The organism is Pseudomonas sp. ARP3 (assembly GCF_001029595.1).
GTDB lineage: Bacteria > Pseudomonadota > Gammaproteobacteria > Pseudomonadales > Pseudomonadaceae > Aquipseudomonas > Aquipseudomonas rhodesiae.
On the sequence record NZ_LEKF01000016.1, the window covers coordinates 1 to 113,583 of the forward strand.

Annotated in this window: 105 protein-coding genes, 1 tRNA gene and 8 pseudogenes (1 of these 114 only partly in view); 48 read left to right on the top strand and 66 right to left on the bottom strand. The window is 59.6% G+C overall.

Annotation, left to right across the window (positions count from 1 at the left end; genetic code table 11):
* The 12 genes from ABX75_RS17935 to ABX75_RS17990 all read right to left on the bottom strand — a co-directional run.
* The coding region (locus ABX75_RS17935) for a lipase (RefSeq protein WP_047882384.1) at positions 1-1,405 on the bottom strand (1,405 nt) is incomplete at its 3' end.
* Positions 1,406-1,507: 102 nt separating this feature from the next.
* Positions 1,508-4,552 (bottom strand): autotransporter serine protease, encoded by a 3,045-nt coding sequence (locus ABX75_RS17940; protein ID WP_040268304.1) that lies wholly within the window; start codon positions 4,550-4,552, stop codon positions 1,508-1,510.
* 43 nt (positions 4,553-4,595) lie between these two features.
* The gene (locus ABX75_RS17945) at positions 4,596-7,553 is read right to left on the bottom strand and encodes an autotransporter serine protease (RefSeq protein ID WP_047882386.1); all 2,958 of its coding nucleotides are present in this window, start codon (positions 7,551-7,553) and stop codon (positions 4,596-4,598) included.
* Between the two features lie 18 nt (positions 7,554-7,571).
* A complete protein-coding gene (locus ABX75_RS17950; protein WP_034097797.1) occupies positions 7,572-8,915 on the bottom strand; it encodes a TolC family outer membrane protein in 1,344 nt (447 codons plus the stop codon).
* Positions 8,916-8,917: 2 nt separating this feature from the next.
* Positions 8,918-10,219, bottom strand: a complete 1,302-nt coding sequence (locus ABX75_RS17955; RefSeq protein WP_034138121.1) for an HlyD family type I secretion periplasmic adaptor subunit — start codon at positions 10,217-10,219, stop codon at positions 8,918-8,920.
* Entirely contained in the window at positions 10,216-11,967 is a 1,752-nt protein-coding gene (locus tag ABX75_RS17960) for a type I secretion system permease/ATPase (protein ID WP_034113659.1), read from the bottom strand. The genes ABX75_RS17955 and ABX75_RS17960 overlap by 4 nt, the downstream gene beginning before the upstream one ends.
* A gap of 104 nt (positions 11,968-12,071) precedes the next feature.
* Positions 12,072-12,443, bottom strand: coding sequence for an AprI/Inh family metalloprotease inhibitor (locus ABX75_RS17965; RefSeq protein ID WP_034113656.1), 372 nt, complete (start codon positions 12,441-12,443; stop codon positions 12,072-12,074).
* Positions 12,444-12,492: 49 nt separating this feature from the next.
* On the bottom strand, positions 12,493-13,926 hold the full coding sequence (locus tag ABX75_RS17970; RefSeq protein ID WP_047882387.1) for a serralysin family metalloprotease: 1,434 nt from the start codon (positions 13,924-13,926) through the stop codon (positions 12,493-12,495).
* Positions 13,927-14,353: 427 nt separating this feature from the next.
* Entirely contained in the window at positions 14,354-15,433 is a 1,080-nt protein-coding gene (locus ABX75_RS17975; RefSeq protein WP_047882388.1) for a polyamine ABC transporter substrate-binding protein, read from the bottom strand.
* A 60-nt stretch (positions 15,434-15,493) separates the two neighbouring features.
* The gene (locus tag ABX75_RS17980; RefSeq protein WP_034097785.1) at positions 15,494-15,835 is read right to left on the bottom strand and encodes a cupin domain-containing protein; all 342 of its coding nucleotides are present in this window, start codon (positions 15,833-15,835) and stop codon (positions 15,494-15,496) included.
* 26 nt (positions 15,836-15,861) lie between these two features.
* The gene (locus ABX75_RS17985; protein WP_034097784.1) at positions 15,862-17,268 is read right to left on the bottom strand and encodes an FAD-binding oxidoreductase; all 1,407 of its coding nucleotides are present in this window, start codon (positions 17,266-17,268) and stop codon (positions 15,862-15,864) included.
* Between the two features lie 48 nt (positions 17,269-17,316).
* The gene (locus ABX75_RS17990) at positions 17,317-18,126 is read right to left on the bottom strand and encodes an AraC family transcriptional regulator (protein WP_034097782.1); all 810 of its coding nucleotides are present in this window, start codon (positions 18,124-18,126) and stop codon (positions 17,317-17,319) included.
* A gap of 257 nt (positions 18,127-18,383) precedes the next feature.
* Between ABX75_RS17990 and ABX75_RS17995 the strand changes: the two genes are divergently transcribed.
* Positions 18,384-18,656: a DUF1652 domain-containing protein gene (locus tag ABX75_RS17995; RefSeq protein WP_034097780.1), complete on the top strand. Its 273-nt coding sequence runs from the start codon at positions 18,384-18,386 to the stop codon at positions 18,654-18,656.
* 58 nt (positions 18,657-18,714) lie between these two features.
* Here the strand turns inward: ABX75_RS17995 and ABX75_RS18000 are convergent, their stop codons facing one another.
* Entirely contained in the window at positions 18,715-21,162 is a 2,448-nt protein-coding gene (locus ABX75_RS18000; protein WP_047882389.1) for a UvrD-helicase domain-containing protein, read from the bottom strand.
* Between the two features lie 219 nt (positions 21,163-21,381).
* Between ABX75_RS18000 and ABX75_RS18005 the strand changes: the two genes are divergently transcribed.
* On the top strand, positions 21,382-22,077 hold the full coding sequence (locus ABX75_RS18005) for a pirin family protein (RefSeq protein WP_047882390.1): 696 nt from the start codon (positions 21,382-21,384) through the stop codon (positions 22,075-22,077).
* Between the two features lie 122 nt (positions 22,078-22,199).
* Here ABX75_RS18005 and pgm read toward each other — a convergent pair whose 3' ends face one another.
* From pgm to ABX75_RS18025, 4 genes are all read right to left on the bottom strand, one after another.
* Positions 22,200-23,843, bottom strand: a complete 1,644-nt coding sequence (gene pgm / locus ABX75_RS18010) for a phosphoglucomutase (alpha-D-glucose-1,6-bisphosphate-dependent) (RefSeq protein ID WP_034113645.1) — start codon at positions 23,841-23,843, stop codon at positions 22,200-22,202.
* A gap of 98 nt (positions 23,844-23,941) precedes the next feature.
* Positions 23,942-25,348, bottom strand: a complete 1,407-nt coding sequence (locus ABX75_RS18015; protein ID WP_047882391.1) for a PLP-dependent aminotransferase family protein — start codon at positions 25,346-25,348, stop codon at positions 23,942-23,944.
* A complete protein-coding gene (locus ABX75_RS18020; protein ID WP_034097771.1) occupies positions 25,345-26,769 on the bottom strand; it encodes a hypothetical protein in 1,425 nt (474 codons plus the stop codon). Before ABX75_RS18020 ends, ABX75_RS18015 begins: the two co-directional genes overlap by 4 nt.
* A 707-nt stretch (positions 26,770-27,476) precedes the next feature.
* Positions 27,477-28,499 carry a zinc-dependent alcohol dehydrogenase family protein gene (locus ABX75_RS18025; protein WP_034097770.1) on the bottom strand — a complete coding sequence of 341 codons (1,023 nt, stop codon included), beginning with the start codon at positions 28,497-28,499 and terminating at the stop codon, positions 27,477-27,479.
* 266 nt (positions 28,500-28,765) lie between these two features.
* Between ABX75_RS18025 and ABX75_RS18030 the strand changes: the two genes are divergently transcribed.
* Positions 28,766-29,680 (top strand): LysR substrate-binding domain-containing protein, encoded by a 915-nt coding sequence (locus tag ABX75_RS18030; RefSeq protein ID WP_034113643.1) that lies wholly within the window; start codon positions 28,766-28,768, stop codon positions 29,678-29,680.
* A gap of 365 nt (positions 29,681-30,045) precedes the next feature.
* On the opposite strand, the gene ABX75_RS28550 is transcribed toward ABX75_RS18030, so the two are convergent.
* Together ABX75_RS28550 and ABX75_RS18040 are read right to left on the bottom strand one after the other, a co-directional pair.
* Complete coding sequence (locus tag ABX75_RS28550; RefSeq protein ID WP_236238696.1) at positions 30,046-30,438, bottom strand: hypothetical protein; 393 nt, start codon at positions 30,436-30,438, stop codon at positions 30,046-30,048.
* A 533-nt stretch (positions 30,439-30,971) separates the two neighbouring features.
* Positions 30,972-31,457: a hypothetical protein gene (locus ABX75_RS18040; protein ID WP_034113642.1), complete on the bottom strand. Its 486-nt coding sequence runs from the start codon at positions 31,455-31,457 to the stop codon at positions 30,972-30,974.
* 300 nt (positions 31,458-31,757) lie between these two features.
* Between ABX75_RS18040 and ABX75_RS29075 the strand changes: the two are divergent.
* Positions 31,758-32,090, top strand: a pseudogene (locus tag ABX75_RS29075) (NUDIX domain-containing protein); the annotation flags it as partial.
* Between the two features lie 182 nt (positions 32,091-32,272).
* On the opposite strand, the gene ABX75_RS18050 reads toward ABX75_RS29075, so the two are convergent.
* From ABX75_RS18050 to ABX75_RS28565, 3 genes and pseudogenes are all read right to left on the bottom strand, one after another.
* On the bottom strand, positions 32,273-32,836 hold the full coding sequence (locus ABX75_RS18050; protein WP_034114299.1) for an NADAR family protein: 564 nt from the start codon (positions 32,834-32,836) through the stop codon (positions 32,273-32,275).
* A gap of 208 nt (positions 32,837-33,044) precedes the next feature.
* The gene (locus ABX75_RS18055; RefSeq protein WP_080758734.1) at positions 33,045-33,473 is read right to left on the bottom strand and encodes a DUF4304 domain-containing protein; all 429 of its coding nucleotides are present in this window, start codon (positions 33,471-33,473) and stop codon (positions 33,045-33,047) included.
* Positions 33,474-33,525: 52 nt separating this feature from the next.
* A pseudogene (locus ABX75_RS28565) lies at positions 33,526-33,824 on the bottom strand (transposase domain-containing protein); the annotation flags it as partial.
* Positions 33,825-33,901: 77 nt separating this feature from the next.
* Here ABX75_RS28565 and ABX75_RS28570 point away from each other — a divergent pair.
* Positions 33,902-34,079: pseudogene (locus ABX75_RS28570) on the top strand (IS5/IS1182 family transposase); the annotation flags it as partial.
* 8 nt (positions 34,080-34,087) lie between these two features.
* Here ABX75_RS28570 and ABX75_RS18065 read toward each other — a convergent pair.
* Positions 34,088-34,552, bottom strand: coding sequence for a DUF3429 domain-containing protein (locus tag ABX75_RS18065; protein WP_047882394.1), 465 nt, complete (start codon positions 34,550-34,552; stop codon positions 34,088-34,090).
* 299 nt (positions 34,553-34,851) lie between these two features.
* On the opposite strand from ABX75_RS18065, the gene ABX75_RS18070 reads away from it, so the two are divergent.
* Together ABX75_RS18070 and ABX75_RS18075 are read left to right on the top strand one after the other, a co-directional pair.
* Positions 34,852-35,316: a thiol-disulfide oxidoreductase DCC family protein gene (locus ABX75_RS18070; protein ID WP_047882395.1), complete on the top strand. Its 465-nt coding sequence runs from the start codon at positions 34,852-34,854 to the stop codon at positions 35,314-35,316.
* A gap of 154 nt (positions 35,317-35,470) precedes the next feature.
* Positions 35,471-35,792: pseudogene (locus tag ABX75_RS18075) on the top strand (GTP cyclohydrolase I); the annotation flags it as partial.
* Between the two features lie 63 nt (positions 35,793-35,855).
* On the opposite strand, the gene ABX75_RS18080 reads toward ABX75_RS18075, so the two are convergent.
* From ABX75_RS18080 to ABX75_RS18095, 4 genes and pseudogenes are all read right to left on the bottom strand, one after another.
* Complete coding sequence (locus ABX75_RS18080; RefSeq protein ID WP_034113637.1) at positions 35,856-36,299, bottom strand: DNA methylase; 444 nt, start codon at positions 36,297-36,299, stop codon at positions 35,856-35,858.
* A 175-nt stretch (positions 36,300-36,474) separates the two neighbouring features.
* The gene (locus ABX75_RS18085) at positions 36,475-36,837 is read right to left on the bottom strand and encodes an ASCH domain-containing protein (protein ID WP_047882396.1); all 363 of its coding nucleotides are present in this window, start codon (positions 36,835-36,837) and stop codon (positions 36,475-36,477) included.
* A pseudogene (locus ABX75_RS18090) lies at positions 36,834-37,378 on the bottom strand (transposase); the annotation flags it as partial. The gene ABX75_RS18085 and the pseudogene ABX75_RS18090, both read right to left, overlap by 4 nt.
* 54 nt (positions 37,379-37,432) lie before the next feature.
* Positions 37,433-38,062 (bottom strand): TetR/AcrR family transcriptional regulator, encoded by a 630-nt coding sequence (locus ABX75_RS18095; RefSeq protein ID WP_040269493.1) that lies wholly within the window; start codon positions 38,060-38,062, stop codon positions 37,433-37,435.
* Positions 38,063-38,168: 106 nt separating this feature from the next.
* Between ABX75_RS18095 and ABX75_RS18100 the strand changes: the two genes are divergently transcribed.
* The 4 genes from ABX75_RS18100 (at position 38,169) to ABX75_RS18110 (ending at position 40,609) form a co-directional block, all read left to right on the top strand.
* Positions 38,169-39,062, top strand: a complete 894-nt coding sequence (locus tag ABX75_RS18100) for an NAD(P)/FAD-dependent oxidoreductase (RefSeq protein ID WP_047882397.1) — start codon at positions 38,169-38,171, stop codon at positions 39,060-39,062.
* Positions 39,063-39,110: 48 nt separating this feature from the next.
* On the top strand, positions 39,111-39,488 hold the full coding sequence (locus ABX75_RS18105) for an antibiotic biosynthesis monooxygenase (protein ID WP_047882398.1): 378 nt from the start codon (positions 39,111-39,113) through the stop codon (positions 39,486-39,488).
* A gap of 21 nt (positions 39,489-39,509) precedes the next feature.
* The gene (locus tag ABX75_RS29080) at positions 39,510-39,671 is read left to right on the top strand and encodes a hypothetical protein (RefSeq protein ID WP_177329694.1); all 162 of its coding nucleotides are present in this window, start codon (positions 39,510-39,512) and stop codon (positions 39,669-39,671) included.
* A gap of 65 nt (positions 39,672-39,736) precedes the next feature.
* Positions 39,737-40,609: a class I SAM-dependent methyltransferase gene (locus ABX75_RS18110; protein WP_047882399.1), complete on the top strand. Its 873-nt coding sequence runs from the start codon at positions 39,737-39,739 to the stop codon at positions 40,607-40,609.
* Positions 40,610-40,941: 332 nt separating this feature from the next.
* Here ABX75_RS18110 and ABX75_RS18115 read toward each other — a convergent pair whose 3' ends face one another.
* The 6 genes from ABX75_RS18115 to ABX75_RS18140 all read right to left on the bottom strand — a co-directional run bounded on the left by ABX75_RS18115 (position 40,942) and on the right by ABX75_RS18140 (position 46,698).
* Entirely contained in the window at positions 40,942-42,264 is a 1,323-nt protein-coding gene (locus ABX75_RS18115) for a cytosine permease (protein ID WP_047882400.1), read from the bottom strand.
* A gap of 111 nt (positions 42,265-42,375) precedes the next feature.
* The gene (locus ABX75_RS18120; RefSeq protein WP_047882401.1) at positions 42,376-43,350 is read right to left on the bottom strand and encodes a biotin-dependent carboxyltransferase family protein; all 975 of its coding nucleotides are present in this window, start codon (positions 43,348-43,350) and stop codon (positions 42,376-42,378) included.
* Positions 43,347-44,219, bottom strand: a complete 873-nt coding sequence (locus ABX75_RS18125) for an allophanate hydrolase subunit 1 (RefSeq protein WP_034138736.1) — start codon at positions 44,217-44,219, stop codon at positions 43,347-43,349. Before ABX75_RS18125 ends, ABX75_RS18120 begins: the two co-directional genes overlap by 4 nt.
* Positions 44,216-45,589: an acetyl-CoA carboxylase biotin carboxylase subunit gene (locus tag ABX75_RS18130; protein ID WP_047882402.1), complete on the bottom strand. Its 1,374-nt coding sequence runs from the start codon at positions 45,587-45,589 to the stop codon at positions 44,216-44,218. The genes ABX75_RS18125 and ABX75_RS18130 overlap by 4 nt, the downstream gene beginning before the upstream one ends.
* A gap of 10 nt (positions 45,590-45,599) precedes the next feature.
* The gene (locus tag ABX75_RS18135; protein ID WP_034113616.1) at positions 45,600-45,845 is read right to left on the bottom strand and encodes an acetyl-CoA carboxylase; all 246 of its coding nucleotides are present in this window, start codon (positions 45,843-45,845) and stop codon (positions 45,600-45,602) included.
* Positions 45,846-45,939: 94 nt separating this feature from the next.
* Positions 45,940-46,698, bottom strand: a complete 759-nt coding sequence (locus tag ABX75_RS18140) for a 5-oxoprolinase subunit PxpA (RefSeq protein WP_047882403.1) — start codon at positions 46,696-46,698, stop codon at positions 45,940-45,942.
* 125 nt (positions 46,699-46,823) lie between these two features.
* Between ABX75_RS18140 and ABX75_RS18145 the strand changes: the two genes are divergently transcribed.
* Positions 46,824-47,741, top strand: a complete 918-nt coding sequence (locus ABX75_RS18145; protein ID WP_047882404.1) for a LysR family transcriptional regulator — start codon at positions 46,824-46,826, stop codon at positions 47,739-47,741.
* A gap of 63 nt (positions 47,742-47,804) precedes the next feature.
* On the opposite strand, the gene cynS is transcribed toward ABX75_RS18145, so the two are convergent.
* Complete coding sequence (gene cynS, locus ABX75_RS18150; protein ID WP_034097671.1) at positions 47,805-48,275, bottom strand: cyanase; 471 nt, start codon at positions 48,273-48,275, stop codon at positions 47,805-47,807.
* 63 nt (positions 48,276-48,338) lie between these two features.
* Positions 48,339-48,995 carry a carbonic anhydrase gene (locus tag ABX75_RS18155; RefSeq protein WP_047882405.1) on the bottom strand — a complete coding sequence of 219 codons (657 nt, stop codon included), beginning with the start codon at positions 48,993-48,995 and terminating at the stop codon, positions 48,339-48,341.
* Between the two features lie 99 nt (positions 48,996-49,094).
* Between ABX75_RS18155 and cynR the strand changes: the two genes are divergently transcribed.
* Complete coding sequence (cynR, locus tag ABX75_RS18160) at positions 49,095-50,018, top strand: transcriptional regulator CynR (RefSeq protein ID WP_047882406.1); 924 nt, start codon at positions 49,095-49,097, stop codon at positions 50,016-50,018.
* A gap of 103 nt (positions 50,019-50,121) precedes the next feature.
* On the opposite strand, the gene ABX75_RS29455 is transcribed toward cynR, so the two are convergent.
* Positions 50,122-50,271, bottom strand: a complete 150-nt coding sequence (locus ABX75_RS29455; RefSeq protein ID WP_167389889.1) for a hypothetical protein — start codon at positions 50,269-50,271, stop codon at positions 50,122-50,124.
* Between the two features lie 252 nt (positions 50,272-50,523).
* Between ABX75_RS29455 and ABX75_RS18165 the strand changes: the two genes are divergently transcribed.
* Positions 50,524-51,255: a DUF1264 domain-containing protein gene (locus ABX75_RS18165; RefSeq protein ID WP_034099788.1), complete on the top strand. Its 732-nt coding sequence runs from the start codon at positions 50,524-50,526 to the stop codon at positions 51,253-51,255.
* A gap of 24 nt (positions 51,256-51,279) precedes the next feature.
* Complete coding sequence (gene xth, locus ABX75_RS18170; protein ID WP_034097665.1) at positions 51,280-52,104, top strand: exodeoxyribonuclease III; 825 nt, start codon at positions 51,280-51,282, stop codon at positions 52,102-52,104.
* Between the two features lie 11 nt (positions 52,105-52,115).
* Here xth and ABX75_RS18175 read toward each other — a convergent pair whose 3' ends face one another.
* Positions 52,116-53,447, bottom strand: coding sequence for an APC family permease (locus ABX75_RS18175; RefSeq protein WP_034113609.1), 1,332 nt, complete (start codon positions 53,445-53,447; stop codon positions 52,116-52,118).
* 131 nt (positions 53,448-53,578) lie between these two features.
* Here ABX75_RS18175 and ABX75_RS28575 point away from each other — a divergent pair, with 131 nt between their 5' ends.
* Complete coding sequence (locus tag ABX75_RS28575) at positions 53,579-53,710, top strand: DUF2256 domain-containing protein (RefSeq protein ID WP_082036879.1); 132 nt, start codon at positions 53,579-53,581, stop codon at positions 53,708-53,710.
* A gap of 26 nt (positions 53,711-53,736) precedes the next feature.
* Here the strand turns inward: ABX75_RS28575 and ABX75_RS18180 are convergent, their stop codons facing one another.
* The 5 genes from ABX75_RS18180 to gcvA all read right to left on the bottom strand — a co-directional run bounded on the left by ABX75_RS18180 (position 53,737) and on the right by gcvA (position 58,059).
* Positions 53,737-54,651, bottom strand: a complete 915-nt coding sequence (locus ABX75_RS18180) for a tetratricopeptide repeat protein (RefSeq protein WP_177329695.1) — start codon at positions 54,649-54,651, stop codon at positions 53,737-53,739.
* Positions 54,652-54,732: 81 nt separating this feature from the next.
* Entirely contained in the window at positions 54,733-55,308 is a 576-nt protein-coding gene (locus tag ABX75_RS18185; RefSeq protein ID WP_047882408.1) for a DedA family protein, read from the bottom strand.
* A gap of 151 nt (positions 55,309-55,459) precedes the next feature.
* Entirely contained in the window at positions 55,460-56,221 is a 762-nt protein-coding gene (locus ABX75_RS18190; RefSeq protein ID WP_047882409.1) for an SDR family oxidoreductase, read from the bottom strand.
* Between the two features lie 30 nt (positions 56,222-56,251).
* Positions 56,252-57,079: a DMT family transporter gene (locus ABX75_RS18195; RefSeq protein WP_047882410.1), complete on the bottom strand. Its 828-nt coding sequence runs from the start codon at positions 57,077-57,079 to the stop codon at positions 56,252-56,254.
* 29 nt (positions 57,080-57,108) lie between these two features.
* A complete protein-coding gene (gcvA, locus tag ABX75_RS18200; protein ID WP_047882411.1) occupies positions 57,109-58,059 on the bottom strand; it encodes a transcriptional regulator GcvA in 951 nt (316 codons plus the stop codon).
* 569 nt (positions 58,060-58,628) lie between these two features.
* On the opposite strand from gcvA, the gene ABX75_RS18205 reads away from it, so the two are divergent.
* From ABX75_RS18205 to ABX75_RS18250, 10 genes are all read left to right on the top strand, one after another.
* Positions 58,629-59,540 (top strand): methyl-accepting chemotaxis protein, encoded by a 912-nt coding sequence (locus tag ABX75_RS18205; protein ID WP_371264000.1) that lies wholly within the window; start codon positions 58,629-58,631, stop codon positions 59,538-59,540.
* Positions 59,541-59,549: 9 nt separating this feature from the next.
* Positions 59,550-59,918, top strand: coding sequence for a response regulator (locus ABX75_RS18210; protein WP_034097651.1), 369 nt, complete (start codon positions 59,550-59,552; stop codon positions 59,916-59,918).
* 15 nt (positions 59,919-59,933) lie between these two features.
* Complete coding sequence (locus ABX75_RS18215) at positions 59,934-60,221, top strand: lipid asymmetry maintenance protein MlaB (protein ID WP_034097649.1); 288 nt, start codon at positions 59,934-59,936, stop codon at positions 60,219-60,221.
* Positions 60,222-60,259: 38 nt separating this feature from the next.
* Positions 60,260-62,299 carry a chemotaxis protein CheA gene (locus ABX75_RS18220; RefSeq protein ID WP_047882413.1) on the top strand — a complete coding sequence of 680 codons (2,040 nt, stop codon included), beginning with the start codon at positions 60,260-60,262 and terminating at the stop codon, positions 62,297-62,299.
* Between the two features lie 29 nt (positions 62,300-62,328).
* The gene (locus tag ABX75_RS18225; RefSeq protein ID WP_047882414.1) at positions 62,329-63,984 is read left to right on the top strand and encodes a methyl-accepting chemotaxis protein; all 1,656 of its coding nucleotides are present in this window, start codon (positions 62,329-62,331) and stop codon (positions 63,982-63,984) included.
* A gap of 37 nt (positions 63,985-64,021) precedes the next feature.
* Complete coding sequence (locus tag ABX75_RS18230) at positions 64,022-64,561, top strand: chemotaxis protein CheW (protein WP_034097643.1); 540 nt, start codon at positions 64,022-64,024, stop codon at positions 64,559-64,561.
* A 9-nt stretch (positions 64,562-64,570) separates the two neighbouring features.
* The gene (locus tag ABX75_RS18235) at positions 64,571-65,380 is read left to right on the top strand and encodes a protein-glutamate O-methyltransferase CheR (RefSeq protein WP_034097641.1); all 810 of its coding nucleotides are present in this window, start codon (positions 64,571-64,573) and stop codon (positions 65,378-65,380) included.
* Positions 65,377-65,910, top strand: coding sequence for a chemoreceptor glutamine deamidase CheD (gene cheD, locus ABX75_RS18240; RefSeq protein ID WP_034097638.1), 534 nt, complete (start codon positions 65,377-65,379; stop codon positions 65,908-65,910). Before ABX75_RS18235 ends, cheD begins: the two co-directional genes overlap by 4 nt.
* The gene (locus ABX75_RS18245; RefSeq protein WP_034138321.1) at positions 65,873-66,955 is read left to right on the top strand and encodes a chemotaxis response regulator protein-glutamate methylesterase; all 1,083 of its coding nucleotides are present in this window, start codon (positions 65,873-65,875) and stop codon (positions 66,953-66,955) included. Before cheD ends, ABX75_RS18245 begins: the two co-directional genes overlap by 38 nt.
* A gap of 219 nt (positions 66,956-67,174) precedes the next feature.
* The gene (locus ABX75_RS18250) at positions 67,175-67,693 is read left to right on the top strand and encodes an isochorismatase family protein (protein WP_047882415.1); all 519 of its coding nucleotides are present in this window, start codon (positions 67,175-67,177) and stop codon (positions 67,691-67,693) included.
* 53 nt (positions 67,694-67,746) lie between these two features.
* On the opposite strand, the gene ABX75_RS18255 is transcribed toward ABX75_RS18250, so the two are convergent.
* The 3 genes from ABX75_RS18255 to gabP form a co-directional block, all read right to left on the bottom strand.
* A complete protein-coding gene (locus tag ABX75_RS18255) occupies positions 67,747-67,944 on the bottom strand; it encodes a hypothetical protein (protein ID WP_047882416.1) in 198 nt (65 codons plus the stop codon).
* 108 nt (positions 67,945-68,052) lie between these two features.
* Positions 68,053-69,135, bottom strand: coding sequence for a GlxA family transcriptional regulator (locus ABX75_RS18260; protein WP_034097633.1), 1,083 nt, complete (start codon positions 69,133-69,135; stop codon positions 68,053-68,055).
* The gene (gabP, locus tag ABX75_RS18265; protein WP_047882417.1) at positions 69,132-70,541 is read right to left on the bottom strand and encodes a GABA permease; all 1,410 of its coding nucleotides are present in this window, start codon (positions 70,539-70,541) and stop codon (positions 69,132-69,134) included. The genes ABX75_RS18260 and gabP overlap by 4 nt, the downstream gene beginning before the upstream one ends.
* Positions 70,542-70,848: 307 nt before the next feature.
* Between gabP and ABX75_RS18270 the strand changes: the two genes are divergently transcribed.
* Positions 70,849-71,100 (top strand): hypothetical protein, encoded by a 252-nt coding sequence (locus ABX75_RS18270; protein ID WP_244192377.1) that lies wholly within the window; start codon positions 70,849-70,851, stop codon positions 71,098-71,100.
* A 244-nt stretch (positions 71,101-71,344) separates the two neighbouring features.
* Here the strand turns inward: ABX75_RS18270 and ABX75_RS18275 are convergent, their stop codons facing one another.
* Positions 71,345-72,241: a LysR family transcriptional regulator gene (locus ABX75_RS18275; protein ID WP_034097631.1), complete on the bottom strand. Its 897-nt coding sequence runs from the start codon at positions 72,239-72,241 to the stop codon at positions 71,345-71,347.
* Positions 72,242-72,455: 214 nt separating this feature from the next.
* Between ABX75_RS18275 and dld the strand changes: the two genes are divergently transcribed.
* Entirely contained in the window at positions 72,456-74,210 is a 1,755-nt protein-coding gene (gene dld, locus ABX75_RS18280) for a D-lactate dehydrogenase (protein ID WP_047882418.1), read from the top strand.
* A 108-nt stretch (positions 74,211-74,318) separates the two neighbouring features.
* On the opposite strand, the gene ABX75_RS18285 is transcribed toward dld, so the two are convergent.
* The 4 genes from ABX75_RS18285 to ABX75_RS18300 all read right to left on the bottom strand — a co-directional run bounded on the left by ABX75_RS18285 (position 74,319) and on the right by ABX75_RS18300 (position 76,236).
* On the bottom strand, positions 74,319-74,660 hold the full coding sequence (locus ABX75_RS18285; RefSeq protein WP_236238698.1) for a hypothetical protein: 342 nt from the start codon (positions 74,658-74,660) through the stop codon (positions 74,319-74,321).
* Between the two features lie 22 nt (positions 74,661-74,682).
* Positions 74,683-75,285: a hypothetical protein gene (locus ABX75_RS18290; protein WP_034097629.1), complete on the bottom strand. Its 603-nt coding sequence runs from the start codon at positions 75,283-75,285 to the stop codon at positions 74,683-74,685.
* A gap of 122 nt (positions 75,286-75,407) precedes the next feature.
* The gene (locus ABX75_RS18295) at positions 75,408-75,734 is read right to left on the bottom strand and encodes a DUF2388 domain-containing protein (RefSeq protein ID WP_034097627.1); all 327 of its coding nucleotides are present in this window, start codon (positions 75,732-75,734) and stop codon (positions 75,408-75,410) included.
* Positions 75,735-75,855: 121 nt separating this feature from the next.
* The gene (locus ABX75_RS18300) at positions 75,856-76,236 is read right to left on the bottom strand and encodes a hypothetical protein (RefSeq protein WP_034097626.1); all 381 of its coding nucleotides are present in this window, start codon (positions 76,234-76,236) and stop codon (positions 75,856-75,858) included.
* Positions 76,237-76,492: 256 nt separating this feature from the next.
* Between ABX75_RS18300 and ABX75_RS18305 the strand changes: the two are divergent.
* Positions 76,493-76,783 (top strand): annotated as a pseudogene (locus tag ABX75_RS18305) (DNA cytosine methyltransferase); the annotation flags it as partial.
* Between the two features lie 285 nt (positions 76,784-77,068).
* On the opposite strand, the gene ABX75_RS18310 reads toward ABX75_RS18305, so the two are convergent.
* From ABX75_RS18310 to ABX75_RS18320, 3 genes are all read right to left on the bottom strand, one after another.
* Complete coding sequence (locus tag ABX75_RS18310) at positions 77,069-77,689, bottom strand: hypothetical protein (protein WP_236238699.1); 621 nt, start codon at positions 77,687-77,689, stop codon at positions 77,069-77,071.
* 212 nt (positions 77,690-77,901) lie between these two features.
* Entirely contained in the window at positions 77,902-78,423 is a 522-nt protein-coding gene (locus tag ABX75_RS18315; protein WP_034113573.1) for a DUF2846 domain-containing protein, read from the bottom strand.
* A gap of 65 nt (positions 78,424-78,488) precedes the next feature.
* Positions 78,489-78,962 (bottom strand): hypothetical protein, encoded by a 474-nt coding sequence (locus tag ABX75_RS18320; RefSeq protein ID WP_232925122.1) that lies wholly within the window; start codon positions 78,960-78,962, stop codon positions 78,489-78,491.
* Between the two features lie 230 nt (positions 78,963-79,192).
* On the opposite strand from ABX75_RS18320, the pseudogene ABX75_RS29090 reads away from it, so the two are divergent.
* Positions 79,193-79,416: pseudogene (locus ABX75_RS29090) on the top strand (transposase); the annotation flags it as partial.
* Between the two features lie 42 nt (positions 79,417-79,458).
* Here the strand turns inward: ABX75_RS29090 and ABX75_RS29750 are convergent.
* Together ABX75_RS29750 and ABX75_RS18330 are read right to left on the bottom strand one after the other, a co-directional pair.
* Positions 79,459-80,014, bottom strand: a pseudogene (locus ABX75_RS29750) (integrase arm-type DNA-binding domain-containing protein); the annotation flags it as partial.
* A gap of 172 nt (positions 80,015-80,186) precedes the next feature.
* A tRNA-Leu gene (locus ABX75_RS18330) sits at positions 80,187-80,273 on the bottom strand.
* Between the two features lie 276 nt (positions 80,274-80,549).
* Between ABX75_RS18330 and ABX75_RS18335 the strand changes: the two genes are divergently transcribed.
* Positions 80,550-82,043, top strand: coding sequence for a basic amino acid/polyamine antiporter (locus ABX75_RS18335; RefSeq protein WP_034113571.1), 1,494 nt, complete (start codon positions 80,550-80,552; stop codon positions 82,041-82,043).
* Between the two features lie 75 nt (positions 82,044-82,118).
* Positions 82,119-82,661: an Hsp20/alpha crystallin family protein gene (locus ABX75_RS18340; protein ID WP_034097617.1), complete on the top strand. Its 543-nt coding sequence runs from the start codon at positions 82,119-82,121 to the stop codon at positions 82,659-82,661.
* Positions 82,662-82,730: 69 nt separating this feature from the next.
* Here ABX75_RS18340 and ABX75_RS18345 read toward each other — a convergent pair whose 3' ends face one another.
* Positions 82,731-83,525: a universal stress protein gene (locus ABX75_RS18345; RefSeq protein WP_034113569.1), complete on the bottom strand. Its 795-nt coding sequence runs from the start codon at positions 83,523-83,525 to the stop codon at positions 82,731-82,733.
* 329 nt (positions 83,526-83,854) lie between these two features.
* On the opposite strand from ABX75_RS18345, the gene fnr reads away from it, so the two are divergent.
* Positions 83,855-84,601: a fumarate/nitrate reduction transcriptional regulator Fnr gene (gene fnr, locus ABX75_RS18350; RefSeq protein WP_034114290.1), complete on the top strand. Its 747-nt coding sequence runs from the start codon at positions 83,855-83,857 to the stop codon at positions 84,599-84,601.
* 16 nt (positions 84,602-84,617) lie between these two features.
* Here the strand turns inward: fnr and ABX75_RS18355 are convergent, their stop codons facing one another.
* Complete coding sequence (locus tag ABX75_RS18355; protein WP_034113567.1) at positions 84,618-85,535, bottom strand: universal stress protein; 918 nt, start codon at positions 85,533-85,535, stop codon at positions 84,618-84,620.
* 196 nt (positions 85,536-85,731) lie between these two features.
* Between ABX75_RS18355 and ABX75_RS18360 the strand changes: the two genes are divergently transcribed.
* From ABX75_RS18360 to ABX75_RS18370, 3 genes are all read left to right on the top strand, one after another.
* The gene (locus ABX75_RS18360) at positions 85,732-86,121 is read left to right on the top strand and encodes a DUF2946 family protein (protein WP_034097612.1); all 390 of its coding nucleotides are present in this window, start codon (positions 85,732-85,734) and stop codon (positions 86,119-86,121) included.
* Between the two features lie 87 nt (positions 86,122-86,208).
* Positions 86,209-88,278, top strand: coding sequence for a TonB-dependent receptor (locus ABX75_RS18365; RefSeq protein ID WP_082136172.1), 2,070 nt, complete (start codon positions 86,209-86,211; stop codon positions 88,276-88,278).
* A 168-nt stretch (positions 88,279-88,446) separates the two neighbouring features.
* A complete protein-coding gene (locus tag ABX75_RS18370; protein WP_047882419.1) occupies positions 88,447-88,968 on the top strand; it encodes a sterol desaturase family protein in 522 nt (173 codons plus the stop codon).
* Here the strand turns inward: ABX75_RS18370 and ABX75_RS18375 are convergent.
* Both ABX75_RS18375 and ABX75_RS18380 read right to left on the bottom strand, forming a co-directional pair.
* Positions 88,965-89,501, bottom strand: a complete 537-nt coding sequence (locus tag ABX75_RS18375; RefSeq protein WP_034097609.1) for an ester cyclase — start codon at positions 89,499-89,501, stop codon at positions 88,965-88,967. The genes ABX75_RS18370 and ABX75_RS18375 overlap by 4 nt on opposite strands.
* Before the next feature lie 32 nt (positions 89,502-89,533).
* Entirely contained in the window at positions 89,534-90,544 is a 1,011-nt protein-coding gene (locus ABX75_RS18380; RefSeq protein WP_047882420.1) for a polysaccharide deacetylase family protein, read from the bottom strand.
* A gap of 100 nt (positions 90,545-90,644) precedes the next feature.
* On the opposite strand from ABX75_RS18380, the gene ABX75_RS18385 reads away from it, so the two are divergent.
* The 5 genes from ABX75_RS18385 to ABX75_RS18405 all read left to right on the top strand — a co-directional run bounded on the left by ABX75_RS18385 (position 90,645) and on the right by ABX75_RS18405 (position 98,328).
* Positions 90,645-91,541, top strand: coding sequence for a LysR family transcriptional regulator (locus tag ABX75_RS18385; RefSeq protein WP_047882421.1), 897 nt, complete (start codon positions 90,645-90,647; stop codon positions 91,539-91,541).
* A gap of 201 nt (positions 91,542-91,742) precedes the next feature.
* Complete coding sequence (gene mexE / locus ABX75_RS18390; protein WP_047882422.1) at positions 91,743-92,984, top strand: multidrug efflux RND transporter periplasmic adaptor subunit MexE; 1,242 nt, start codon at positions 91,743-91,745, stop codon at positions 92,982-92,984.
* 15 nt (positions 92,985-92,999) lie between these two features.
* Entirely contained in the window at positions 93,000-96,179 is a 3,180-nt protein-coding gene (locus ABX75_RS18395; protein WP_040268178.1) for an efflux RND transporter permease subunit, read from the top strand.
* Positions 96,176-97,591: an efflux transporter outer membrane subunit gene (locus tag ABX75_RS18400; RefSeq protein ID WP_047882423.1), complete on the top strand. Its 1,416-nt coding sequence runs from the start codon at positions 96,176-96,178 to the stop codon at positions 97,589-97,591. The genes ABX75_RS18395 and ABX75_RS18400 overlap by 4 nt, the downstream gene beginning before the upstream one ends.
* 212 nt (positions 97,592-97,803) lie before the next feature.
* Positions 97,804-98,328: a hypothetical protein gene (locus ABX75_RS18405; RefSeq protein WP_034113560.1), complete on the top strand. Its 525-nt coding sequence runs from the start codon at positions 97,804-97,806 to the stop codon at positions 98,326-98,328.
* Positions 98,329-98,384: 56 nt separating this feature from the next.
* On the opposite strand, the gene ABX75_RS29095 is transcribed toward ABX75_RS18405, so the two are convergent.
* On the bottom strand, positions 98,385-98,768 hold the full coding sequence (locus ABX75_RS29095; RefSeq protein ID WP_135948274.1) for a hypothetical protein: 384 nt from the start codon (positions 98,766-98,768) through the stop codon (positions 98,385-98,387).
* A gap of 320 nt (positions 98,769-99,088) precedes the next feature.
* On the bottom strand, positions 99,089-99,256 hold the full coding sequence (locus tag ABX75_RS29460; protein ID WP_158248578.1) for a hypothetical protein: 168 nt from the start codon (positions 99,254-99,256) through the stop codon (positions 99,089-99,091).
* A gap of 8 nt (positions 99,257-99,264) precedes the next feature.
* Here ABX75_RS29460 and ABX75_RS28585 point away from each other — a divergent pair, with 8 nt between their 5' ends.
* Complete coding sequence (locus ABX75_RS28585) at positions 99,265-100,236, top strand: MFS transporter (protein ID WP_236238700.1); 972 nt, start codon at positions 99,265-99,267, stop codon at positions 100,234-100,236.
* 352 nt (positions 100,237-100,588) lie between these two features.
* Here the strand turns inward: ABX75_RS28585 and ABX75_RS18415 are convergent, their stop codons facing one another.
* Both ABX75_RS18415 and ABX75_RS18420 read right to left on the bottom strand, forming a co-directional pair.
* A complete protein-coding gene (locus ABX75_RS18415) occupies positions 100,589-101,113 on the bottom strand; it encodes a hypothetical protein (protein WP_034097596.1) in 525 nt (174 codons plus the stop codon).
* A gap of 26 nt (positions 101,114-101,139) precedes the next feature.
* On the bottom strand, positions 101,140-102,156 hold the full coding sequence (locus tag ABX75_RS18420) for an AraC family transcriptional regulator (RefSeq protein ID WP_047882425.1): 1,017 nt from the start codon (positions 102,154-102,156) through the stop codon (positions 101,140-101,142).
* 168 nt (positions 102,157-102,324) lie between these two features.
* Between ABX75_RS18420 and efeU the strand changes: the two genes are divergently transcribed.
* Genes efeU through efeO (ABX75_RS18440) form a run of 4 tightly spaced genes read left to right on the top strand, consistent with a single transcriptional unit; the run spans position 102,325 to position 106,548 of the window.
* A complete protein-coding gene (gene efeU / locus ABX75_RS18425) occupies positions 102,325-103,170 on the top strand; it encodes an iron uptake transporter permease EfeU (RefSeq protein ID WP_047882426.1) in 846 nt (281 codons plus the stop codon).
* 10 nt (positions 103,171-103,180) lie between these two features.
* Positions 103,181-104,383, top strand: a complete 1,203-nt coding sequence (efeO, locus tag ABX75_RS18430) for an iron uptake system protein EfeO (RefSeq protein ID WP_034097592.1) — start codon at positions 103,181-103,183, stop codon at positions 104,381-104,383.
* Between the two features lie 13 nt (positions 104,384-104,396).
* The gene (efeB, locus tag ABX75_RS18435) at positions 104,397-105,701 is read left to right on the top strand and encodes an iron uptake transporter deferrochelatase/peroxidase subunit (protein ID WP_047882441.1); all 1,305 of its coding nucleotides are present in this window, start codon (positions 104,397-104,399) and stop codon (positions 105,699-105,701) included.
* Between the two features lie 28 nt (positions 105,702-105,729).
* Positions 105,730-106,548, top strand: a complete 819-nt coding sequence (gene efeO, locus ABX75_RS18440; protein WP_034113554.1) for an iron uptake system protein EfeO — start codon at positions 105,730-105,732, stop codon at positions 106,546-106,548.
* Positions 106,549-106,558: 10 nt separating this feature from the next.
* Here the strand turns inward: efeO (ABX75_RS18440) and ABX75_RS18445 are convergent, their stop codons facing one another.
* Both ABX75_RS18445 and pssA read right to left on the bottom strand, forming a co-directional pair.
* Complete coding sequence (locus ABX75_RS18445; protein WP_144419305.1) at positions 106,559-110,191, bottom strand: hypothetical protein; 3,633 nt, start codon at positions 110,189-110,191, stop codon at positions 106,559-106,561.
* 114 nt (positions 110,192-110,305) lie between these two features.
* Positions 110,306-111,649, bottom strand: coding sequence for a CDP-diacylglycerol--serine O-phosphatidyltransferase (gene pssA / locus ABX75_RS18450; RefSeq protein WP_040268171.1), 1,344 nt, complete (start codon positions 111,647-111,649; stop codon positions 110,306-110,308).
* Positions 111,650-111,774: 125 nt separating this feature from the next.
* Between pssA and ABX75_RS18455 the strand changes: the two genes are divergently transcribed.
* On the top strand, positions 111,775-112,338 hold the full coding sequence (locus ABX75_RS18455; protein ID WP_034097585.1) for a TetR/AcrR family transcriptional regulator: 564 nt from the start codon (positions 111,775-111,777) through the stop codon (positions 112,336-112,338).
* Between the two features lie 54 nt (positions 112,339-112,392).
* Positions 112,393-112,872 (top strand): nuclear transport factor 2 family protein, encoded by a 480-nt coding sequence (locus tag ABX75_RS18460; RefSeq protein ID WP_034113550.1) that lies wholly within the window; start codon positions 112,393-112,395, stop codon positions 112,870-112,872.
* A 61-nt stretch (positions 112,873-112,933) separates the two neighbouring features.
* Here the strand turns inward: ABX75_RS18460 and ABX75_RS18465 are convergent, their stop codons facing one another.
* Positions 112,934-113,583, bottom strand: partial view of a PQQ-dependent sugar dehydrogenase gene (locus ABX75_RS18465; RefSeq protein ID WP_047882428.1) — the 3' portion only. It continues 508 nt past the right edge of the window; only the last 650 of its 1,158 coding nucleotides appear in the window; the start codon falls outside the window, past its right edge; it ends in the stop codon at positions 112,934-112,936.

Sequence of the window (113,583 nt, forward strand, 5' to 3'; positions counted from 1 at the left end):
CCCCCAACACCCCGCTAACGCCCACCAACGTCACCGAGTCCGCCCCGAAACTGAACACCGTATCCCCACCCACCACCTTGGCGTGATCACGGTAATCCCCGCTGCCCGCCACACCCTGGAACACGAGTTTATCCGTCGGCTGATAACCGATAATTCGATCCTGCCCAAACTGGCCGCTGAACAAAAAGGTGTTATGCCCGCTGCTGTCGCGGATTGTGTCATTACCCTTGCCGCCTTCGATAAAGTCCGCGCCCTTGCCGCCCTGGATCAGATCATCGCCATCGCTGCCAATGATAAAAGTGTCGCCTGTGTGCGGTTCGGCGTTGCGGTTCAGGTCCTGCACCCAAGTGGTGGCCCGTGCCGGGTCGGATAGATTAGCCACGATAATCGTCGAGTCCCGGCTCATCTGTTCATAGAACCCGGACTCCAGAATGCGCCCCATGCCGTCGCCGTAGCCGGTCGGCAAGTGCGAGATCCAGGTCGGCAGATTGGCGATGGAAAACGGCAGCACATTCCACAGGGTCGAGGCGTAGTGATCGTTGAAGCTGACAATGTTGTCAGTGGTGGACTCGTGGGGTTTGTCGTGAACCCCGAGCGTCGACAGGTTGGCGGATGAGCCGTCCAAAGCGCGGAACACCGGGTCGTTTTCGTAGCCGATATTAAGCACCTTGTCGCTGACACTCTGGGTCGGTGAGGCGTAGGCCAAGTAGTTGGCGTCCTTATAGAACCCGGACCACTTGGCCTCGCTCAAGTCGGCCATGCTGTTGACCGCCAGGCCGCCGAGGCTATGGCCGCTGACCAGCACATCCTGGCCGCTCAGACCGTGGGCCGTCGCATACTCGGCGACGTTCTTGAGCAAGCCGCCGAATGCTTCGCCGGCGTAGTTCTTTGCGTAATCCTTGGGACCCAGCGCCGCAAGCAGGTCGCTCACCAGATCGCCGATGGAGTCAGTGATCAGTGTTTCCCTTGGGCCAGACGTGCCGCGAAAACCGATGCCGATTTCCTGCAACTGGCCCGCGTCATCGTACTTGCCCAGCACCTCGACCTGGGCCGTGGTATAGCCGGCCTTTTCGCCGAAGAACGTGCCCCGGGCGTCGACCTTGCCGGTATACCCGAGGGTGCTGGCGCTGATGGGCGTCCAGCCGGCCTTCTGCACCGCTTCGAGCGCGGCCTTCTCCGAATCCGGGTTCCAGGGAATGCCTGGGATCACACCCTGGGAGTCCGTACTGCCGAGCAATGCGCCGACCAGAGTAGCCGGCAAGCCGACGCCCAGGCCATTGTGCTGGTAGCCCACGGCAAAGCCGTTATCCAGGTTGTGGTAGGTATACAACGTGATCGCCATGGCATCGGCAAACAACGCTTTGGAGCCCTCGGCCCCAAGGTTTTTATAGTCAAACACGCCCATGATATTGCCTCTCTTGTTGTTAAATTTATCGAGAACGTCCATCACCCTCTAAACGCTTGTCCTGGTAGTGAGCGGGCTTGCCACAGCAAACCCGCTCTCGGCTCAGAACGCCCAGTCGAGGCTCAAGCCCACGCCATGCACCTTGTCTTTGCTCGCCAACAGGCCGTTGTAGTCAAAATTCACCCGCGCGTCCTTGCTCAACGCCAGGCTTACGCGAGCACCCACCAAGGCCGCATCACGGGCCATCGGCGCACTTTCCACGGCAAACGACGGACCGCCCGAGGCAAATGCCAGGTGTTGTTCGGCGTCCACGCTGCTCAGGTTGTGCTGCCAGCCCAAGGTGCCGGACACCTCAAGTGTCTGGTGGTCATTGACGTTGAAGGTTTTCAGGGCGCGCATACCGAGGGTGCTGAGCACCAGGTCGCGGCGGTCGTCACGGGTTTTCAGCGCGGCGGCGTCGCCTTTTTCGGTGACGCCATCGGTGTCCAGATGCACATAGGCCAAGTTGGCAAATGGCTCCAGGGCCAGCGGTTGCAGGTTGACGCGGTACGCCGCTTCGCCGAACACCTGGGTGCTGCGCGCATCGACTTTGGCTTTCTGCTTGCCAGCCACCTCACCGTATTGCAGGTCGCGTTTCACATCGGCGCGATGCCAGCTGTAGGTAGCGCCGCCGCTCAGGCGCCAGGCGCCGATCTCATGCCCGGCGTACGCACCGAAGTGGTAGCTGTCCACCGCTGCCCGCGAGTGGGTGCCACTGCCCATATTCAGCGAGGTGTCGCTGTAACCGGCGACCAAACCCAGGCGGGTGTCGTCATCCAGCGCGCCGTCGACCCCGGCGAGCATGCCGCCGATGGAGGTGGTGTAGCCTGCGGTGTCGCTGCGGCTGTCGGTCTTGCCCCACGCGCCCAGTGCCTTGACCCACACGTTGCCACGGCTGTCGACAGTCTGGCTGGTGGCGCCCATCTCGCCGTTCTGCAAGCGCTCGCCCACGGCTTCGCGCAGGTAACGGCTGTCATTGAGCAGTGCCGTCTGCAGCGCCGGGTAGATTTCACCGGACAATTGCTGGAACGCGTCCTGCGCCGAAGCGGCATTCGGCGCGGTCAGCAGGCTCTCATACACCGCATTGCCCGCCCCTAATTGCTCAGCGGCAGCCGCAACGGCGCGTTGGTTATCGGTAACCGCGGCACTGGCGAAGCTGTTGGCATTGCGCACTACATCCAGTTGCACGCCCGAGGCGGCGTAGTCCAGGGTGCCGCCGATAAACAGATAATCCGGCAGAACCGCGCCAAAGCTGCCGTTGATCCCCCCGGCGGCTTGCAGGATGTTGTATTGGCGACCGATCAGGCTCTGCGCCTGGGCGCCACTAAGCAGAGTCGGGCTGTTTTCCAGAGCCAGGGTCACAGTGCCGCCGTTGAGGGTGGCGGTACCACCGGCCACGATGCGATCACTGCTGGTAGGAGACAGTTCCACCGCATAGGTCGAGCCGGGCTCGAAGGTTACGTCACCGGCCACATTCAGCGTACCGATGGAGTTACCCGGCGCCACCGTGCCGCCGCGGGTTGCCAGCAGCGAACCGACGCGACCGGAGCCGCCCAGCACACCGCTCTGCCCGACGGTCACAGCCGATGTTACCGAACCGTTGATCGCCAGCAGCCCCTGGTTCACCAGGGTCGGGCCGCTGTAGGTGTTGGTGCCGGTGAGCACCAGGGCGCCGATGCCCTGTTTGGTCAGGCCGCCATGCCCGCTGATGTTATTGCTCCATACATCCAGCCCACAGTGCACGTCGTTGCAGACGCGCTGGGTCGGTTTGCCGGCATCGACCACCGCGCCGATGCCCGGCAAGTCCGCAACGAATTGGCCGCTGCCATACGCGCCGTCGATACGGAATTCGGCAGGAATATCCTCTGCGGTAACGAACATCCCCGGGCCGTTGACCGCCTTGCCCAGGTTGATCATGCCCCAGCCATACAACGAGTCGATGCCCGGCGCGCCCAGATCTGTGGCGGTGGTTTTCAGCAGCGTGGAGATCTGCTCGCCATTCATATACGGGAAGCGTTCCATCAACACCGCCGCGCTACCGGCCACATGAGGCGCGGCCATGGACGTGCCGTTGAAGTTGGCGTAGTCGGTGGTGAGGTTGTCCAGGCTGGTGCCGTTGATCACCGAGCTGTAGATCTTGGTGCCCGGTGCCGACACGCAAAAACTCGCCGCGTAACCGCAGCGCGACGAGAAGGTGCTGATCACATACGGATTGGCGCTGCTGGTATCCGGATTTTGCTGCAATGCGGCCACGGACAGCCAGTTCGGCGCGATGTCCGGCACAAAGTACGCCAGGCCCGAGATCGCGTCCGGGTTGTTGCGGTTGTAATCGTTGCCAGCGGCGAAGATGGTCAGCACCCCGCTGCGCGCGGCATTGATCGCACCGTCATAGGCCCCGCCGCCCAGGGTGCCAAGGATCGGCCGGATATTGTCGAACTGCGCCTGGGCTTCGTTGACGGTGAAATTCGGATACGCCGGGTCGCGGCCTCCCTGGGCGTATTGGTCACCGATTCCGATGCCCCAACTGTTGTTGATAATGCGCGCGCCGCTGGCCACCAGAGCGTCCCAGCCGGCTTTGTAGACCGCGCCGTCGTTGCCCAGGATGATCCCGTCTTCCGGCCCAGGATCGCCGTTTTCGGCACTGATGATTTGCGCATTGAACGCCACGCCGTGCATCGGCCCGCCATCGCGGTTGCCGGCGGCAATACCGCCGACGTGGGTGCCGTGGTTGCCCAGTTTGCCGTTGGAGCCCAGGGACGGTGTGCCGTCATAGCGAAACGCGTCGCCGGCTTTGACCGGAATATACGGGTCGGTGTATTGGCGAATGCCCTCGGTGACAATCGTCACCACTTTGCCGGGGCTGGCGAACTCCGGGTGCTGGGCGTACACCGGCTGATCGAAGATCCCCAGTTTGACGCCCTTGCCGGTGTAGCCGGCGGCATAAGCGCTGTCGGCGTTGACGGCGCCCAGGCCCCAGTCGGCCTTGAATTCGTTGCTGCGCCAACTCGCCGCGTCGCCCAGCTTGCCGGTTTCCACATAAGGCGCGGCCTGGGCCGTCCCCAGGCTGGCCAGTACGGCGGTGATGACCCCTGATTTGCGTATATTCACGGTGACCTTCCTTAGTTTTCTTATTGCAGGTGTGTAGATCGCTTCAGAACTGCCAGTTCAAACTCAGGCCCACCCCCTGGGTGTTTTCACGCCCAGCCAGTTGGCCGTGGTAATCCAGGTTGACCCGCGTCGATGCACTCAGCGCCAGGCTGGCCTGCACACCTACCAGTGCGGCATCGCGCAACAGCGGCGAACTGCGCACGGCGAACGAAGGCCCGCCGGCGACAAACCCCAGGTGCTCTTCGGATTCGACGGCGGTAAGGCTGTGCTGCCAGCCCAGCGAACCGGAGAGTTCCAGCTGCTGGTGGTCATTGAGCGCGACGGTTTTCAACACGCGTGCGCCCAAGGTGCTGAGTACCGCGTCGCGACGGTCGCTGCCGCGTTGCAGGGCGGCGGCGTCGCCTTTTTCGTGCAAGCCATCGCTGTCCAGGTGCACATAGGCCAGGTTGGCGAACGGTTCCAGCGCCAGCGGTTGCAGTTGAATGCGATACGCCGCTTCGGTGAACAACTGGGCCGTGCGCGCCTCCAGCTTGGCTTTCTGTTTGCCGCTGACGTCGCCGTATTGCAGGTCGCGCTTCACATCGCCGCGATGCCAGCTGTAGGCAGCGCCGCCGGTCGTGCGCCAGTTGCCCCACTCCCGCCCGATATAGGCGCCAAAGTGGTAGCTGTCGATGGAAGCCGATGAGTGCGTGCCGCTACCCAGGCTCAGGGAACTGTCGCTGTAGCCGGCGACCAAGCCGACACGGGTCTGCTTGTCCAGTGCGCCGTCCACACCGGCCAGCACGCCGCCAAGGGAGGTGGTGGCACCCGCCGTTTCGCTGCGCGCATCGGTCTTGCCCCAGGCACCCAGCGCCTTCAGCCACAGGTTGCGCTCGCCGCTGGTGGGTACATGGCGCAGCCGTTCGCCCACCGCATCACGCAATTGCAGGCTGTCGTTGATCAGCATCGCGCCGATCGCCGGGTAGATCTCCCCCGACAACTGCTGTAGCCCCTGTTGCGCGGCGACCAGAGACTCGCTGCGCACCATGCTTTCGTACACCGGGTTTCCCGCGCCCAGTTGCTCGGCGGCGGTGGCCACGTTGCGTTGGTTACGCGTGGCGCCGACGCTGGCGAAACGGGCGTCGTTGCGCACCACTTGCAACTGCACACCGCCGGCGGCGTAATCGAGGCTGCCACCGAGGAACAGGTAGTTGGGCAGCACCTGACCGAACTGGCCCTCGATACCGCCAGCGGCCTGGAGGATGCTGTACTGGCGACCGATCAGACTCTGCGCCTGTGCACCGCTGAGCAAGGTCGGACTATTTTCCAGGGCCAGGGTCAGCGTGCCGCCGTCGAGCAGCGCCTTGCCGCCCGCCACGATGCGGTCGCTGCTGCTGGGGGTCAGCTCCACGGCATAGGTGGAGCCTGCGCCCAGCGTCACATCGCCGGCCACTTGCAGGGTCCCCACGGAGTTGCCCGGCGCCACCCGGCCTCCGCGATTAACCGTCAGCGCGCCAATACGCCCCGAGCCGCCGAGGGTACCGCTGTCGTTGACGCTCACGGCCGAGGTCAATGTGCCGTTTACCGCCAGCAGGCCGCCGTTGACGGTGGTCGCGCCGCGATAGGTGCTGTCGCCGTTGAGCACCAGGCTGCCGGCGCCGGATTTGATCAGGCTGCCTTCATAGACACGCGTCGCGGCAGCCTGGTCGCGGGCGTTGCCGACCCCATAGTCGGTCTGGTCCTGCTGGCTGGCATTGGCGCTGACGCCGTTCTGCCAACCTTTATCGATCAGGGTCTGCTGCCAGGCGGCGTGCTCGGCGCGGTCCTCAGCCTGGCGCTGGATCAGCGCCTGGTCGCTGATGCCATTGCTCCACACATCGGCCTGCCCGGCCGCCAGGTTGACGTTCATCGCCCCCAGCAATTGCCCCGGCCCATGCATCGCCCGGCCGAGGTCGGGGACGCCCCAGCCAACCGTGGTGTTGGGCGCCTGGGTGATCGAGCCGTCAAGCTGGGTGGCGGTGGTCAATAGCACCTGCAACGCCTGTTCATTGGTCATGTAGGGGTAGCGTTGCATTACCAGCGCCAAAGCGCCGGTAGCATGGGGTGCCGACATCGATGTGCCGGATTTGACCCCGTAGCCACCGTCGGGAATGGTGCTGTTGATCAGCGCGCCCGGCGTGGAAATACACCAGTACTTGGCGATTCCGCACTTGTTGTATTTCTGGTTATTGGCTTTATCCAGCCCCGAGACGGCCAACCAATGCCCCTCCAACTCCGGCTGAAAATACGGCAGCGCCGAGCGCACGCTGGCGTTCGCATAACCACTGTTGCCGGCGCTGAACACATTGATCACGCCGGCCTTGGCTACGTCTGCGGCTGCATCCAGCCAAGTGCTGCGGTTGTAGTGTTGGGCGTAGGCGGCGTGCAGATCGCCGAGGGTCTGGTAGCTGACATCCTTGGGCTGGCTGCCCCAGCTGTTGTTGATCGCGCGCACGCCGGAATCCACCAGGGCGCTGTACACCGCCTTGAAGTACTTGGGGTCAGGGGTCGGGCCGAACAGGAAACTGTCGTTGGCGTTGGTATTGCCCACATAAATCTGGGCGTTGTAGGCCACGCCGTGCATGCCCACGCCATCGCGCGCCGCGCCCAGAGTGCCAGTGACGTGGGTGCCATGGGAGTCGTTGTTGGGGTTCAGCGCGCCAGTGGTGTTAAACGGAGTGCCATCCACGTAAGTGCCGGTGGCGGTAACCGGATGGAATCGGGCTTTGTCAGCTTCCGGGTGGTTGGCATCGTAGCCCGAGTCCAGCGCGCCGATCTTCACCCCACTGCCGTCGATACCGGCGGCGTAGGCTTCGTTGGCGTGCAGGCGGTCCAGACCCCAGTCGCTCAGGTACTCGGCCGAGCGCCAACTGGCCGGGTTACCGGGCTGGCCGGCCTCCAGGTACTGCGCCTGGGCCGTCATGGACAATAGCAACAGCGAACCGGCGGTGAAGGGTTTGAAACGCAAGGAGTCAGTGCTCATCAAACGGTGTCCTTATTGTTATGGGCGTGGGTTCACCGGGCCGAAGGCCTCGTCGACTTTGGCCAGGTCGGTGTCACGCAAGTTGCCCGCGTAGTAATGCAATTTGGTCCAGGCCATGAGGTAGTCGTAGCGCGCCTGGGCCAGGTCGCGGCGGGTGCTGTAGAGCTGCTGCTCGGCGTTCAGCGCGTCGAGGTTGACCCGCTCGCCACCGAGGATGCTTTGCTGGGTCGACACCACCAGGGCTTCGGCCGACGCCAGGGCCTTCTGGTACGCGCGCAGCTTGCTCACCCCTGACAGGCACGCGCTGAACTGGCGCCGCAGTTCGATCAGGGTTTCGCGGGTCTTGCCTTCCAGCTCGTATTCGGCCTGTTCCATGGCGCGGCTGGCCTGGCGCGTGGACGCCGACACGCCGCCGCCGGCATACAGCGGCACGCTGACTTCCACGCCGATGGTGTTGGTGTCGTAGCGCTGGTTGTAGGTGTTGCCGCTGTCGGACTCTTGCTGGCGCGAACTGGCGTAGGCCGTGACCTTGGGCAAGTGCCCGGCGCGGTTGCGCTCCACTTCGTAACGCGCCACTTCCAGGGCCTGGCGCTGGGACGCCAACACCGGGTTATTGCTGATCGCCAGCTCATGCCAGGTGTCGTAATTGGCCGGGGTCAGGGTGAAGGCGGCAAACCCTTGATTCAGCGGCGCCAGGTCGTGGATATCGACGCTCGGCACGCCGATCAACGCGCCCAGTTCGCGCAGAGAGGCGTCCTGCTCATCCAGCGCCTGGATCTCCTCGGCGGTAGCCAGCTCATAGCGCGATTCGGCTTCCAGGATGTCGGTGCGGGTGCCCTCGCCTTGCTGGAACAGGTGCCGGTTCTGCTGGAATTGCTGCTCAAAGGCTTTTTTCTTGGCCCGCGCGATGTCGATCTGGTCCTGGGCGAACAGCGCCTGGGTGTAATAGGTCAGCACCCGCACCAGCAAGGCCTGGCTTTTGTCGCGAAAGCTTTCATCGGCGAACAGCGCCTGAGCCACGCCTTTGCGGTAGTTGGCGTAAGCCTCGTAATCGAACAACGGCTGTTGCAGGCTGAAAGTGGAGCCGTAGCTGTTGTAGTTGCGGTCGTCGTGATAATTGCCGCCACGGCCATCAGGCAAGGTGGCCTGGGAGTTGTTGCGCCCCTTGTTGTAGTTATACGACAGCCGTGGCAGCAGCCCGGCGCGGCCAATGGTGCGGTTTTCCAGGCCGGCGTCGCGCTCCTTGATGGCGCCGAGGAACACCGGGTCGTTGCGCAGGGCCTGCTCGTACACATCGAACGGGCCCATGGCCGCCTGGGCGTTGGCGCAGGTGAGCAGCAAGGCGAAGAACAGGGTTCTCATGCTCATTCCTCGGTCAACGCCGAGCCGGCACGATCCAGCAAGGGCTTGAACAGGTAATTGAGCAATGAGCGCTCGCCGGTGCGCACAAACATCTCGGCGGGCATGCCCGGTTTGATCACCAGACCGTGGAGTTTTTCCAGCGCCGCGTCGCTCACACGCGTGCGCAGCACGTAATAAGGTGCGCCGGTTTTTTCATCGAGCATCTGGTCGGCGGAGATCAGGCTGACCTCCCCCGGCACCCGGGGTGTACGGCTCTGGTTGAAGGCGGTGAACAGAATATCGACCGGTAAATGGGTGCCGACCTTATCCACCAGGTGCACCGGCAGATGCCCTTCCACTTCCAGACGCGTGCCCTGGGGCACGATTTCCAGCAGGGTTTCGCCGGCGCGCACCACGGCGCCTTCGGTATGCACGCCCAGATTGACCGCGATGCCATCGGCCGGCGCGGTGATTTCGCTGTGTTGCAGGTCGAAACCGGCGGAGGTCAGTTGCTGTTCCAGGGTGAGGCTGCGCAACTGCGCATCGGCCAGTTGGCTACGCACTTCCTTCTGATATTCCTCGCGGTGCTGTTGCAGCTTGAGGCGGGACTCGACAATGCCCTGCTCCACCCGGCCGCTTTCGCCGCTGTTCTGCGCCAGATCCTGTTGCACTTGGGACAGCTGACGCTGGTACTCCATCAAGCGATTGCGCGGGATGTAGCCGTTGTCGGCCAGGGGTTGCAGGTTGCTCAGTTGTTCGCGCAGGGACTGAGCCTGGGCGGTCAGGTCGCTGCGCGCGCGGCGCATGCCTCCCAGTTGCGCCACGGCACCGTCGATATTGGCGCGGATGCCGGCTTGTTCGCGGGCAAACGCTTCGCGACGGCTGCTGAACAGTTGGCGCTGACCTTCCAGCACCAGCGCCAGGGCCGGGTCGGGGTTGGCGCTGAGTTCGGCGGGGAATGTCACGCTGCTCTGGTTATCCCGCTCGCTCTGCCAACGCGCCACACTGGCCCAGGCCATGCGGTATTGGGCTTGCAGCGAGTGCACATCGGCCTGGCTTTGGGTTTGGTCGAGGCGGAACAGCGGCTGGCCTTGTTTGACCACCTCGCCTTCGCGCACCAGGATGCGGCTGACCACACCAGGGCTGAGGGTTTGCACGGCTTTGCGCTTGCCGGACACGACTACCGTACCCTGCACCGGAATGCCCTGATCCAGCGGCGCCAGGCTGGCCCACAGGAAGAAACCGCCCGCGCCGACCACCGTCAGCAGCCAGCCCATACGCACAAAGAAACCGGCGTCGCGTTGTTCAAGAGTGATACTGCTCATGCGCCTGGATTCCTTCCGGCCTGGTACTGACGACTGAAACTCACGCCGGGTTTTTCCTTCGGCGCTTCCTGTTGGCCGGACAATGCGCGCAGCACGTCCTGGCTCGGCCCAAAGGCTTGCAAGCGCCCTTCGTTAAGCACCAGCAATTTGTCGGCCTGGGCCAGCACCGATGAGCGATGGGTGACCAGCACCACGCTGCTGCCCTGGGCCTTCATCTGCACGATGGCACTGGCCAGTGCCGCTTCGCCGACGGTGTCGAGGTTGGAGTTGGGTTCGTCCAGCACGATCAAGCGCGGTGCGCCGTACAAGGCACGGGCCAGGGCCACACGTTGCTTTTGCCCACCGGACAGACCGCCACCGTTGTCCCCCAGTACCGTGTCATAGCCCTGGGGCAAGCGCAGGATCAATTCATGCACACCGGCCTGCTGCGCGGCGTGCACCACTTGCTCGGGGTCGGCCTCGCGAAAGCGCGCGATGTTGTCGGCGATGCTGCCGCTGAACAATTCGATGTCCTGGGGCAAGTAGCCGATATACGGGCCGAGGTCGTCGCGGTCCCAGCGGTGGATATCCGCACCGTCCAGGCGTACCGTGCCGGCCAGGGTCGGCCATACGCCCACCAGCACACGGGCCAGGGTCGATTTGCCGGAGCCCGACGCACCCAGCACCCCCAGCACTTCGCCGGCACCGAGGGTGAAACTGACGTGATGCAAGGTTGCATTGCGCTGACCCGGCGGGCCGGCGCTGACCTGCTCGAAACTCACCTGGCCCTTGGGCGCCGGCAAGGCCATCTGCTCGACCTCAGGGGGGAATTCGCGCAGCAATGCGTCCAGGCGCTGATACGCCAGCTTGGCCGAACTCCATTGCTTCCATACCGCAATCAACTGGTCGATGGGGCTGAGCACCCGGCCCATGAGGATGGAACCGGCAATCATCATGCCGGCGGTCATGTCGCCACGGATTACCAGTAACGCACCCAAGCCCAGCACCAAGGATTGCAGGCACAGACGCAGGGATTTACTCAGGGAGGTGATTACCGAACCGGTGTCGCTGGCGCTGTTTTGCAGGCCCAGGAATTGCGAGTGCACGGCAAACCAGCGTTGGCGTAGCGCGCCGAGCATGCCCATGGCCTGGATGGTTTCGGCGTTGTGCAAATGGCTGGTCGCCAGTTGGGTCGACTGCTGCGAGTAACCGCTGGCCTCACCCAAAGGTTTTTTGGTCAGGTATTCGTTCAGGCACGCCAGGCCGATCAGCAGCAGCGCGCCGGCACTGGCCAGCACGCCCAGCCACACGCTGAACAGGAAAATCACACACAGGTAGATGGGAAACCACGGTGCATCGAAAAACGCGAACAGCGCCGGCCCGGTGATGAACTGGCGGATATGGGTCAAATCCCCCAGGGATTGCCCGGCATGCCCCTGGCCACGTTGCAGGTTGCGTTCGAACGCAGCTTTATACACGCGTAAGTTGAAACGCCGCTCTAACTGGCTGCCGATGCGGATCACGATAAAACTGCGGATGACTTCCAGGGTGCCAATAAACGCGAAGAAGCCGACGACCATCAGCGTCAACATCACCAGAGTGGTTTCATTCTGGGAGGACAGCACCCGGTCATACACTTGCAGCATATAAATCGACGGCACCAGCATCAGCAGATTAATCAACGCGGTAAAACAGCCGATGCTGATCAGAATGCTCTTGTATTCACCCAGCGCTTTGAATAACGGCGCGACGGCATGGGGCTTTGCCATATCTTCTGCTCTTCCTTGAACCAAACGACACGCAATAGTTGCCCCAACCCCTTATATAAGGAGCGGCCAACTAATAAGTACAGGTTATAGCGTTATAACTGCAACTAAGGTTTACGGTGCAGTCTCACTACAGCACCAGTTGCTGTTTTAGCCTGATACTCGCCTTCTTTCTGCCGGTTCAGGTGGGTGATGCCCGTGCCTTCGGCGTTCATCAGCCAGATCCCGTCGGGGGTCGGCGACCAGCTCAAGGGCTTATCGCCCAACCATTGCGCCACACAGTCAACGTCGCCGCTCAAGGCGTTGGCCTGTTCGATCAGGTCCAGGGCGCATACCTGATCCTGTTGCTGCATCTGCCAATGCCCGGCCAGCTGGGCGCTGGAAGGTAAAACAAGACTGCTCGCCATGGCGTGGGCTCCTGCCGATACGCACGTCGCCTGCACCACGCAGGCGACTAAAAATAGGGAAAAACGCTGCATCTTTATGCTCCATCCTGGAGGCGCGGCGCTGGAACGCCGCGCCCGTGCATCACGCCACGATGTCGCTGACCGCTGCCTGGCCAACGGTGGTGACGAGGAAATCCGCCACGCCGTGCCCGGAGAAGTCGACCGCCAGAGTACCCAGGTTGGTGCCTGAGGCGTAGCTCAACACGGCGTCGCCGGCATGCCCAGTGAACGCATTGACGAAGGTCAGGCCCGCGCCTTTGGTGATGCCGCTGAGGTCGATCTTGTCCGCACCGGAGGTGAAGTCAAAGATTTTGTCCGCCGCACCGGGCTTGGAATCGGAACTGGCACCGAACACAAAGGTGTCGCTGCCCGCACCGCCCCACAGCTGATCCGCCCCGCCACCACCGTAGATCAGGTCGTTGCCGGCCCCGCCTTTGATGGTATTGGCCGCGTTATTGCCGATGATCAGGTCGTTACCCGCGCCACCGAACGCGTTTTCCACGGTCACGCCCTTGGCGATGGACACGTTGCCCACCAGGCCACCCACGTCGGAGAACGAGGTTTCATTGAGGTTGATTTTCTGGTTCTGGGTAAAACCGGAGAAGTCCAGGGTGTCGTTGCCGCCACCGTCCCATACCGAGAACACCAGTTTGTCGGCGTTGGAGGTGGCGCTGAGGAAATCACGCCCGGTGTTGGAGTTGAACCCGTAGGTGGTGTCGGCGGCACGGGTGCTGTAGTTGGCGCCGTAGAGCTTCTGGATCGCGGCGATGTCGTCGATCAGCGGGCCGGAGGCGTAGGCTTCCACGCCGCCTTTGCTGAAGTTCTGGTTGGTGTTGCTTTCGCTCCAGTAACTCATGACGCTGTAGCCACGCGTGTCCTGTCCATAGGACGCGTCGTTGTAGGTCGGGTTGCCATTCCCGGCGTTGTAGTCGCCAGGGTGAGCCAGGCCCAGGGTGTGGCCGATTTCGTGGGTCAGGGTCTGCCGGCCATAGTTGTTCAGGTCCGGGGTTTTGTTCGGCGTGTAGCTGCTGTTGGTCAGGTACCACGAGGTGCCGTCGTAACCTGCGCCGGTGCCGGGCAGGTAGGCGAAGGCCGCCGCGCCGTCCTGGCCACCGCTGTAGTTGCCGAAGGTCATGTGGGCATCACCGCCGCTGGCTTTCTCGGTGAAGGTGACATTGGCCACATCCGCCCAGGATTGCATGGCCAGTACGGCCTGTGCTTTCTGCTGCGCGTTGAACTGGCTGAACCCCGAGATGCCATGTTTGTTCATGGTGCTCGAAGAGGCCGAGGTCAGGAAGGTGTAGGTCAGATCGATCTTGCCGTTACCGTCGAAGTCCCGATACGCGGCACCGTCGCGCAGCAGCTGGGTGGCTGCCTGATCGACGGTGTAGGACGGTTTGCCATTGACCGTGAGGTTGCCGCCACGGTCATACAGATGGCTGAAGCTATCGATTTGCGAGTAAGCGGTGCTGGCTTGCGCCAGTGACACGATAGCTTTGTCTTTTACTTTTGACATAAACGTACTTCCTTGTTTGCAAGTGCATCAGTCTTTGGTCGATAGGAACCCCGCTGGCGAGATCGTCCTATCACTCGCCTCTTTTGAAGGCGTAAGAAAACTGACACAACTTGAAATCTTCCGTCTACATCTATTTGCCGGCTGAATAAGTGCAACGCAAACAACACTTGGAAGTCTCAGGCCGTATTCATTGGGCGTGGTGGTTGTCGTCCGACAAAAAACACAGCGCTCCTATTTAAATATTAAATAACCTTAACGCTGCTCAATTTGAACAGCGTCACACAAGAGGCGGGCGATTATATTGTCACGGTGTCATTGGCAACATTAAACCGCCACTACTTAAATGAATTAACCCTCTTGTCCCCCAATACCGGGACATAAGCAAAAGGGTACTTGTGGTGAGCGGGATTTCCCGCTCCACAGTGGCTCAGCGCCCGGTGCGAATGGTGTTCCACACCCGCGTACGAACACGGTCGATATTCAGCGGCATCGCTTCAAGGGCGAACAACTTGCCCATCATGTCCGAGCTTGGGTATACCTTGGTATCGGCCTTGATGGCCGGGTCCACCAGGCTATCCGCTGCCTGATTGCCGTTGGCGTAGTGCACGTAGTTGGTGATGCTGGCCATCACCTCCGGGCGTAGCAGGTAGTTCATAAATGCGTAGCCGGCGGTTTCGTTGGGGGCGTCGGCGGGCATGGCGACCATGTCGAACCAGATCGCGGCGCCTTCCTTGGGGATGTTGTAGCCGATATTCACCCCGTTCTTGGCTTCTTTGGCGCGGCTTTCGGCCTGCAGGATGTCGCCGGAGAAACCGACGGCCACGCAGATATCGCCATTGGCCAGGTCGGCGGTGTATTTCGAGGAGTGAAAGTAAGCCACGTAAGGGCGCACTTTCATCAGGAGGGCTTCGGCCTTTTTGTAGTCCTCAGGCTTTTTACTGTGGTGCGGCAAGCCCAGGTAGTTGAGCGCCGCCGGCAGCAGTTCCGGGCCGTTGTCGAGGATCGCCACGCCGCATTTCTGCAATTTGGCCATGTTTTCGGCTTTGAAGATCAAGTCCCAGGAATCCACCGGGGCATTGTCTCCCAACACGGCTTTGACCTTGTCGATGTTGTAACCGATACCGGTACTGCCCCACAGGTACGGGAAGCCATGGGCATTGCCGGGGTCGTTGTTTTCCAGGGCCTTGAGCAGCACCGGGTTGAGGTTTTTCCAGTTGGGCAACTGGCTCTTATCGAGTTTTTTCAGCGCACCGCCCTGGATCTGCCGGGCCATAAAGTGGTTGGAGGGAAACACCACGTCATACCCGGATTTACCGGTCATCAACTTGCCATCCAGGGTTTCGTTGCTGTCGTAGACGTCGTAGGTAAAACCGATGCCGGTCTCTTTCTGGAAGTTTTTGGTGGTGTCCGGCGCGATGTAGTCCGACCAGTTGTAGATTTTCACCGTTTCGGCGGCCTGGCTGACGCAGGCCACCCACATCAAGGGCAACAGGGCAATGGCTTTCATGGTTCGATTTCCTGGCGGTTTTAGGGCTGTTGTTATGGCAGGCGATCAAGGATCAAAGCGTTACAGCATCAAGACGTAGGTCTTGCGCACCGTTTCCTGGATGTCCCAGATTCCGGTGCTGTTGGCCGGCAACATCAGTGCATCGCCGGCTTGGATGTGCAGGGTTTCACCGTTGTCGGGGGTGAAGGTGCAGCGGCCCTGTATAAAGTGGCAAAACTCCTGGGCGCGGATCTGGCGCCGCCAGCGGCCTGGGGTGCATTGCCAGATGCCTGTCTCGACGCCGTCGTTGCGCTCGACGCTCAAGGTGGACGCCACCGCGATCGGCTCGCCCAAGGGCACGGCGACCGGGGACGAATCCGGCAAATGCGCATTCAGCGCGTCTCTGAACTGAGTGATGCTCATGGGGGCTCCCGTGTGTATGAAACGACTTAGCGCATAAAACCTTCCATGAACCCCGCCACGCCCATGGCGAGCTTGCGCCGCCAGGGCGCGGTGTTGGGGTTGGCCAACACCTGGTCTTCATGGACAAAACTGCGGATGATCGCGTTGTAACCCAGCCAGCGACACGGCTCGGGCTCCCAGGCCTTGAGGGCGTCCAGACCACCCTCGCGGATCACCCAGGGTTGGTGTGTCAGCGGCGTGTCACGGCCCAGAATCAGGTCGGCCAAGGTGCGCCCGCCCAGGTTAGTGGCACCGACGCCCTCCCCGCCGTAGCCGCCGGCTAACGCGACACCGGTGCGCTGATCACACAGCATGTGCGGTCGGAAATGTCGCGACATGCCCAGGTTGCCGCCCCAGGAATGGGTAATCCGTACGGTCTTGAGCTGTGGGAAGAGTTCGCCAAACAGGTAGCGACGCAGTTGCACTTCGCTGTCGGTCAAATCGAAGTCATGGCGCAGCTTCCCGGCGAACTGGTAGCCGCCCCGTGCACCGAACACCAAGCGGTTGTCGGCCGAGCGCTGGCCGTAGGTGACTTGGCGGCTGCTCTCACCGAACGCTTGGCCTTGGCTGAGGCCGATCTCATCCCAAGTGCTGTTCGGCAGCGGCTCGGTGGCGACGATCAAACTTTGCACCGGCAGTTGGTAACGGCCCAGCGGTGGCAAGGTGTTGGCATAGCCCTCCACAGCCGGCACCACCCAGGTGGCGCGTACGCTGGCCTTATTAGTGCGCAGGCTGCCGGACTGCCAATGGGTGACGGGGCTGTTTTCATAGAGGGTGACCCCCATGCCTTCGACCACCCGCGCCAGGCCGCGCACTAGCTTGGCCGGTTGGATGGTCGCCACATGGGGGGCGTACATCGCGCCATAGGGTTTGGCGATGCGAAGTTGCTCGGCCAGTTGCTGCGGGCTCAGCCAGCGATAATTGGCTTCGGTCAGGCCCTGGGCGTAGAGTTTGTCCAGATAGCGGCGCAGGCTGGTTTCCTGCTCGGGGTAACGCGCGGCGCAATACAGCGCGCCGCCCTTGCGGTAGTCGCAGTCGATGCCTTCGCGGGCCAGTACCTGGGCCACCTCGTCGGGGATGCCGTGCAGCAAATCAAAGGAAGCACGGCGCTGCTCAGCAGACAGCCCGGCCAGCAGACGGTCTTCGCCCAACAGGTTGCCCATCAACCAGCCACCATTGCGGCCCGATGCGCCGAAGCCGGCGGTTTGCGCCTCGATGATTGCGATGTTCAGCTGCGGCGCCTGGCGCTTGAGGTAATAGGCCGTCCACAACCCGGTGTAACCGGCGCCGATAATGGCCACGTCGACATCCAGGTCGTGCGTCAGGGATGGCCGCGCCACCAGCGGCTCGCCCACCTGATCCATCCATAAACTGATATTGCGCCATGCCGACATGCCCTTCCCTCTACCGCGGTTCGATAGACGGGATCCTAGAGGGCGGTGTCAGGGGCTGTCTTGCGCGCGTGCACGCAGAGAAATTTGTTTGACGTAGGCCTTGGGCGACTGGCCGGTGTGCTGCCGAAAGGCATTGTAGAACGCTGAGAGAGAATTGAAGCCCGCGGCAAAGGCCAGTTCGTCGACCTTGATCGGCGCCTGGGCGGTGTTCAGCGCGGCCAGCAAATGCTGGAGGCGTGCCTGGTTGACGTAGCGGTAGAAGCTCTGCCCCAGCACCTGATTGAGCAGGTAAGAAATCTGATTGCGGCTGTAGCCACATTCCTTGGCCACCCGCTGCAAGTCCAGTTCCGGGTCGAGATAGGGTTGCTTGCTGTCGAAATACTGCTGCAAGTCGTTGGCCATATGCCCCAGTTGCTGGGGCGACAGCCCAAGCCGGCTGACCGTGGGCCGCAGGGCTTGGGCCGGCTGTTCATGCACCAGCGAGGCGTATTCATTGACGCGCCAGATCAGCCCATCACGCACGGTAATCGCCTCGCTGGTGCGGAAGGACACCAGCCCCTGCCCCCCACGCAGCGTGATTCGGTACTGGATAAACGCCGTGTCGCCATCGGCACGGATGCGGTCGGTGTGCTCGATCGCCTCGTCCGCCGCACGCGGCATGCTCGCCTGCAGATATTCGCGTAGCTCTGCGTAACCGATCACACGGTTCTGGAAAAAGTCGTGGTATTGGATATCCGGATGGTAGTAGGCCATTACTCCGTCCAGGTCGCGATGACGCCAGCAAAGGTGATGACGCAGCACCAGTTCGCCCGTGGCGTGGGTGAGCTGGCTGTCGGCGTCGGGGGCGATGTCGGGCATAAAGGGCTCTGGGGGCGGATAAAGCGTGGAGATTGCCGAAATTCCGCCCTGCCTTTAATGTGCAGGCACTGCAGGCGAATAATGGCCTTTAGCCAACTTTTGGACAGGGCATGATCCATGTCAAGGGAAAGGCAAACAACCGCCGAACGGGGCGAAAAAAGTCACATTGGCGTTGCGAACGAATGCTATTTTTAAGTCCTACACGCCTCGACCAGCGACGGTCCTGGCCCCCTGCCGCGAGCTAAAGGAAGCGCTCAATGAACAAGGTGGGCAACATGAACAAAGTGACGTTCCCCAACGCCTGCCAGCTGATGCGCTGGCATTTTCATCCGATGGGTTTTGAAGGCAGCATGGATGCGCCGGGCAGCATGGTCGCCCGCCTGTTCGACCGCGCCAGCGGCGAAACCCTGATCGCCATCGCCGGTATCCCCTGCGCCACGGTGATGAACGCCGCCGATGTCGAGCGGATTATCGAGGCGGTGGAGGATGAGTTGGAATCCTTTGTGCCGCCGCTCTCGTTGCAAGCCTGAACCGATTCACAGCACCGGGAGGGCATGCACCCTCCCGCAGAGCCACTGCATCAGGCCTTCAGTGACGGTGATCGTCGAAAAACGCCTTTTTGCCATCCACCCGCTCCGAGGCCCTGGGCATATTCGCCGCCTGGCCTTCGGGCTTCTCCACGTACCAATAGCAATGGCTGACCGCCCGCGTGATGCCGACGTACGCCAAGCGCAGCACCTCGTCCTTTTGCGCCGTGTCATAGGGCTCGTTGTCGCCGTCCTTACCCAGTCCGGCCATGCGATACACCTGGTTTTTATACGGCGAGCGGGTGACGTGCTGACAATCCCCCAACAGGAAAACCGTGTCCGCTTGTAGGCCCTTGGCACTGTGAAAGGTCAGTTGCTTGAGCCGACGCGAGTTAGCGGGCAAGCTAGAATCCAGATTAACTACAGACTGAATATGCTCTTGAATCAATAACTTATCGCTACTTTTTCGATACAGCATCAACACTGTTTCGCCACACTGGTAATGCTCCAGCAAGCGTCGCCCCAATGCTGCATCGTCACGCTCAAGCACATTGACCGGCACCAGAGCCTTGGGCGCACCGCTGGCCTTGGCCTTCTTACCCGGGATCGACGGCGCGGCACGCACGATGTGCTCTGCCGCGTCGATGATGTGCTGGTGGCTGCGGTAATTCTCGCTCAGCATCACCCGGGTGGTGCTCGGTGACGGGAATTCCTGGTCGAAGGCCATAAAGTACTTGGGCGAACTGCCCCGCCAGCCGTAGATCGATTGCCAGTCATCACCCACACACAGCAACGACGAGTATTGCGCGCCGCGCCCCACGTGCATGGCCGGGCCGCGACTGCGGATCTCCCGCAGGCTGGCGCGAATCCATCCAACGATTTGCGGTGATACGTCTTGAAATTCGTCGATCATCAAGTGGGACAACGGTCTTAACAGCGGGTCGCTGAGCAGCTTGAGGTTTTCCGGGGTGTTTTCGCCGAACAGCGAGAACATGCGGTTGTAGGTCATGATCGGTGGCTTCTGGTCGAGCAAATGGTCCTCCAACGCCTTCCAGAAAATACTCAACGCTTCGAAGAACAAGCGGTCCGGGTCATCTTTGGCGAAGCTCATGCGACCTACGGCGCTGGGCACGTCCAGTCCGAGGTTCTCGATAAAGCCTGCGGCCGTGACAAAACAGTCCAGCAGCGGCGCCGATGTCAGCTCACCCTTGACCTTGTAATCAAACCCTGGCCCGGCACTGGCATCGTCGGCCAGGCAACTGAGCATGCGTTTGGACGATTCATAACTATCTAGCCATATCAATGGTTTACGACAGAAAGCTTGAAACAGGGTGCGCTTTACCGCCCACTCTGCGCGCACTGACAGCTTGGCATTGGGGCGGCTGACCTGGGGGTTTTCCCGTGGGTCGAAGCCCAGTACTACCCACGCGTCCAATTCGGCAATGTAGCCATGGCAGTGGAAATGCGCGCCATTGATTTCAACAGTTTGGCGATTCGGCTCAATGCCCTTGATCGGCCAGGCCCCGGCGCGAAACCACAGGTCCTCGATGAAATCGCACAGCTCTTCGTCACGCTGGGCAGCCAGCTCAGTCACTGCCACGCGTTTCTGCACGTCCGGATGGTCGCGCTCCAGTTCTTTGAGTTGTAACCCGTGGCGCGCCAGCGGCGCGATCAACTCGCGAAAACGCGGATGCTGGCGATGTAGACGCTGGTAGCAGGCGTTCAGGTGCTGGCGCTGGGCATCGTTGATACGCAGATCGAACGGGTTGCTGTCGGCATCGTCGAAGCCCGCATTGAGGTTTTCGAACGCCTGCAAACGCTCGAAGCCCGGCAGGCTGCGCACCATCGGCAGGATGCGCGAGTGGAAGGTGCGCACCACCGCCTGTGCCTCTTTGGGATCAAGGGGTTGGCCCCACAGGCTCATAATTTCTATAAGCTTGCGAATGAAATCCTGGCGTGACTCGCGGGTAAACGTCACCACGGTCATCGAGCTGAGCTCGAAGCCCAGGTAATGGGTCAGCAGCAGAATACGCAACACCAATGACGTGGATTTGCCCGCGCCAGCCCCGGCGATCACCGAGGTTGAGGGGGTCTCGCTGAAGATCATCTTCCACTGCGCGGTACTCGGTTGAGCGTGGAGCGGTAGGAGACGGGCGACGTCGGCCTTGATGCGCTTCTTGATATCGGCGGTCAGCGGCAGGCGCCAGTCATCGAACAGGCTGTCGTCTATCCCGGGAGCTGTGTGCTCGTCCGGGCGGAAATCGCGGATCAGCAATACTTGTCGCCCCTCCTCGATGCCATCGGCCTTGCCCTCGCGATAACCGTATTCCACGCCTGCTTCATGCCCACTGCGAAAACCATCGGCTTGCCCGTGCAGCCAGGAAAACCGGTGCTGGGCGCGCAGACGGGTCAGGCCATGACCAAACAGGCGCGCCGCCAGGCGTTTGAACAACGGCATCTGAGCCAGGGGTAGCAGTTCTGGGGGCAGATCAGGCTTTTGTTGCGACACGCGGACTCCTGCAATGGGCTGGGCTGTGAGCAGTGCCCCATGGTCGCCGGAATCGCCGCGCAGTACCAGCCAATTGCTGTGCCATCAGGCAGTTAGGCGATGAAGTGAAAGTTGAAACGCGGCAATCCAATCGAATCAGTCGATAAGAATGGAGCGTTTTTTACGCTTTTTCTCGATCAAGCGCTGCTGGATGATAGGCACCATCCATAGGAGACGATCATGCTTGAACTGCGACCTTTCAGCGCCCTGGGCGGCGCCCACCACGGCTGGCTCGACGCCCATCATCACTTTTCCTTCGCCGACTACCACGACCCCAAGCGCATGCACTGGGGCAACCTGCGGGTATGGAACGACGACATTATTGCCCCGGGCACGGGCTTTCCCCAGCACTCGCACCGCGATATGGAAATCATCACTTATGTCCGCGAAGGCGCCATCAGCCACGCCGACAACTTGGGCAACAAAGGCCGCACCGAGGCAGGCGATGTACAGGTCATGAGCGCTGGCACGGGGATCGCCCACAGCGAATACAACCTGGAAGCCACACCGACCAAGATTTTCCAGATCTGGATTATCCCCAATGAAGCAGGCCTGCCCCCATCCTGGGGCGCCAAGCCGTTTCCACAGGGTGAGCGCGAAGGCTTCGTCACCTTGGCCAGTGGCAAGGCCGGCGATAGCGAGAGCCTGCGCATTCGTGCGGATGCGCGCCTGGTGGCGGCGAACCTGAAAGCCGGTGAAGTTGCTGAGTACCGCCTGGAGGGCGGGCGCCGAGCGTATCTGGTGCCGGCCACCGGGGTGATTGAGGTTAATGGTGTACGGGCGCACGCCCGCGATGGCGTAGCGATTGAGGATGAACAGCTGCTACGGGTTACGGCCATTGAGGACAGTGAGATCGTGCTGGTCGATCTCGCTTGACCTGACGCCTCACAGCCAAATCGGCAGCGACGCCTGCCCCGATGGCGGTATTTCAGTCCCTGGACCAGTGGACTGAAATACCGCCATCGGGGGCAAGCCCCCTCCTACAAAGCGTTTCAGTGTTATTCGGCGATGGCGCCGTCTACCAACACCTGCGCCTCTTGCACCAAGCGCTTGAGGTGTTCTTCACCCACAAAGCTCTCGGCATAGATCTTGTAGATGTCCTCGGTGCCCGATGGGCGTGCGGCGAACCAGCCGTTTTCGGTCATCACTTTCAGGCCGCCGATGGCCTGATTGTTGCCCGGCGCATGGCTGAGGATCTGCTGGATGCGCTCGCCGGCCAGTTCGGTGGAGGTCACCTGTTCCGGCGACAGTTTGCCCAGCAGGGCTTTTTGCGCTGGGGTGGCCTTGGCGTCGACACGAATGGCAAACGGTTCGCCCAGGGCATCGGTCAGGCCACGGTACAGCTGGCTGGGGTCCTGGCCTTTGCGCGAGGTCATTTCCGCCGCCAGCAACGCCGGGATCAAGCCGTCTTTGTCGGTGCTCCACACCGTGCCGTCTTTGCGCAGGAACGATGCACCGGCGCTTTCTTCACCGCCGAAGCCCAGGGAGCCTTCGAACAGGCCGTCGGCAAACCACTTGAAGCCCACCGGCACTTCGTACAAACGCCGGCCGATGCGCGCGGCCACGCGATCGATCAGGCCACTGCTAACCACGGTCTTGCCGACGGCCGCATCGGCGCGCCAGTCAGGACGGTTCTGGAACAGGTAATCGATGGACACGGCCAGGTAGTTGTTCGGCGCCAAGAGGCCGCCGGACGGGGTGACGATGCCGTGGCGATCGTGGTCCGGATCGCACGCGAAGGCCACGTCGAAACGCTCCTTGAGGCCGATCAAGCCTTGCATGGCGTAGCTGGAGGACGGGTCCATGCGGATCTGGCCATCCCAGTCGACGCTCATGAAGCGGAAGGTGGCGTCGACTTCGGTGTTCACCACCTCCAGATTCAGACGGTAGTGCTCGGCAATCGCAGACCAATAGCGCACCCCTGCTCCGCCCAGCGGATCGACGCCAAGGCGCAGGTCGGCGCTGCGGATGGCGTCCATATCGATCACGTTGATCAGGTCGGCCACGTAGCTATTGAGGTAGTCATGGCGATGGGTGGTGTCGGCTTTGAGCGCCTGGGCGTGGGTGATACGTTTGACCCCAGCGAGCCGGTTGGCCAATAGCTCATTGGCCTTGGCTTCGATCCACTTGGTGACGTGGGTGTCCGCCGGACCACCGTTAGGCGGGTTGTACTTGTAGCCGCCACTTTGCGGCGGGTTATGGGACGGCGTGATCACAATGCCGTCAGCCAAGCCGCTGGTCCGCCCGCGGTTATAGCAAATGATCGCGTGGGAAATGGCCGGGGTCGGTGTGTATTCGTCGCCTTCGGCCAGCATGACGTGAACGCCGTTGGCGGCCAGGACTTCCAGCGCGCTGGCACCCGCGGGCGTGGACAACGCGTGGGTGTCCAGGCCGACGAACAGCGGGCCGTTGATGCCCTGGGCTTCGCGGTACAGGCAGATGGCCTGGCTGATGGCCAGAACATGCCATTCGTTGAAGCTCAGCTCGAACGAATTGCCACGGTGCCCGGAGGTCCCAAACGCCACGCGCTGGGTGGAGATCGCTGCATCAGGCTGGCCGGTGTAGTAAGCCGTGACCAGTCGCGGGATATCCACCAGCAATTGGGCCGGCGCCGGTTTGCCCGCAAAAGGACTGATAGTCATGCATAAACCTCGGAAAGGAAGAATTCGGAAAAAATGCCAGTTTACTGAGAGTTGGACTACCGCGCGACGGTATCGATCCTACACACTCAACAGAATTTTCAACCCGTTTGCGCCTGGCGCAATGCGTCACTCAATGCCGCCAGCGCACTCTCCATGCTCGGCTGTCCGTGAAAGGTATGGTTCAGGCGCAGATTTTGATGATGCAACCCGCTGACACTGAACAGCTCCCCCGGGGCGATCACCACCTGCCGCGCCAACAGATATTGGAATACCTTGCGCATGTCCACCTCGCGGGTCGAACCCAGCCAAAACGTGGCCCCGGCCGCAGGCACGCGGTACGTCACTTGTTCCCCCAGGTGCAGCGTCAGACGCTGCCCCATGTGCGCGGCTTGCTCGCGCAATTGCTGACGCAAATCACACAGGTGCTGGTCGATGCGAGTGCTCTGATATAGACGGGCGATGGCGCGCTGCCGGATCGACGATAAACGGAAAGATCGCAACAGGAACTGGCGCTGCAACTCTCGGCTCATGCGTCGACTCAATAAGTAGCCGTAGGGCGCTTCCGATCCAAGGATTTTCTCGAACGACGAAAACACGATCAGCCGTTCCGGGTTGACCAGGTCGCGCAATGGCGTATGCGGCACCTCCAGGCTCAACTCGCCGAGACTGTCGTTTTCCAGCAGCCAGCATCCGTAGTGGTCCAAGCGTCGCGCCACGGCCAGGCGATCCTCGGCCGACATCGCCACGCCTGAAGGCAGGCTGACCGCCGACGAGAGTAATACCAGGTGCACCGGCTCATCACGCAACAGTCGCTCCAGGTTTTCGCTGTCCAAGCGCGCTTGCGCGGTCCAGGGCAGCTCGATAACGCGCACACCGGCGTCCTGCAGCAGCCGCAGAATCAGCCAATCACAGGGCGACTCGACGATCACCGTGGTGCCTTTGAGCCCCAGCACTTCGATCAGAATATCCAGCACGCCACGCAAGTCGGCACCGATGTATACGTCGTCGGCATGCCAGCACCGTGTGGGTGACGAGGTATAACGCGCGGCCAGCGCCGCCCGCAGCTCCCACACCCCGCACGGTTGGGACCAGGGTTGCAGCTGGCCGGGATACTGGCGCACCAGTTCGCGCTCCAGGCGCAGCAAAGTGGCATTCAACGAAGCCTCTAGCGCAGGCTCATCGCCGCTGAGCACTAGCATTCCAGGGCGCCGGGCAGCGGCATAGAGCCGGTCGAGCAAGTCTCCACCCAGCCAGGCTGTCGGATTGGCCGACATCGGCCACGCGTAATAACCGGACTTGGCTACCGAATACACTCGCCCCTCCTTCTCCAGCAACGAGTAGGCGTATTGGATCGTTGAGATCGACACGTTCAGGCGAGCGGCCAACTGGCGCAGCGACGGTAACTTGACTCGGGTGTCCGTGCTGACTTCGTTGATCAGGTTGATCATGTAGCGATACACCGCCTGATACGCGAAATCCGCCTGGCGCTCGCCGCGAAGGGTCATCGCCCGGACAATTGAAAGGCCGGTGTCGCGCCATGAGACACGGCACGGGCACTGCGCAGCTGACCATTGGCGCAGGTCAAGGGGCGTTTGCGATACAGATGTTGCAACAATGGCAGGGGTAAACCGCTGGTGTCGGTGAACCATTGTTGCAGCATTTCGGCCGATGGTTTGCCCTGCAACGCTTTGTGCAGTTCAGGCAGTGCTACCAGCATGCCGGGATGACATTGGCGCAAATAACCTTCCAGCCGCTGACCGTGATGAATGAACGGTGAAAACAACAGACAGATCAATTGAGTTTCATCCAGGCCGAAGAATTGCTGAGCGAAGGTACTGGCCAATAAACGACCTTCACGGGAACTGGCCTCGGCGAACAGCTCCTCAGGCATGTGCAGGCGTCGCATGTACTGGGCCGACTGTTGGATGAAGCCGTCGACGCCATCTTCATAATCGAGATCGCGCAGACATTCGGCCTGCAGGCCGCGCAGGTGGGCCATCAGCAACGGGTTGGAATAGCTTGGATGGCTGAAGTGAAAACCCAGCGGGTCGGGCGTATAGGCCATGAAATCGGACAACAGCGTCGCGGATTGCAGGTCGACGTCCTTGAGCAGATCGTCAATGCCGATGTAAGCCAGATGGCGGTGTCCCGAAGGGCTAGGGTTCTCATGGGCCACGTAGTGTTCGCCATAAACATCGCGGTAGTAACCGGTGCTCCACTCGTCCATGCGTGCGAACAATTCGGTGAGCGACCGCGCCCGCCCCTTGGCGGGGGGGACGCCAGCGCCTTCGGCGGTTCTTTTCAGCCAGGCGAGAAACTGGCTTTGCTTGCGTGGGGAGTCACCGCTGACCAACGCGTGAACGCCGCCGTTCCAAGTCGTGACGCGCTGGTAGAAATCGCCGAGGGCCAGGTAGGTTTCATTGCACAATGTCGCGCGACAATCACCGGAGCTCAGATGGCCCACCATCAACATATTGCGCTGGCTGTTCGCACGCCCGAGCGCAGATGCGGGGCGCAGGTGATTGAAGGGATGCACCTCTTGGTTTTCCACCATGAGCAATTCGACACGCGGATCATCATGGAGAAACAGGCGGCTGTAACCCTGATTGAGCGTTTCGAGCTGCCCCTCGGTCATACCGGCATGACGCAGCGTCGCCACGCGCAAATCGAAAGTCCGGGGTGCGCGGCCGGCGATGGTCAACTGCGCGGCGCGCAACAGCGCCAGGGTGTAACTGCTGACCTCGCCTGCGCCGTGAGCCACCAGCACTTTGTAATCCCCGACCTGCTCCATGCCTCCTGCGGCCACCACAATACGTTGGACCAACAACTGGAGTGCCGTCCTGCCCGAACGAGTAAAGTGCCCGATCAAACGTTGCAGAACTTGCTGATAAACATGATTCATAGCCTGTTCGTGAATAGTGCTCATAGTTGTACTACCTGAGTTGAAATATCAGTTTCAAGCTACTGCTAAGAGTGTCTGCTTGATCCATTGCGCGTGTAGGAAATTCGCGCTTCGCACCGTGCGCCAATAAATAGACACTAGCACCGAGTCACGGGATGGCTGGGATTACCCACTGCACAATACGGCCAATGAAACACACGCAAGCCAATGATATAGATAGGTAAAACGCTTCTATCGACCACCCCTAGGAAGCCTCTGACAATGTCCTACACACTTCTAACCAATTATTTAAAGAAGCATCCGACAAATACACTCAAACAACTTTCCAGGTCCTGGCGCTGTGACTTTCCCTCAAAGCGTCTTACACCAAAAGTCCAGTTGATTGACGCACCCATAGTTCGGGTGACCATCGGTAGCCGCATCATGAATTCAATCATTGCTCAATCCTTGAGATGAATGTGAAGTCGCAATTATCAGTGCTGGATTAATGATTAATAGATACAGAAGTTGGTCGAAAACCAGTGCAGATCAACAGCCGAGGACGTGCCGAAGGGGCATACACGACGACGCCGCACTGGGTTTCAGTGCGGCGTCAGGGGACCAGAGCAGGATTCAGGGGCTGAAGGGCGTGATCGGCACTTCATGGGGGGCGAGGCTTAAGCCCTGTCAAATGGCGCATTTGCCCCATGCGCCATTGGGTCGAACCAGCTGATTACGAATCTTCCTACGCGCTAAACAGCTTCAACCTGCAACGCTACACGTTCCCGGCACGGGCATTCGTCCATGTAGCGGTGCGCTTCCACGAACTGATTGAACGGAAACACCGTGGTTTTCAGCGGCACCAGCACGCGGTCGGCGGTCAGCTGGTTGATGTCACGCAAGGCCCGTTGCAAAGCGACCTGATCCTGGACAATGCCCAGTTCCGGCTTGCCGGTGAAATTGCCGATGCAGTGCACAAAGAACTGAATGTTTTTCTGGAATGCCGCACACGCAGGGAACGGCGTCTGGTTGCCGCCTTGCAGCCCGTACAGAACCAGACTGCCGCGCGGCGCCAGCACATCGCCTAGCAACGACATCTGCGGGCCACCTAAACCATCGAACACCACGTCGACGCCGCGATTGTCGGTGAACTTGTTGATCTGCATAAGCAGGTCCTGCTCCTCGGTGGCGATCACCTTCTCGGCCCCGAGGGACAGTAGGTACTCACGCTCGGCGCTGTCCTTGGTCGCAGCGATCACTCGCACACCCAGCGCCTTGCCCAGTTGCACAAAGGACGGACCGGCACAGTGGCTAGCATCCGTGACTAACGCAAACTGCCCGGGTTTGACCCGTGCCAGATCCACGTAAGCAAAATAGGCAATCAACAGCGGCGTGTAATGCACGCTCGCTTCGATGGGGGTCAAGACGTCCGGGTAGCGCGTCAGGGCCGAACGAGGCAGGACGATCTGCTCGCCATACACCGGATAGTCATTGGGGCTCTCGGCCGGAAAACTGGCCACTTTATCGCCCACGGCCAAATCCTCCACGCCATCGCCCAAAGCGACGACCACCCCTGCCATCTCATGGCCCAGGCCAGAGGGAAGACGTGCATGGGAAGACGCCAGGTTCTGACGCCACAAAATGTCATACCAACTGATGCCAATCGCTTCGACACGCACCTGCACTTCGCCCGGTGCGGGCAGCGCGGCTGCATGCTCTTCGCATTTGAGCACCTCGGCCGGACCAAACTTGTGAAAACGGATCGTGCGGGACATCGCAAACCTCGCCAAATTAACCTCTAATGCCATGAACTTTATCTGGGCTTTCCTGGCAAGACCATCGGTCACCATTAATAGTCGACATGCCTGTCATTGATTCCGCGTCTGATGAATAGACCCTAAGTATCGTAGGAAAACTCAATTAGCCGGTGCAGAGTACCAGTCTTTCCCCGTAAGATTCATGCCGGTCATGCTTCAAGAGGGAACCCGAGGGCTCCCTGTGACTGCTCTCGTCAAGTTTGCTGACTCTTCCAGGACACAAGATGAACCGTAACGACCTGCGTCGTGTCGACCTTAACCTCTTGATCGTATTCGAAACCTTGATGCACGAGCGCAGTGTGACCCGCGCCGCCGAGAAATTGTTCCTCGGCCAGCCGGCCATCAGCGCCGCGTTGTCGCGCCTGCGCGGTTTGTTCGACGACCCGTTGTTCGTACGCACCGGCCGCAGCATGGAACCTTCGGCCCGCGCAGTAGAAATCTTCGCCCTGCTCTCCCCGGCCCTGGACTCGATTTCCACCGCGGTCAGCCGCGCCGCCGAATTCGACCCGGCGACCAGCAATGCGGTATTCCGCATCGGCCTGTCCGACGACGTTGAATTCGCCCTGCTACCCCAGTTACTCAAGCGCCTGCGCGCCGAAGCCCCCGGCATCGTGCTGGTGGTGCGCCGCGTCAATTACATCCTGATGCCGAGCCTGCTGGCCTCCGGCGAAATCTCCATCGGCGTCAGCTACACCGCCGACCTGCCGGCCAACGCCAAGCGCAAAGTGCTGCGCCGCAGCCTACCCAAACTCCTGCGTGCCGACAGCGTGCCCGGTTCCTTGAGCCTGGACGACTTCTGCGCCCGCCCCCATGCCCTGGTGTCGTTCGCTGGCGACCTGAGCGGTTTTATCGATGAAGAGCTGGAAAAACTCGGGCGCAAGCGCCACGTCGTACTCGCCGTGCCGCAATTCAACGGCCTGGGCACCTTGCTGGCCGGCACCGACATCCTCGCCACCGTGCCGGACTACGCGGCCGAAGCATTGACCTCGGCCGGCGGCTTGCGCGCAGAAGACCCGCCGCTGCCGGTGCGCAGTTTTGAACTGCACATGGCGTGGCGCGGTTCACAGGATAACGATCCGGGGGAGCGCTGGTTGCGGTCGCGTATTCAGATGTTCTTCGGCGACCCCGAGAGTTTGTAATAGAGTTCTACTAGATTCTATAAAGGCTTATAAAACATCAGCTTACAGCATCTGTAATCCATGGACGTCCGTCCAATTCCAAGGGGTTCTGACGCTTTTGAGGGGCATAATTGGGGGCATATTTTCATTTTTTAAATAATGATGCCCCCACTTATACACGCCCGAGAAGGCGCTCTGTTCAAGCGTAAACTGACCGACGCTTTCGTACGCGCACCAACTTTTATAGCATGTCTTCGTTGCTCTTCACTGACTGCCTTAAGTTTTTCTACAAGGCTTTTCACAACCTTTTCTAAACGCATAATTATTATTTAGCCTCTGGCAGTGATTTTAATGGCGCGGACACATCCTGTGCGCTCTTTAAACTACTACTGCCAGAATGTCAGACAGACACCATATTCATCGAGAAGGCCGTCAGCAATCTCAAACTGAAATACCTTCTCTGGAAAGGCATCGGATAACGCGCGTTTCCAATATCTAGTGATCTGTTCAGCAAATAAATGACAAAGACGATAATCTTCTTCAGACAGGCCCACTTTAAATACGGGTCGCCCCGGTGCATCCTCCCACTTTGAAAAGAACTGATTTATTGAAAAAATATTTCTGTATCGTTCAACGTCTCTACGCGATGTACTTAGTTCCAATACACTAGATTCGGTCTCAACCAGCCCGTTCAAATAAAATTTTTGCGGATCGTATTGCTGAGCGTTAGGCAGCCAGAAAACATGACCACTGACCTCAATAAAATCAGGAGAGAGCAAACCCAGAACAGAAATTGCCTATTCTAATGAAACCAAGTGCCCTACATATGAAAAAAAATTTCCGGAGCCTATATCTGAAACAAACAAACTCAACGACTCTTTAGAAATATTACCCTGATAAACTTTCATCATTTCAACCCCAAGCTATCAAGAACCGACTAAGGGACATTTCCCTCAAAAACTTTTGTATCACTTCCCTTCTTGGGGAAATATGTTTCATTCGGAGCTTGGTTCCATTCGACCACCTTAATCCGAGAGCTAGACACGTCATATAGTGCACGCCCCTCAGGACCGTAGACAACAACATGCCGATTTCCAAGATTCGCTTAAGAATCGGGAGTTTGCCCTTGCAACGGATACTGAACACCACCACGCGTTCCCGTGACGGTCACATTCGTTCCCCTGAGCCCCTTGATATAATCTAAACCAATAGTATTACCGGCAGAGTCCGTAATGAACCTGGTGTATTTGGAGCATTAGTAGTTGCTTTTGCACCGCTTCAACCCGGCAATAGGACGTTGCCTCTTATTAAATCACAGACTAGAAAGCTTCCACAGTATCGCGTAAGGCAGCTCATCATCCACAATATCATGCAAGCGAAAATAATAAACAGCCAATGAACTTTCTAAGCCCTTATGAACAAATGCACCATCAGACATAACACGATAAGAGGCGTATTCCATAAACTTGTCAGAACCAAGAGAGCTAAGAGCATTTTTAATCTGACTATAGGTCGCCCCCGTCCCAACCGGAAGCAATTCAGGCGGCGGCCGGCATACGGCCATGTCATCATTTTCAACATCCCTGTAGTAGGCTCTTCTAAATGCAGGCTCACTGCAGGCCCAATAGAGGGACAGCAAACGAAATTTTTCCTCTCCCTCATCAGAAAAAGCGTCAGCTAAAAAATACTGATCGTCTGAAATTTTGTATGCACCGTCGTCCATAGCGATAACGCATTGCTCCCGTACATCAACGGCGTCCCCAACCTTTGACTTGCACAGCGATGACCATTCCTTCATCTTAAACACCTCAATCCTATTGTGGCCATTTGAATATTCGGCCTTCGACCCTGTCAGCCTTAAGCGCACTCTCTGCGGCTGCTTTGGCCGATCCCTCCGGCATATTTTTAACAGAGTTTATGATCTCTTATTGCCAGGTCTGTAACTTTGAATCTGGCAAGGACGTCGGATAGCTTGCGCCAGGAGCACGATACTTGGCGTCCCAGACGATCACAGATCGCGATGATGGATCATACGTAATGTAATCTGCACCAGGGAGTGACGCTTTCCCAGGTCCGGAAATTGGTGTTTGCCCCGACTCAAGACGGAGAAACATTCCACGCCGCTGCAATACGTGAACTGCGTGAGGAGACCGGTATTCAGGTCAACACAGTTGTAGGGCCTGTGGCAGATCGGAGGTTTTCAATGCTCCTGCCCAGCGGCGAGACGGTATTCGCAGTTGAGCAGTATTTCATTGTGCACGCGGAAAGCCAGATCCTTTCTAGCTCCGAATGGACCTTATACGAGACTCAGGTCATGGCAGATCATCACCGGTGGTCCGCCCCCAAGCTGAGATCTACTGGAGAAACGGTATGGCCAGAGGCGTTAGTTGAGATGCTCGTGGATGCAGGTGTCTTCGAACCGGATGCGTAACCGTCACCGCGAGTCCATATGCGTTTTTACACACTCTGGGCCAGAAGCAGACGCTCGAAGGTATCCACGTAAATTCGGGTGAATCAGCTTTTGTTGACTGACGCGCGATCTTAATAAGGCCGCATGCAACACGCCCTGGCGTTCGCCAAGGCTTCTGCATTTCCGCGAGTAAGGTCAGGTCACTACCTTGGGGCTGGGATACTCGTCCCGTCCCGCACCTGCATCAGCGCAAACCCCAACAGATTCAAACCTTTCCACAGATTTGGATTGTTGGCATCCGCGCTGTCCTGTGCGAGCCCTATACCCCAGACGTTATCAACGGGGTTGGCTTCGACAATAACGCGCGAACCGGTTTGTAGAAGATATTCGTTTAACTGCGGATTCTGAGAGAACTTGGCCTGGTTCGCTCGAACAACAATGTCGTATCGGTGTTGCAGCCAAACCTTATCATTAAATCCGCGAACCTTTCGACCAAGTGCTTTGGCAGCATTAGGAGTAGGAGCGCGGAGCACCTGCGCACGATTTTCCTGATCGTCGAACAAGGCCGCTTTCTCGGCCATCATGAAGTGTTCGGCCGTCGGGTAATATTGCCCCTCGATAATGAACCCGGCCTCGAACCATTGGCTGAAGCACGAAGCCGTGACGACAGTTTTGCTGCGCTGGTGCCCCCAGAAAAACGTAAACCTCAGATGCTCTCCAGAGTTGAAACGGGAGCACAGTCTTTTCAGATGTTCAGAGTCGTTCAAAAATATATCCTCGCTGACGAAGATCAAAGTTACAGCTACTGTGCTGACCAAGGCAATCAGGAGGTTTGGTAGGTCTTCGGCTCAAAAATTCAGTCTCGGTGTTTCGGATGTAAACTAAACGGTAACGTCCGGTAGACACGTCTTGACGGAATCATCTTAGGCCGATGGCGCGAGCAAGGCGCCCTTGTTGACAGTTGCGGTGGAGCATTTACGGGCTTTTGGTGTCCGGGAGAGGACCTTTGGCCCAGTGGTCAGATGCTTGGCCGCGCAGGTAAGGTTGAACCTCGCGGGCCGTATCTGCGAACCGAGTAGCACTGTTGCCTTTATTGTCATATCTGAACCAGTGATCACCTCCCATAACCGCCCCTAAACGAATACGCTTATTCGGATGCAGGTGTGCCGCGACCACCTTTGCCGGCGGGATCTGTTCACCCCAAGACATAGTCACTCCCTCTGCGGGGCTAACAGCTACCTCAATGACGAATCCCCCTCCATGCCTATCAAATTGAAACGTGATCAGATCAATTTGTTGTCCTGTATTGCGGCGAAAATGGGGAGGCGATCCCTTGAACCCCATGCTACGAAGGATCGGGATGACATGTTCCTTTAATGCGGCATCGATTTTTTCGCGTTCCATTGCATTACTCTACTTGGCAAAAGAAGAAGATGTTCAGTAATACGTTTAGCAATTAGATGGACGTCCACTTATGCGGCAGAAGCTCAGTAATCTCGCTCGCCCGCTGCGTAGGCAGGCGTGTAAGAACATCCTTCAAGTAAGCATACGGATCATGCCCATTGAGCCGCGCAGACTGGATCAAACTCATGATCGCTGCGGCACGTTTACCACTGCGTAGCGAACCTGCGAACAACCAATTCGAGCGCCCAAGAGCCCACGGCCGAATTTGATTCTCGCACCAATTGTATCGATGGGCACAGCACCGTCATCGAGATAGCGCCTTAGCGCTATCCAGCGTTTGAGGCTATACGACGCGCTTGGATCAGTTGTGGCGGGTGAGATGTTAGTGTTGGTTGGGTGCTGCTTCCAACATTATCACCGCCGATATCGTGCAGACAGCCGTCGATACCCAGCGCCATTTGATCGTTGCTCATGAGGTGACCAATATCGGTTCCGACCGCGATCAGCTCAATGGCTAAGCAGGCACGCGAGGCCATCGCATCGGTTACTTGGTCGGTGGTGGCTGACCGAGGCTATTTCAAAGGTGAGGAAATCCTGGCCGGGCACACGAGGCTTCATGAAGGAAGCGCCTCAACGAGCGCCGCAAGCAGCAAGCAGACGCTCGCCACGAGGGTCAGCCGTAATCGCATCGGCATGTACCAAGCGGGCAAGCTTATAACCCGCAAGAGCTTCTTGTCCTGCCGAAGGTGGACGACTAAGCCTATGACCAACAGCAAGCAGCCCAAGGGCATTGGCAGTAACGTGGCGATCCAAGCGATAAGTGCAGGTATAACACTCCAGATGAACCGGTCGCTGCGCTGCTTGGCACTCATATCTCGCATGGTCATGGCGAAGCCCCAGTGCAAGGCTCCGACGAAGCTCAGGATGACTGCTCCATAGTTAACAAGCGCAATCGCAAACAGCGTCCGATAGTCGAGAGAGAACGGAATCAGCAGTGCCAGAACAATAAACGGCAACAGACCGCCATAACCCAGCAGGGTGACGTGCTTTGGCGCAGGGGTTGAAGGGAACCCATTCATTTGTATTCCTTGCAGTGAGCGACACCCAAGACTGTAGGCCCAAAAGCCCTGTCTGGGCGAGATATTGATGGCGAGGTGGGTTACATGACTGCAGCCCTGACCTGTTTCAAACTTAGTGAATCTGTTACGCAAGCGTGTACGCCTTCGCATAGCTTGCCGCCACCAAACTTGATATCGAAATCGAAAGCACGGGGCGATTTACTCACGAAAGCAAACATGACCGTCCATAGCAGAGCGGAAAATTGTCAGCCTGTTGCTTTCAGCATATCTTGCACAAAGGTTATACAAGAGTGCCCACCATGTACAAGAAAATGAATTGGCCACTGACGCTGTACTTTGACGGTGAATGCCCTCTATGTGCGCGCGAAATCAAGCTCCTGCGCGGGCATGCCATAAAGGATCATCTGCTTTTCGTGGACATCAGCAACAGTGAATTCGACGCAAATGCACTCGGGTTCACGTTCGAGCAGATGCAGTCCTCGCTGCACGCCCGCTTCGCTGATGGACGCTGGATAACCGGCCTGGATGCCACCCTGTGGAGCTGGCGAGCCGCCGGCTTGGGCTTTTGGGCAACGCCACTGACTTGGAATGTACTCCGCCCGCTGCTTGAATTCGGCTATCGCCTTTTTTGCCGTATACGCCCCCATTTGGCGTGGTTACCTCACCCAGATAGCGGCAGCCGCTGTGTCGATAACCGTTGCGTAGTGCCGGCGTCAAAACCCGCATCAGACGAGCAGTCCACTTTGAAAAATAAGCAGACCTAGACAGCTTCGCCTTGTCATGTCGCAGACGCATAAGCTGGGTCATAGCTGATCCGGCGAAGCCTGTGGCATCTGCGTCAGATAGTGCGCAGTAGATACGCTCCTACCACCAAGGTTTGCCGACCCATAAAGCGCAGCGTCGCTGCTGGGATTCAAGATGAACCCATCATCAGTCGAACATTATCGTGAGATTCTCCTCGGCGTAGATGGGAACCCTGAGCGTGAAGGACTGCTGGATACCCCCATAGCGCGAAGCCAAAGCGATGCAGTACCTGTGCAATGGCTACACACTGAGTCTGGAGGAATTGATCAATGGCGCATTGTTCGAATCGCAAAATGATGAAATGGTCATCGTGCGCGACATCGAACAGTGTTCATTGTGTGAGCATCACATGCAGCCCTTCATCGGCAAGGCTCATGGAGCGTACATCCCCACTCGAAGGGTACTGGGCCTGTCGAAGATAGCCCGAGTGGTAGATGGCGTGCGAGTTATCATTGACTTCACCTCGCTGCAAGCAATCGGAAGGCAGTGTGAGTGAGAGCTATGCCGAAGATTCGAAGAGCACCGCAGCCGCTTCCCTCAGAAAAATTTCAATAGTTTTTGGCCCTATCCCTTCGAATTCAGACAAGCGTTTTTCGAACGCGCGACGATCGGCGCTAGCCGCAACAATGTTGCTGACCTTGCCATCGTATTCAGTATTCACTTTGTTAGCTAATGCGAGTAACCGCGACGACGTAGTCTCGTCGTAACGCACGTAGTGAGCCTCTCCAAGCATCGTGACCAACTGGCGGTGAGTGCAGCTCGCCAGTTTGTGCGGCGTATCCCGATGGTGTTTCTCGACGATCACCCGGTACGCGTTAGCCGCAATCTGCCCCTGGATTCTTTTGCCCATCAGGAAACTGGCAAGCAGCCATTTGAACAACCCGGCTTCGTTCGCACCTCGAAGGTCGATTTGTAAGTCATGTGCGCTGATGATTTTGCTCACTGGTTCACCCTTTAAGCGACGATCTCTATATAGACCACCTTACTCTCAGATACAGGCGAGCTTGGTCTGAAGCAACCAATGCTGAGTCATCAGTTTTTCGTAAGCGCCTGAACAACCCACCTTGTGAAGTGCGCGCTGAGGAGTAAGCGTCTGACCAACACATCTTGCTCAATGTTCAGCGCCTGTCTGGAAGTAGGAAATCTACCTCGTAGATTCCCCGTGCCGCACGGATGGCCACAGGGTGTGTGACTGGCCTTACGTCACTCAACTCCCATGCGAGCCAGCCATCCTCAAAATAGCTTGCACAGGCCGCTTGCATGTCAGTGAGGATGAAGGGGCGCACGGTTTTCACGCGCACAATTGCGACGGCAGTACCGTTATTGTCTTCGTCCCCGTCGTTATGGAGAAAACGCCCGTTTTCCACAATCAGGAGATCCTCAGAAGGATCTAAGTCTGGATGCCAACGACGGACTTCGAGGATTTTCTCGCCAGAAGCGATTCGGCCTCCACTGGGCCGTACAATTGATAACGCCTTTATGGTTCTCTCCTAAAATTAGACGCTTGGAAAATAGTCGCTTCGATAGGATTCCACTTATGCGGCAGTAGCTCGGCGATCTCACTCGCCCGCTGCGTCGGCAGCCGCGTCAGCACATTCTTAAGATAAGCATACGGATCATGCCCGTTGATGCACGCAGACTGGATCAAGCTCATGATCGCCGCCGCCCGTTTGCCGCTACGCAGCGACCCAGCAAATAACCAGTTCGACCGCCCAAGTGCCCACGGCCGGATCAAGTTCTCGATCTGGTTATTGTCGATCGGCACAGCACCATCTTCCAGGTAGCGCGTCAGTGCTCCCAGCGTTTAAGGCTGTAATCCAGGGCCTTGGCCGTAGCTGAGCCCTCGGGTACAAGTTCGCGTTGGGCCAGCATTCACTCATGCAGTTTTTCAGCAATGGGCACCGCCGTTTCCTGGCGTAATCGCCAAACGAGCTTGCCGTTCCTGGCACCCAAGAAGTTACGCGCATGCTCGCCAGTTCGGCTGGGGCTAAAGTCGTAGACCACGGCCTGGCGCTTCATGAAGCAGAGACCAGTGGTGTCCAGTTAACGACCGACATCAAGCGTTCAAATCAACCACTAAACACCGTGCGCCGCGATGAACATGGCGACGGCCGACCGGCAATAGGATTCGACTTCATTGTCGTCCTTTGCCTTCGCCTCATCGAAGCGGGCGATCATCAGAAGATCGGACCCTTTGATAAGCGCGGCAAACAAACGGGCAGACTCCAAAGGGTCGGGCACATTTAGCATCGCCTGCGCGTGCAAGTGCCGCAACAGGGCCTCGATTTGGGCAATGACATAGGCGGGACCGGCTTCGTAATGGAGCTTGCTCAACGACTTTTGCTTAGCCTTGTCGACCATGATCATGGCCTCAACATTGCGCACTTCCGGACTCAACAATGTGCGCAGCAGGAATGTCCCCACCGCCATGAGCTGATCTGCGGCCGAGCCGTCGACGCCTTCAACAATGGCCTGCGGTGCAAACTGATGGCAGTGGGCCGCGATGGCCGCGCTGAACAGCGCCTCCTTGTTCTCGAAGTGCCGGTAGATGCTTAGCTTGGATATTTTTGCCCGCTGGGCGACCTTGTCCATCGTTGTCGCTTGAAATCCCAACTCCATAAAAAGTTCGCCGGCGGCGTCGACAATCGTTTGGCTGAGCGCCTCGTTGGCTGGCCGGCCGCGCCGGGTCTGGCAAATTTCGGTCATGAGAATTCCAGTACTTGACAGTATCTTAACTATGGAATTATGGTACTCGCAAGTACTGTAAAAGTAAAACTCAAGTCCCTTCAGCCTCAACGCGGAGCCTATCACCATGAATGACGTCATCATTATCGGCGGCAGTTTTGCGGGTCTTGCCGCCGCTCTACAGCTTGGTCGTGCCCGCCGAAAAGTCACCGTTCTCGATACGGGTCTTCCGCGTAATCGCTTCGCCAAGCACTCGCATGGTTTGCTTGGCCACGATCACAAGCCACCGCAAGAGATTCTGGCCGAAGCGCGGCAACAGCTTGCGCGCTACCCTACGGTCAGTCTTGTCACTGCCCGGGCCGAGAATATCTCTGGAACCATTGACGATTTCTCCATCCTCACTGGCGATGGCGAAAGCCACAGGGCGCGCCGGCTGATCCTGAGTTATGGCGTCGTCGACCAGATGCCTGAACTTCCCGGCTTTGCCGAAGGCTGGGGAACCTCCATCGTACCCTGCCCCTATTGCGACGGCTTTGAAGTTGCGGGCCGGCATTGGGGCCTCGTCTGGTCCGGTCCGCCGTCGCACAACTACGTCAAGCTATACCATGACTGGACCGACACATTGACGGTCTTTGCCAATGGTCACGACATTCCACCCGACATCCGCGCCGATCTGGCGCGCCGCGGCAACCCTGTCGTTGATGGCCGAATCACCGAAATCGAGCATAACGAGAGCCACAACACCACCGTCAGGCTCGACGCCGCCACCTCTGTTGCGGTCGACATCCTATTCGCGCATCCGCGCAACAAGCCCTCCGCACGTCTGCATGAATCACTGGGCCTCGCCACGGTCGATACGCCCCTGGGTATCGCGTTCAAGGTCGACGAGCGCCGCGAAACCACTGTGCCCGGCGTCTACGCTGCCGGCGACCTTGCCAACCCTCTCATGGCATCTGTCAGCACGGCTTCATGGCAAGGCGTGATGGCGGGCATCTTCGCCCAGCAGTCGATGCTGGTTTGAGATCAAGCAGCATCGAGCACACTAATTTCAATAGACGCGAGCGCCACCATGGAAGTCCTAAAAAAATTCAAGCCGCTAGACGATAAATTCCCGCTTGAGCGCCAACTCGGCATCTCGGCTGCGCCAATCGTACTTATCAACATATTTACGGTCGGTCCCACCGACGAGGCGGGCTTCCTGGACGCCTTCAAGGCGGCGGGCGAAACCCTGAAGAAGCAGCCGGGCTTCATCTCCACCCAACTGCACCGAGCGATCGGTGATAGCCCGACCTTCCTGAACTATGTGGTGTGGGAGTCCACCGAGACGCTCCGCGATGCCTTCGCCCGCCCCGAATTCGTCGCGAAGGTATCGGCCTATCCGTCATCCGTCGTAGCCACCCCGCACCTGTTCCAGAAGGTCGCCGTCCCCGGCTTCTGCACCGCCTGACTCCGGAAATATACCAGCGATGTGCTCGCGCTGATCGACCGCTGCATCCTCCCCGCGCAGGTCGACGACCGACATCGGTTCGCCGCCCCGCACGCGATGGAGGTCGTCTCCGGTGTGGGTCATTTCCTGCTCATTGAGGCCCCTGAGGCGATCGCGGAACGGATCACGGCATGGGCCAAGTAATGCCCTTCCCTCCTTGCCTCGATCAAAGGCTAGCTGGTTAAACACTATCAAAACGAGAAGATGTCATGACAGAGCAAAAAACCTATCAGGGCGCCGACTGGAATGGCCAAAGCGGAGAGTACTGGGTCGCCAACCAGGCCCGGTTTGACGCCATGTTTGCGGTATTTGGCCAGGCCGCGATAGAAGCCGCAGCGCCCGCCACGGGTGAGCGCGTGCTTGACGTCGGTTGCGGCGCAGGCGCGTCCAGTCTGGCTTTGGCCGCCCGCGTCGGCGCGGGCGGACATGTGCTGGGTGTGGACATATCCGAACCGCTGATTGGACGAGCGCGCGAGCTTGCGCCGCAGGATGCGCCGGTGCTGTTCCAGGTGGCCGACGCCAGTAACGCCGAGCTGCCCGATGGTGCGTTTGACATCCTTTTCTCGCGTTTCGGGGTGATGTTCTTCGACGATCCGACAGGGGCGTTCACCCATATGCGACGCGCGCTCCGGCCGGGCGGTCGGGTCGCTTTCATCTGCTGGCGCGGCGTGGCCGAGAACGATTGGGTGCGCCTTCCGATGGGCGCGATCAAGGGCATCGTCCCGCTGACCGCACCGCCTGATCTTGAAGCACCCGGACCCTTCTCGTTCGCTGACCGGGGCCGGGTTACACGTATCCTGACGGCCGCTTGCTTTACCGATGTCACTTTTGCGCCGTTCGATGTTTCCATCCCGTTCGGTGAAGGCGAGACTCGGGATGCGGCTATCGACGACGCGGTAAGGATGGCATTCGAGGGCGGCCCGCTATCGCTTTTGCTCGCGCAGCAAAGCGATGACATCCGCACCCAAGCTTCAGCGGCGGTTCGCGCCGCTTTCGCCGGCCTCCCCGGCGAGCGGTCGGTGATGATCGACGGCGCGGCGTGGATCGTCACGGCACGTAATCCGGCAGCCAGCGCCTGTTAGCAGGGGTGACGCCCTCCTATGCTCAGTAAAGCAGGGCGACTTAGATTGATGTCCCTTAGTTTGGTGATCCCTCCCTGACAAAGTGATCCACAGCAAAAAAGTACGCGCCTGAGATTGAAATCTGGATTTTGCGCAAAAGGTTCAGGTGTCTTTCACGTAGTAGCGTGCAAACAAGATGTTTTCACCTTCACTATTCGCGCGTTTGGGCGAACAGGCTTTTTCAACGTCATCGGCAGAAGCGGTCACTGAAAGCCCATCAGCGAATTTGTGATGAGCTTCCCATAGCCGGCTCCTTTAGAGCAGGCTGGTACGGGATCAGTGACCGCAAAACTCTACTCCGCCATCCGTAACCGCAACCAGCTTCGATGGGATAAGCCTGCTTGCAAGGCGAATGCAACTATCACGGTAGATGGTGCGGAAAAGCTGCTCAAGCCGCCGCCGGAGAACATCAACGCAAGGCCCAATGCGGTGGCGCCAAACCAGGCCGTCAAGCCCACCGGGTTAAATGCGACCACCCGTTCGAGCTGTGCCATGTCGCTGCGTCCGTAGACAATCTGCGCCAACGCCACACCCACCCAGGCCACCACGAAAATCCCTTGGTAAGCCAAGGCTTTGAGTAGATACGCGAACACATCGGCGAGCATCAGGCCATATACGATCACCCCGACCATCAATGCCCATACCAGGTACGAACCACGCAGGCCAAACCGTGCAAAAAACGCCTGCATGTTCAGGGTCGCCAAGTAATAGTTGGCGGTGTTGATCCGGGTTTGCGTGGCCCAGACAAACAGCAATCCCCACAGGCCCATCAACTGCAAAATCGCCATCACCACCGAGACTTCGTTCAGGGCCCCTTCGTGGGGAATGCTGCTGACCAGGTAAATGCCCGCCGCGCCGTTGAGCAGAAACGTCACTGCGTAGAACGGCATGCCGAAGTTCCAGCGACCGTGGTACTCGGCGTCTTCAGGCTTGCCGAAACGCGCATAGTCGAAGGTGAACAGCATCAATACCCAGACGCCCATGTAGGCGACAAAACAATCCCACCAGCCGAATGCGCTAGGCGTTGCCGGGCCGAAATCCAGCCATTGCGGCTGGTAGCCATACCGGCTGATCGATAATCCCACGGCCACCAGCAAACCACCGAGATACACCGGCAACAACACACCGTTGAGCTTGTCCAGCCAGTGCTGCACGCTGCCCAGGATCATCGGCACGCTGTAGAGCACCACCGCCAATGCCGCCAGCGGATAGACCAGTTCCGGGTACAGGTGATTGAGCGCGACGGCGATCACCGAACCCTCGAACACCGCGTAATAGATCGCGGTCGAGAAGAAAATCAGCGTCGCCAGGCATGCCCCGGTGCTGCCGAACAACAGTCGTGAGAACAACGCCACCGACAAACCGCTGCGAATCGCAAAGCGGCTGAGAACGCTGTTGACCAATCCATAACTGATCACCGACAGGAGCATGCCGATCAGCGCATTGCGCGCACCGAACGACAATGCCAATGAAGCCCCCACTACGATGTAAAACATCGCACTGCACACCGCCCACCACGCCATGGTCAGAGACAGTCGCCCCATGCGCGCTTCGGTGGGAACAGGATAATGCGCCGGGTCTTGCCCGGTTTGACTCGATTGCGATAAAGCAGCCATATGCGTGAACTCCAAAACCAGTCAATGGTTGAAGCGCGGGCAGCCGTCACCGCACCGAAGTGCGGCGTTGGCGTACCGTTTGGCATGGCCCGCGCTAGACGGCGGGCAGAATCAGGAAGGGAACAGCTTGCTCAGGCAGCTGAGTTTTTTCTTATAGGTACGTCGCGCTTCCAGCGCCTCTTCGAGGGTTACCGCAACAAAGCGGGCCTTCTGGTTGGGTTGCATCTGGCCGATCAAATCGAGGTCGGCGCTGATCACCGTGCCAATCATCGCGTAGCCGCCACCGGACACCGCATCTCGGTGCAGCACGATGGGTTCGAGCCCGGCGGGCACCTGGATCGAGCCGATCGGGTAGCAACTGTCGACGATATTCGACGGATCGGAACCGGCGCCAAACGGCTGCTCTCGGGGCTGAAAGCTCAGCGCGCTGCCGCCCTTGAAGCGATAGCCGATGCGATCGGCTTCCGAACCGACCGTCCACGGCTCGGCGAAAAAGCTTTTCGCCGCCGATTCGGTCAAGCGGTGGTAGTACAAACCGGGCACCACTCGCAGGGTGATTTCGCCACCCAATGATTGCCGTAACGTCATGGGCAAACTGGCCCCGGCGCGGCTCTTGCCACTGGCGATGCCCACCGGCAACTCGTCGCCTGCAATCAGGCGTCGCCCCTGAAAACCGCCGAGCGCGCCGAGCGCATAGGTGGAACGACTGTTGAGCACCACCGGCACATCAATGCCGCCGGCCACCGCCACATAAGCGCGGGCACCAGCCTTGGGAAAATCAAAGCGCAACACTTGCCCGGCCTTCACGGTGAACGCGGTGTCGTGGTGCATTTCCACGCCATCGACCCGAGGCGTCATGTGCGCGCCGCTGACCGCCACCAATGCATCCTGCTGAAACTCCAACTCAGGCCCGAGCAACGTGCATTCCAACCCCGCCAAACCGGCCGGGTTGCCGACTAATTGATTGGCCGCGCTCAAGGCGTATTGATCGAGTGCGCCGGACGGCGGAATGCCCAAGTGGTAATAGCCTTCGCGGCCCAGGTCTTGTACCGAAGTGGCGAGGCCGGGTTTGAGGACCTTAATCATGCCAACACCTCCTGCAGCGACTTGGGATAGCCAACGGGATCGGCGAGGAACGCGTCCAGCGAAAACTCCACCGGCCGAATCCGCAGATCAAAGCAACCAGCGTCCACTTCGGCCACGGCGTGGTCGTAAGCCTCACGGTCCATCGGTTTGAACTGCACGATGTCGCCTGGACGGAAAAACACCATGTGATCTTTCAGGTACGCGAGGTTCTGTTGCGGGTCGTAGATCGGCGCGGGGGTCACGCCAAACATCTGATAACCGCCGGCGCCGCGCACCGAGTAAATGCAACCAAAGCAACCGCCATGGCCCAAGGTCAATTTTGGCGTGTCGGTGCGTGGACGCAGGTACTTGGGCACCTGCAACTGACGCTCGCGCTCAACCATCTGGAACATGAACGGCAACCCCGCAACGAAGCCAACCATCGAGACAAACCACGGCGCGCCACTGTGGGCCGCGATGAACGCATCGACGTCGGCCAAACCGTTGATGCGTGCGGCGTATTCCAGGTCCGTGGCGCTCGGGTCTTGGTGGCGGTCGCGAAAACGCATCAGGGTTTCGTGAGTCCAGGGATCGTTGTAGAGCACCGGAATTTCGATAATTCGCGTCTGTAAGGTGCGCTCGGCGACGGCTCCGGCCTCGGCGGTTTTTACCGCTTCAAGCAAGGTGTGCGGGGCGATGCGATCCGGGTCGAAACGAATCTGGAACGACGCGTTGGCCAGGCAGATATCGAGCACGCCATCCAGCGCCAGCCGTTCCACGGCGCGGGTGACGGCCAGTCCTTTGAAAAACGCGTCCAGGGACATGCTGTCGCTGACTTCGGCAAACAAATGCTCATCGGCGCCAAAACTGTAGCGGATGGGCGTACTCATGCTTCACCTCCGCCGCGGCGCTCGGCCAGCCAGGTTTCCAGGGTGCCGGTGTGAAAGTCGGCGCTGTGCAGCCACGGTTGCTCCAGCAATTCACCGTGCAACGCCAAGGTGTTGGCCATACCGGTGAGCGTGGTGTGCGCCACGGCACCACGTGCGCGAGACAAAGCCTCGGTACGATCGTGACCATGAACAATCAACTTGGCCAGTAGCGAGTCGTAGTATGGCGGCACGCGGTAACCTGGGTAGAGATGGGTATCGACACGAATACCCTCCCCTTGTGGCCAGATCAGCGATTCGACCAGGCCGGGGCTGGGGAAAAAATCCCGCGCAGGGTCTTCAGCATTCAGGCGCATTTGCAAGGCGGCGCCGTTGAGTCGAATGTCGCTTTGCTTGAAGCCCAGCGGCTCGCCGCCAGCGATGCGCAACATGGCCTGGACCAGGTCGATGCCCGTGATCAGTTCGCTGACCGGGTGCTCCACCTGAATCCGCGTGTTCATCTCGATAAAGAAAAACTCACCGGTAGTATCGTCATACAGGTATTCCAGGGTGCCGGCGCCCTTGTAACCCAGGGATTCAGTCAGGCGTACCGCGCTGGCGCACAGCGTTTCCCGTTGCTGCTGGCAGAGGACTGGCGATGGCGCTTCTTCGAAGATTTTCTGCCGGCGCCGTTGCAGCGAACACTCGCGCTCAAACAAATGCACGGCGTGCTGACCGTCGCCCAGCACTTGCACTTCAATATGCCGGGCCCGGCTGATAAACCGCTCCAGGTACACCGCGCCATTGCCAAACGCCGCTTGGGCTTCGCGCTGGGAACGGGGGAATTCTTCGCTCAGCTGCTCGGCGTTTTCCGCCAGCCGAATACCGCGCCCGCCGCCACCGGCCGAAGCTTTGATCAACAGCGGGAAGCCAACGGATTCGGCAGCCTTGAGCGCCGATTCAACGTCGAACAGTTCATCCGGCGAACCCGGCACCACCGGCACACCGGCGGCTTGCGCCGTGCGCCGCGCCTCGGCTTTATCGCCCATGCGCCGGATCGTCTCCGCGCTCGGGCCGACAAAAATGGCGCCGGCAGCCACCACTGCTTCGGCGAAGTCGGCGTTCTCCGACAGAAAGCCGTAACCGGGATGCACCGCGTTGGCGCCCGTGGCTTTCAAGGCGCCGAGCAATGCCTCGACATTCAGGTAACTTTTGTCGGCACGGGCCGGGCCGAGAATATGCACCTCATCGGCCATACGCGCAGCCTGGGAGTCGACGTCCGCCTCGCTGCACGCAGCAACGGTAGGAATGCCCAGTTCCTTGGCAGCGCGGATAATCCGCACGGCGATCTCGCCACGATTGGCAATCAGCAATTTATGAATGGCGTGAGTCATGATCGTGCCCTCACTCGCCGTCGAGTGTTGCGACGACTTGACCCGGTTCCACCGGATCACCGTCTTCTACCAAAAAGGCATTGAGGCGACCGGCCGTCCCGGCGGTCAGTTCGGAGAACTGCTTCATGACCTCGATCAGGCCAATCACCGTGTCGGCGCTGACCTGCGCGCCGACCTCGACGAAGTTCGCCGATTCCGGAGTAGCTTTGCGGTAGAAGGTTCCCGGCAACGGGGTGATTACAGTGTGTTCGGCCATGTCTGTTCCTCTTGGAATAGTTGTAGAAAGGCAGGCAAAAAGTAAATCGGTGAGTCAACCCTGGCGTCTGTGTGCCAGGTGTTTTCATTCGGTCTCAGCGCGGTGCTCGGACCTTTATGCTCGCGCCATCAAGTGCACGACGCGTGGCTTCGACCAACGCCAGGGCACCCGGCGTGTCGCTGTGCAAACAGATGGAGTCGAACTCAATCGCCAGGTCCTCGCCCTCGACGGTGCGCACCACGCCTTGTTGGCAAGCACGCAGCACTCGCTCGGCGACGAAGGCCGGGTCGTAAGCTCGCACGTTGCGGGTGAAAACGATGGAGCCGCTGAGGTCGTATTCGCGGTCGGCGTAGAACTCGCGGATCACCGGTTGCCCCAGTTCCGTGGCAACCCGCCAGATCACCGACTCGGGCATGCAATACAGCAGCAACTCCGGTTCCAGACGTTGGAGGTTCTCCACCAGCAAACGGGCAGCCTCTTCGTCCCGGGCCAGATGCATGTAGAGCGCGCCGTGGGGTTTGATGTGTTGCAGGGCCACGCCTTGAGCCCGGGCGAGTTCACGCAAGGCGCCCAACTGATAGAGCATGTCGTCGACCAGTTCTTGGGCCGGTGCATTGATGTGCCGTCGGCCAAACCCCACCAAGTCGCGAAACCCCGGATGCGCGCCGATGGCCACGCCCAGGCGCTTGGCCTGCTCGACGGTGCGGCGCATGGTGCCGGGATCACCGGCATGAAAACCGGTGGCAATGTTGGCCGAACTGATAAAGCCCATCAGCTCATTGTCGACACCATCGCCGATGGTCCAGGGGCCAAAGCCTTCACCCATGTCCGAGTTGAAATCTACTGCCTGCATGACGCTTGCTCCCGACGCTTGTGACTTCATACAGGCCAAGTTAAATTCCTGCCTACCCCTTGGGAAGATCTATTATCAGATAGGCCATCTTCTGAAAAACAGATACCTCATCGTCCGGAGTGCTAATGTCCCTGACCCTGCGCCAAGTACGCTATTTCGTCGCTACCGCCGAGATCGGGCAAATCTCTCAAGCCGCAATTCATCTGAATATTTCCCAATCCGCAGTGACCACGGCGATCAAGGAACTGGAAGGCATTCTCGGCACGCTGTTGTTCCAGCGCTCGGCCCAGGGCATGAGCCTGACCGACGCCGGGCGGCACTTTTTGAACCGGGCCTACGTGATTTTGCGCAGCGTCGATGACGCGTTGAACAGCCCGTTGCCGGATATCCGCGCCAGTGGCGTGTTGCGCTTAGCGGCAAGCTACACGGTGATCGGCTATTTCCTGCCGCACCATTTGCAGCGCCTGGAACACTGGCATCCGGACGTGGCGATTGAAGTCCATGAACAGGAACGGCAAGCGATTGAACAAGGCTTGTTGGAAGGTCGTTTTGATATGGCCGTGGTGCTCACCGCCAACCTCACGCACCCAGACATCGTTTCAGAGATTCTCTTCAACTCCGAACGGCGGTTATGGCTGCCCAGCCACCATCCGCTGTGCGAGCGCTCGGCGGTCAGTCTCGCCGACGTCGCGAAAGAACCCTACATCCTGCTGACCGTCGACGAAGCCGAACAAAGCGCCATGCGCTACTGGGAACATGCGCATCAGCAGCCAAACGTGCGGGTGCGTACCAGCTCAGTCGAAGCGGTGCGCAGCATGGTCGCCAATGGCAGCGGCGTGGCAATCCTCTCAGACTTGGTGCACCGCCCCTGGTCATTGGAAGGAAAACGCATCGAAACCCTGACAGTCACCGACAAGGTGACGCCGATGAGTGTCGGATTGGCGTGGCATCGCGAGCGCGAATTCAGCCCGGCAATGCAGGCTTTTCGTAACTATTTCCACGATGCATTTTTGGCGCCGCAACAGCTGTCTGCGCGCCGCTGAAACAGAAAACTCACCCTGAGCATGGCCCGAGCGCCTTGCGGCGTCGGGCCAAGGTTCACTCAATCAGAACGGTTTGGTAGGCAGGTACTTACCGTCCAGCGTGATGACGGCACGCGAACCGCCGTCTGGATCTTCCACTTTTTTGACATCCAGTTTGAAGTTGATCGCGCTGATAATGCCGTCGCCAAACTTCTCGTGGACCAGCGCCTTAAGCGTGGTGCCATACACCTGAATCATCTCGTAGAAGCGGTAGATGGTCGGATCGGTCGGCACGCCGTTACCGATGCTGCCGCGTACCGGAATGGTTTGCAGCAGCAGCACGGCATCCGCATCGAGGCCCAGGGTGTCGGCGACGACTTGGGCGGCGTTGGCCGGCAGCGGGTGCTGGCCAAGCAAGGCAGCGGTGACGAAGGCTTCGTGCAGGCCGGTGCCTTCGGCGATCTGGGCGAACGATAGGTCTTTACGAGCTTTGGCCAAGAGGATGACGTCGGTCAGGGCAAGGCGAGTGGTTTGGCTGATTTGCGACTGGATCATGGGGATTTCTCCGTGGGTAAAAAAGGGGCATAGGCTTGCCTGCGATGCAGGTACCTGGGTACTTCAGTTGGAGCGAGGTGTTGCCGGGATGGCGGCGCTCACTGGGTAGTCGGCCAAGGCCACGAACGTGCCGGTACGGCTGTCGAAAGCCTGGATGCAGCCGCTTTCGATGTCGTAGACCCAGCCATGCAGCGTCACGCGTTTTTCTTCAAGGGCCAGGCGCACAGACGGGTGCGTCTGGAGATTGGCCAACTGTGCGATCACGTTTTCGCGCACCATGGACGCGACTTTGGCGGGCTGGTCGACGTGCTGGCGTGCTTCGTTGACCACTCGGCCGGAATCGGCGTAGCGCAACCAGCCGGCCACCGCAGGCATATGGTCCAGGCAGGTGCAGGTGGCGATGGCCGTCATGGCGCCGCAATCGGAGTGGCCGCAGATCACGATGTCGCTGACTTGCAAGGCGGCGACGGCGTATTCCACCGAGGCCGACACGCCGCCCGGCTCAGGGCCATAGGACGGCACGATATTGCCGGCGTTACGGATCACAAACAGGTCACCCGGCTCACGCTGGGTGACCAGCTCCGGCACCAGGCGGCTGTCGGAGCAGGAGATGAACAATGCACGGGGGTTTTGCTGGTTAGCCAGGTCTTTGAACAGACCGGCACGCTTGGGAAAGGCATTGCGCTGAAACTTCAGAAAACCGTCGATGATGTCTTGCATGGGGTAACTCCTTTGGCTCGCATTGCGATGAACCAAGATTACGGCGCCCTAAAAATAAGGTAAAAGTCTTATATATGATCAACTACATCAGATAATCTTATGGAAACAAACAAGCTCGCGCGCCACCTTCAATACTTTCTCGCCGTCGCGGAACATCAAGGTTTCACCAAGGCCGCAGCGGCCCTGCATGTCTCGCAACCGGCGCTGTCACAGCAAGTTCGACAACTGGAAGAAAGCCTGGGTGCTCAGCTGTTTGATCGTTCAGGGCGCAAAACCCGCCTCACCGACGCCGGTGAGGTCTACTTGCGTCATGCGTTGCGGGCGGCGCAGGAGCTACAGCAAGGCAAACGGGCCATCCACGATGTGGGCGATTTGAGCCGGGGCACCTTGCGCATCGCCGTCACACCCACCTTCACCACGTACCTCGTCGGGCCGTTGGTGGACGCCTTTCACAGTCGCTATCCCAACATCACGTTGACCGTGCGTGAAGTAGCCCAGGAACAGATGGAGAACCAACTGCTGGCTGACGAGCTGGATGTAGGCATCGCCTTTGACGAGGTACACGCGCCCGACATCGACGCTTACCCCTTGCTGGTGGAAACCCTGGCGCTCGTGGTGGGCAGCCAACACCCGTTGGCAGGCCAGTCGTCCATCGGGCTGGAAGCGCTGAACAGCGAATCACTGATTGTGCTGAGCAAAGAGTTCGCCACCCGCGACCAGATCGACCGCTATTGCAACCAGCACGGCATCCGCCCGCGTGTGGTCATGGAGGCCAATGTGATCGGCGCCTTGATTGAGGTGGTGCGCCGGACTGCCTTGTCGACACTCTTGCCGGCTGCGATTGCACGGGCCCATCCCGAGTTGGTGGCGATTGAGCTGGCCCCGCAGCGCTTGCAGCGCACGGCGGTGTTGATGCAGCGCAAAGGGGTGTACCCATCGGCGGCGGCGCGGGCGTTTCTCGACGTGGCCAAAGCCGTGGCCGTAGCCCTGAATAATCATGAACGGGCAAACGCAGCCGATTGAGGGCGCGTGGGCTGGCCTGCGAGCGCGCTGCGGGCTCCTCACTCCTCGTCCATGGCCATACCCGTACCTTGCAATCACCCCCATAACACGATGACTCGCCTTGTCACTTATGCTCATCCGCCTTGCCTTCTTGCATCTGCACAGAAGATTTGGTCGTACTGCTATTGCCTTTAGTGGCGTTGTCCGAGCTGTCGAAGCAGCCATGCAGCAGGAACAGGCTGCACACACTCAAACACAGATATAACTTCTTCATGATCGTTTACCGGATTAATAAAGCGACGTGTGATGGCGGGCGCTTCGCATGCGCCAGCCCCTTTTGGTCTGGCCGGCCGCTCGCAGTTTATGTTCAACAAATGTGCTCTGGGTCTGATGAACGGTTGACCTCGCGCGTTGTATGACTCGGCCTAAGAAACTTTCCCGGAGTACGGGTTATCCATAGGAATGCACTCGACTCAACGGAAAGGACTCAAACATGGCGGGCATTCAAACAATCCCTACACTCAAAATGGCCTGTGCAAGCGCAATGGCGCTGCTGCTCGGCGCCTGCGCGGCTGGCAATTCGGCATCCAACGTGGTCGCACCTGGCGATGCCTCTTCGACCACCACGCGCTCCCTGGACGCTGGCGCAGCGCTGTTGCAGTCGCGTCCCCCGATTGAGGCGTTGAACGCCTACCTCGACGGTTTCCATTTCTACAACGGTCAGATGGACGTGCAAATGGAGGCGCATCATTACTGCGCGATCCTCAACGAAGAAGTGATCCAGTGTGTGATCTACGATGGCAACCGCAAGGACGCTAAGTTGATGGGCGTGGAATACATCATCAGTGAGCGCTTGTTCACCGGCCTGCCCAAGGCCGAGCAGGCGCTGTGGCACAGCCATGTGCATGAGGTGAAATCCGGCCAACTGGTGGCGCCTGGCATTCCTGAGGTGGCCGAGCATGCACTGATGGAAAAGCTCGTTCACACCTATGGCAAGACCTGGCATACCTGGCATACGGACCTGCATAAAGACCTGCCCTTGGGTGTTCCCCAGCTGATGATGGGCTTCACCGCCGACGGCCAGGCCGACCCACAGAAAGTCGCCGAGCGCGACCGTCGGTTCGGCATCGACAGTGCGCAAAAGCGCAGAACCCGCGCCGACATACCGACGCCTACCGTGGCACCGGGCGCGGATGCGTGGCGCGAGGGGCAGGTATTTCAGATAGCTGACCCTACCCGCACGCCCCATCAGCACTGACGTCACCGGTTGAGGAGCCTGGCCATGCACCCTCTCAAGATCGCTACATTCAATGTCAATGGCATCAGCGCGCGGCTGCCAAACCTGTTGCGGTGGCTGGAGCGGGAACGTCCGGACATCGTCTGCCTGCAGGAGTTGAAAGCGCAGGACAACGCCTTTCCTGCCGAGGCGCTGGAGCACGTCGGATACGGCTCCGTGCACCATGGGCAAGCTGCATGGAACGGGGTGGCTATCCTGGCGCGCGACGCCGAGCCGCTGCTGATTCATCGAGGTTTGCCAGGGGCCGATAACGATCCCCAGGCCCGCTACCTGGAAGCGGCGGTGCTGGGCGTGGTCGTCGGCTGCCTGTACTTGCCCAACGGCAACCCGCAGCCTGGGCCGAAATTCGACTACAAACTGCACTGGTTCGAACAGTTGATCCAACACGCCCAAACCTTACAAAGCAGCGAGCACCCGGTGGTGCTGGCCGGGGATTACAACGTGGTGCCCACCGATCTGGATATCTACAACACTCGCTCATGGCTCAAAGATGCGCTCCTTCAGCCGGAAACCCGCGCGTGCTACCAGAAGCTGCTGGATCAAGGTTGGGTCGACTCGTTACGGCACCTGTATCCCGATGAGCGCGTATACACGTTCTGGGATTACTTCCGTCAGCATTGGCAGACGAATTCCGGCTTGCGCATCGATCATCTCTTGCTCAACCCGGTGCTGGCCTCGCGCCTTAAAAACGCAGGCGTCGATGCCTGGGTGCGCAACGAAGAACATGCCAGTGACCATGCGCCTGTGTGGATTGAAATCAGTGCCAAGCCGCGGACGCACAAACGTACCCGCCGCACCAGCACAAGGTGACCTATATCTCTTTAGCTCGGTGATGCAACGGGCGTCGCCAGACGGTTGCAGCCATACAACATAACCCCAAGCAGCATCAGCGCACCGCCCCGCAGCCAGGTGTCGAGGCTTTGCTGGCTGAGCAGAACCAGGCACGACATGATCGCTAGCACCGGCACCCAGATCGGCACGCGGAAGTGATCCCTGTCGACACGGTCCCGACGTAGCACCAGCACGGCCAGATTAGTGCTGAGGAACACAAACAACAGCAGCAGCACCACCGTTTCGGCCAGGGCCGCGAGCGTGCCGGTGGCGGTCAGAGCCATGGCGACGCCGCTGGTGGCCAAGATCGCCACCAGCGGCGTACGGCGTTTGGGCAGAACCCGCGACAATGGCGCCGGCAGCAACCCCATGCGAGCCATTCCGTACGCCAGGCGGCTGGCCATGATCATCGTCAGCAGTGCGCCGTTGGCAACCGCCACCAGGGCAATGAAGGCGAATAGTTGGGGCGGAATGTTCAGGCCCGAAGCCCGCACCACTTCCAGCAGCGGCGCTGAGGTAGCCATCAGTCGGTCCGTCGGCAGCACCACGGAGGCAGCGACTCCGACCGCCATGTACACGATACCGGCGGTGATCAATGCGGCGAACAGTGCGCGCGGATACACGGTGCGCACGTTACGGATTTCTTCCGCCAGGTTGGCCGAGGTCTCAAAGCCGACAAACGAATAGAACGCCAACAATGCCGCCCCCAATACCGCGAGCATTGGGTTCACGCCAGGCTTGAATTCTACGGCGCGCCCCAGGTTCGCCTCACCGGCCTGGAAACACCAGGCCGCCGCTATCACCACCAGCAACAACCCAGACAACTCAATACAGGTCATGACCATATTGGCGCCCAGGGACTCTTTGATACCACGCGCATTGAGCAATGCGATCACCGCCAGGAACACCAAGGCCGCCAAGGTCGGTGGCACCTCAAAAAACGCCGCCAGATAGTCGCCGGTAAACGCCAGGGACAGCCCCGCCGCACTGGTGACCGCGGCCGCGAGCATACTGAAGCCCACCAGAAACGAAACCAGCGGCGACTTGAACGCCTTCTCGGCAAACACCGACGCGGCGCCGGCGTGGGGGTATTTGGTTACCAGTTCCGCGTACGAGCCGGCGGTGAGCATGGCGAAGAACAACGCCACCAGCAGCGGCACCCAGATCGCCCCGCCCACTTGGCCGGCAATGGTGCCAGCCAACGCATAGACACCGGCGCCCAGCACATCGCCAAGGATGAACAAAAACAGCATCGGTCCGGTGACGGCGCGGCGCAGTGACGGCTTGGAAGGCGAAGCGTTGCTGAGGCTGGAATCAGTCATGGGCGGCTCTACGGGCGGGTTGCACTGTGGATTCAGCCGACGTGAGCCGGCAATAGCAAAGTTGTTTAAACATGGAAAAGCTTTACGCTGCCATAGTTCATTTATTTGCTAATTCCAAAGCCGTAAGAGCCATGAAAAAGAGTGATCTGCCAGTCAAGACCTGCGCCACATGTGGCCTGCCTTTCACCTGGAGAAAGAAGTGGGCGCGTTGCTGGGACGAGGTACGTTATTGCTCGGAGCGCTGCCGACGCAACAAACCCTGAGCATGCCCTTGGTCAACGCTGGACGATCAACTGCAGGGCTTACGGCCGCATAGCCAATTCCGGTAAGGCTTGTGCTGCGGGTCCTGCACCGTGAAAAGCAGCGGCGCCTTGATTTCCAGCTCCCCCGAGCTGTCCGTCAAGGGCGCGGATTCGCCCATGGTCACCCGCGCGGCGGCCCTCATGACCCACTGATCCACATTGGCATCCCCCGAGGGCTCGACCATTGTCACCTGAGGGGCGCCACTGTCTGACTTGAAGCGGTAGGACAGCGTGACGCGCTTGGCCTCGCCGGTGGCGTCAACGGCCTCGAACACTTCACCCACTGCCATCCGCCGCTTTTGTAAATTGACGAAGCTGCTCAGCCACATCTGCTGATAACGTTTGGCCTGAACCTCAGTGAGCGGCTGGCCGGCTTTACGCAAACGGTTCATCGCCAGCCAGGCCTCATCGCCACAGCGTTCGGAGGCCTCCAGATATAAGGCCAGGGCGCCAGGCAGGTCCTGCGGCCCTCCTTTGCCCTCCTCCATCAAACGCCCCAACGGCAGCGCAGCGTTCTTACCGGAAAGACGGTAGAACGTACGCGCCCTGGCGTAATCCACTGGCTCACCTTCGCCGCGCTCGGCCATCTGCCCGAGCAGCACATTGACAGCCGGGTCTAACTTGGCGGCTTCGACAAACAAGGCGTGGGCCTCGCGAAAGTCTTGATCGACCCCATAGCCACCCTCCTGATACAGCTTGCCCAAGATCGCCATGCACGTAGCATTGCCATACTCGGCATAGCGCTCGATATAGCGCAGATTGTCGCGCTCAAACGGTTTCTGGCCGGCAATCCACATGCAGCGAAAGCCAGTCATCGATGAGTCGTAATCGGCGGGTCGGGTCAGGCTTTTACAGCCCATGATGGTGCTCAACAGCACCAGAAGCGTCAGGGTCTTTAACATAGCGTCCATGCATCCGGTTGAACGGGAAAACGGCATTATGCCAGTAATGACTGGATTGGCTTTAACCCTAGAAGCCGCGAGTCAGGGTTGCTTGCGCCTGGATCGGTAATGGCGTATCAGCCCCACAGCCACCACCACGCCGACGACGCCTAGTGCAATGGGCAGTCGATAAGGTTTCAAGTCGCCCAAGACGCGTTGCAAAAACTCCCCAGCCCAATACCCGGCACTGGCAAACAGCGTGGCCCAGACCAGCGCGCCCACCGCATTGATGCAGGCAAACTTGAGCGGTGAAATCCTGCTCGCGCCAATCACCATCGGCCCCAACAAACGCATGCCATAGAGAAAGCGCACCGAAAAAATCGACACCGTGGGGTACCGATGGATCAACGTTGTGATCTTGTCGATGGCCGCTTGTTTTTTATGTAAGCGCGGCAACAAACGGTCGCCGAAATAGCGCCCCGCCCAGAACAGCAATTGGTCCCCCAACATGCCGGCGAGACTGGCGTAGGCGATCACGGGAAGCAACTTGAGCACCTGCTGATGCGCCGCGACGCCTCCCAGTATCAGAATGGTTTCGCCTTCCAGTAGGCAGCCGACAAAAACGGCCAAGTAACCATAGGTGGCCAGCAGGTGATTAAGGTCGAGGTGTTCAAACATGCGCGCGCATTTGCTCCATAACGGCTAGATATCTCGGGGCCAGTGCTGACAGGTGGCGACAGCACATGGACACAGCCGTGAGCGAGACGGTTCCTTCAACAGGTGATGAGCAGCCGCTTATGGGACATTCGCGCCAGCGCCGCCCCCTGCTTTATTTACCCCCGGTCACATCGAGAAAGGTGCCGGTTACGAAAGACGCCTCCGCGCCCGCCAGCCATAGAATCGCCCGTGCCACTTCTTCCGGCTGGCCGCCACGCCCCATGGGGATTGAGTCCTTGACGCGATCGACCCGCCCAGGCTCACCGCCACTGGCGTGCATCTCGGTGTAGATATGCCCGGGGCGAATACCGTTGACGCGTATGCCTTCCCGCGCCACCTCTTTAGCCAGCCCGATGGTGAACGTTTCGAGGGCGCCCTTGGAGGCCGCGTAGTCCACGTATTCATTGGGGCTGCCAAGTCGGGCCGATGCCGAAGAGACATTAATGACCACCCCACCAGGGCCATTATGCCGATAGGACATGCGCCGTACCGCCTGTTGGGCACAGAGTATCGGCCCGATGGCGTTGACAGCGAAGATGCGCTGCATCCGCTCGAAGTCGAGAGCCTCCACCCGTGATTGCAGCGCCAGTACCCCGGCGTTATTGACCAGGACGTCGATGCGCCCGAACTCACGGTCGATGGCTTCGAATAGATCGGCCACCTGGCGCGGATCCGCACTGTCGGCGCGCGTGGCCAAGGCCTTGCGTCCCAATAACTGCACATCCGCAACCACCGCCTGCGCTGCGGACTCGTTGCTGACGTAGCTGATGGCCACGTCATACCCTCGTTGGGCCGCCAGCCGGGCGGTGGCGGCACCCACCCCGCGACTGCCGCCGGTTATCAGGATCAAAGGGGCCTGCGAAACAGTGGTCATGGTGAATCCCTCTCTAGGTGATTGGCCGAGTCAGCCGATGATGATGGCGCCGCAGGCGATCACCACGCACGCCAGAATGCGGCGCGCAGTCAGCGCCTCGCCGAGGAACCCGTAGCCAATCAATGCTGCGAACAACACGCTGGTTTCGCGCAATGCGGATACTGCGCCCAAGGGCGCTTCGTTCATGGCGTAGACGACCATGGCATAGGCGAGCAAAGAGACCAGCCCGCCGAGCACCGCCGTCAGGGTGCCGGGCCGCGCGCGGAACAGGCTGCGGGTATCGCGCAGAGCGATGTAAACCATGGGCATCAGCACACCCCAGAGGGCGCTCATCCAGACGGTGTAGGCCATTGGCGCGCCGGAGAGCCTGGCGCCGATGCCATCGACAACACTGTAGGCGGCGATAAAGCAGCCTGTGCCCAGGGCATAGGGCAGGCTGGGGACCGAAATCCGGCGCCCTTTGAACGCCAGCGAAATAATCCCACCCGAGACCAACGCAATACCGAGCAACTGGCCAGGAGCGATGGTTTCCCCGGCAAAAACGGCGGCCCCGAGGGCGATCAGCACCGGCGAAGAACCACGGGAAATCGGATAGATCTGCCCCAGGTCGCCGACCCGGTAACTGCGCACCAGGAACAAGTTGTAGCCCACATGCAGCAGCCCCGACAGCAGCGCATAGCGCCAACTTTCCACCGCAGGCGGCACCATAAAGACGGCAGCGACCGCGCAGGTGATGGCGATGGCCATGCACATCACCGTCATGGACCACAGCCGATCGGCACCGCTGCGCAGCAGTGCATTCCAGCTGGCATGCAGGAGCGCGGCGAAAAGGACGAGGCAGACCAGATGAATAGGCATGCCTCATTCTATTTACGCCGATGTCGGGACTACAGCGAAGTCTCCTCATCGAGGCATGAATGAACACTCATCATGGGCGCCTTCACGTCCCGCACTTTCAGCGCCTCACTCAGTAACCATTGGCGAAAGCTGACGATGTGCGGCAACGTTTCGACGCCTTTGGGGCACACGAAGTAATAAGCCAGCGGTGATGGAAAATGCACGTCGAATAGCCGCACCAGACGGCCGTCGCTGATTTCCTTCTCGACATGCCCGCTGCGCACCAATGCCACGCCTTGGCCAAGCAATGCCGCCTCGACCGTCATGTTGGTATCGCCGAATCTGACACTTTCCCTAAGCGGCAGATACACCAGGCCCAGCGCCTCGAACCACGCCTCCCATTTGGGCGCCAGTTCTGCGCCATCACGGGCCAACAGCGGAAAATGCAACAACTCGGCGGGGCTCAGCGGTGTCCCGACGCGGCGCAGCAATTCGGGACTGGCCACGGGAAATACCTGTTCCCCGAACAAGAACTCTGAATACAGGCCAGGGTAACTGCCCTTGCCCAGCCTGATCGCGACGTCTGCCTGGGCGTTGGAGAAATGAATAATGGCATCCGTGGTGTCCAACGACACCAGCAGCTCGGGGTGCAGGCGAGAGAGGTTCGGCAGGCGTGGCAGCAGCCATTTCAGCGCAAAGGAATAGGTAGTGCTGACGCTGAACCGAACCCTGCCCTTCTGCTCGCGCAGGTCGCTGAGCGTCGCCTCCAGGCTCAAAAAAAACTCGCGCACGATAGGCGCCAGGGTAGCGCCCGCCGCGGTCAGGCGTAGCGCCTTGCCACGCTCGAACAACTGCACGCCCCACAGCGCCTCAAGATGCTTGAGCTGGTGACTGACGGCGCTTTGAGTCACATGCAGTTCCTGCGCGGCGGCAGTAAAGGTCGGGTGGCGGGTAGCGACTTCAAAAGCGCGGAGTGTCGCGGTGGGTGGCAGGTCTCTCATCAGGGCGTATCCAGCGAGTCATCAGAGGGCGTTGCATGAACGTTAGCTCATGATAAAGCCAAGCTCATTGAATAATCTCGCCATTGAAACCGCCCAAATACCTCACTCTAGGCTACAGTTCATAATAGTGGCATTTAGACATAACCGTCCGTCACCTGCTGGTCATAAACCAGACGGAAGGCACACTGCCGAGTCTAAAGTTGCGGCACATAGGGCAGATAACCCCTATGTTGTTTATATCCGCAGTACTGTTCAAGGATCGAACTATGACCCCGCCTCCTTCCAGCCGCACTTCCCTCACCGGTCATCCGCGTTTTCGTTGGTTCGCTTTCATTCCCGTGGTGCCTGCGGTGATCTGGATCCTCATCCAGTCAACCTCCCCGGCCAACCTCGTCGCGTGTGCAGCGTTGGTGCTGGTCGGTCTTGGGGCCTGCGCCTGGAGCGCGAAATCTCAGCGCGATGCCCTATGGCGCGCGACATCGAGCACGTTGGCCAATCAGGCCGATGCCGACGCAGCGCACAACAGCCAGGCGGCGCGGGCGCAACTCGATGAGGTGTTGCTGGGCGCCATGCCGATCTGGGCCAAACAGGTGGAAAGCTCACGCCAGCAGACCGAGGAAGCCATTGTCAGCCTGGCGAATCGTTTCACTGGGATCGCCGCACGCTTGCAGGAAACTGTCCAGGCTTCACAGCACGCAGCCGGTGAATTGGATGGGCAAGCCGCCGACGGCGCGCTCAAGGTGCTGGCACGCAGTGACAGCGAATTGAGCCAGGTGATCGACTCACTTAAGGCCACCCAATCCAGCCGCGACCAGACCCTGGCGCAAGTACGCGGCCTTACCGCCTACACCGGCGAATTACGCACCATGGCCGCCGACGTCGCCGCGATTGCCGCGCAGACCAACCTGCTGGCGCTGAATGCCGCGATCGAAGCGGCCCGTGCCGGTGAAGCCGGGCGCGGTTTTGCGGTGGTGGCCGATGCGGTGCGCAGCCTGTCGAGCAAGTCCAGCGAGACCGGCCAGCAAATGTCGGCCAAGGTCGACATTATCAACAACGCCATTACTCAACTGGTGCAGGCCGCCTCCACCAGCGCCGATCAGGACAGCAACTCCGTCGGCGCGTCCGAGCAAAGCATCCAACTGGTGCTTGAGCGCTTCCAGAACATCACCGGGTGCCTGGCCGAGTCCGCCGACCTGCTCAAGCAGGAAAGCTACGGCATCCGCGACGAAATGACCGACGTGCTGGTCAACCTGCAGTTCCAGGACCGGGTCAGCCAGATTCTCAGCCATGTGCGCGACAACATGAACGCCTTGCACGATCACTTGCGTCAGGCCAGACAAGCGCCGGACCAGGCCGTGAGCATCGACGCCCGACAATGGCTGGCCAGTATGGAGTCCACCTACGCCACCGACGAGCAGCGGCGCACGCACCATGGCAACGACGCCGCGCAGCAGAATTCCCAAGACATCACTTTCTTTTAGGAGCCCATCATGGCGAAAAGTGTATTAGTGGTCGACGACTCCAGTAGCGTGCGGCAAGTGGTCGGTATTGCCTTGAAAAGCGCCGGTTACGACGTGATCGAGGCCAGCGATGGCAAGGACGCCCTGGGCAAACTCAACGGGCAGAAAGTGCACCTGATCATCAGCGACGTGAATATGCCCAATATGGACGGCATCACCTTTGTCAAAGAGGTGAAGAAGCTGGCCAACTACAAGTTCACGCCGATCATCATGCTGACCACCGAGTCCCAGGAATCGAAAAAAGCCGAAGGCCAGGCCGCGGGCGCCAAGGCCTGGGTGGTCAAGCCGTTCCAGCCGGCGCAGATGCTCGCGGCGGTGTCCAAGCTGATTCTGCCGTGATCCGGGGAGGCTGGCATGTCCATCACCCACGAAACCACTGACGACACGGCCCGCGTGGGCATTGAAGGCGAGCTGACGATCTACACCGTCGCCGAGCTGGCCGCCGCGCTGCTGCCGCAGGTTGGCGCCGCGGCCCGCCTTGAGCTAGACCTGTCACAGGTCACTGAGATGGATGGCGCCGGCCTGCAACTGCTCGCGGTGATCGAGCGCGAAGCCGGCATCAACGGCACGGCCCTGAGCCTGACTGGCCAGAGCCAGGCCGTCACGCAAACACTGCAACTCTGTCGCGGCGCCGCGTTGTAGGCGGCGCCACCGTTCATTGATCGACAAGGAAAGTCCAGGTGAGCATCAATCTCGATCAGGCACAGCAGACCTTCATCGTGGAGGCCCGCGAACTGTTGCAGGCCATGGAGCAATCCCTGCTGCAACTGGAGAACGAACCCGACGATCAAGACGCCATCGGTGCGATATTCCGCGCCGCGCATACCATCAAAGGCTCAGCCGGGCTGTTCGGCCTGGCGCCGATCGTGGGGTTCACGCATATCGTCGAAGATGTGCTGGATCGCCTGCGCGACGGCGATATCGCGGTGGATGCCGACTTGATCGCCCTGCTGCTCAAGTGCGGCGACCACATGCTCGAACTGATTGACGTGGTTGCCAGTCGTGGTGAAGCCCTTACACCCGCCGCCTTGCAGCGCGGTGAGGCTTTGCGCGAGGCGCTGGGTGTCTACCACCCGCTTCACGCCACCACCGCCGACGCCGTAACCGCTAAGGCGGCCGACGGCGAGTCAGCCGAAGTGCTGTGGCATATTTCTCTGCGCTTCGGCGCGGACGTGTACCGCAATGGCATGGACCCGCTGTCGTTCCTGCGCTACCTCCAAACCCTGGGGCAAATGGTGCAGGTCGACACCCTCACCGACAGCATCCCGGCGCTGGAAAGCTTTGACCCGGAAAGCTGCTACCTGGGCTTCGATATCGACCTGCGTTCCACTGCCAGCCACGCCACCCTCAACGAAGTGTTCGACTTTGTGCGCGACGAGTGTGAGGTGCAGATCACGGCCGTCGATGAAGCGCCCATCAACCTGGCGAGCACCGGCACCGAGCTGGTTACCCAGGCCGAACCCACTCACCGGAGCACCGCGCCCCAGCGCGTGGCGACGGCCAGCGAGGCCAAACCCCGAGATGGCAACTATGTACGGGTCAATGCCGACAAGCTCGATGAGTTGATCAACCTGGTCGGTGAGTTAGTGATCGCCAGCGCCGGCGCGAGCCTGTTGGCGCGCTCCTGCAACCACGACCCACTGCATGAAGCCACGTCAACGGTGTCGGGGCTGGTGGAAGAAATCCTCGATGGCGCCCTGCATCTGCGCATGATCCCCATCGGCGACACCTTCAACCGTTTCCGCCGCGTGGTGCGCGACGTCAGCCAGGAGTTGGGCAAGGACATCGACCTGCTGATCAGTGGTGCGGAGACCGAGCTGGACAAGACCGTGGTGGAGAAGATCGGCGATCCGCTGATGCACCTGCTGCGCAACGCCATGGACCACGGCATCGAAAGCGCCGAGGCGCGGCGTGCGGCGGGCAAGTCGAGCAAGGGCCATCTGAGCCTCAATGCCTATCACGACTCCGGCAGCATCGTCATCGAAATCGCCGACGACGGCGCCGGGCTCAACCGCGAACGCATTCTGGAAAAAGCCCAGGAACGCGGGTTGGTGGCCAGCGGTGCGGTGCTGTCCGATCAGGAAATTTACAACCTGATTTTCGAAGCGGGCTTCTCCACGGCCGAGGCGGTGACCAACCTGTCCGGGCGCGGCGTTGGCATGGACGTGGTCAAGCGCAACATCACGCTGCTGCGCGGCACTGTAGATCTGGACAGCCGCCCCGGCCAGGGCACGGTGGTGCGCATTCGGCTGCCGCTGACCCTGGCAATCATCAATGGCTTCCTGGTCGGCATCGACCAGGCCACTTATGTGATTCCCCTGGACATGGTTCAGGAATGCATCGAACTGGACGAACCACAGCGCGACTCCAGCCGCGAACAAGGCTATCTGGACCTGCGCGGCGAGGTGCTGCCATTGGTACACCTGCGCGACCACTTCAACCACGAAGGCCCCGCCGCCCGGCGCCAGAACGTGGTGGTGGTGCGTTATGCCGAGCACAAGGCCGGGCTAGTGGTGGACGACCTGCTCGGTGAGTTCCAGACCGTGATCAAACCCTTGGGCAAGCTGTTTGGCGCACTGCGCGGCATCAGCGGCTCGACCATTCTGGGCAGCGGGGCCGTGGCCCTGATCCTGGATGTGCCGGCCCTGCTCAACCAACTCGTACAAATGGAAGCTCGCACAGCCCAGGCGCCACAGTCGCCACTGGTCGTCGCTCGCTGACGTATTTGCAATTCCATGGAGGTTCCGCGATGAAATGGTTTTACGATCTAAAAATTTCCACCAAGCTGATCAGCTCGTTCCTGGTGGTCCTGGCGCTCACAGCGGCCATGGGTGCCTTCGCTATCCTCCAATTGGGGGGCGTCAACCAGGCCGCGCAGGACATCCGCGGCAATTGGATGCCGTCAATGCGCGCGGCGGCCGGTATGCGCTTCTTTGCGGCCAACTACCGCTTGAAAGAGAACCGTCATATCTCCACCGAGGTCGCCGAGGAAAAGGCCCTGGCCGAACGCGAAGCCGCCGAGGCGCGCCAGCAGTTCGAGACGCGCATGGGCACCTATGAACAACTGCTATCGAATGACGAAGACCGGCAGTTGCTGGACAGCGTGAAAACCGGATGGGCTGCGTACCTGGCCACCAGTAAACAGTTGCTTGAGCTGTCCCGGGAGAACCAGGAAACCCAAGCGCGCGGGCTGCTCAGGGGCGAATCCAAGACGCACTTCGATGAAGTGACCGCGCGCCTGCAAAAAATGGTCGAGCTCAATGATGCTGGCGCCACTGCTGCCGGTGACAAGGGTTCTGCGCTGTATGAAAGCTCGCGTCTGTCGATCATCGCGGCCTTGGTCGCCGCCCTTTTGATCGGCTTGGGCCTGGCAATGTTTATCGCACGGATCATTTCTCGCCCCCTAAGGCAGGCCGCCAACGCCGCCGAGCAATTGGCCGAAGGTAACCTCAGTGCACAGATCGAACCGGGCGCCAAAGATGAAACCGGTATGGTGCTCAACGCCATGCGCAATATGGTCGGCAAACTGGCGCATATCATCGGCGAAGTGCGAAATGCCGCAGACAACCTGGCCAGCGCCTCCGAGCAAGTCAGCGCCACGGCGCAATCGATGAGCCAGGCCACCAGCGAACAAGCGGCCAGCGTCGAGGAAACCAGTGCCTCTATCGAACAAATGAGCGCCAGCATCAACCAGAACACTGAGAACGCCAAGGTCACCGATGGCATGGCCAGCAAGGCCGCCAAGGAAGCCACCGACGGCGGTGAGTCAGTGCAGCAGACCGTAGTGGCGATGAAGAAGATCGCGCAGCGCATCAGCATCATCGATGACATTGCCTACCAGACCAATTTGCTCGCGCTCAATGCCGCCATCGAGGCCGCACGGGCCGGCGAGCACGGCAAAGGTTTCGCCGTGGTCGCCGCCGAGGTGCGCAAGCTGGCCGAACGCAGCCAGGTTGCCGCTCAGGAAATCGGCGAACTGTCTTCCAGCAGCGTCGACATGGCCGAAAAAGCCGGCAAGTTGCTTGATGAGATGGTGCCGTCGATCAACAAAACGTCCGACCTGGTGCAGGAAATCAGCGCGGCGTCCGAAGAGCAGGCCGCCGGTGTGGCGCAGATCAACACGGCGATGACCCAGCTTAACCAGGTCACCCAGCAGAACGCCTCCAGCAGCGAAGAACTGGCCGCCACCGCCGAAGAGATGAGCAGCCAGGCCGAACAATTGCAGCAGGCCATGAGTTTCTTCGTGCTCGACACGACGTCCAGGGCCGCCACCCAAAGCAGTGTCGACAGCGCCGGCAGCAAGCCGACTCGCCAGCCGCCGCGCCCCGCGCAACCGCCAGCGCGCAAGGCCTTTGCCTACAACATGGCCACTGCCCCGGACGAATCGGAATTTACCCGTTTCTGATCGTACGCATCAATCCGGGCTCACAGGGAGTAATGAGATGGGCGCAGTGATGACTACCCGCCAGGCCGCCGTCGCGGTCGACGAGGATGCGCAATACCTGACCTTTATGCTCGGCGGCGAGATGTTCGCCATCGGCATTCTGGGGATCAAGGAAATAATCGAATACGGCAGCCTGACCGTGGTGCCGATGATGCCCGCGTTCGTGCGCGGGGTGATCAACCTGCGCGGCGCGGTGGTGCCGGTGGTGGACCTGTCGGCGCGTTTTGGCCGGGCCAATTCGCAGATCACCCGCCGTTCATGCGTGATCATTATCGAAGCCAGCACCGAGGACGGCCTGCCCCAGGATATCGGGTTGCTGGTGGACACCGTGTCCGCCGTGCAGGAAATCCCGGCCACCCAGATTGAGCCGCCGCCCAGCTTCGGCGCGCGGATTCGTGCAGACTTCATCAGCGGCATGGCCAAGGTCGAGGGCAAGTTTGTGATTGTGCTGGAGGTGGACAAGGTGCTGTCCATCGATGAAATGTCCAGCCTTGCCGAAGCCGGCCAGGCGCCGGCCCTCGACTTCGACCCGCGGTGAGGTGCGATCATGCCTGATACCACCCCGCTGGATGACCGCGAGTTCGGCCAGTTTCAGTCCTGGCTGCATCGCGCGGCGGGTATCAACCTGTCACCGGCCAAAAAGGCCCTGGTGGCCGGCCGGCTGTTCAAGCGGCTCAAGCACTATGAACTCAAGAGCTACGGCGAGTATTTCAAGCTGATCATGAGCGACCAGCGCAAAGGCGAGCTGCAAGTTGCACTGGACTTGCTGACCACCAACGAGACCTACTTTTTCCGCGAGCCCAAGCACTTTGATTTCCTGCGCCAGCAGGTGCTGCCCAACGCCGCGCCCGGCAAGGTGTTCCGCGTGTGGAGCGCGGCCAGTTCCTCGGGCGAAGAACCCTACAGCCTGGCCATGACCCTGGCCGAAGGCCTGGACACCACGCCTTGGGAAGTGCTCGGCTCCGATATCAGCACCCAAGTGCTGGCCAAGGCGCGCAACGGCCACTACCCCATGGAGCGCGCCGCCAACCTGCCCCAGCCACTGCTGGTCAAGTACTGCCTCAAGGGCATCGGCCGCCAGGAAGGTACGCTCCTGATCGACAAGCCGCTGCGCAACCGCGTCAGTTTTGTCCAGGTCAACCTTAATGAACCCCTGCCCAGCCTGGGCGAATTCGACGTGATCTTCTTGCGCAACGTGATGATCTATTTCGACCAGCCGACCAAGACCCAGGTGGTAGCACGACTGTTGCCGCAGCTTAAATCCGGCGGTTATTTCATCATCAGCCACTCTGAAAGCCTCAACGGCGTGAATGACACGTTGAAGCTGGTGGCGCCGTCGATTTACCGCAAGCCATGAAAAAGCCAGCCAATGCCGCCGAAGTGGTGCTCGCCCCTGGCCAAGTCAGCTTTGCCACCTGCCCGACGCGTTTGCGTACCTTGCTCGGCTCCTGCGTGGCGTTCACTTTCTGGCACCCCCAGCGGCGCATCGGCGGCATGTGCCATTTCATGCTGCCGGCGCGCAACCGCACGGGCCAGCCACTGGATGGCAAGTACGCTGACGAAGCCCTCGAACTGTTACTGCGCCACGCCCGCGCCAACGGTACACGGCCGCAGGATTACCAAGTCAAAGTGTTCGGCGGCGGCGAGATGTTCCCTGAGCAACCGCGCCAGCGACCGGCCCACAACGTGGCCAACCTAAATATCCGCGCCGCACTGGCCCTCGCAGAACGCCACCACCTGCACCTGACGGCCCAAGACATGGGCAGTACCGGCTATCGCACGATTATGTTCGACCTCTGGAACGGCAACGTCTGGGTCCGGCACCAACCAATGGGAATACTCGAAAAAGATGCCTACCAAAAAAATCAGCGTGCTGCTGGTCGATGACTCGGCCGTGGTACGCCAGGTGCTGCTGGCGATTTTCAACGACACACCGGATATCCACGTCATGGGTGCGGCTTCCGACCCGATCTTCGCCATGGACAAGCTCGCGCGGGAATGGCCGGATGTGATCGTGCTGGACGTAGAGATGCCGCGTATGGACGGCATCACTTTTTTGCGCAAGATCATGAGCGAGCGCCCCACGCCAGTGGTGATCTGTTCGTCGCTGACTCAGAAAGGCGCGGAAACCTCCCTACAGGCGTTGTCGGCCGGCGCCGTGGAGATCATCACCAAGCCCACCACCGGGCTGAAAAACTTCCTGATCGAGTCCGGCCCCGAGCTGGTGGCGGCGATTCGTGCGGCGGCCAACTCCAACGTCAAGAACCTGGGCAAGCGCATCGCCAAGCCCACACCAGCCCCCGTCCCTGCCAGCAAGCTCACGGCGGATGCGATCCTGCCCGCCGCCAATGGCCAGGCCATGGCCCAGACCACCGAACGCATCGTCGCCATCGGCACTTCCACTGGCGGTACCCAAGCGCTAGAAGCGGTGCTCACGGCGCTGCCGAGGGTGTGCCCGGGCATAGTGATCGTGCAGCACATGCCGGAAAAATTCACCGCGTCCTTTGCCGAGCGCCTCAACGGCCTGTGCCAGATCGAGGTGCGTGAAGCGCGCAATAACGACCGTATCCTGCCCGGCCTGGCCTTGATCGCCCCCGGCGGCAAACACCTCATGGTCACCCGCAGCGGTGCCTTCTATCACGCCCAGGTGATTGACGGGCCGCTGGTCAATCGCCATCGGCCGTCGGTGGATGTGCTGTTTCGCTCAGTGGCCAAATTTGCCGGCAAGAACGCAACCGGCATCATCATGACCGGCATGGGCGACGACGGCGCCCGCGGCCTCAAGGAAATGCTCGACGCCGGCGCCGCCACGGTAGCTCAGGACGAAGCCAGCTGTGTGGTGTTCGGCATGCCCAAGGAAGCCATCAAACTCAACGCCGCCCAACGCGTCATGCCGTTGCAGGAGATTCATCAGGCGATTTTGCATAAGTGAAGTCCAGCGGCTGCGCCCTTGTCAGCGGGCGACCGTGTTGCTAGTGTCGATTTATGACAAGTTATTGCCTCACCTCGACCACCCTCACCACGACCGCTCAAAGCGGTGCGTGCGAGGTGTCGTGAGCCCATAGCCAACGAACTTCAAAGGCCCGCCAGCAATGGACAGGGCCTTTTTTTGTGCCTTGTGTTGCTGGCGCAAACGCAAGGAGATGCACCCATGTATGCGCTGTTGGTACTCGATATCCAAGTCGGCCTGGTTCATGGCCCGGAAACACCCTGGCGTTGCGAGGCGATGCTCGACACCGTCAATGGCCTGATGGATCAGGCCCGTCGCGCCGGGGCTGGGGTTTTTCTCGCGCGCCACGTCGGGCCCGCGGGGTCGCCGATGGCGCCGGACAGCCCGCTCACAAGGCTGGCGCCGCAGCTGAAGCTTTCAGGCAATGAAGTGGTGTTTGAAAAGCAGCGGCCTAATGCTTTTGCCCAGACCGACCTGGCGAACAGCTTACGGTCTGTCGGGGCGACGGGCGTGGTGATCGCGGGTATGAAAACCCAATACTGCGTCGACAGCACCTGCCGTGCCGCCCGTGATCTTGGCTTCGATGCAGTGCTGATCGCCGATGGGCACACCTGCGCGGACACCGCGGCGCTGCAGGCCAAGGATATCGTGGCCCATCACAACGCGACGTTGCACGGGCCGTTCTGCCAGGTGGTAAAAGCTGAGGACTGGTGCTTCTAGCCCGCGATGGCCAATGCGGGGAGCAAGCGCGTGCCCTCCCCGCAGACAGCACGTCAGTTGTCCGGATGCTCACTGGCGACCGAATCCGCCGCATCTACATCCGACATATCCTCGTCCAGTGGCGCTTCGTCATCGGGTGGCAATGGCAACGCGTCGTCGCCTTTGCGCGGATCATGCCCGGTCTCGTTGTCGGTGCCCCGCGTGACAGCCTGCTGTGAAAGGTTGCCCGGTGCGTTCTTATCGATATCCATGTTGGCTCTCCGTGGTGACTGAGCACGGAATACCCGCGCCTGATCATAAGAGCCAGTGGCTGACCCACGAGTGCCGAGTACTGGACGAACGGTGACCACCAACGTCGGTCAGCCCAGGGAGGATTTGAGTCGTCGGAAACTGCCAAATGTTGCCTCGGAGCGTGCTTGCTCCAGCACACTCATGGGCATCGGCTTGCGCACGACGTTGATCACCGGCTTCTGCACCACCGTGCGCTCAAGCGTCGCCAACCGCTCATCGCTGGGCGGCACACCGAAGTATTCTCGATAACACTTGGAAAAGTGCGGCGTCGATACAAAACCGCAGAGCACCGCCAATTCGACGATAGAGATGGGCGTCTGCTTGAGCAATTGGCGCGCGCGGATCAACCGCAGCCGCAGGTAATAGCGCGACGGCGAGCAGTGCAAGTACTTCTGAAACATCCGTTCAAGCTGCCGCCGAGAGAGCTGGACATACTCCGCCAGGTGGTCCAGGTCGATGGGCTCCTCAAGGTTCGCCTCCATCAGCGTGACGATTTCCTGCAGCTTGGGCTGCTGAGTGCCCAGCATATGCTTGAGCGGTATGCGCTGGTGGTCTTGCTCACTGCGCATGCGTTCGTAGACGAACATGTCTGAAATGGCTGCTGACAGTTCATGCCCGTGATCCAGGCCGATCAAGTGCAGCATCATATCCATCGGCGCCGTGCCCCCTGAACTGGTGAGGCGGCCGCGGTCGAGGGTGAACAAGCTTGGGCTGACAGTCACTCGCGCAAACGCTTCTTGCATCGCGGCCAGCCACTCCCAGTGAACGCTGCACTCAAAGCCATCCAACAGCCCTGCCCTGGCCAATACCCAACTGCCGGTACAGATGCCGCCCAAGCGTTTGGAGTAACGCGCCTGCGCGCGCAGCCACTTGACCAGCTCGGGGGTTACCGTGTTTTGAATGCCCGTCCCGCCGCACACGAAGATAATGTCGGCCGACGGGGCGGCATCCACCGAGCTGTCCGGCGTGATGGGCACGCCGTCGCTGGCCCAGATGGGCGTGCCGTCGAAACTGGCGGTGTACCAACGATAGAGCTCCTGCCCCGACAATTGGTTGGCCATGCGCAGCGGCTCGACCGCCGACGCCAATGAGATCAGCGTGAACCGGTCCAACAACACAAACAGGATGCTGGTCACAGGTCGTGCATTCATGGCGGCGAAACCATCGAAAGTGGGCTCTGCGCGCGCACGGGTTGGCGCGCAGTGATAACCCCCACCAGTGAAATCAGCAACGCCAACCCAATCGTCGAAGACACCTCAAGACGATGCTCTGGCGTCACCAGCATCACCCCCAGCGCGGCGCAAATAAAGGCGATGACCAACCAGGTCAGCCAGGGAAACAGCCACATCTTGAACGTCAGCGTGATATTGCGGCGCTGCATAAGCTTGCGCATACGCAGTTGCGAAATGGCGATCACCAAGTACACCAACAACGCGATCGCCCCGGAACTGGCCAGCAGGAACTGGAACAGCCCGGCCGGCATGAAGTAGCTGAGCAACGTCACGCCAGCCCCCAGCACGGTACTGGCGATCACCGCGGCCCTAGGCACGCTGGCTGCCGACGTCTTTTTCATCAACGTGGGCGCATCGCCGCGTTTGCCCAGGGAATACAACATACGCGAGGCAATGTAGATAGAGGAGTTCATGCAACTGGCCACGGCAATCAGCACGACACCGTCGACCAGCAACTTGGCATGGGGAATATTCATCAACTCCAGTGCCCGTTGATAGGAACCGACGGACGCCAGCAAAGGGTCATTCCAAGGCACCACGGAAATCACCACGAAGATCGACAGCACATAGAACACGCCGATACGCCACATCACCGAACGTGTGGCGCGGGCGATATTCTGCGCGGGGTTGCTGGACTCCGCTGCGGCGATGGTGACCGCCTCCGTTCCGATAAAGCTGAACATGATGGTAATGAACGCGCCCACGACCGCAGACATACCGTTCGGGGCAAAACCGCCATGCTCCTCCATCAGTCGACTCAAGCCACTGGCCTCCCGCTCGGGAATCCAGCCCATCAGCACGGCGCCACCCAGGCCGATAAAGCCGATGATCGCCACGACCTTGGCCATGGCAAACCAGAACTCGAATTCTCCGTACTTGGAGACACTGAACAAATTGGTGACCACTAACAAAAAGATCGACAACAAGGCGAACAGCCAAGCGTCGATCTGGGGAAACCACTGGTTCAAGATATGCCCGGCGGCCAGGGCTTCGATCGGTATCACCAGCACCCAGAACCACCAGTACAGCCAGCCAATCGTAAACCCGGCCCAGCGGCCGATGGCCTGGTCGGCATAGGTCGAGAAGGAGCCGGTGTCCGGATTGGCCACCGCCATCTCCCCCAGCATGCGCATGACCAGCACCACCAGCAGCCCGGAAAAAAAATACGCCAGCATGACTGCAGGGCCCGCCGCCGCAATCGCATGCCCGGACCCGACAAACAACCCAGCACCGATAATGCCGGCGATGGAGAGCATGGTGACATGACGCGGCTTGAAGCCCTGCGCCAGTTGGCCGTTCGAATCCTTGGAACTCAGGCTATTCATCGTTCTTTTTATTCTCTGTGATCGACGTTAAGACGTGCTGACCAGAGGGTCAGGCGATCATCATTTCTCAATGACGGGTCACAGTACGCGGCATACCACTGGCCAAAATAGCCTCATTGCGTCATCCAGGCGCCTGATATCGACATTGGCGTCACGCGCAAGCGCTCGATCCAATGCCCACTCCCCAGCCTATTGGATCCAAATTTATTGGAACGCTGGAGCTTCTCGGGACTCTTCTAGAACAGAGCGCGAACAGCGCCGGATAAAGGCTTATAGCCAGCAAGTGCTTGTGTGTGGAGTATGGAAAGTGGTCGATATCAGCAAAGAAATGCCCACCGGCGTGAAGCGCCAGGCAGACAAAATCATGACTGAAATTCAAAAAGCTGGCTCGATGATCATGGCCGTAAAGGCCGGAGCACGGGCGGACGGTTTTGTTATAGGGTTATTGTGCTCGGGCAGCATTACAGATGACACGGCGCAATGGCTTCAGGCGCAATTCGATGCGGCAACCGAACAAAAGCTCAAGGAGCTCTCGGTATGGTCTGCGCCGCAGCATTGAGTCTAAAAAGGGAGAACATCGATCACCGTCGCCGCGACGTATGACTCGTCCGCTGCCAAGTCTTCGACTTACCCAACACACAGGGTTGTTCTTTCAAGCAGTTAGTTTGCCTCTAACTGCTGATTCGCGGTTGCCAACATCGCCTCGCAGATAACCCGGCGCAAGCGTGGCCGGAGCAACGATGCCCTACGCCATACCGCCAACGCCAACGACCCCTCCCCCGTTTGTTGCGCCGTCCCCAGAGTTACTCCTTTTTTTGTCGGCCAACGATACGCAGATTTTCCACGAAATTCCGAACGGTCACGGACTTCTCCCGGGGCCTGAAAACCAGCGCGATCGTCGTCTTCAACGTCTTGTGCCTCAACTTTTGATAGGTGACGCCGACCGCATGGATCTGGCGGATAGATGCAGGAATCAACGTCACGCCAAAACCTGCAGCGACCATATTCACCGTGGAAGATAGCTGTGGCGACTCCAATTCGATTCGCGGGGAAAATCCGGCCGATCGGCAGGCGCTGATGATCGAGTCGTAGAGGTCCGGCCCGATTGAACGGGGAAAAATGATAAAAGGGTCGCAAGCGAGTTGCGCGAGTTCCACGCTCCGCAATCGGCCCAACGGATGACCGGTAGGCAATACCGCAACCATCTCCTCTTCGACCAAAGGAACTGTTAGCAGCTCTGCGCAATTGAGGGGTAAGCGGACGATGGCACAGTCCATCTGGCTATTGACGACTTTATCCAGCAGCGCGGTGCTGTTGCTTTCTTCTGTCTTAATCAGGACACCCGGGTAGCTTTGGCGAAACTGCCGAAGAGTCGTTGCTACCAACGGATGGAACACCGTTGAGCCAGCGAATCCAATTGAGAGATGACCGCTCTCCCCCCGAGCGGCCTTCTTGACATGCTCCAAGGCGTCGTTGGCTTCGTCCAGCACCCGCTTCGCGTGCTCCTTGAAGATGACGCCCGCTTCGGTCAACTCAACGCGACGCGGATAGCGCATGAAAAGCTTGGTGCCGATTTCCTTCTCGAGCTTAAGAATCTGCTGACTCAACGGCGGCTGTGCAATGCCGAGCCGTTCTGCGGCCAGGGTGAAATGAAGGTGCTCGGCGACGGCAAGGAAGTACCGCAGTTGGCGAAACTCCATGGTTGATCCTCCGCAGAATGATAGTGGGCGTCCTTGGGATCATACGCTCCAAGACGAATATCGTCTTGAAGATGCAATCACGAAGTATTGGATCGAATGGGTGTGCGTTCTTACGATAACGGCCATGCACTCCAGCGAATAGCTTTCTGACACCGGCTGGAGTGTCCTGGCACTGCGTGACATGTGCCCGATGAACTCAATCAAGGAATCATCTATGTCTGCCGTTCCCGAATGGGCGCCCGCCGCTTCTGTTAAACCTGGCAGCGATCATAGCCATCTCGTTTCCAATCTCGCAGCAATCGTCGGGAAGAAGCATCTTTTGACCGGCGAAAGCAAGACCCGCCGCTACCGCACGGGATTTCGCTTCGGTACAGGCCGGGCATTGGCCGTCGTACGGCCCGGATCGCTGGTCGAGCAATGGCGTGTGCTGAAGGCGTGCGTCGAGGCAAACGTCATCGTGATCTCACAAGCATCCAATACAGGACTGACCGGGGGCTCGACGCCCGATGGGGACGACTACGACCGCGACATCGTCATCGTCAGCACCTCGCGCATGAAGACCATCTACTTGATCGAGGGTGGCAAGCAGGTAGTCTGCTTGCCCGGCGCGACGCTAGACCAGCTTGAACGCGCGCTTCAGCCCATCGGCCGTGAGCCCCATTCGGTCATAGGCTCAAGCTGCATCGGCGCTTCGGTGTTCGGTGGCATCTGCAACAATTCAGGCGGAGCTCTGGTGCAGCGCGGGCCGGCCTATACCCAGATGTCGGTGTTCGCGCGTGTTGACGAAGCCGGCAGCCTGCACTTGGTGAACCACCTTGGCATCCGCTTCCAGGGAACAGAGGAGGATGTGCTCGCGAGCCTGGATGCGGGGAAAATTTCCGATGACGACGTTCTTCATGATGCAGGCGTCGGCCACGATCATGCCTATGTCGAACACGTCCGTGAGATCGATGAGCCGACCCCGGCCCGCTTTAATGCAGATCCTCAGCGACTCTATGAATCGTCAGGGTCGGCCGGAAAAGTCATGGTATTCGCTGTGCGCCTGGACACCTTTCCGATCGAAAAGAACCCGCAGGTCTTTTACATCGGCACCAACAAGACTGAGGAACTGACCGACGTTCGCAGGGCCGTACTGGCCAAGTTCAAGCACCTGCCCATTTCAGGTGAATACCTGCACCGCGACGCCTTTGAGATCGCCGAGAAGTACGGCAAGGATACGTTCCTGATGATCCATTACCTCGGTACGGCGCGACTGCCGGGGCTGTTCGCACTCAAGGCCCGGTTCGACGCGCTCTTCGATCGCATTCCTTTCCTACCGTCGCATTTGACGGATCGCATCATGCAAGCGGCCAGTCATCTCTTTCCGCGTCATCTACCGGCACGGATGATGGACTTCCATAAGAAATATGAGCATCACCTCCTATTGAAAGTAACCGCCGAGGGCGCAGATGAGGCGCGAGCTTTCCTCAAGGGCTATTTCTCCAAGACTCGCGGGAGTTTCTTCGAGTGCACGCCGGAAGAAGGCGAAAAAGCCTTTCTGCATCGCTTCGCAGCTGCAGGTGCAGCCAATCGCTACCGCGCCGTACATACCCGATCCGTGGAGAACATTCTGGCGCTGGACATCGCCCTGCCACGCAATGAACGTAGCTGGTTCGAACAGCTGCCGGCAGAGATCGAAGAAGCGATCATTCTCAAGCTCTACTACGGCCATTTCCTTTGCCATGTCTTCCACCAGGACTACATCGTGAAAAAGGGGAACGACTGCATGGCCATCGAACATAAAATGTGGAAACTGCTGGATCGCCGGGGCGCCGAATACCCGGCCGAGCACAACGTAGGCCATCTGTATAACGCCAAACCAGCGTTGCGTAATCACTACGTGAACTTGGACCCATGCAACTGCTTCAACCCAGGCATCGGTCACACCTCCAAGTTCGCGTTCTACCGGGACCCGGAAATGCGCAATTGATGATGCCGACCATGGCGGCAACATGGGCGGGCAAGCGCATCCGATTGGAGGTGCCTGCGAAGCCGGTTGGGTGGTCAGACCTTCCGAGGTCGCTCGATGAGTCGCGAGTCAGGGAGCAGATGGATCTGCAACGCACAGCAGTGCTATCAGTTCAGACGCCAAGGCGGCCGCTTCGTGTCGATAGTTTTTGTTCCAGCAGCATGACCAGTCATCGGGTCTTCCCTGCTCATCCCAGTGCGCCAACGCAAGCCCGTTGATTATCTCCAGTTCGAACCAAAGGCGCTGCCAAGCGACAGCGTCTTGGACCAAAGCAATGTCTTGCCACAGGAACTCGGTTTGCGCGACAAAAGCCGACCATGCGAACAGATCCTCTGATGCTCGTTCGCCGCGGTTCAGCCAATACTTTCGGACACCCAAAGACCGACTCCCAGTGTTCGTGTTGGCAGACATAAGTTTGTACTCGTCGATATTCTTATAAAACATCCACGCCGGGATAGTGATCCGCAGGTGGATGGTAATCGGGATTCTCAAAGCGGCTGTTGTTGTAATGAGTTTTGGCCGTCGGCCCTTCGCCCTTGTACGTCACTTGTGTATTTGGAGTGAGATGCCACCCGTCTCCGTCCTTGTCGCGCTCGATCAGCGACGGGTACATGGTGCAAGTGCCCGTCGAACCTGATGTCAGCCTGAACTGGTAAAAGCGCCCAGCTTGGGGCGTGAACTTCGCCGTGACGTAGCAGGACTGCGTACGCCCTCCCTCCCAGAGCATTCCAACGTGCGTTTCGATGCCTGGTCGGATCTGAGTTTCGTAGTAGTCCGACGTGAGGTTTTGCCCTGCTTTGGGCATCCCCTCATCCCGCGTCTGGATGAACGGAAGCGGCCCACTGCGAATTACTCCGCCGGAACGTTTACCGTCTTGGTATTGATACAGATCGGCATGCTGAGTGAAGTTGACGATGCGTATCCAGGCGGGGTTGGACTCGTGTTCGGGTGCAGTGAAGTAATCGGTGTGTGGGAAATACTGGCAGCCTGCGAACAGCGGAAGGGTCAGCAGGCAGAAAGTAGCGCGTATCGACATGGAGCCTGTCCTTTTGCGGAGTCAGGGTAGAGACCACAAGAAAGGAGGAGCATTGCATAACAGATGAAAATCTCATCCTGGAAACCAAAGGTCTAGCGCCGCGACGCGTTTGAAGATCAGCTTCAGAATGAAGTCGCGATAGCCTGGGCGAGCTGCATGTCCGACATAAGTGGCGTGTTGTGCGTCGAGCGGTAGTACCGGGATGCTTGTTCAAACTGAGCGCCGCGTATTTCGCCGTCGGAACCGATGAAGGCTAAGGCATCGGTCTTGGCCGCTTTGAATGTCTTGGGCGGCTCGGTCGTCAGCGAAGTTATTCCGCCAATCAAGATGGTAGGTAGGAATGTGGTAATCATCAGCCCTTTATCGATAGGGTTGGCGTTTTCTGCAGCCACTGCCTGAGTACCGACTAGCGCCAATATGGCGATCGCCAGGGGCGTCCATGAATTCATTGTTGAAGCTTCCATTGCGATCAGTGAGTGTCACCCTAACAGAGTGATGGGCACCTTTAACAATATCCCAGCACTTCGCCGGGCTCGATGGCAGGTGCCTATGCTGCTACCCGCCAAGGCATTACGCACCACAAGCACCCGGATCTTTGTAGGCTTCGCACCAGGCGGCCTTCAGAAGGACTCTGCATTCGGCGTCATATTTTTCACGTAGCTTGGCAGTGCCAGCTGGCGTCATCGGCCCGGGTATCTCTTTGCGCAAGTCCACCAATTTTTGCGCAACGTCATCCTGAGCTTTCGGGGTATCGCCAGCATGCACCAGCAGTGCATAGAAGGCTCTTGAGGACTGCTTGCGGCTTATATCGGGCTGGTCACCCGCTACTGAAAGCAATTCGTAGTAGGCCGCGCAATGGATGTCTCGGTCATTTTGCGTTTCAGCGTGGGCGGGCAAGGAAATGCTGGTGAAAATGGCCAAGAAGGCCAGCGGCATCAGGGATGTGCGCATTAAAACGAGTCCATTCGAGGGGGGCTGAATCTTATCAGTTCAGGAGAATGGAAACAAAAAGCTCGGGGCTCGACCGTGCTTAGTGAATCTGTATCACTCCTTGATTCGGCTCCATGCCTGTAATCCGTAATACTCAATCAACGCCAAATTGCTATTGCCCTGGAGAACGGTATCTGCCCAAACACACACGATACTTAGCGTGGGGTTTTGCTTGCACTGCAAGGAGCGATTTGGATTACCCCCAGCGCCGTAGACATCTCCAGCCTATGCCACCAAGGACCGCTTGGCCATGGGCACCGTGATGCTGAAGGGCACACCCTACGTGATCGTCGACATCTGCCTGCGGATGCTAAAGCCGTCCGAGCCGCACAAGGCCGATGGCTTCCCGGCCGACTACTTCATCAGCCACGGCGCCGACGGCAAGCCGTTCACCAAGACTCAGCAGGTGCACATGTGCGGCAGTCGCATTGGCCCGCCGCCGATGGCAGCGCTGGCACGGGCCAATGACCCGTGTTGCACGGAGCAATGCCAAGCGCGCGCGGCTTGATATTCAGCTTGAACCAGGCGGAATTCCGTCCTTGTTGAAGTCCTTCAAGCGTTCGCGCTCTTCCTCGGTGGAGTGCGCCGGGGTTTCCTGCTCGGGCTCTTTGTTCTTTTCTTCAGTCATCGCTACGTCCTCGGGTGGTGGCTGTTTCGGCACCTGGAGGGATCGGCAGTTCAAATCAATCTACTCCACCGCCGGACATGGCCCGGCAAGGAATGCCGTATGACTAACGAAAACCTGATGGGGCCGACCAGTAGTGCTGGTATATCAGACTGGTTTAGGCTGCTTTCATTTGTCGAGATCTATCAACTCGCACATTCGCTCTCCTAACATTCCACGCAACCACGCACCATGAAACTCAATATTTTCCAGAGAAGTACCGTCCCCTACACAATGCTCAAAAAACTTGCCCTTCGCTCCGCGATACGCGACGCGAAAGTGTCCATCATGAGCAGACGATGTCATCACATAAGGGCGGATGGAGATGATCTCGCTAAACGGTACGTGTACTTGAAAGGGGCTTCGACAACGACGAGTTATGGTGAGGGTCAGCAGCTGCTTGTATTCGTCGAACGTGAATGCCTGCACTTGAGGCTCAGAGACAACCCAGGCAAAGAACGCACCAATGAACACTGCACTGACCAGTATTAACAGAATGAAGGATGACGCCGTGAGGCTCTCGCCGTGGTTAGGCTGCACACCATGAATGACGTCCTGCCCTGAAAAAAGGTACATCGCTAGTCCGTAGCCCGGTAAAAGCAGAAGTAGCGCAAGAGAGAAGCCAAAAACACCCATACCGTTGTTTCCGATAATTGGTATTTCGGGGCCGTAATACCAAATAGGCGGGTGGGCAGCCCTGAGCCCGCCAGCATTGGTTGCTGTGGCGCTAGCAGATTTTTGATGATTCATCTGGCCGTCTCGAAGGAGTGCAGCGCAGACGTTAGCACTATTACTGGACAGTCTGGAACGGATCACAGGGCTTTCTCATCGCGCTCTGCCCTTCGACTACTCACGTCACCCCGCAATAACCATACTGGTTTGCCTACTCGCTCTCATCCTGGGTTAGCCCAACGTTGATGGCTGGGCTTGTGGTGGCCAGGCCGGGCATGAGTCCCGCGTGGTTACGGTGCAGGTGCCGGCAACTCCTGGCACCACTTGATGGAACGCAACGCTTCCTCGCCAGGCACAAGCGCGTAGCGCGAGTAAAACATTGTTCCACTGAAACGACGGCCGTCGACTTCACCCAAGGTCTGCCCATCCGTGTAGTCAGAGGTGCTAAGTTGATCGGCGATGTAATACACCTTTCCATTTTCGACGGTGATATCGAAACGCTGGTTAACCATACCGCTGATGATGGGTGGCGAGGTGGAGGTGACGCTGTGCTTGCCGGCAGGAATACCGGCCTTGAAAAAACTACCGGAAGGCAAGCTGCCGATGGCGCGGCCATCGACCTCAATGGTCGGGGCCACACCGCTACCGATGCTGGCCGAGGTGCGATAGAAGTACACCGTGGCCTCATCCGCACGGGGTTCAGCCGGTGATGTAAAGAACGGTTGACCTTTGAGGTCCGGACCGCTGATGCAGCCGGTCAGTGAGGCCAGGGCTGCGAACAGGCCGACCCAGAGTAGCGTACAGCGCTTCATAGCATGGAACTCCTTGAACTTGGATCAACGGCCGTCGGGTTGGATGACTGTCACCGCTACCGAATTCAGATCTTGCACAGCCCTTTACCGAAGTCAGTGGCATCAGAACTCGGCCAAGGCGCAAAACCGCTCTTCGGCGTCAGATTCACGATGTTGCGGTCCTTGAGCATCGGGTACTTACGCTTGAGCGCCTGCACCGTGTCCTCGGCGTTGTTCACGTTGGACAGGCAAAAGCGCAGGGCATCGGCGCGCAGATCGCCGATATAGAGAGTTTCCCCGGCCTTCACCGAGAAAACCGCAGGCACAGGGCGCGGCATCGATTTTCCTGAGTAATACACGTAATGCCACTGCGTGTACTCATACTCGCCAGGCGGCACTTCATACATGAAGTAATGGCCCAACAAAGAGGGTGATGGCTGATCATCTTCATTGCCCAGCGTCGTCAACCGTATTGCGGTACCGGGTGCTCCCTGTTGGTCGATTTCAACCACCAGCCCATGGGGCTGCATCATCGGAAAGCTCTCACCAATCGAACCCATGATGATCGCCTTACTCGGGTCCGGTGCGTGCCTGCCGTCGTAGCGTGACGTAGCGCACCCGGACAGAAGGGCCGCGCAAAGTGCGCCCGTAACCCAGACAAGACGTTTACTGCTGACTTTCCCTAGCATTGGTCTTTTTTCCGATCAGTAATCTTGCAGTTTGTAGATCCCAGCCGAGCGAACCGAAAACGCATACATAGTCCCATGTTGCCGGCTCGTTCGAGCCTATTGTCCGCCAAGAAAAAGCCGTGCCGGTAATGGATAGGTTGTATGCCTGGATAATCGCCCAGCGTGACGCTGTGCCCGAAGGTCGGGCTATCAGCAGGGCGTTCGATTGTAACTTAAAACCCTGGGCAGGACTGTCCTTCTAACTCGATAACAGCGCCGTCCCCATTGACAACAACTGGGCTGAGAACAGGATTGACCGTGGGCTGTTGGGCGCTCGAACTGGCTGTGTGAATCGCCCCGGATTTTTAAACACACCTTGCAATCTCATCCAGGGTTTCGCATCGCCCGCAGAAACCAGGTCGAACGTGCCGGTAAGGGTGTGAATCTGCTCAAGCAATGCCACAACTTGCGGTGACAAAGGAACGAAGTTTACGTCCCCCGCCATTTTCGTTCCCCGTGTTTAGTGGCGTACGTCCTGAAGCTCGGGTCGCGTATCCGGGATCTCCCACAACCCGCGTTTGAGGTCGAACTCGCACCGGCGGGAGAAACGCAATTCACTGGATCGAACAAACACACGTAACGACAACATAAGCGTCAGCCGGGTCAGCTCTCCTTCGGTTTTGGTTTTGGTTTTGGCTTTGCGTTTGTGTTCTACAGGGTCTATGCCATCTGCGCGCATCAGCTAGTCCAATTACGGGCTAGCTACCGAGGGAGGTCAGCCCTTCCCGGTTATCTGGCTTTACATACCTGAGGCGCCAGTCTTTACGGCCATTGGGCTGGACAAGCAAGTACAGACCGTCACCGTCGAGCAGCTTGTAGGGACGCCCCCTAGGCTTGGCTAAGCGGCAGGCAGAATCAGTAAGCGGAGCAGTTGTGCGCGACATAAGGGTACTCTCCTTAATCGAACCAATTACTACCCCTAACATCACCCCTAAAACGGCTTGATTTCAGCAAACCGGACCAGCAACCGACAGAATGCAAAAACTAAAAAACCCGCCAGAAGGCAGGTTTTTCAAGGCTTCCACGGAACTCGAAAGCTCTCAGTGGAATGTAAGATGGTGCCCGAAGCCGGAATCGAACCGGCACGCCCTTACGAGCGGGGGATTTTAAGTCCCATGCGTCTACCAGTTTCGCCATTCGGGCGGTAGCGCGGTGCAGCAGGGTTCGGAATATATAGACCCGAGCGCGTCGATGCAAGGTCGAGTGGCGGCTTTATGAAACAAACCCCGAATGAAAAAACCTGACAGATCAGTGATCTACACCCTTCCCCAGGCACGTCCACAGCGGTAGCTCAATCTGCGTTTGCGTTGTTCTTGATATATATCAAGCAGGCCCTGGTCATTCACTCACACATTAGAGCCAGCAGTCGCGCCATCGCCCTCGATGGCTGCAGAAACGTTGGTTTTTGTGGAGGCTTCCATGGCTACGCACCTGCAAGACACTCAACCCATCGCGCCGACGACTGCCCCACAACCGCTTGCGGGGGCTTTGCAAAAGGTCGAGCCAAAGCGCTTATCCCTGAGCCTGTTGATCGCTCTGGTGGTCGGGTCAATGATCGGCAGCGGCATATTCAGCTTGCCGCAGAACATGGCCGCCAGTGCCGGGGCCGCGGCGATTCTGATTGGTTGGCTGATTACTGGCATCGGCATGCTGTCATTGGCGCTGGTCTACCAGACGTTATCCAACCGCCAACCGGCGCTGGACAATGGCGTGTTCGCCTACGCCCGCGCACTGGGCGGTGAATACCTGAGCTTCAATTCCGCGTGGGGCTACTGGATCAGTGCCTGGATCGGTAACGTTAGTTATCTGGTGATTCTGTTCGCTGCGCTGAGCTACTTCTTCCCGTTGTTCGGCGAAGGCAATAATAAAGCGGCGATCCTTGGCGCCTCGGTAGTGCTGTGGGCCTTGCATTGGATGATCCTGCGCGGCATGCGCACCGCCGCGCGGGCCAATGCGCTGACAACGGTGGCCAAGATTGTGCCGTTGCTGCTGTTTATCGGCCTGGTGATCGCCGCCTTTCAGCGCGAGACATTCAGTGTCGATTTCTGGGGCGCGCCAGCGCTGGGCAGTACCCTCGACCAAGTCAAGAGCACCATGCTGGTCACGGTGTGGGTGTTTATTGGCATTGAGGGGGCCAACGTGTTCTCTGCCCGCGCGGCGGAGCGAGCGAATGTCGGTCGCGCCACGGTCTTGGGGTTTCTGATCACTCTGGTTCTGTTGATTGCCGTGTCGCTGCTGTCGCTGGGCGTTCTGAAGCAGCCTGAGTTGGCGACCCTGAAAAACCCATCGATGGCCGGTGTGCTTGAGGCTGCGGCTGGGCCCTGGGGCGCGGTGCTGATCAGTGTCGGTTTGATTATTTCGGTGGGTGGCGCCCTGCTCGCCTGGACGCTGCTGGCAGCGGAATCGATCTTCACCCCAGCCAAGGAAAAGGTCATGCCGGGTGCGCTGGCGGTGGAAAACAACCAAGGCGTGCCAGCCCATGCGTTGTGGATCACCAACGGTTGCATCCAGCTGTTCCTGCTACTGACGCTCTACTCAAGCGCGAGTTACCTGGCGCTGATTTCCCTGGCCACCTCGATGATCCTGCTGCCGTATCTGTTCAGTGGTCTGTATGCCCTGAAGATGGCCTGGCAAGGCCAGACCTATGCCGGGCACCGCGCCCTGCAACTGCGCGACATGGCCATCGCGGCCGTGGCCACGCTGTATTGCCTGTGGCTGCTGTACGCGGCCGGGCCCAAGTACATGTTGCTCAGCGCGTTGCTGTACGCCCCGGGTTCGTTGATCTACCTGGGCACTATGAAAGCGCGCCAAGGCCAACCGCTCAACGGCCCCGAAACCGGGCTGCTGATCATCATCTGGGCGGCCGCTGCGTATGCGGGCTGGATGCTGTGGTCCGGAGCGCTGAGCTTATAGCCGCTTGTGTTCTGTCTTGGTAAGCCGTGGGCAGGTTGCCCGCCGCTTACCGTTCATTCGAAGAGGAGTACCGCAATGAGCAATTCCGCGAAGAAAATGCCGGTAACTACCGAAAAGAAAGGCACCCAGCATCCGTTGTCCGCCGACCTTTGGCGCCCGCTGGAGAAACTGCGCCAGCAGGTGGACCACTTGTTCGACGACTTCAACCGTAGCCCCATGCCGTCCCCCTTTGGGCGCGGGCTGTTCGATGTCGAACCGTTCTGGCGCCGCGAGCTGATCGGTCACGGCACGCCTGCCGTGGATATCACCGAGAAAGACAAAAGCTACGAAATCACCGCCGAACTGCCCGGCATGGATCAGAAGGACATCGAGATCAAACTGTCCAACGGCAGCCTGATCATCCGGGGTGAAAAGCAGGCGGTCAAGGAAGAAAAAACCCAAGGCTACCACCTCAGCGAACGTCACTACGGCGCCTTCGAACGGGCGTTCAACCTGCCCAAAGGGATCGACGCCGACAAGATCGACGCACGCTTCAGCAAAGGCGTGCTGAGCATTTCGTTGCCGAAAAAAGCCGAAGCCATGAAGGCCGATAAAGTGGTGCCGATCAAAAACAACTGAGGTTTAGCCACGGTGCCCCTTGCCGATCTCTCGCCAAGGGGCTTTTTTTTTGCACGGTTACAGGCTCGATCAGCGGCACCGTGACGGCGGTTGGACCAACAGCAGGTTGCACGGCGTACGGTTAAGCACGCGTTCGGCGGTGGAGCCCAGCACACCGTCGGTGCCGAGCGCCGCCGCGCCCAGTACCAGTGTGTCGAAAGCATTGCAACGGGCGAACCGAGTGATCTCCTGGTGCGGCACACCGTTGAGGTCATGTTGACGCTCACGCTCGATGCCGTAACGCTCGGTCAGCCCTTCCAGCGCTTCGTGCTGGGCGTCCCGCACGGCTTTTTTGAAGTGCGTGTCCAGGCTACGGGTCGGTACGCTCATGGGACTGTCGCCCAGAACGGTCCAACCGCTGACATTGCACAGGTGCAACGCAGCACCACATGGCGCCGCCACGGCCTGGGCCAATTCGAGGATGCGTTCGTTCAGGCCCCAGGTCATGTCTTCGAGATGGGACAGGTCGACACTCGCCAGCACCTTCATAGGTTTAGGTGGCGTGGCCTGGGTGACCAGATACAACGGCGCCGAACCCCTGCGCAGCAGCCAGCTATCCAACGGGCGATGAAACGCACGGTCCAGTGCGGGCACATACAGGCAGTCGGTAAGTACCAGATCGGCTTGGAAGCAGTTCACATATTCAACGACCCGCGCCGCATCTGCGGCGCTGCCCACGTCATGCTTGAACGCGTCAACACCCTCCAACCTCAGGATCTGCAACGTGGCATGGGTGGCATGGGCCAGCGAATGGGCGCGTAAAAAGGCAGGTGTGTGGGCCGTGTCGGTCGATGCAAGCAACAGAACTCGACTAAGCGTGAGCATCCCATACTCCGGCAAACCAAGACCTGAGCAGTGCGTGTGGTGGGCTCGCTCTGCCGTTGAACAGGTGTATCCGGCAAAGCGCCAACCTCAGTATCGAGTGCTCGTTCGCGCAGGTGCTGATTTTTATCAAGTAAACCCACCGAACTGACTGGACGGGTGCATAGGAGTTAACCCAGCCACTCGAGCGAATTCGCCGATAGCTTCTCCTCAATCCATTCGGCCGGACTTCTTTTCCGCTCGTCGGTTTATCTCAGGAATGACAGCAATAGGCTGGCAAGGCATGACGCAGTACCTAGACTTGATCGGTGATCATTGGGGAGGCACGCCACTTGCCGGATACTCAGCCCATCAGCGTTCAGCACCTCAAGTCAGCCTGCTCCCAATGCAGCGTCGTTGAGCTGTGCCTGCCGATCAGCCTCTCCAGCCAGGAAGTCGATCGCCTGGACGAGCTCATCGTGCAACGCTTCAGAGTCAAAAAAGGCACGGCCTTGTACCGCGCCGGCGACCCCTTGCGCTCGCTTTACGCGATCCGCATCGGCTCATTCAAGACCAGTATTGTTTCAGTGGACGGCCGTGAGCAGGTTACCGGTTTCCAGATCCCTGGAGAGATGCTGGGCCTGGACGCCATCAGCGCCGACGAACACGCATGCAGTGCCGTCGCCCTCGAAGACAGCGAAGTCTGCCCCATGCACTTCGCGCAGTTGGAAAAGCTCGCACAAACCCTGCCCTCCCTGCAGCACAACCTCAATCGGTTGTTGAGCCGGGAAATCGTGCGCGACCACAGCATGCTCATGCTGTTGGGCAACATGAATGCCGACGAACGTCTGGCCGCTTTTTTGCTGAACTTGTCGCAACGCCTGAGTGCGCGCGGTTATTCCGGCACACGCTTCGTGTTGAAGATGCGCCGCGAGGAGATCGGCTCCTACCTGGGTCTGCGCCTGGAAACCGTGTGCCGCAGCATCGCCCACCTGCGCGACTTGCGGCTCGTCACGATCAACAGCCGCAATGTCGAGGTCCACGATCTGTGCGGGCTCACGCAGCTCGTTGCCGGTTGTCATCGTCCACCGACGTTCTGAACCCACCTGCGCTGCGCTACAACGTTTTGCCCGGTTTGATCGCCAACACGCTGCACGGCGCCCGCTGCAAGAGCAATTCGGCGGTGGTGCCCAGCAGTTTGTCCAGGCCGCCATGCTGCACGGTGCCCATCACAATCACATCGGTGTGATGGGCCTCGGCGAATTCACAGATGCGCGGTACGGGGGTGCCTTCCAGGAAATGGCGATGTTGCGGCGGCACACTGTGGCGTTCGGCCAACGCCGCGAACGCCTCCTCCTGCGCCGAACCCAGTGCCTCGTAGATCCCGGTGGCCAGGGGCAATACGCCGACGCCCATGTCCATGGCATAGGCGGCTGTCCAGTCATACACATGCACCAGTTCAAGGGTGGCCGCACATTCGACCGCCAGTTTTCGCGCGGCGGCGACAATCTGGTCGTTGAACACGATGTCCTGCTCTTCACTGCGCAGCACGTCGACAATTGCCAAGACTTGGCGAGGTCGTGGTCGCGCATCCCCGGTGACCAAATGCACCGGCACCGGGCAATCGCGCAGCAATTGCCAATCCAGCGGGGTGAAGAACACCCGCTTCAGCCCGGAATCGTCCTCGGCGTCTTTGATAATCAACGCCAGCGACAGCTCTTTGACGAAATGCAGGATCTCTTCATAGGGATGCTGCACCCACACCACTTCGCTGGTTACCGTCAGGCCCTGTTCACTCAGCGCCTGCGCCTGGGCTGCCAGCCATTGGCGATGGGTGTGCAGATAGCCTTCGCGCGCCTGGCGAACCTGCTCGGGAGCGAACAGCCCGGCAAAGGCCAAGGCCTGCAGGTAATCGAACGCGACGATATGCAGCGGTAATTGCATCGCCTTCGCCAGCGCCGCGGCACGCTCGAACGCAGGTGTGCGCGTCATGGTTTGGGGGGCGATCAACAGTAAACGGGCGGACGCAGACATAAAGCACCTCGGCACGCGGCCAGTGGGTGAGTGATAGCCCAAGGGTGCGCGTTCCCAGTGGGGACACCTTGACCTTTATCAGTAACGCTGCGGTTTTCTGGCGCGCGAGCCCATGCGGCAAAATGGCACGGCGAAGCGCTTTTACTTCGTCGCCAGACTGCGGCTAAATATCCGCCCCCTTTGTGCGACTGCTGTGATGGCCACGTTCCGACGCCTCAGCCCCTGGATCGCCTGCCTGGCCTTGCTGCTGAACCTGCTGGCCATGCCGCTGAGTCGCGCCATGCAGCCGCCGGACATGCGCCTGATGCTGTGGGGCGGATTCTGCTCCGGCGGCACCGCGAACACCTTGCCGTCCGGCATCGACAAACTGCTCGCTCCGCTCAAGTCTGGCCCCGCGACCAGCCCCATGCACCACGCCGACTGCTGCTGCGGGCACGCGGGCCTGGCCGCGTTGCCGTCGGACTACTACCGCCACTACCTGCCACGCTTCGCGCCGGATATCGCCTTCGACGCGCCGCTGTTACCTTCGCTGCACCCCAGGGTGCGCTGGCCGAGCCTGAGCCCGCGCGCCTCCCCTGTCGCCTGATCGCCGTCGTACTCCCTGTACTCAGTCGCGCCTGCGCGCGCGGCTCCACGTCTTTGAGAATTTTCCGGTTATCAGGAAGCTTGCCCTATGCCTGCTCCATTCATGCTGCTGCGCGCCAAACGCAGGGCTTTACCGCGTCCGTCCTGGCCATTGCTCTGCATCGGCCTGTTCGCCTTCAACCCGCTGGCCGATGCCAGCGAAACCTCAGCCCTGACCCTGGGCACCGTTACCGTGCAAGGCGACAGCGTTGCCAGCGGCCCCCTGAGCACCAGCAGCGTGCTCAGTTCGGTGGATATCCTGGGTGGCGACATACTTGAAAAAATGCCGGTCAACTACAGCTGGGAACTGTTCAACCGCGCCCCGGGGGTGCTGCTGACGCCGTTCAACCAGGGCACCACCTCGGGGAAAATCTCCTTTCGCGGCTTCAACGGCGAAGGCGAAGTCAATGCGGTCAAGCTGCTGATCGACGGCATCCCCAGCAACAGCAACGACGGCAACATGCCGTTTATGGACATGATTTTCCCCCTGGAACTGGACAGTATCGAAGTGGTGCGCGGCACCAGCGATGCGCGCTATGGCCTGAACAACATTGCCGGCAACGTCAATATGTTCACCCGCACCGGCGGTGACTACACCAAGGCGCGTCTGCGCTACGGCAGCTACAACACCCAGGAAACCCAACTGGCCAAAGGCATCGAGGGCAGCAACTGGACCCAGAACTATTTCTTCGCTTACCAGAAAACCGACGGCTTTCGCGATCACGCCAAGGCGGACAAGTTTTCGCTGTCCGGCAAGTGGTTCTACACCCCGGACGACGACCGCTACCGCCTCGGCCTGATCGCCCGTCACTATGAAACCGAGGCCCAGGAGCCCGGCTATTTGAGCGAACAGGACGCGCACCATCACCCGTCCATGACCAACCCCTACAACGCCAGCGACAAAGGTACGCGGCGCATGAATCAACTGAGCGTGCATCTGGAGACGGAGCTAAGCGACACCTTGGCCTGGTCGGCGAAAACCTACCTCAACACCTTCGACGACCGCCGCTGGACCCAATACTGGCGCACCAGCCCCCAACAGGAACGCGACGCCTACGAAACCCATTACGGCGCCCTCACCTCGCTGACCTGGCGGCCTGACGTCAGCTGGCTGTATGACTTCGCCCTTGAAGGCGGCAGCGACTTCCAACAGCAACGCAACACCAGCGAGCGTTATCGCACCCGGGACCGCGCGCGCCTGGCCCAGACCCGCGACCAGCAGTTCGACTTCGACACCTATGGCGCTTACCTGCAGGCCGAGATCAAGCCGTTCGAATCGCTGAAAATCATCCCGGCGTATCGCGTCGACAAAATCCGCGGCAGCTTCACTAACGAAATGACCGGCCTGGACTACGCCATCAATGACTATGGGTTGATCAAGCAGCCCAAGCTCAGCGTGGTCTACTCGCCCTGGTCAGTCGCCAGCCTGTACGCCAACTGGGGTCGCACCTTCCAGGTGGGCACCGGGGCGGCGGCGTATAAGATCCCGCCACGGGACAGCGACCTGGCGCCGTCCATCAACGACGGTTGGGAAACCGGCATCAAGTTCACCCCCACCGCCTGGATGGACGGGCGTATTGCCTATTGGCAACAGGAAGCCAGCGGCGAAGTCAGCCGCCGTTTGAACGACCCCAGCGGTGAGTCGGACAATGTCGGCGAAACCCGACGCTGGGGCTATGACGCGCAGCTGAATCTGCACCCGAACGACCGCACCGAAATGTGGCTGACCTACGCCTGGCAGTACTCCAAAATTCTCAAACCCAGTGCCACCTTGCCCAATAGCAAGGGCCGGGAAATCGACCACGTCCCCCATCACCTGTACAACGCCGGCGTCAGCTACCAGGCCACCCCGGCCTTGCAGTTGAGCGCGTGGATGAACGGTCAGACCCACTACTATCTGGAACGGGAAAACACCCAGGGCACCTACGGCGGCTATGTATTGATGAACCTGGGTGCCACCTACCGAGTGAGCGAGTCCGTGAGTGTCGACCTGCAGCTCAAAAACCTTACCAATCGCTACTACGAGTACGCCTGGTACGACCCGGACGGTGCCCGCGCCGCTTTGCACTCCCCCGGTGACGGACGTGCGGTGTACAGCGGCGTGACGCTGGATTTTTGAGCAGCGGCGGCGGCGCCATTGTGTGGATGTGTCACACCCCACAAATGCCGCCGATATACGCGGGAGCCATGGTGACTTAGCGCCAGCGCACCTGCATGATGGCGCGCGTGGTAGCCCCACGCCCCCATCGCTTGCCTTTCCATCGCGCACTACAGGGATATTCCGCACATGGCCGTTTCGAATAAATGGTTGATGTCTTCGCTCGCGTACTACCTCGATTTTTTCACCGTTCCCGCTTTCGTGATCTTTGCGCTATGCCTGGCGCCCTTCGAGCCAGGGCTCGCCCTCGTGGGCCTGCTGGCCTGGACACTGGTGGAGTATTCAGCGCACCGTTTCCTGTTTCACTCGCTGTACCGGCGCGAACACTGGACCCACCATGTGGATGTGCTGGCCTATATCGGCGTGTCGAGCTGGAAAACCAGCTCGACCTTTGCCGCACTCTTGCTGTTGGCCTGGTACACCGGCCTGGTCTCGGTGTTTATCGGCGCGGTGACCGGCTACTTCTTCTATATCTCGGTGCATTACGTGATGCACCGCCCGCAGCATTGGGCTTATGGATGGATGCGCGGGCTGGTGGCCAATCACGACCTGCACCACCGCCAGGGCATCGAGAAGAACTTCGGGGTCTCTTCGCCGTTATGGGATCACGTATTCCGCACGTATATCCGCGTCGATCCCGCCCAGCGCTAGAGCGCGCCCAACTGCTTCATCAAGGTCAGGTTATCTTCGATATGCCAGTTGGCGGCGATTTTGCCGTTGTCGATCTGATAGATATCGGTGGCAATAAAATCCACCGCCTGGCCACTGCCCTGGCGCTGACCAAAAGTGCCGGTGAAGTGCCCGCGAAAATGCAGATGTACCACCGCGCGGTCGCCGGCGATGATCAGTTGTTCGATTGCGCAACTCAGGTCCGGCACCGCCGCGCGGAAGGCCCGCGACGCCAGCAGCGGACCTTCCGGGCCCTGTTTGCGCCCCTCGGGGGGTGTTTTGTCGACAAAGTTATCCGCCAACGCCTCGCGTGCCAGGCGTTCCTCACCGGTGTGCCAGAAGGTGTCGTAACGGCGCGCCACGGTTTCCATCATCGCCTGTTGCTTCGGCGTAAGGCTCTTATCCACCACCAACACAGAGGGTTCGACCAACTCGGTCGTGGCAGCCGCAGCCGCTCCCGAGAGTAGCAACGCGGTAACGGCGATGGCGCAACGCGAACGGGCAAAAGGTTTCATCGGTTATGTCCTTGAATGAAGGGGTTGGCGCCTTAGATCGTCTCGGTTTCCCGAAGGCTCTGCGGGCTATTGAGGGTGTATTGAGCAATCGCGTCCTTGCGCATAAAAGCAACGCCGGGATGGCGGTTGGCGTAGCGCAGGAATTCATCCCACACCTTGACCATTTGCGGCGTGCCGCTGATGCGGTCGTGGGCGCTGATGGACATCATGCGGCGCCGGGTGCCGGCCTCTTCGTAGAGTTGATCGAAGTCCAGCTTGACCTGCTCCAGGAACTGGGACGGCGAATAGTTGCGGCCTTCAATCAGCACAATGTCGTTATTGCGCAGGGTGTAGGGCACCACCACGAAATCCTTGCCGTTGACCTGCTCGATAAAGGGCTCATCGCGGCTCACGTCATCGATGTGGTAGACGTAGCCCAGCTCTTGCAGCAGCGACAAGGTGTTGGGGCCGCGCCGCAGCCAGTTGCAGTTGTAGCCCGTGACGGCCTGGCCGGTGACCGCCTGTAGCATGCTTGCGGCCTGGCGCAAAAAGGTGCGCTCCTGATCGCGGCTCATGGCGAACTGGGAACTCCAGCGCGGGCCGTGGCCCGCCGCTTCGTGGCCACGGGCGACGATCTCGCGGGCCAACTCAGGGTGACGCTGCACCGCGTCGCCGATCATGTGGCTGGTGACCTTCACGCCGTGCCGGTCCCACAGGTCAAGCATGCGCGGGATGCCCTCGCGGTAGCCGTAAGCAAACCAGGTGTTGGTGGCCACATCCGCCGGCACGCTGTCGGGGAAATCCACCTTGGGGAACGGGCTGTCGGTGCCCTTGAGCGGCTGCCCACCCGCTTCGAACTGCATGGAAATCGACACCACCAGCCGCGTGTCGCCGGGCCAGAACCGTCCGTTGCGCTGACTGGACGCCGTCGTGGCGCGAGTTGCCTGGCCCGTTGGCGCGGTGGCGGCGCCGGCCGGGTTGAGTATCGAACCCGCCGCCAGCACCGCTGCGCCTGCGCCGGCCTGGGCGAGAAAGGTACGCCGTTGCGTGTTGATCAATGACATCGCATGACTCCGTTGGATAAGCACGGATGCAACCCTAAGACTTTTGGATTATTTTGATAATTGAGCCATTTTCAAAAACCCCTTTCGGAAACTCCGAACAATGCCGCTGAAAAATCTTGAGCTGTTTTTGTTGATCATCGAGAAAGGTGGGCTGTCCGCCGCCGGGCGCGAGTTGGGGTTGTCACCGGCCTCGGTGTCCGAACGGCTGGCGCAATTGGAGAGCTTCTACGGCGCCAGCCTGCTCAACCGCACCACCCGCGCTATTCACCTGACCGACGAAGGGCGCGTGTTGGCTGAAGGCGCGCGGCGCCTGCTGGATCAGGCCGAGGCGTTGCACAGCAGCATTCGCCTGGGTACCCAGACGGTTTCCGGGTTGATTCGCTTGAGTGCGCCGCAGGATCTGGGGCGTCAGTACCTCGAACCGATCCTGGAGCAATTCATGGAGGAGCATCCGCAGGTCAGCATCGACCTGCACCTCAGCGACGGTTATGTCGACCCGGTCGGCCAGGGTATCGATTTCGCCGTGCGCTACGGCGCCCTGGTCGACAGCAGCTTGCACGCCAAACCCTTGGGCGAGAACCGCCGCGTGGTGTGCGCCGCCCCCGCTTACCTGGAACGCCACGGCACGCCGTTGCAGCCTGCGGACCTGGCCGAACATGAATGCCTGGTAATGCGCTTCGGCATCAATCTGGCGCGGGAGTGGACCTTCAGCCAGCACGGGCATACCCAGCGCATTCTGGTGCGCGGCCGGCGTGTGGCGAACGACGGTGCGCTGGTGCGCCAGTGGTGCCTGGACGGCCATGGCTTGTGCTTGAAATCGGTGTGGGACGTGCGCGACGACCTGCGCGCCGGACGGCTGGTGGAGCTGTTCAAGGATTACGACCTCGGGCGTACCGCTTTGAACATCGTCTACCCGGCCAGTCGGGCCCAGCCGCGCCGGGTCAGCCTGTTGATGGAACGTATCGCAGCGCGGCTAACCGCCGACAGTGCGAGTTGAGAAATCGCTTCCTTGCACGCCACGCAAAACACTCTTGCCATCAAGGGCATTGATAGTTCCCTAACGAAAGCCCCATGCTAGAGGGCTTAATCGGCGCTTATATCATTCCGAATGATAGTTACCTTTGCTTCATTCGATTCGTGACATACCGCGTCCCCGCGCATGATCCGCCCATCTCAAATACATTGGCGGATGCACCCTATGGAACAGTCACTCAAACCTTTGCGCGTGCCCCTGGCGATTTTGGCCATGGTGGTGATGAGCGCGTGCGGCAAAACCCCGGAACAAGCGGCCGCCATGCCGGCGCCGAAAGTCAGCGTCGCCAAGGTGCTGGAGCAACCGGTCAACGAGTGGGACGAATTCACCGGCCGTCTCGAAGCGCCGGAAACCGTACAGATTCGTCCACGGGTGTCTGGCCAGATTGACCAAGTCGCTTTCACCGAAGGCGCTTTGGTCAAGAAAGGCGACCTGCTGTTCCAGATCGACCCACGCCCATTCCAAGCCGAAGTGCGCCGCCTTGAAGCGCAACTGCAACAAACCAAGGCCGCCGCCACCCGCAGCGAAAACGAAGCCCAGCGGGGCGAGCGCCTGCGCCAGAGCAATGCGATCTCCGCCGAACTCGCCGACTCGCGCACCACCGCCGCCCAGGAAGCCCGCGCCGCCGTCGCCGGGATCCAGGCGCAGTTGGACCTGGCCAAGCTGAACCTGAGTTTTACCCGCGTGACCTCGCCGATCAGCGGCCGCGTCAGCCGTGCCGAAATCACCGCCGGCAACCTGGTCACCGCCGACGTCACCGCGCTGACCAGCGTGGTCTCCACCGATAAGGTCTATGCCTACTTCGACGCCGACGAACGCGTGTACCTCAAATACACCGAACTGGCGCGCCAGGGCCGTCGCGGCGCAACCACCCCGGTGTACCTGGGCCTGTCCAATGAAGCCGGCAACCCGCACCTGGGCCAGATGAACTTCATCGACAACCAGGTCAACCCGGCCACCGGCACCATTCGTGGGCGCGCGGTGTTCGATAACAGCAAAGGCGAATACACCCCTGGCCTGTATGCGCGCTTGAAGCTGGTAGGCAGCGGCACCTACTCCGCCGTGCTGATCAACGACGAAGCGGTCGGCACCGACCTGGGCAAGAAGTTCGTGCTGGTGATGGAAGGCGACAAGCCGGCCTACCGCGCAGTGGAACTGGGGCCAAAGATCGAAGGGTTACGCATCGTGCGCAACGGCCTGAACAAGGACGACACCATTATCGTCAAGGGCCTGCAGCGCGCGCGCCCCGGTGCACCGGTCACCCCGGAAACCATTCCGATGGCCAGCAAGGAAACCCTCGCCGCCTTGGCCCAACAACGACAAGCGCTTGAAGCCAGCAACCTTGAGCAAGTGGCGCCGGAAAAAGCCGCGCCCAAGCTCGCCAGTGTTGCGACTCCACGCGGTTAAGGGATACGACTCAAGATGAATTTTTCCAAGTTCTTCATTTCGCGGCCGATCTTCGCAGCGGTGCTGTCGCTGCTGATCCTGATCGCCGGTGCGATCTCGCTGTTCCAATTGCCGATCAGCGAATACCCGGAAGTAGTGCCGCCTACCGTGGTGGTACGCGCCAACTTCCCCGGCGCCAACCCCAAGGTCATCGGCGAAACCGTGGCCGCGCCGCTGGAGCAGGCGATCACCGGCGTCGAGAACATGTTGTACATGTCTTCGCAGTCCACCGCCGACGGCAAGCTGACCCTGACCATCACCTTCGCCCTGGGCACCGACCTGGACAACGCGCAGGTGCAGGTGCAGAACCGTGTGACCCGGACCCAGCCCAAGCTGCCGGAAGAAGTGACGCGCATCGGTATCACCGTGGACAAGGCCTCCCCCGACCTGACCATGGTGGTGCACTTGACCTCCCCGGATCAGCGCTACGACATGCTGTACCTGTCCAACTACGCGATCCTCAATATCAAGGATGAGCTGGCGCGCCTGGGTGGCGTCGGCGATGTGCAGTTGTTCGGCATGGGCGACTACTCCCTGCGCGTCTGGCTGGATCCGAACAAGACCGCCTCGCGCAACCTGACCGCCACCGATGTGGTCACCGCGATTCGCGAGCAGAACCGTCAGGTGGCCGCCGGTGCCCTGGGTGCCCAGCCCGCGCCGTCCGATACCAGCTTCCAGTTGTCGGTCAATACCCAGGGCCGCCTGGTTACCGAAGAAGAGTTCGAGAACATCGTGATTCGCGCCGGTGCCAACGGTGAAATCACGCGCCTCAAAGACATTGCCCGGGTCGAACTGGGGTCCAGCCAATACGCGCTGCGCTCGCTGATCGATAACCAACCGGCGGTGGCGATCCCAATCTTCCAGCGTCCCGGCTCCAATGCCATCGACATCTCCAACGATGTGCGCAGCAAGATGGCCGAGCTGAAAAAGAGCTTCCCGGCGGGCATGGATTACCGCATCGCCTATGACCCGACGATCTTCGTTCGCGGCTCCATCGAGGCAGTGGTGCACACCCTGTTCGAAGCCCTGATCCTCGTGGTGCTGGTGGTGATTCTGTTCCTGCAGACCTGGCGCGCCTCGATCATTCCGTTGGTGGCGGTGCCCGTATCGTTGATCGGTACGTTTGCGGTGATGCACCTGTTTGGGTTCTCCCTCAATGCGCTGTCGCTGTTCGGATTGGTACTGGCCATCGGCATCGTGGTGGACGACGCCATTGTGGTGGTGGAGAACGTCGAACGTAATATCGAGCTGGGCTTGGAGCCGTTCCCGGCAACCGAAAAAGCCATGAGTGAAGTGACCGGGCCGATCATCGCCACGGCGCTGGTGCTGTGTGCGGTGTTCATTCCGGCTGCCTTTATCAGCGGCTTGACCGGGCAGTTCTATAAGCAGTTCGCTTTGACCATTGCGATCTCGACGGTGATCTCGGCGTTCAACTCGCTGACCCTGTCCCCTGCCCTGGCGGCCGTGTTGCTGCGCGGCCATGATGCGCCGAAGGACCGCTTTTCCAAGTTCCTCGACAAGCTGTTTGGTGGCTGGTTGTTCCGCCCGTTCAACCGCTTTTTCGAAAAGGCCAGCCATGGTTACGTCGGCACTGTGCGCCGAGTGATCCGCGGCAGTGGCATTGCCCTGTTCGTGTACGCCGGCTTGATGGTGCTGACCTTCTTCGGCTTCGCCCACACCCCGACCGGTTTCGTCCCGGCCCAGGATAAGCAATACCTGGTGGCCTTCGCGCAATTGCCTGACGCCGCGAGCCTGGACCGCACCGAAAACGTGATGAAGCGCATGTCGGAGATCGCCCTGAAACAGCCTGGCGTGGAAGCCGCGATTGCCTTCCCGGGCCTGTCCATCAATGGCTTCACCAACAGCCCGAACAGCGGCATCGTGTTTGTGACCTTGAAACCTTTCGATGAGCGCAAAGACCCGAGCATGTCCGCCGGTGCCATCGCCGGGGCGTTGAATGGCCAATACAGCGGCATTGAAGAAGCCTATATGGCGATCTTCCCGCCGCCGCCGGTCCAGGGCCTGGGCACCATCGGTGGGTTCCGCCTGCAGATCGAAGACCGTGGCAACCTGGGTTATGACGAGCTGTACAAAGAAGTGCAGAACGTGATCGCCAAGAGCCGCAGCGTGCCGGAGCTGTTCGGCCTGTTCACCAGCTACACGGTCAACGTGCCCCAGGTTGATGCCGCCATCGACCGCGAAAAGGCCAAGACCCACGGCGTGGCGATCAGCGACATCTTCGACACCCTGCAGGTCTACCTGGGTTCGTTGTACGCCAACGACTTCAACCGCTTCGGGCGCACCTACCAGGTCAACGTGCAGGCCGAGCAGCAGTTCCGCCAGGACGCCGACCAGATCGGCCAGCTGAAAGTGCGTAACAACAAAGGCGAGATGATCCCGCTCGCGACCTTTATCAAAGTCAGCGACACCTCGGGCCCAGACCGCGTGATGCACTACAACGGCTTTATCACCGCAGAAATCAACGGCAACGCCGCACCGGGCTACAGCTCCGGCCAGGCCCAGGCCGCGATTGAAAAACTGCTGAAGGAGGAACTGCCCAACGGCATGACCTACGAGTGGACCGACCTGACCTACCAGCAGATCCTCTCGGGCAATACCGCGCTGTTCGTGTTCCCGCTCTGCGTACTGCTGGCGTTCCTGGTACTGGCCGCCCAATACGAAAGCTGGAGCCTGCCACTGGCGGTGATCCTGATCGTACCGATGACGCTGCTGTCGGCCATCACCGGGGTGATCATCTCGGGTAGCGACAACAACATCTTCACCCAGATCGGGCTGATCGTACTGGTGGGCCTGGCGTGCAAGAACGCGATCCTGATCGTCGAATTCGCCAAGGACAAACAGCAGGAAGGCCTCGATCCGCTGGCGGCGGTGCTGGAAGCTTGCCGTCTGCGTCTGCGGCCGATCCTGATGACCTCGTTCGCCTTCATCATGGGTGTGGTGCCTCTGGTGTTGTCCAGCGGTGCCGGTGCCGAGATGCGCCATGCCATGGGTGTGGCGGTGTTCTCGGGGATGATCGGTGTGACCTTCTTCGGACTGTTGCTGACCCCGGTGTTCTACGTCCTGATCCGTCGCTATGTGGAGCGCAGCGAAGCGCGCAAAGCAGCCAAGGCTTTGAAGCTGGAGACACAGCAATGAGTGTAAAAGTATTCCTGCCGAGCTTGCTGGTACTGGCGCTCGCCGCCTGTGCCGTGGGCCCGGACTACAAGACCCAGACCCCGGAGGCGGCGAACATCGCCGCCGCCGCGGACGCCAAGCAATATGACCACGCCAAGTTCGAAGGCATCTGGTGGCAGCAGTTCGACGACCCGACCCTCAACCAGTTGGTGACTCAATCGTTGCAAGGCAACCGCGACCTGCGCGTGGCCTTCGCCCGTCTGCGGGCAGCCCGGGCGATCCGCGACGACGCCAGCAATGACGCAATGCCGACCATCACCAGCCGCGCCAGCAGCGACCTGGGCAAGGGGCAGATCCCCGGCCAGACCACCAAACGGGTCAACAGCGAGCGCTACGACTTGGGCCTGGACATGGCCTGGGAGCTGGACCTGTTCGGCCGCATCCAGCGCAACCTGGAAGCCAGCGACGCCGATCAGCAGGCGGCCGAAGCGGACCTGTACCAGTTGCAAGTCACCTTGATTGCCGAACTGGTGGACGCCTACGGCCAACTGCGCGGCGCGCAACTGCGTGAACGCATCGCCCTGGACAACCTGAAGAATCAGCAGGAGTCGCGCACCATCACCGTCAGCCTGCGGGATGCCGGGGTGGGGGATCAGCTTGATGTAGAACGGGCCGACGCGCGCCTGGCTTCGGTGGAAGCCAGCGTGCCGCAACTGCAGGCCGAACAAGTGCGCGAGCGTAACCGCATCGCCACCCTCCTCGGCCAGCGTCCGGACAAGCTGACCGTGGACCTGAGCCCGAAAGACCTGCCGGCGATTGCCAAAGCCTTGCCGATCGGCGACCCAGGCCAACTGCTGCAACGGCGCCCGGACATCCTCAGCGCCGAGCGCAAATTGGCCGCCGCCACCGCGCGCATAGGTGTGGCCAAGGCTGACCTGTTCCCAAGAGTGAGCCTCAGTGGCTTCCTCGGCTTTACCGCCGGGCGTGGCTCGCAGATAGGATCGTCCGCCGCCAACGCCTGGGCCCTTGGCCCGAGCATCACCTGGGCCGCATTCGACCTGGGCAGCGTACGCGCCCGCCTGCGCGGCGCCGACGCCGAAGCCGACGGCGCCCTGGCCACCTACGAACAGCAAGTGTTGCTGGCCCTGGAAGAATCCGAAAACGCCTTCAGCGACTACGGCAAACGCCAGCAACGCCTGGTCTCGCTGATCCGCCAAAGCGAATCCAGCCGCGCCGCCGCCGACCTCGCCGCCATCCGCTACCGCGAAGGCACCGTGGACTTCCTCGTCCTGCTCGATGCCCAGCGTGAGCGTTTGGCCGCCGAAGACGCCCAGGCCCAGGCCGAAGTGGATTTGTACCGCGGGATTGTCGCGATCTACAAAGCCCTCGGTGGCGGCTGGCAGCCGGAGACAGTCGTAGCGACGGCCAAGTAATTTAAAGAGCTCCTTTGGTTGGTCGCATCCAGCCAATTTTTAGCCCCATGGTCCATTCGGTCATGGGGCTTTTTTTGCGCTGATAGTAATGAATAACACTTTCCTATTGGTAATCGCATCTGTCAGACACTTCCCAAATTTTCCAACAGCCTAAATATCGTTTATGCGAAGTCGATAACGGGACGTAACCTTTATCCAATAAGGAGACGGATATGGACATGAGAGTGACTATACCTAATGTACGTTCCATGCAGACGAATGCGATCGTAATCAAGAACCCGGACAAGGTGACGAACGCGTTCACTATCACTGATGAATCGAAAGCCGTTGATGAACTGAGAATGTGGCGTCAAGACGAGTTAGCGGACTTAAAGGACTTCTTGAAGAAATATGATATGACGTCTATCAGTACCGATGAGCTTAAGCAGGTGGGTAGTCGATTATTCAACAGTAAAATAATAGATGATCAGGCTTTTCGGATGTTTATATCGGGAGATGGTGCGTCTGATGCTAACGGCCGGCAAACGAACACGCACGTCAAGTTCAACGCAATTGCGCTGTTCGACGAAAAACTGGAGGACTATCTTGCTTTTGTGGATAGCAGGCCTGATGTTGCACGTTCACAAGGTATTCCCGAGTACATACGAGGCATGGTAGACGCCAATCGAGCAATTAATGCGCTCGCGTATTTTGCAAACTCATCAAAAAGTGATTTATCGGTGGAGGAACGAGTCTGACCATCAGCAAGGTAGCGGTGTGCCAGAGTTCCCTGGCACACTGCGTCCAAATCTAATCAGCGTCCATATCTGACAGTCCCCGAGTAGGCCTTGGATTGCTCGTCAGGATTATATACCCTCACTCGATAGGTACCTAAAGGGCCGAGCCAAGACGCACGAGGCGACAGTGGGTTGGCCGCTACCGTTCTCCAGGAAGAACCCACTTCTTGCTCAATAGAAATTTGCGGAACTCTCCCCACACCGCCAACTGAAATCATTGCTTCAATATTTGCACTGGAGCACCCGTTACTGCCCGTTATTGTGAACGGACCTTTAACGGTAATTTCCTCCTTTGGTTCCACAATCCCGCCAAAACTCTCAGAAACATTCAGGCACAGTGCAGACGCCTGAACCGACACCAGCATCAACGCCGCAAAAGGCAACGCAATGAAATTTTTCATAAGTTCACCGTCAGAGTATTGATTGGAGACTTAACGTATGAAGGCAATCACGCCACGCTTTCAATCCTCCGCAGCAAACCTTCGCAGTTAAGTGAGCGATCCTTTACAGATCCAGCGTCTGGCTTGCTTAACCCGACGCCCAAGTAGGATCACGGTTAAAACCATGCACGATTTTTTACTGCGCGTATGCCAGCCGCGTCCTAAAAACATTAAGGAAGGTTCTGTAATACTCAGGAGAAAGATGTTGTGAGTTAATTCCTAGTGCCTGGCCATTACTACATTCCATGCACTATTTCATACAAAATCGTGACTCGCTTTCCTCAAGATTTTGATGCTGACCACTTACTAAACTGCTGCTGGAAAGAGATCGCATCGGTAAACTCCTGCCGCAGGAAGACCTCGTGAACGCTCATCATTCTATCCGGACAGCCAAAGCCGCCTGTTTTTTTAAAATTACGAAACATCAGCATTAAAATAAAAAAGAGCATGGAACGCCTTGAAAAACAACAACCCATATTACACGCTGTCAATATTTATGAATCTGGATGTCCAGAGAGGCTTATTTGTACTCTATCTTTTGCAACTCGGTATAACCCAAGGACAAATAGGCATTCTTCAGTCTTTTTTATTCTTTTCTTGTGTAGCCTTGGAAATACCATCCGGTCTACTTGCAGATCGCTACGGACGTAAACACTCTCTAATACTTGGTTTTTTGGGATTATTTATAAGCGGCATTGGGTTTTTATTGTTCTCCGATTTTATTCCTTTCGCGTTTATCTTTTGCCTCTTCGGCGCCAGTATTGCTATGGGCTCCGGTGCGGACAGAGCGTTGTTATATGACAATCTACTGGCCGAAAATAGAACAGAGGAATACCCGAGGATAATATCCCGCGCCCGTGCTATCGGTGCAGTTTCATTAGGCTTATCCATGCTTCTTGGCGGCGCCTTGCAAGAGGCTATGTCGTGGAACAGCGTTTATATATTTTTTGCGATATCCAAACTTATCGGAGCCATCATGGTTTCATTCATGACCGAAAAAAATCCTCTTTCCACCTCCCTCAATCCCAGTGCAAAAAGTAGGGTGCCCAATAGGGAAGCAGAAGGCGTTTTCAATTCACTGGTATGCTTTTTCCGCTCAAAAAACGGCGCTTTTCTTATACCCTTGTTCATTGGGTTCGCTTTATTTGAGCTTTCAACCGTACCCTTTATTTATCTACGGCCAACCTTTTTTCTCGCTGCAAGGCTTAGATGTCACTTTGATTGCTGGAATATATGCTGCAGTAGAAGCCATATCGGCTGTAGTGTTTATAGTTGCGGGTTATGTTTGCTCAAGATTTTCTCTCGGCATTGTTGCATTCACCACAACATTTATTATCACCCTATTTCTTTTAATCTTATCAATGGACATTGGCGTGAATGCCTCAGCAGCAAGTTTCCTCCTGATAATGTCGCTCCCCGCCATCTATGAGACGTCATATGAAACATATATTCACGACAATGTCGATTCCCGCATCCGAGCCTCATGCCTGTCCGCTGCAAATCTAGTCAACTCGGTTATTATCGGCGCCTCCTACACTGTCTTCGGAGGATTAGTTGATAGATACGGCTTTTCGTCGACTTTGGTTCTTGTTGCAGTCTTCTGCCTTATTGGCTTATTGGGTGTTATCACGACGCTACTGTTAGGCGCACAAAAAAGCCGTCAATAAAGCTAGAAGCCTGAGCTTTATATTTCAGAAACTTACCAAACAATATTTAACAGTGATGTAGACCAGCGGGGACATGTAGTTTTAAACGTTTCTCTACCCCCAGCCCCATCTTTGCTACTTGAATGCCCTGATCTGTTGATCTACGTGGGCACGCATCGGAATATTAACCTTCGACGCGGCCCTGTCGGCGATCTCCACGACTGTCCACCCATAGGGTTGCGACACGTAATAGGTCAACTCGCCATCACTGTTGAAGAGTTCATGACGTCCTTGGGTGTCGGGCGCCAGCCGTGCCTCGTGCATAAGCGGTATCAGCGCCTTGATTCGTTCGGGGTCGGTGATATCGAAATTGATGCTCAGTTGCTTGAGCCGGTCAGCCTCGTCGAAATAGGCCGCTACGGTATGGATCGGTACATCCTTTAAAAGATACGGACGGGACGGTTCGCGCGCGCGGTAGTAAGGCATAGGCACCGGATAGGAGAGGTTGTGTTCCAACTCCACCGAGGGGAAGTGGCGATGCAGGATGTCCATGACCTGCTGGCGCGGCATGCCCAGCGTGAAATCACCGATCCCCAACTGCGCCCAACTGTTCAACGGGAAAAGCGCGCAGCAAATCAACCATAACCATGACGTGCGCATTACCTATCTCCTTGTACGCCTGAAGTTCAGCCAATATCGTTAAGAATCAAACTCCGATAATGCCCCGGATTCGACCCAGACCACTTACGAAACGCCTTATAAAAAGAACTCACATCCGCAAAGCCCAGCCGCACGGCGATTTCGGCAAAGCTGATCTGCGGTTCGGCCAGCCAGACAATTGCCAATTCCTTGCGCACGCTGTCTTTGAGGCCCTGGTATGTCTGCCCCTCCTCGGCCAGGCGACGACGCAAGGTGGATGCGGAGATGCACAGACTGGCGGCCAGGGCTTCGGTTTCCGGCCAGGTGTCTGGGGGCAGTTGGCGCAGGTCGTGTTTGATACGGGTGGCCAGGCTCTCGGGGTCGCGGTATTTGACCAGGATGTTCGCGGGAGCGTGGGCGAGGAAGCGCTGAAGCTCCTGGGGGCTGCGCTTGATCGGCAGGTCCAGGCAGTCGGCGGAGAAGATCATGCGCGTGCGTGGCCGATCGAAGCGCAGGTTGTCGGAGAACATCACCCGGTAGTCGTCGCAGAAATCCGGCGGCGGACAACGCAGTTCGATGGCCAAGATCGGAATGCGGCGCCCGGCCAGCCAACAGGCGACGCCGTGCACGATCATCCAGTAGGTGAAATAGGTGAACGCCCGACGCGGCTCAGCCTCGGGCTCCAGCAGGACAATTTCCGCCAGGCTTTGTTGGCGCACCAGCTGCGCGGGTAGATGCTCCAGCATCAACGAGAGAAACCCCAGGCCGGTTTCCAGGCCGGCAGCCAATGTGGGTTGCGCCATGCAGGCGCGGCACAAAAACGCCAGGCTGCCTGACTTGAGCTTGCGCGGGTCCATACCGAAGAACTCGTCGTCCGAGCGCCTGGCCAGCAGCCGCCACAGCCGTGCATAGGTGGTGGCCGACACCCGTGCATCGGGCTGCGCCAGCAGCGCTGGGTCGATGCCAACCTTGGTCAGCACCTGTGCACTGGCCGCTCCGGGGGGGCAGCTTTGCAGCAGCGCTTCGCGCACAAGGTGCAGGGAGATGGTGTCTTTTTCGGACATGGGGCTTCAGGCGATCCGACAGCTGTTGAGGTGGCCTGCATCATAAGGGTCGCGAGGATTCGTCACCACCATTCAGCGAGCGTTCAGCTAATGTCAATATTTGCTGTTTAGCAATGAGTATCATTATGTTACAACTTAGCTTCCTATCTAGTTACCTTGTGGTGCCCGATGCTTGTCCCTTTTCTCATCATGCTGCGCGAAGGCATCGAAGCAGCGTTGATCGTTGGCATCATCGCCAGTTACCTGCAGCAGACCGGTCGGGGTCAATGGATGCCGGCGGTGTGGATCGGGGTTTTCCTCGCTGCGGCCCTGGCACTGCTGGTGGGCGGTGGTCTGGAATTGATGAGCGCCGAGTTTCCGCAGAAACAACAGGAGCTGTTTGAAGGCATCGTCGGCCTGGTCGCCGTGGGCATTCTCAGCTCCATGGTGTTCTGGATGCGCAAGGTGGCCCGCTCCATCAAGCATTCGTTGCATGCCTCCCTCGATCAGGCGCTCACCGGCTCGAAACACCAGGTCACCGCGCTGATCCTCATGGTGTTTTTCGCCGTGGCCCGTGAAGGTTTGGAGACGGTGTTTTTCCTGCTGGCGGTGTTCCAGCAGAGCGAAGGCCCTGGCGCGCCGATCGGTGCACTGCTCGGGCTGGTGCTGGCGATCATTGTGGGTTTCCTGATTTACACCGGCAGCATGCGCCTGAACCTGGCAGCGTTTTTCCGCTGGACCGGGCTGTTTATCCTGGTGGTCGCCGCTGGCATCCTCGCCAACTCGGTGCAGGCCCTGCATGAAGCCGGGGTGTGGAATCACCTGCAAACCGTGCTGTTCGATTTCAGCACTGTCTTGCCGATGGACAGCCCGCTGGGCTCGGTGCTCGCCGGCATGTTCGGTTATCAGGAAGCACCCACCGTGAGCACCCTGGGTGCCTATCTGATTTACCTGGTGGTGGCGTTGGTGATGTTCTTCCTGCCCGCCGCCGCGGCCAAACCGGTCGCCGCGCCCTCTTCCGTTTCCAGCCAGTAAGGACCGTCTCTTGACCAACCCAACGCCTCAACCCGCCTCGCCACCCCGAGCCCTGCGCTGGGCGGTGGCCGGCTCGGTGGTCGTGATGATCGCCGCCGGCGGCCTGTTCTACTACGCTTCGCAACTGGCCGCCGCCAAGCGCCAGACCCACAGCAATGAAATTGCGGTGACCATCCATGCCCACGCCTGCGAACCCAATGCGCTGACCGTGCCCGCCGGGCCGGCGAGTTTTCGGATCATCAACCGTTCCGACCGGGCAGTAGAATGGGAAATCCTCGACGGCGTGCTGGTGGTCGAGGAGCGCGAGAACATCGCCCCCGGCTTGAGCCAGGTGATCAATGCCAACCTGCAACCCGGTGACTACGCGATTACCTGCGGCCTGCTGAGCAATCCACGCGGCACTCTGCATGTAACGCCAACCGCCGAATCCGAAGCCCAGGCCAAAGCCAAGCCGTCGATGGTGGCCTTTATCGGCCCGTTGTCGGAGTTCCGGGTGTACTTGAGTAGCCAGGGCAGCGCGCTGATCAAGGCCGTGACCGCACTGCAACAGGCCATCGACGCCGGCGACCTGACGCAGGCACAGGCGTTGTATGCCACCGCTCGCGTGGCCTATCAGGGTTTGGCCCCGGCCGCACAACGCCTGGCTGAACTCGACAACGCAATCAATGCGCGGGCCGATTATTTCGAAAAACGCGAACAAGACCCGGCCTTCAGCGGCTTCCACCGCATTGAGTACAGCCTGTTCCAGCAACGCAGCCTCGACGGCCTGGCGCCGGTCGCGCAGCGCCTGCTCAGTGACGTCACAACCCTCAAGCAGCAATTGCTGGCCCAGTCGCTGCCGCCCGAGCAATTGGTCGGCATCGTGGTGCGCAACCTCAACAGCCTGGCGGATGTACGTGCGCTCAGTGGTGAGGAGGAACGCTACAGCCATCTGGACCTGAATGGCTTCGCCGCCAACCTGGCCGCCGCTCACAAGGTGGTCGAGCTGATGCGTCCACTGCTGGAAAAATCCGCCGCCGACCTGCTGCCCAAGGTCGATAACGCCCTCGGCGCATTCGACAGCCAGTTGGACAGTTTGAAAGTCGACGGCCAGTACCGCCGCTACGACAGCGTCACCGACGGTCAGCGCAAGCAGATCGCTGACAAGGCCAAGGCTCTGGCCGCCGTACTCGATGGAATCGACCCCGCCCTCGGCCTTTCCGGCCTGCAGTGAAGACAACCGCCCCATGAGTGATTCAGAACAGCTTAACCTTCAGCGTCGCCGTGTCCTGCTGGGCATGGCCGCCACTGGCGCGGCGATTGCCGGCAGCAGCTTGACCTGCCCGGCCATGGCCGCCGCTGCGGAACAAGTCACCACCGCGCCGCGCAGTGACAAGACCCAGGACCACCACGATTTTTACGGCCAGCATCAGACAGGCATCGTCACCCCGCGCCCGGCCTGCGGCATGCTGGTGGCCTTCGATGTATTGGCCAGCGATCGCCAGGACCTGGAGCGCCTTTTCCGCACCCTGAACGAGCGTATCCATTTCCTGATGAGCGGTGGCCCGGTGGCCCAAGTCGACCCGAAATTGCCACCCACCGATTCCGGGATTCTGGGCCCGGTGGTGACGCCGGATAACCTGACCATCACTGTGTCGGTGGGTGAATCGCTGTTCGACGAACGCTTCGGCCTCGCCGCCGCCAAGCCCAAACGTCTGATCCGTATGGTGGGGTTTCCCAACGATGCGTTGGAGCCGGCGCAGTGCCATGGCGACCTCAGCCTGCAATTCAGCTCCAACACGCCGGACACCAATATCCACGCCCTGCGCGACATCGTGAAGAACTTGCCGGACTTGCTGCTGGTGCGCTGGAAACAGGAAGGCAGCGTGCCGCCCCAGGCCCCTGCCCGCCCCGGCGAGCCGGCGCAGAGCGCGCGTAACTTCCTGGGTTTCCGGGATGGTTCGGCCAACCCCGACTCCAATAACGACCAAGCCATGAACCAGATCGTGTGGGTGCAGCCCGGTAGCGATGAACCGGCCTGGGCCGCCCATGGCAGTTACCAGGCGGTGCGCATCATCCGCAACTTCGTCGAACGCTGGGACCGCACGCCCCTGCAGGAACAAGAAAGCATCATCGGCCGCATCAAAACCACCGGCGCCCCCATGGACGGCCACAAAGAAACCCAGGTGCCCGACTACAGCAAAGACCCGGAAGGCAAGCTGACCAAGCTCGATGCCCATATCCGCCTGGCCAACCCGCGCACCCCGCAGACCCAGGCCAACCTGATCCTGCGCCGGCCCTTCAACTATTCCAACGGCGTCAATAAGAACGGTCAGTTGGACATGGGGCTGCTGTTCATCTGCTATCAGGCCGACCTGGAAAAAGGCTTTATCAGCGTACAAACCCGACTCAACGGCGAACCCCTGGAGGAATACCTCAAGCCGGTCGGCGGCGGGTATTTCTTCACCTTGCCGGGGGTCAGCGGGCCCCAGGATTTCCTCGGCCGCACGCTGCTGGCCGCCACGCACCCACACACCTCTGCCAATACCTGAAACCCACCCCCACAGCGGAAACTGTCCCATGAAGAAGTCGACTCTCGCGTTGTCGTTGTTGCTGACCCTCTCGCCCCTGGCCGCCTTCGCCGCCACCGCACCGCTGGACCTGGTCGGGCCGGTGTCGGACTACAAGATTTATGTCACCGAAGAGATCGGTGAACTGGTGACCCAAACCCAGGCCTTTACCGACGCGATCAACAAAGGCGACCTGGCCACCGCCAAGAAGCTCTATGCGCCTACCCGCGTGCACTACGAGTCCATCGAGCCGATTGCCGAGTTGTTCAGCGACCTCGACGCCTCCATCGACTCCCGCGTCGACGACCACGAAAAAGGCGTAACCGCCGAAGACTTCACCGGCTTCCACCGCATCGAGTACGCGTTATTCTCGCAGAACTCGACTCAGGGCCTGGAGACGCTGACCGCCAAGCTCAACACCGACGTCAATGACCTCAAGACCCGCGTGGACGGCCTGACCTTCCCGCCGGAAAAAGTCGTCGGCGGTGCCGCCGCGCTGTTGGAGGAAGTCGCCGCCACCAAGATCTCCGGCGAAGAAGATCGCTACAGTCACACCGACCTGTATGACTTCCAGGGCAATATCGACGGCGCGAAAAAAATCGTCGACCTGTTCCGCGGCCAGATCGAGAAGCAGGACAAGGCCTTCCTGGCCAAAGTCGATAAAAACTTCGCCACCGTGGACAAGGTGCTGGCCAAGTACAAAACCAAAGACGGCGGCTTCGAGACCTACGACAAGGTCAAGGACAGCGACCGTAAAGCGCTGGTGGGTCCGGTCAACACCCTCGCTGAAGACCTGTCCATGCTGCGCGGCAAGCTGGGCCTGAACTGAGGATCAGCACTCACGGGGTGGCATCGGCGACAAACTCGCTCAGGGGCGTGCCAACCGGCCGCCCGTTGAGCGGGTCCAAGGCGTACCAGTGACCACCGTAGCGCACGCTTTGAACCTCGGCCCCACGGTAGACGCCAGTGCGGCTCCCCACGGGTGACTGACCGCCGGGTTCCTGCCGGTCGATCTGCCCGGCCGCGATGATCAGGTAACTGCGCAGTTTTTCTTCGGCCGTCAGCAAGTGCGGAGCGACTTTGCCCGAATTCATCGTTCCTTGCAGGATCAGCTTAGGCACGTTAAATAAGCCTTTGGTCGCCGCCCGGATCATCTGCGGGTAGCCATCCAGCGGATTCAGCGCGGCATTGGCGAACAGCCCCGAATGCTTGAGAAAATCAAACGCGCGATCACTGAAGGTGGCCGCCGGTTTGACCCTGGCTGTTGTCGACACCATGGGGCTTACCGTGGCCGTCAAACGCCTGGCAATCCCCTTCAAAGGTTTGAATGCCAGGGCTTTGGCTGAGCGAATCAACCCCCGCGCCGGGCCCGCTGCACCAATGGCCACCCCGACGGTGTCCACGGCCAGGTTGGCCAAGCCGCTGCCGATATTGCCTGCTTTGAATTCCTGATAGGCACCGACAAAGGGCACGAAACCCAGCAAAAAATTGTGCGCACGGGTGCGTGCTTCGCGACGGCGTTCCAACGGCACTTGTTCGGTCGCCCTTTGCAGCAAGGCCTCTGGAGACTCGTAGAAATTCCCCTGCGCGATCGCCTCCACGATGCGCGCGGTTTTGCGCGAACCGTAAGTATTCGGCACATAGTTCTGCGGGGTGTAGCTGGCTGGTAAAGCGCTGGCGGCGAACGGCGTGCCCAGTTGCTCGATGATCATGGCCGGCGAAGCGACGTCCGACCTCGGTGCCGTCCCTAAGGTATAGGCGTCGGCATCGAACGGGACCGGCGTGCCACGGTTGACTGGCAAGTACACATGACCGTGCGGGGCGGGAAAGCGCTCGTGCTTGATCAGCCCCCCCAGTATCAGATCCTGCGGCAAGTCGGTGCGTCGCACGACATTGCCGTTGGCAAACAGCTCGTAATACGTGACTTGGTTGTTGTGCTCCAGGCGCATCACCGTGCCTTGGCGACCGCGCTGTGCCAGCCTGCTGCTCGCCGTTTCGCGGGCTTGGGTGGTGCCGGTTTCCCCGCGTAAGGTGAACAGCTCGACAGTGCCGAGTTCCAGCGCTTGTCGATCCGCCAGCGGCAACTCGGCAAGCATCAACTTCAAGCGGGTGGCATAGGCGTTCTGCAACGCGTGCCGATGCCGGTCGACCGCGCTGTTGAGCAGCCCATCCAATGCGGGCAAGCGCCGAATACGTTGATCCAACTGAGCGCGCGCCTCAGAGGAAGCCTGCGGGGCCTGGCCCTGCTGATAAGGGGTGCTGCCGCTACGGTAAGTACCACGTAAATCGCTGCTCAGCGCCCACTTGCCCGGTGTCAGATCGCCGGTCATGTACGCCTCGATGATCGAACGCGTCCTAGGTTCGCCCGAGGCCATGTTGCGACGCTCCGAAGCCTCGGCGATGTGTACGGTCATGGCCTCCAGCCCCCCCGGGGTAGTGTCCGGAAAGACCCGCAGCAGCTCTTTAATGGCCAGCGTCCTGCGGGTAGGCAGCTCGGCGCTCGCGTCGGTGAAGGCAAGGCTGGCCTCTTCGCGCTGTTTGAAGAACGCTTCGGAGGCGGTCTGGATATCCGTACGAGAATATTCTCCATCGCTGCGCAAACGGACGACCCCATTGAGCACGCCCCAATCGGCCATGATTTTCAACGCCGACAATTGCATCAACTCGGCCTGGGCATCGCTGGTGGGGCCCAGCGTGGTGAGGTGGGTGACCTGCTCTTCATTCATCGCCCGGGACGTGCCGGGTGCATGTTGATCGGCCATCGCACAGCCCAGACGCAACTCCATCCAGGCCGGGGTACCGATGTGCACCGTGCCCGGCACATCTTTGACCAGAAATTCCGGTGCTGCCTGGGCCAAGCCCAGGTGTGCCGCCAGCACGGCCAACTTGGGGTCGACGCCCTTGTGCGCGATCAGATGCTGTTCGATGTCGCGGCGCACGGCACTGAATGTGCGCCCCATGTTCGCCGGCTGGTACACCGAATACCCGGCCACATGCCCAGGCTTGTCAGTAGCGTCGATACCGGCGTGCAACTTGATCGCCGCCGCCACCAACTGTTGGCACACCGTTTTGGGCAATTCGTAGCCTGCGCCGCTCGCGCCAAACCAATTCAGCGCTCTGGCCAATTGCGCGCCAAACGCCAACGCCTCGGGGCTTTCAAGCAGCGCGGTCAAATGGGCCTGGGGGTCGGTGTGCAGTGCCTGTGGAGTGCTGTGCGCCAGTGCACTGAAGCCTCTGGCGCTGCTGCCGCCCAAGCGGGCTTGCGCCAGATCGGTCAGGGTGAGGCGATCTTCGGGCGTCAGGGTGCCGGGGGCCCACTCGCGGCGCATCAGACCGTTGTAATCGCCCAGTGGCGGTGCCGGCGGCAAGTACGTACGCAACCACTGGATGACATTGCGGGTTTCGCCGGCGGTTGCCATCGAGCCCAGCCCCAGGTATTCGACCAGTTGGCGCACGTCATAGCGGGGAGTGGAATAAACCGCACCGCCCAAGGGCTCGCTGAGCCCGACCAGCGCCTGGCGCTCTGCCTCCAGGGCGGGGTGCTGTTCGACATAACGGGTGAGATCGACCCAGCCGCCCACTGGGCTCAGACGCTCCAGCCTGCCCTCGGTTATCCGAAACGGCTTGCCGGGCCAGTCAAAGCCTTCGCGTTCGAGCAGCGCCGTCATACTCGGTTGCGCCACCAGGCGCTGCAGACGCTCGCGCGCGGCCTGGCTGGCTTCGCCCAAGGTTAACGCCGGGCTCACTTCGCAGGGGTGTTCGGACCAATTCATGGGCGTGGCGTCGGGCCAATCTCCCAGGGCCGCCTCCAGTGTGTCCGCCAAGTAGCGACGCTGCTCGATCTGACCGATCACCCGCCAAGCGCTGTCCACATCGCCGACGTGAAAGCCATGGCGGGTCTTCGCTTGCTCGACCACCGCCAACGGCACCCACTCGTCGTCCTCACCCATAAAGGTCAGGCCTTTATCGCCGGGGTCCAGCAGGTGCAACAGCGGGCGCAGGCTGGCCGAGGCCTCTAACCACCCCGACGCGTCGGTGTAGGTAAACCTGACGGCACTGCGCACACCCTCGCGGGTGACGAAGCCTTCGATAAAGTCGTGATGCAGGGTCAGCGTGGCGGTTTCTAGCCCCTGGTCGTTGAGCCAGGTTTGCAACGGCGGTTGGTTCAGCAGGTGCCGGTACAACGCCAGCAAAGGGGTCAGCGTGCTGCCCTCAGGCACCTCGACCATGCCGTGGCCGCTTTGCGTGGCTGACGTGAGGCGTTGTTCCAGCAGCGTGTCGGCAGCCGCCACGCCGTTACTGCTGGGGACCGGTTTGCGGGTCCAGGGATAACTGAGTGCGGCGCTTGAATCAGTGGTTGAGCGTCGAGCCCGCGACAGCGTGGGGGAAGGCGTTGAAGCGGATGGACGATCCGCCATGGGAACAACGCTACTGGGCACCTCATAAAAAGTACCTGAGGCGATCTTCGACATATCCACGCTCGCTCTGAAAACAGTGAGGGGCTATGTAAGAACAGCGTCGGGCGCCTGGATGTAAGCCTGATCCGACGACCGCCCGATGGAGCATTTCCGTTAGTTTCAGGCGACTTACAAAATCCGATACAGCAGACGCTCAATCCGCACCCGGCTCACACGGCGCAGGAATTTGCCGACCGCTGCCGGATAATCCGGCAGCGTCTGCAATTGCGTGTAAGCCTCGATCCGCGTGGTGTGCTGAAAAATCTGCTCCAGTTCAGCCTGGCGCGGCGCGAGCCATTGGCCCTGGGGATCGTCGATCAGCAGCGCGTTTTCCAAGTCGAGCCGGAACGCCCGGGGGTTGAGGTTGTTGCCCGTCAGCAAGGTGTAACGCTCGTCGATCCACATACCTTTGAGGTGGTAGGTGTTGTCGCCGTCGCGCCACAGGTGCAGATTTAACTGGCCGCTGTCGATGTTGCGCTGATGGCGCTTGGCAAAGCGGCGCAGGCTGATTTCATACAGGTATGGCAGCGCCGCGATCACCTTGAATGGCTCGCTGGGCGGAATGTAGAAATCGTTGGCGGTCTTGTCGCCAACAATGATGTCGATCTTCACCCCACGGGCCAGGGCACGGTTGATTTCCCGGGTGACGGGCAGTGGCAGGTTGAAGTACGGCGTGCAGATAGTCAGTTGCTGCTGGGCGCTGGCGATCAGTTCCAGGATCACCCGGCTCAACGGGTTGTTCTTGCCGACGCCCAGCAACGGGCTGACCGACAACTGGCCATTGGGCAACTGCCCCGCCGTGGTGTCGTAGGTGGCGTGCTTGAGGCGGCTGCGCAGGTCGCCGATGTCGTTGCGCAGGCTGCGGGTAGTCGGCGGGTTCGGCAGGTCCAGGCGATGCACGGCCTTGGACGCCACCAGTCCATGTTCCACCAGATGCTGCATGGAATCGGCCAGCGCTTGGCTGTGGATCAGGTGGTAGCGGTCGAAGCGGTATTTGTCGAATTTGTGCAGGTACACGTTGTTCAGACTGGCACCGCTGTAGAGCACCGTGTCATCGATCACGAAGCCCTTGAGGTGCAGCACACCGAACAGCTCGCGGGTCTGCACTGGCACACCGTATACCGGCACCTCAGTGCTGTTACGCTGGGTCATTTCCTGGTACCAGGCGCTGTTGCCCGGCTGCTTGCCGGCGCCGATCAGCCCGCGCTGGGCACGCAGCCAGTCGACCACCACCACGATCTCAAGCTCCGGCCTTGCGGCTTTGGCGGCGTGCAAGGCGTCGTAGATCTCCTGCCCTGCTTCGTCCTGCTGCAAGTACAGCGCAACGATGTAGATACGCCGCGTGGCCTGGGGGATTTTCTCCAGCAGGCAACGGCGAAACGCCGCAGCGCCGGACAGCACCTCAATCGCCTCGGGAGTGAGTGGAAAACCGCGCAGTTTGGGCAACAGGGAGCGTTTGAAGAACGACGGCATAAGGCTCGCAAAGGGTCGAATCCGAAGAGGTCCCGAGCTTACACCATGAAGATGCTCAGGTCTCGCTGTGACAGATGGAAAAAAATTAATTGACCAAGGAGAATGATCGTTCTACTGTTTGCCCCATGAACGAAATCATCAGTAATGAAACCCGCGACATTATCCTCGACGTCACCGAGAAGTTGATCTATCGCCATGGCATTGCCGCCACCGGCATGGACTTTCTGGTAAAAACCGCCGGCGTCTCGAGAAAAAGTATTTATCGCTACTTCGCCAATAAAGACGAATTGGTGATCGCCGCGCTGCAACGCCGCGATGCGCGCTGGCTCCAATGGCTGCGCAGCGAAGTGGAGCGCCAGGCCGACAGCGGCGAGCGCCTGCTGGCGCTGTTCAGCGCGCTCAAGGCCTGGTTTGGCTCTGAGGACTTTCGCGGCTGCGCCTTTATCAACACCAGCGGCGAAACTGGCGACCCGCACAACCCCGTCCGCCTGCTGGCCAAAGCTCATAAACAGAAACTGTTCGAGTACGTACTCGAACTGTGTCAAGCACATGGCACCCCCGACCCCGAGCGGCAGGCCGCGCACCTGCTGATCCTGATCGATGGCGCCATTACCGTTGCCCTGGTAATGGGCGATTCAACGGCTGCCGATAATGCGCAATGCATGGCGCGAACGTTATTGGGACTGTGAACGCACAGGCTGAGCAACTTTCGATAAACCTTAATGAGTTAAAGGAGTCGCAGCATGTCATCTACAGAACAACCGCGCCCGCCCCTGCCGCCGTTTACCCGCGAGTCGGCGATCGAGAAAGTGCGCCTGGCCGAAGACGGCTGGAACTCCCGGGACGCAGAACGCGTTTCCCTGGCCTACACCCTGGACACCCAATGGCGCAACCGCGCCGAGTTCGCTCACAACCGCGAAGAAGCCAAAGGTTTCCTGACACGCAAATGGGCCAAGGAACTGGACTATCGGCTGATCAAGGAATTATGGGCGTTTACCGATAACCGCATCGCCGTGCGTTACGCCTATGAGTGGCACGACGATTCCGGTAATTGGTTCCGCTCTTATGGCAACGAGAACTGGGAGTTCGACGAGAACGGCTTGATGGCCCATCGGTTTGCCTGCATCAACGACATGCCGATCAAGGAAAGCGAGCGCAAGTTCCACTGGCCGCTGGGTCGCCGGCCGGATGAGCATCCGGGCCTGTCGGCGCTGGGCCTGTAAACCTCACCCGCGTAAAGAAGTGGGAGTGGGCTAGCCCGCTCCCACTGGCGGCTCAGCCTTGTCAGTCCGGTTTCAGCCCCACACGGTACAACACGCCCTTTTCCTCATCCGTCAGCACGTACAGATAGCCATCCGGTCCCTGCCGCACATCGCGAATCCGCGCTTTCAAGCCGCCGAGCAAGCGCTCCTCATGCACCACCTTATCGCCCTCGAACTGCAAGCGAATCAGCTCCTGACTGGCCAGTGCACCAATAAATACGTTGTGCTGCCACGGTTTGAAGCGATCGGCGTCGTAGAACGCCATGCCGCTGATACCCGGTGATTTTTCCCATACATGGCGCGGCGCGACGGTGCCTTCGACAGTCTTGCCTTTGGCTTCGGGAATCGGCGTCAGCGAATAGTTGATGCCATGGGTTGCCAGTGGCCAACCGTAGTTCTTGCCGCGTTCGATGACATTGATCTCATCGCCGCCACGGGGGCCGTGCTCGTTTTCCCACAGCGTGCCGCTCCACGGATTCAGCGCCAGGCCTTGAGGGTTGCGCTGGCCGTAGGACCAGATCTCCGGCCGTACGCCTTCCTGACCGACGAACGGGTTGTCGTCCGGCACACGGCCATCCGGATAGATGCGCACGACCTTGCCTTGCAATTTGTCCAGATCCTGGGCGGTGGGTCGGTCGTTGTTTTCGCCGAGGGTCACGAACAGGTAGCCGT

Coding starts and splice junctions, on each gene's coding strand:
- ABX75_RS17945 (WP_047882386.1), bottom strand. CDS start 7,553: ATGAGCACTGACTCCTTGCGTTTCAAACCCTTCACCGCCGGTTCGCTG.
- ABX75_RS17950 (WP_034097797.1), bottom strand. CDS start 8,915: ATGAGAACCCTGTTCTTCGCCTTGCTGCTCACCTGCGCCAACGCCCAG.
- ABX75_RS17955 (WP_034138121.1), bottom strand. CDS start 10,219: ATGAGCAGTATCACTCTTGAACAACGCGACGCCGGTTTCTTTGTGCGT.
- ABX75_RS17960 (WP_034113659.1), bottom strand. CDS start 11,967: ATGGCAAAGCCCCATGCCGTCGCGCCGTTATTCAAAGCGCTGGGTGAA.
- ABX75_RS17965 (WP_034113656.1), bottom strand. CDS start 12,443: ATGCAGCGTTTTTCCCTATTTTTAGTCGCCTGCGTGGTGCAGGCGACG.
- ABX75_RS17970 (WP_047882387.1), bottom strand. CDS start 13,926: ATGTCAAAAGTAAAAGACAAAGCTATCGTGTCACTGGCGCAAGCCAGC.
- ABX75_RS17975 (WP_047882388.1), bottom strand. CDS start 15,433: ATGAAAGCCATTGCCCTGTTGCCCTTGATGTGGGTGGCCTGCGTCAGC.
- ABX75_RS17980 (WP_034097785.1), bottom strand. CDS start 15,835: ATGAGCATCACTCAGTTCAGAGACGCGCTGAATGCGCATTTGCCGGAT.
- ABX75_RS17985 (WP_034097784.1), bottom strand. CDS start 17,268: ATGTCGGCATGGCGCAATATCAGTTTATGGATGGATCAGGTGGGCGAG.
- ABX75_RS17990 (WP_034097782.1), bottom strand. CDS start 18,126: ATGCCCGACATCGCCCCCGACGCCGACAGCCAGCTCACCCACGCCACG.
- ABX75_RS17995 (WP_034097780.1), top strand. CDS start 18,384: ATGAACAAGGTGGGCAACATGAACAAAGTGACGTTCCCCAACGCCTGC.
- ABX75_RS18005 (WP_047882390.1), top strand. CDS start 21,382: ATGCTTGAACTGCGACCTTTCAGCGCCCTGGGCGGCGCCCACCACGGC.
- pgm (WP_034113645.1), bottom strand. CDS start 23,843: ATGACTATCAGTCCTTTTGCGGGCAAACCGGCGCCGGCCCAATTGCTG.
- ABX75_RS18015 (WP_047882391.1), bottom strand. CDS start 25,348: ATGACCCTTCGCGGCGAGCGCCAGGCGGATTTCGCGTATCAGGCGGTG.
- ABX75_RS18020 (WP_034097771.1), bottom strand. CDS start 26,769: ATGAGCACTATTCACGAACAGGCTATGAATCATGTTTATCAGCAAGTT.
- ABX75_RS18025 (WP_034097770.1), bottom strand. CDS start 28,499: ATGTCCCGCACGATCCGTTTTCACAAGTTTGGTCCGGCCGAGGTGCTC.
- ABX75_RS18030 (WP_034113643.1), top strand. CDS start 28,766: ATGAACCGTAACGACCTGCGTCGTGTCGACCTTAACCTCTTGATCGTA.
- ABX75_RS18040 (WP_034113642.1), bottom strand. CDS start 31,457: ATGAAGGAATGGTCATCGCTGTGCAAGTCAAAGGTTGGGGACGCCGTT.
- ABX75_RS18055 (WP_080758734.1), bottom strand. CDS start 33,473: ATGGAACGCGAAAAAATCGATGCCGCATTAAAGGAACATGTCATCCCG.
- ABX75_RS18065 (WP_047882394.1), bottom strand. CDS start 34,552: ATGAATGGGTTCCCTTCAACCCCTGCGCCAAAGCACGTCACCCTGCTG.
- ABX75_RS18070 (WP_047882395.1), top strand. CDS start 34,852: ATGTACAAGAAAATGAATTGGCCACTGACGCTGTACTTTGACGGTGAA.
- ABX75_RS18095 (WP_040269493.1), bottom strand. CDS start 38,062: ATGACCGAAATTTGCCAGACCCGGCGCGGCCGGCCAGCCAACGAGGCG.
- ABX75_RS18100 (WP_047882397.1), top strand. CDS start 38,169: ATGAATGACGTCATCATTATCGGCGGCAGTTTTGCGGGTCTTGCCGCC.
- ABX75_RS18105 (WP_047882398.1), top strand. CDS start 39,111: ATGGAAGTCCTAAAAAAATTCAAGCCGCTAGACGATAAATTCCCGCTT.
- ABX75_RS18110 (WP_047882399.1), top strand. CDS start 39,737: ATGACAGAGCAAAAAACCTATCAGGGCGCCGACTGGAATGGCCAAAGC.
- ABX75_RS18115 (WP_047882400.1), bottom strand. CDS start 42,264: ATGGCTGCTTTATCGCAATCGAGTCAAACCGGGCAAGACCCGGCGCAT.
- ABX75_RS18120 (WP_047882401.1), bottom strand. CDS start 43,350: ATGATTAAGGTCCTCAAACCCGGCCTCGCCACTTCGGTACAAGACCTG.
- ABX75_RS18125 (WP_034138736.1), bottom strand. CDS start 44,219: ATGAGTACGCCCATCCGCTACAGTTTTGGCGCCGATGAGCATTTGTTT.
- ABX75_RS18130 (WP_047882402.1), bottom strand. CDS start 45,589: ATGACTCACGCCATTCATAAATTGCTGATTGCCAATCGTGGCGAGATC.
- ABX75_RS18135 (WP_034113616.1), bottom strand. CDS start 45,845: ATGGCCGAACACACTGTAATCACCCCGTTGCCGGGAACCTTCTACCGC.
- ABX75_RS18140 (WP_047882403.1), bottom strand. CDS start 46,698: ATGCAGGCAGTAGATTTCAACTCGGACATGGGTGAAGGCTTTGGCCCC.
- ABX75_RS18145 (WP_047882404.1), top strand. CDS start 46,824: ATGTCCCTGACCCTGCGCCAAGTACGCTATTTCGTCGCTACCGCCGAG.
- cynS (WP_034097671.1), bottom strand. CDS start 48,275: ATGATCCAGTCGCAAATCAGCCAAACCACTCGCCTTGCCCTGACCGAC.
- ABX75_RS18155 (WP_047882405.1), bottom strand. CDS start 48,995: ATGCAAGACATCATCGACGGTTTTCTGAAGTTTCAGCGCAATGCCTTT.
- cynR (WP_047882406.1), top strand. CDS start 49,095: ATGGAAACAAACAAGCTCGCGCGCCACCTTCAATACTTTCTCGCCGTC.
- ABX75_RS29455 (WP_167389889.1), bottom strand. CDS start 50,271: ATGAAGAAGTTATATCTGTGTTTGAGTGTGTGCAGCCTGTTCCTGCTG.
- ABX75_RS18165 (WP_034099788.1), top strand. CDS start 50,524: ATGGCCTGTGCAAGCGCAATGGCGCTGCTGCTCGGCGCCTGCGCGGCT.
- xth (WP_034097665.1), top strand. CDS start 51,280: ATGCACCCTCTCAAGATCGCTACATTCAATGTCAATGGCATCAGCGCG.
- ABX75_RS18175 (WP_034113609.1), bottom strand. CDS start 53,447: ATGACTGATTCCAGCCTCAGCAACGCTTCGCCTTCCAAGCCGTCACTG.
- ABX75_RS28575 (WP_082036879.1), top strand. CDS start 53,579: ATGAAAAAGAGTGATCTGCCAGTCAAGACCTGCGCCACATGTGGCCTG.
- ABX75_RS18180 (WP_177329695.1), bottom strand. CDS start 54,651: ATGTTAAAGACCCTGACGCTTCTGGTGCTGTTGAGCACCATCATGGGC.
- ABX75_RS18185 (WP_047882408.1), bottom strand. CDS start 55,308: ATGTTTGAACACCTCGACCTTAATCACCTGCTGGCCACCTATGGTTAC.
- ABX75_RS18190 (WP_047882409.1), bottom strand. CDS start 56,221: ATGACCACTGTTTCGCAGGCCCCTTTGATCCTGATAACCGGCGGCAGT.
- ABX75_RS18195 (WP_047882410.1), bottom strand. CDS start 57,079: ATGCCTATTCATCTGGTCTGCCTCGTCCTTTTCGCCGCGCTCCTGCAT.
- gcvA (WP_047882411.1), bottom strand. CDS start 58,059: ATGAGAGACCTGCCACCCACCGCGACACTCCGCGCTTTTGAAGTCGCT.
- ABX75_RS18205 (WP_371264000.1), top strand. CDS start 58,629: ATGCCGATCTGGGCCAAACAGGTGGAAAGCTCACGCCAGCAGACCGAG.
- ABX75_RS18210 (WP_034097651.1), top strand. CDS start 59,550: ATGGCGAAAAGTGTATTAGTGGTCGACGACTCCAGTAGCGTGCGGCAA.
- ABX75_RS18215 (WP_034097649.1), top strand. CDS start 59,934: ATGTCCATCACCCACGAAACCACTGACGACACGGCCCGCGTGGGCATT.
- ABX75_RS18225 (WP_047882414.1), top strand. CDS start 62,329: ATGAAATGGTTTTACGATCTAAAAATTTCCACCAAGCTGATCAGCTCG.
- ABX75_RS18230 (WP_034097643.1), top strand. CDS start 64,022: ATGGGCGCAGTGATGACTACCCGCCAGGCCGCCGTCGCGGTCGACGAG.
- ABX75_RS18235 (WP_034097641.1), top strand. CDS start 64,571: ATGCCTGATACCACCCCGCTGGATGACCGCGAGTTCGGCCAGTTTCAG.
- cheD (WP_034097638.1), top strand. CDS start 65,377: ATGAAAAAGCCAGCCAATGCCGCCGAAGTGGTGCTCGCCCCTGGCCAA.
- ABX75_RS18245 (WP_034138321.1), top strand. CDS start 65,873: ATGCCTACCAAAAAAATCAGCGTGCTGCTGGTCGATGACTCGGCCGTG.
- ABX75_RS18250 (WP_047882415.1), top strand. CDS start 67,175: ATGTATGCGCTGTTGGTACTCGATATCCAAGTCGGCCTGGTTCATGGC.
- ABX75_RS18255 (WP_047882416.1), bottom strand. CDS start 67,944: ATGGATATCGATAAGAACGCACCGGGCAACCTTTCACAGCAGGCTGTC.
- ABX75_RS18260 (WP_034097633.1), bottom strand. CDS start 69,135: ATGAATGCACGACCTGTGACCAGCATCCTGTTTGTGTTGTTGGACCGG.
- gabP (WP_047882417.1), bottom strand. CDS start 70,541: ATGAATAGCCTGAGTTCCAAGGATTCGAACGGCCAACTGGCGCAGGGC.
- ABX75_RS18275 (WP_034097631.1), bottom strand. CDS start 72,241: ATGGAGTTTCGCCAACTGCGGTACTTCCTTGCCGTCGCCGAGCACCTT.
- dld (WP_047882418.1), top strand. CDS start 72,456: ATGTCTGCCGTTCCCGAATGGGCGCCCGCCGCTTCTGTTAAACCTGGC.
- ABX75_RS18285 (WP_236238698.1), bottom strand. CDS start 74,660: ATGTCTGCCAACACGAACACTGGGAGTCGGTCTTTGGGTGTCCGAAAG.
- ABX75_RS18290 (WP_034097629.1), bottom strand. CDS start 75,285: ATGTCGATACGCGCTACTTTCTGCCTGCTGACCCTTCCGCTGTTCGCA.
- ABX75_RS18295 (WP_034097627.1), bottom strand. CDS start 75,734: ATGAATTCATGGACGCCCCTGGCGATCGCCATATTGGCGCTAGTCGGT.
- ABX75_RS18300 (WP_034097626.1), bottom strand. CDS start 76,236: ATGCGCACATCCCTGATGCCGCTGGCCTTCTTGGCCATTTTCACCAGC.
- ABX75_RS18310 (WP_236238699.1), bottom strand. CDS start 77,689: ATGAATCATCAAAAATCTGCTAGCGCCACAGCAACCAATGCTGGCGGG.
- ABX75_RS18315 (WP_034113573.1), bottom strand. CDS start 78,423: ATGAAGCGCTGTACGCTACTCTGGGTCGGCCTGTTCGCAGCCCTGGCC.
- ABX75_RS18320 (WP_232925122.1), bottom strand. CDS start 78,962: ATGGGTTCGATTGGTGAGAGCTTTCCGATGATGCAGCCCCATGGGCTG.
- ABX75_RS18335 (WP_034113571.1), top strand. CDS start 80,550: ATGGCTACGCACCTGCAAGACACTCAACCCATCGCGCCGACGACTGCC.
- ABX75_RS18340 (WP_034097617.1), top strand. CDS start 82,119: ATGAGCAATTCCGCGAAGAAAATGCCGGTAACTACCGAAAAGAAAGGC.
- ABX75_RS18345 (WP_034113569.1), bottom strand. CDS start 83,525: ATGCTCACGCTTAGTCGAGTTCTGTTGCTTGCATCGACCGACACGGCC.
- ABX75_RS18355 (WP_034113567.1), bottom strand. CDS start 85,535: ATGTCTGCGTCCGCCCGTTTACTGTTGATCGCCCCCCAAACCATGACG.
- ABX75_RS18360 (WP_034097612.1), top strand. CDS start 85,732: ATGGCCACGTTCCGACGCCTCAGCCCCTGGATCGCCTGCCTGGCCTTG.
- ABX75_RS18365 (WP_082136172.1), top strand. CDS start 86,209: ATGCCTGCTCCATTCATGCTGCTGCGCGCCAAACGCAGGGCTTTACCG.
- ABX75_RS18370 (WP_047882419.1), top strand. CDS start 88,447: ATGGCCGTTTCGAATAAATGGTTGATGTCTTCGCTCGCGTACTACCTC.
- ABX75_RS18375 (WP_034097609.1), bottom strand. CDS start 89,501: ATGAAACCTTTTGCCCGTTCGCGTTGCGCCATCGCCGTTACCGCGTTG.
- ABX75_RS18380 (WP_047882420.1), bottom strand. CDS start 90,544: ATGTCATTGATCAACACGCAACGGCGTACCTTTCTCGCCCAGGCCGGC.
- ABX75_RS18385 (WP_047882421.1), top strand. CDS start 90,645: ATGCCGCTGAAAAATCTTGAGCTGTTTTTGTTGATCATCGAGAAAGGT.
- mexE (WP_047882422.1), top strand. CDS start 91,743: ATGGAACAGTCACTCAAACCTTTGCGCGTGCCCCTGGCGATTTTGGCC.
- ABX75_RS18395 (WP_040268178.1), top strand. CDS start 93,000: ATGAATTTTTCCAAGTTCTTCATTTCGCGGCCGATCTTCGCAGCGGTG.
- ABX75_RS18400 (WP_047882423.1), top strand. CDS start 96,176: ATGAGTGTAAAAGTATTCCTGCCGAGCTTGCTGGTACTGGCGCTCGCC.
- ABX75_RS18405 (WP_034113560.1), top strand. CDS start 97,804: ATGGACATGAGAGTGACTATACCTAATGTACGTTCCATGCAGACGAAT.
- ABX75_RS29095 (WP_135948274.1), bottom strand. CDS start 98,768: ATGAAAAATTTCATTGCGTTGCCTTTTGCGGCGTTGATGCTGGTGTCG.
- ABX75_RS29460 (WP_158248578.1), bottom strand. CDS start 99,256: ATGCTCTTTTTTATTTTAATGCTGATGTTTCGTAATTTTAAAAAAACA.
- ABX75_RS18415 (WP_034097596.1), bottom strand. CDS start 101,113: ATGCGCACGTCATGGTTATGGTTGATTTGCTGCGCGCTTTTCCCGTTG.
- ABX75_RS18420 (WP_047882425.1), bottom strand. CDS start 102,156: ATGTCCGAAAAAGACACCATCTCCCTGCACCTTGTGCGCGAAGCGCTG.
- efeU (WP_047882426.1), top strand. CDS start 102,325: ATGCTTGTCCCTTTTCTCATCATGCTGCGCGAAGGCATCGAAGCAGCG.
- efeB (WP_047882441.1), top strand. CDS start 104,397: ATGAGTGATTCAGAACAGCTTAACCTTCAGCGTCGCCGTGTCCTGCTG.
- efeO (WP_034113554.1), top strand. CDS start 105,730: ATGAAGAAGTCGACTCTCGCGTTGTCGTTGTTGCTGACCCTCTCGCCC.
- ABX75_RS18445 (WP_144419305.1), bottom strand. CDS start 110,191: ATGTCGAAGATCGCCTCAGGTACTTTTTATGAGGTGCCCAGTAGCGTT.
- pssA (WP_040268171.1), bottom strand. CDS start 111,649: ATGCCGTCGTTCTTCAAACGCTCCCTGTTGCCCAAACTGCGCGGTTTT.
- ABX75_RS18455 (WP_034097585.1), top strand. CDS start 111,775: ATGAACGAAATCATCAGTAATGAAACCCGCGACATTATCCTCGACGTC.
- ABX75_RS18460 (WP_034113550.1), top strand. CDS start 112,393: ATGTCATCTACAGAACAACCGCGCCCGCCCCTGCCGCCGTTTACCCGC.